This is a genomic window from Gordonia sp. B8661-1, assembly GCF_059427765.1.
Window position 1 is genome coordinate 228,039 of record NZ_JCAHRL010000001.1, and the last position, 114,551, is coordinate 342,589.

Sequence of the window (114,551 nt, forward strand, 5' to 3'; positions counted from 1 at the left end):
TTGAGATAGGCGGATCCGGGCACGTTGGGCAGATGATAGGCGTCGGGGACACCGAGCACCGAGCGGGATTCGTTGGCGGAGAACGTCTTCAGACCGATCCGGTAGGACAGGTGGCTGTCCAGTCCGCGGAGTTTGCCCTCCTCGAGCCGCTGACTGGCCAGCAGCAGATGGATGTGCAGTGATCGTCCGAGCCGACCGATCGCGACGAACAGTTCGGCGAAATCCGGTTTCTGCGCGAGCAGTTCGGAGAATTCGTCGACGACGATGAACAACGCGGGCAACGGTTCCAGACGGACACCGGATGCGCGGGCGCGCTCGTAGTCGCTGACGTTGGCGAAGTTCCCGGCGGCGCGGAGCACCTCCTGGCGACGATGCATCTCACCCGACAGCGCATCCTTCATCCGGTCCACCATCGACAGTTCCTGCTCGAGGTTGGTGATGATCGCGGCGACATGCGGTGCCGACTCGAGTCCCAGGAAAGTCGCGCCGCCCTTGAAGTCGACGAGCACGAGGTTGAGTTCGGTCGGCGAATGCGTGGCCATCATGGCCAGCACCAGGGTGCGCAGGAATTCGGACTTGCCGGAACCCGTTGCGCCGATACACAACCCGTGGGGTCCCATGCCGCCGTGGGCACTCTCCTTGATGTCCAGGTCGACGGTGGTGCCGCCCGGCGTGTAGCCGATCGGCACCCGTAGGCGGTCGCGGCCCGTACGGCCCCGCCACCCTGTCGCGGGCTCGAAACGGCTCGCATCGCCGATGCCGAGCAGTGCGGGCAGTCCCGGGTCGCTGGAGACGGCCTCTGATTCCAGATTCGCCAGCGCAGCCGCGGTGGCCAGCCGGTAGCGGGCCATGCGGCGGGCCAGGGTCTCCGCCTCCGCGATGGTGATCGAGTCCATGTCGGCGAATTCTTCGACCGCGAACGCGCTGCGCGCGGCCACCTTCCGGTTCCGCACGACGAGTTGCAGGCCGCGCCGGGCGGCGAGACCGTCCGGCGGAGCGGTCAGGTCGAGCAGTGTCACGCCCTCCATTCCCGCATCGTTGATGAGCCGTTCGTCGCCGGCGACGTGCCCGTCGTCGAGGATCACCACGAGATGCGAACGGCCCGGCGTCGGCGGCGCCGACCGGCTGAATCGGCCCCGTTCCACGAGATCGGCGGCCATCGAATTCTCGAAATCGGCGAGCGACGGATAGATCATCCGCATCGGTCCGAGACCGTCACGCAGCGTGGGATGCCCGACGTGCGGCAGCCACTTGGCCCAATCCCAGGCCTCCCCCACCGGGTCGCCGGTGATGATCGCGATCTGCAGATGATCGGGGCCGTGGAACGCACACAGCTCGACGACCATGGCGCGCACCAGATCTCGCGTCTCCTGACGCGCACCCTCGATGTTCACGGCCGGAAATCCACGCAGGGAGATGGAGGTCGGCAGCCGATGCACCACCGAATGCGTACGGACGAAGCGACGCAGCGCGACCATCGACACCGGCTCGATGTCCTCGAGCGGTCCCGTCTCCGGCGGCATCAGGCGGGTGGCCAGGCGCTGAGACCCGACACCGACCCGGACATGCGCGAAATCACTGTCGGTCGGACGCCGCTCCCACATGCGGCGGGTGCCGATCACCTCCAGCAACACCGCCGGATCGGGATGACTCCACACCAGCGCGGCCCGCTGCGCGGCGACGGTGTCGTTCACCTGCGCGCGGGTCTGCCCCAGATAGCGGAAATAATCCTTGCGTTCCTCGTTGAGCTCCGCGGCCTTCTTGCCGCCGCCGCGACCACCCGCGGCGAACATGCCGAACATCGACATCAACATCATCAACGGGAACATCATGAACAGCGGATTGGTCAGGATGTTGCGGCCGCCGGTGACGACCATCAGCGCGATCATGCCGACGACGGCGACCACCATCACCACCGGCAGCAGCTTGATGAGCAGGTTGCCCGGGACCACGCGCGGGACATCGGGCGGGGGCGCGATGTTCAGCTCACCCCCGGGGATGCGGGGTGGCGTGATGCGCGGTCGCCGCACGAACCCATCGGTGGTCGTGGCCACGGCATCCCCCCGGAGCGTCTCGGGCAGCATTGCGGACGACGGCCCGGCTTGGGCCGCTCCCGCGCACTGCTACACAATGTGTTGCGGTTCGCTATGTTATCCGCGGGGACGGTGGGGAGGATCACCAGATGTCGACTCTGGACACACAGTCGTCGCGTGATGCGGCGGTACGTCCCTCAGTCGCGCCGCGACGCGGCGACGCGGGCGTCGAGCCGGAGCTGGTCCGGGTCTCGGTGCTGGGCGGCAACACGCAGCTCGACGTCGGGTTGCCTGCCGCTCTGCCGATCGCCGCTTTGATCCCTGACCTGGTCGAACAGATCGAGTCGCGCAATCCGAGACCTGCCGACCCCGACGATCCGGACGCCGACGACGTCCGTCCGCACAGCCGTCAGCACCGCTGGACGCTGGCCCACGTGGGCCAGGAACCCATGTCCCCCAATAGGACACTGTCCGAATCGGGGGTACGCGACGGCGATCTGCTGCTGCTGCGCTCGCTCGGCACCGGGGAGGCGCCCGCTCTCTTCGACGACGTCGTCGACGCCGTCGCACGTCTGAATGAATCCCGGTTCCGCAACTGGTCGCCGCACGCGGCCCGCGTCGCGGGCTATGCGATCGCACTGCTCGCCGCCGTCGCCGCCGCCGTCGGACTCGGCGCCTACCGCCTCACCAGTGGCGCGCTGTGGGCCGCCGCGCCGAGTGCCGTCGCCGCCGTCGGACTGCTGACCGGCGCGACCATCGTCGCCCGCCACTACCGCGACGACGCGACCGCGACGGTCCTCGCCGCGGCGTCGGTGCCCCTGGTCTTCGTGACCGGCATGCTCGCCATCCCCGGCGACTTCGGTGCCGCACACCTGACGATGGGCTGCGCCCTGACGCTGGTGGCCGCGGTCATCTCCTACCGCATGACCACGGTCGGCCCGGTCGTGCACAGCGCCGTCACCACCGCGGCGCTCCTCACCGGCGGCGCGACGAGCGCCCAACTGCTCCTCGACGAGGGCGTGCCCCGGGTGGCCGCGGTCACCGCGGCGGTGGGACTGCTGGTGATCGCCCTCGCCCCGCGCGCGACGATCATGCTCGCCAAGCTTCCCCTGCCGCCCGTGCCGACCGCCGGAGCACCGGTCGACAACACCGACATGGAGCCGCGGCCCGCCATCGAGGGCATCGGCGCCATCGGCGCCATGGCACTGCCGAAAGCCGATGCGCTCGAACGACGTTCACACGTCGCCAACGCCTACCTGACCGGCATCATCGGCGGGACCACGGCCGTGACGGCGGTGGCCGCCGTCCTCGCCGCCGCCCCGCTGGCCGGCTTCTCCTGGCGCAGCGCCGCCTACGCGGCGATCGTCGCGGTCGTGCTGTGTCTGCGCGGTCGCTCGCACAGCGATCTGGCGCAGGCCGTCACTCTGATCACGGGCGGGTCGCTGGCGCTCATCGCACTCGTCGTCGGTCTCGCCTTCGGGGCCGACGACTGGCCGATCATCAGCTTCGCGCTCGGCATGGTGCTGGTTGTCGCGGCTCTGGTCTTCGGCGTCGTCGCGCCGAATCACGAGTTCTCGCCGGTCATGCGCAGGACGGCGGAGATCGTCGAATACCTGCTGGTCGCCGTGATCGTGCCGCTGCTGCTGTGGATTCTCGACCTGTACCGGGTCGTCCGGGAGCTCTGAGGTGATCGTGCGGCCCGGCAGGCTCCGTTCCGCCGGCGTGAGCGCGATCGTGCTCGCCTCCACCGTGATGATCGCCGCGGTGCAGTCCGCTCCGGCACTCGCGGTGAGCAGGCCGACGATCGACTCGTCGGCGCTGATCCGTTCCGCGCCGGTGGCCCCACCGGAACCGTCCGAACAGCGCACCTACTGCGCCAAACCCGTGAACGCGGGCAACCACGACAACGCGAAACCCACTCAGGCACAAGCCATGATGGGACTTCCCCAGGCCTGGCGATTCAGCCGTGGTGCCGGACAGACGGTCGCGATCATCGACACCGGCGTGACGCCGCACCCACGGCTCCCGCGAGTGCGTGGCGGCGGCGACTACGTGTCCTCCGGCGACGGCCTGTCCGACTGCGACGCCCACGGCACCCTCGTCGCGGGCATCGTCGCCGCCGCACCGAGTTCCTCCGACGCGTTCAGCGGGGTCGCCCCCGACGTCTCCCTCATCTCCATCCGGCAGTCGAGCAGCGCCTACTCGGCGAAGGACCGCAAACGCGAATCCGGCAGCAAGACCGACACGACCGTCGGCTCCGGCTTCGGCACCGTGCGCAGTCTGGCCTACGCGGTGGTCCGCGCCGTCGAACTCGGCGCCACGGTCATCAACATCTCCGAGGTGGCGTGCGCGCCGGCGGGCAGTCCGCTCAACGACAAGGCACTCGGCGCCGCGGTGAAGTACGCCCACGACCGGAATGTCGTGGTGGTCGTCGCCGCGGGCAATCTGTCGCAGAACTCCACCTGCGCCACCCAGAATCCGGCACCGGCGGGCAATGACCCGGACGGCTGGAATTCGGTGTCGACGGTCGCGAGTCCGGCCTGGTTCACTCCCTACGTGCTGACTGTGGGCGCCGTCGACGCGGGCACCGGGGCACCGAGCGGCTTCAGCCTCCGCGGGCCGTGGGTCGGCGTCGCGGCACCGGGAACCGACATCGTCAGCCTCGACAGCACGCGTGGGTCGTCGAAGCTGGTCGACGCACAGGAGGGCCGCGACGGCCCCGTTCCGATCCAGGGCACCAGTTTCGCGACGCCGTATGTGGCCGGGACCGTCGCCCTGGTGCGCGCCCGATACCCGAAACTCAGTGCGGCACAGGTCATATCACGTATCACCCGAACGGCTCACGCGGCGGGGCCCGGTCGTGACGACCGCATCGGTTACGGGGTCATCGACCCGGTGGCCGCTCTGACCAACGAACTCCCCGGCGAGACGGCCGAGGCGAGCACCTCCGCGGCGATCGCGGCTCCCCGTCCGGACCCGGTCCCCGATCACACGGCACGCAACGCCGCTCTGATCGGGGTCGCGGCATGCCTCGCCGTGGTGGCCGCCGCGCTGGCCATCGCGCTGCCCCACCGCCGTGTCCGGCGACTCGAACCCGACGAGTACTGAGCGGAAACCGAACGGCTACTTGCCGTTGCGCGCCGGCCGCAATTCGCGGGGCAACGCGAAGGTCAGTGTCTCGTTGGCGGTGTTGACGGTGTCCACGGTGTCGTAGCCGTACTCGGCGAGGAAGTCGAGCACACCGCGCACCAGCACCTCCGGCACCGAGGCCCCCGAGGTCACGCCCACCGTCGTCACACCCTCCAGCCACGCGGGGTCGATCTCCCGCGCGTAGTCCACGAGATACGAGGCGTCGGCGCCGTTCTGGACGGCGACCTCGACGAGTCGCACCGAATTGGACGAGTTCTTCGACCCGACCACGATCACCAGGTCACACTGCGGCGCCATGGCCTTCACCGCGACCTGGCGGTTCTGGGTCGCGTAACAGATGTCGTCACTGGGCGGATCCTGCAGATCCGGGAACTTCTTGCGGAGCCGGTTCACCGTCTCCATCGTCTCGTCGACCGACAGAGTCGTCTGCGACAACCACACCAGTGGCGCACCCTCACGGACGGTCACGTCATCGACATGATCCGGGCCGTCGACGAGCTGGATGTGTTCGGGCGCCTCACCGGAGGTGCCCTCCACCTCCTCATGGCCCTCGTGGCCGATGAGGAGGATGTCGTAATCGTCGCGGGCGAACCGCTTGGCCTCCTGGTGGACCTTCGTCACCAGCGGACACGTCGCATCGATGGTGCGCAGATTGCGCTCCTCCGCGGTGCGGTGCACCTCCGGCGAGACGCCGTGCGCGGAGAACACCACGAGCGCACCCTCGGGCACCTCGTCGGTCTCCCCCACGAACACCACGCCGCGCTCGGTCAAGGTGTCCACCACGTGACGGTTGTGCACGATCTCTTTTCGCACGTAGACCGGTGCGCCGTGCTTCTCCAGCGCGCGTTCCACGGTCTCCACCGCGCGATCCACGCCTGCGCAGTATCCACGCGGTTCGGCCAGCAGTACTCGCTTGCTCTCACCCATGGCCCCCAGCGTACGGGGTCGTCCGAACGATCTCATGTGGCCCGAACACACCACCGGGGTAGCCTCGCCAAATGACTCAATGGCAGAGTGATGACATGGTTCGAGCACCGTATCCGGCCCGTATCGTCGCTGGTCTCGTCGTCACCGCCCTCGAGGAGACCCGAAAACTCCCCGCACTGGTCGTGACTCTGCCGATGACGGCGGTCAGTCAGACCCTGCAGGCGGGCATGCGCATGCAGCAGAACATCGCCGAACTCGCGATCAAGGGCGACGCCGCCCTCGACTCGCTGTTCGATCGTCCCGACGAGCAGCCCGCCTGGGCTCGCTTCGACGAGGACGACGACGCCACGCCGACCACTCCGGTCGCCCGCTTCGACGAGGACGAGGCGCCGGCTCCGGCCGCCGGGGCCGCGCCCGCCACCAAGGCCGCCGCCCCGAAGAAGACCGCCCCGAAGAAGACCGCGGCTCAGGCGCCCGCCACGAAGGCCGCTGCGAAGAAGGCACCCGCCAAGAAAGCGCCCGCCAAGAAAGCCGCACCGGCCGCCGGCACCGCCGACCCGAAGCCGGCGAACGCCTCGTCCGGCCGGTTCGCGCTGTACAGCACCCCGCCCGAGGATCTCGTCGTCCAGTCCGATCCGGCCGCGGCGCCCGCGGCACGGCCTGCGTCGGCGGGTCCCGTTCCGGAGATCGTCGAATACATCGAATACGACCACCTGACGCTGGCGCAGTTGCGCGCCAAGTTGCGTGGCGTCGGCGCCGACGAACTCGAGGAGCTGTCCGCCTATGAGAAGGCGAACAAGGCCCGTGCGCCGTTCGTCACGATGATCGACAATCGCATCGCCTCACAGAACGGCAAGCGGTCGACGGACTCGTGACGGTCGACCCGTCGGCGAATTCCGCCGAGCATCCCTGGCCGGTCCGCACGGTCAACACCCGGATCGCCGACTGGATCCACCGGTTGGGCCAGATCTGGGTGGAGGGGCAGATCACCCAGCTCAACCGCAGGCCGGGCACCCGCGTCGCCTTCCTGACGTTGCGGGACCCCGCCGCGGACATTTCCATCTCGGTCACATGCAGCCCGGATCTGTTGTCGCGCAGCGATATCCCCCTCACCGAGGGCAGCCGCGTGGTGGTCCACGGCCGCCCGACCTACTTCACCGGCCGCGGCACCATCTCGTTGCGCGTCACCGACATCCGTCCGGTCGGCGTCGGCGAACTCCTGCTGCGCATCGAACGCCTCCGGCAGCTGCTGGCCGCCGAAGGTCTGTTCGACCCGCGGCTCAAGCGCTCGCTGCCGTTTCTGCCGAAGTCGGTCGGACTCATCACCGGCCGGTCCAGCGCGGCTCAGCGGGACGTGCTGTCGGTGGCCACCGATCGGTGGGAGGCTGTGCGTTTCGAGGTGCGCGACGCACCCGTGCAGGGTCCGACCGCGGTGCCGCGCATCCTCGAACACCTCTCCGCACTCGATCGGCATCCCGACGTCGAGGTGATCATCATCGCCCGCGGGGGCGGCAGCGTCGAAGATCTGCTGCCGTTCTCCGACGAGGCACTGCTCCGGGCGGTCGCCGCCTGCACCACTCCGGTGATCTCGGCGATCGGGCACGAGCCGGACACCCCGTTGCTCGACCTGGTGGCCGACTTGCGGGCCGCGACCCCGACCGATGCCGCCAAACGCGTGGTACCGGATGTGGGCGCCGAACTCGACGGGCTCGATGCGCTCCGCCGTCGCAGCGCGCACGCCCTGCGCAACTGGGTGCGCCGGGAAACCCACATCGTCGACGGGCTGCGTGCCCGGCCGGTGCTGGCCCGTCCGTTCACCGTCATCGACGGTCATGCGGCTCAGGTGGACCGGTTGCGTGCGGACATCCGCCGCGACATCGCACGGCAGGTGGATACCCAGAGCCATCGCATCGACCATTTGTCGGCCCGGCTCGGCACACTGGGACCGGCGCAGACACTCGCCCGCGGATACGCGGTGGTCCAGCGGGTCGATGTCGAGCCCGCCCAGATCGTCGGCTCGACCCGGGACATGCCCGGCGACGCCCGGATACGCATCCGGGTGGCCGACGGCTCCCGGATCGCCCACGTCGCGCAGGACACGACACCAGCAGAAGGAGACGACACGTGAGCGGGGATGAGACACAGCCGATCCCGGTCGGGGAACTCGGCTACGAACAGGCACGGGACGAGTTGGTCGACGTGGTCTCCACCCTCGAGCACGGTGGCCTCGATCTCGATGCCTCACTGGCCCTGTGGGAGCGGGGCGAGGCACTCGCGACCCGATGCGAGGAGCACCTCGCCGGCGCCCGCGAGCGGATCGAGGCGGCCCTGGCCGACGCCGACGAAGACGACGACGAGTAGGCGGATCTCGATACGCAGCCTCGCCTGGCGGCTCGGCCGCTACTCGATCAGCAGTCCGTCTCCCCGGCGGCTCGGCCACCACTCGATCAGCGCTCTATCTCACTCGAACCGCAGACCGCTGGTCGAGTAGGCCACGAGCGCAGCGAGTCGCCGTATCGAGACCCTGAGCGCCTACGCCTTCAGCGGGGCCTGAGCGAGCACGGAACTCGCCAATACGGTCATGTCCCCGTCCAGCCCGCGCGAGACGACCGCGATCCGTACGTCACCGAGATCGGTGATCCAGAACTTCTTGCCGTCGGCCGCGGTGTACATCACCCACCGGTGACCACCGATGTCCTTGGTGCCCGCCCCCATCGCGTCGTTGCCGCCGAGGTGGCGCACCAGGGCATCCTCGGACGCCCCGGTCTGGCTCAGCTGGATGTACGCACCGGCCTTGGTGACCCAGCCGGCGTTGCTGACGCGTGAATCACCGACCGGCTGCGTGGAGCCCGAATTGGGCTTCCAGCCCTCCGGCGTCGGCGGGCGGCGGATCGGGAAGGGCATGGTCTGCGCGTCGGCCTGCAGTGAACCGGCCACGTCGAAGGCCGGGACCTTGTCGTCCTGCGCCGGACCGTTGATGCCGATCGAGCAGTTACCGGACACGAAGAGGACGAACGCGCAGAGCAGCAGCAGCGGGACCATCGTCCAGATCATGTCCCTGCCGCCTTGCAGGATCCGCGGTTTGTCGGCCATGCGTTCAAGTATCCCAAGGTGGGCGCGGGCGTGGCCAGGCGGGCCGTCGGTGAGATCGGATCGGCATGCGCCCGATGCTGGGCAGGATGGCCGGCAACCTGCTACAAGGGTGGGATGAGTCGCCTCGGCACGACACGCTGGAGAACGGCGTTGCCCGGCCTGCTGTTCCTGGTGCTGCTGGTTCTCGGGACCGCCGCCTGCGGGAACTCCGATCGGTCGGCGACGGGCATCGACGCCGTCCGCGATGCGGGGGTTCTGCGGGTCGGCACCGAGGGCACCTACGCGCCGTTCAGTTACCACGATCCCGCGACCGGTGAACTCAGCGGCTACGACGTGGACGTGGCCAAGGCGGTCGCCGAAAAGCTCGGTGTGCGAGCCGAATTCGTGGAGACGCCCTGGGATTCGATCTTCGCCGCGCTGGGTGCCGACCGGTTCGACGTCGTCGCCAATCAGGTGACCATCACGCCGGAGCGGCAGGGTAAATACGATCTGTCCGAACCGTATGCGACGGGCCGCGGGGTGATCGTCACCCGGGCCGGCGACACGTCGATCACGTCCCTCGACGATCTCAAGGGCAAGACCACGGCACAGTCCGCCACCAGCAACTGGACGCAGGTCGCGCGGGACGCGGGCGCGCGGGTGGAGACCGTCGAAGGCTTCACCCAGGCGATCAAACTGCTCAATCAGGGCCGTGTCGATGCGACGGTCAACGACAGCATCGCGGTCTTCGCGTATCTCGCCGAGACCGGCGACAAGAGCGTCAAGATCGCCGTCACCACCGACGACACCAGCGAGCAGGCCTTCGCCGCCCGCAAGGACAGCGGCCTCATGCCGTCCATCAATAAGGCGCTCGACGAGTTGCGCGACGACGGCACCCTGGCGCAGATCTCGCAGCGCTACCTGAAGGCCGACGCCACCGGTTCGCCGACGCCCGCGCAGGCGGAGTCGCGGGGCACCTGGGGCCTCATCGCCGACAACCTGTGGCCGATGGCCAAGGCCACGATCACCATGACGATCCCGCTGGCGCTCATCAGTTTCGTGATCGGCCTGGTGATCGCGCTGCTGGTGGCGCTGGCACGACTGTCGGAGCGCAGGCTGCTCAACGGGCTGGCACGCATCTACATCTCGATCATCCGCGGCACGCCGCTGCTCGTGCAGTTGTTCATCATCTTCTTCGCGTTGCCGGAACTCGGCATCAAGGTGCCGCCCTTCCCGGCGGCGGTGATCGCGTTCTCCCTGAACGTCGGCGGCTACGCGGCGGAGATCATCCGCAGTGCGATCCTGTCGGTGCCGCGCGGACAGACCGAGGCGGCGCTCACCATCGGCATGGACTACGCGACGACCATGCGACGGATCGTGCTGCCGCAGGCCGCACGCAATGCCGTTCCGGGACTGTCGAATACGCTGATCTCCCTGGTCAAGGACACATCGCTGGCATCGACGATCCTGGTCACCGAACTGTTGCGGACCGCGCAGATCGCGGCGGCACCGACCTTCGAGTTCTTCGCGCTGTACGTGACCGCCGCCATCTACTACTGGATCGTGTGCCTGGTGCTGTCCGGATTGCAGAACCGGCTCGAGACACGATTGGGGAGGTTCGCCCGCACATGAACGCACCGGCACCGGCCACCGACTCCGCCCGCATCGCCGTCACGGATCTCCGGAAGTCCTTCGGCGACAACGAGGTTCTCCGTGGCATCGAGTTCACCGTGCCGCCCGGCACGGTCACCTGCATCATCGGGCCGTCGGGGTCGGGCAAGACGACGATCCTGCGGTCGCTCGACGCGCTCGACATCCCCGATTCCGGCATCGTCCGGGTCGCCGACGCCACCGTGGACTTCGGTGGTACGTACACGAAGCAGGATCTGCGGCGTCTGCGCCGCCAGAGCGCGATGGTCTTCCAGAATCATCACCTCTTCCCGCACAAGACGGTGCTGGAGAACGTCATCGAGGGGCCGACGGTGGTCCAGCGACGACCCCGCGCCGAGGCGGTGGCCGAGGCCGAGAAGCTGCTGGGCGAGGTCGGGCTGGCCGACAAACGCGACGCCTACCCGGAGCAGTTGTCCGGCGGACAGCAACAGCGCGTCGGCATCGTGCGCGCCCTCATGCTGCACCCCGAGGCGATCCTCTTCGATGAACCCACCTCGGCACTCGACCCGGAACTGGTCGGCGATGTTCTGTCGGTGATGCGTGATCTGGCCGCGGAGGGGTGGACGATGGTCGTGGTGACGCATGAGATCCGGTTCGCGCAGCAGGTCGCCGATCAGGTGCTCTTCATCGACGGCGGCCGGATCCGTGAGCGCGGGACACCCGCCGAAGTCATCGGCCATCCCAAGACCGACCGTGCCCGGCAGTTCCTGCGGAGCCTCCTCGAGCCCCTCTGACCGCCAGGGTGCCTGCCGGTTCGCTCGGTGTGACGTGCCAAAATGGGACACGCTACGTGTTCTGAGCCACTGTCATCTCGCCGAGGAGTCACCTATGTCACCCACCCCGCAGGCCCCCGATCGCAACCTGGCGATGGAATTGGTGCGCGTCACCGAGGCCGCGGCGCTGGCGGCCGGACGCTGGGTGGGTCGCGGCGACAAGAACGGCGGCGACGGCGCTGCCGTGGACGCGATGCGCGAACTCCTGTCCACCGTGTCGATGCGCGGCGTGGTCGTCATCGGCGAGGGTGAGAAGGACGAGGCGCCGATGCTCTACAACGGCGAGGAGGTCGGTGACGGCGACGGACCGGACTGCGACGTCGCCGTGGATCCCATCGACGGCACCACGCTGATGGCCGAGGGCCGCCCCAACTCGATCGCGGTGATCGCGGTCAGCGAGCGCGGCACCATGTACGACCCGTCCGCGGTGTTCTACATGAACAAGATCGCCGTCGGACCGCAGGCCAAGGGCGCCATCAACATCGACGAGTCGGTGGAGTGGAACATCAACTCGGTGGCCCGCGCCAAGGGCATCGACGTCGCCGACCTGACCGTCATCGTGCTCGACCGTCCGCGCCATGCCGACCTGATCGCCGAGATCCGTCAGGCAGGCGCGAAGATCCGCCTCATCTCCGACGGCGACGTCGCCGGTGCGGTCGCCGCGGCCGACGACTACTCGACCGTCGACATGCTGATGGGCGTCGGCGGCACCCCGGAGGGCATCATCACCGCGGTCGCCATGAAGTGCATGGGCGGCGAGATCCAGGGCAAGCTGTGGCCCCGCGACGACGAGGAGCGCCAGAAGGCCATCGATGCCGGCCATGATCTCGATCAGGTCCTCACCAACGACATCCTCGTCCGCGGCGAGAACTCCTTCTTCTGCGCGACCGGCGTCACCAACGGCGACATGCTGCGCGGCGTCACCTACCGCCCCAACGGCGCGACGACCCGTTCGCTGGTCATGCGCTCGAAGTCCGGCACCATCCGCCGGATCGAGTCGGTGCACCAGATCACCAAGCTGCGCGAGTACGCACGCGTCGACCTCTGAGGTCTGTGCGGGCGAAACCGATGGTTGCGTCCGGGGGCTGAAGCGGCAGCGATACGATGCAGTCCGTGAGTACACCAGCTTCAGCCCCTGAGTTTCGCTACTCCGATCTCCTCCCCACCGGTGCCGACGACACTCCGTATCGACTCGTCACCGATCAGGGCGTGTCCACCTTCGAGGTGGACGGACGGACGTTCCTGAAGGTCGAGCCGGAGGCCATCCGCGCGTTGACGGCCGAGGCGATGCACGACATCAGCCACTATCTACGTCCCGCGCACCTGGCGCAGCTCCGGAAGATCATCGACGATCCGGAGGCCTCCGGCAACGACCGGTTCGTAGCACTCGATCTGCTGAAGAACGTGAACATCTCGGCGGGCGGCGTGCTGCCGATGTGCCAGGACACCGGCACCGCGATCGTCATGGGCAAGAAGTCCGAGGGTGTGCTGACCGGAGCAGACGACGCCGAGGCCATCTCGCAGGGTGTCTACGACGCCTACACCAAGCTCAACCTCCGCTACTCGCAGCTGGCTCCGCTGACCACCTACGAGGAGAAGAACACCGGCACCAATCTGCCTGCGCAGGTGGAGATCTACGCCACCGAGCAGGGACCGAAGGGGCCGGAGTACAAGTTCCTGTTCATGGCCAAGGGCGGCGGCAGCGCCAACAAGTCGTTCCTGTTCCAGGAGACCAAGGCGATCCTCAATCCCAAGCGGCTCCTCGAGTTCCTCGACGAGAAGATCCGCTCGTTGGGCACAGCGGCCTGCCCGCCGTATCACCTGGCGGTGGTCATCGGCGGTACGTCGGCCGAATTCGCCCTCAAGACAGCGAAATACGCGTCGGCCCACTACCTCGACAATCTGCCGACCGAGGGTTCGATGGCCGCCCACGGCTTCCGGGATCCGGAACTCGAAGAAGAGGTCTTCAAGCTGACGCAGTCCTTCGGGATCGGCGCACAGTTCGGCGGCAAGTACTTCTGCCACGACGTCCGCGTCGTCCGCCTGCCGCGTCACGGCGCGTCGTGCCCGGTGGCCATCGCCGTGTCCTGCTCGGCCGACCGGCAGGCGTTGGGCAAGATCACCGCCGACGGCGTGTTCCTCGAACAGCTGGAAACCGATCCGGCACAGTACATGCCGGATGCCGGCGTCGCCGAGGACATCGAGGGCGGGGAGGTCATCGAGATCGACCTCAACCGGCCGATGCCCGAGATCCTCGCCGAACTGTCCAAGCACCCGGTGAAGACCCGCCTGTCGCTGACCGGCCCGCTGGTCGTCGCCCGCGACATCGCCCACGCCAAGATCAAGGAACGCCTCGACGCCGGCGAACCGATGCCCGAGTACCTTCGCGATCACCCGGTGTACTACGCCGGTCCCGCGAAGACCCCGGAGGGCATGGCCTCGGGTTCCTTCGGCCCCACCACCGCGGGCCGCATGGACAGTTACGTCGAGCAGTTCCAGGCCGCGGGCGGCTCAATGGTCATGCTGGCCAAGGGAAACCGTTCCAAGCAGGTCACCCAGGCGTGCGGTAGCCACGGCGGGTTCTATCTCGGGTCCATCGGCGGCCCGGCCGCCCGACTGGCCCTCGACTGCATCAAGAGCCAGGAGATCATCGAATACCCCGAACTCGGCATGGAAGCGGTCTGGAAGATCGAGGTCGAGAACTTCCCGGCGTTCATCGTCGTCGACGACAAGGGCAACGACTTCTTCACCGATCCCGGCGGCTCGGTCACCGTTCCGCTCGGTGGTGTGCGCATCCGCTCCAAGGAGCGCTGACGCACGGTGCGATCGCCCGGCGTACCGTGGGCTGAGGCAAGCCTTACCCACGACGCCGGAGGTCGCACACCACCATGACCGAGCCCCAGTTCCGCATCGAGCACGACACCATGGGAGAAGTGCAGGTTCCCGTGGACGCCCTGTGGCGGGCGCAGACACAGCGCGCCGTGGAGAACTTCCCCATCAGCCACCGTCCGCTCGAACGCACCCAGATCCGTGCGATGGGGCTACTCAAGGCCGCCTGCGCACAGGTGAACAAGGACCTCGGTCTCCTGCAGGCCGACAAGGCCGACGCCATCGTCGCGGCCGCCCTGGAGATCGCCGACGGCAAGCATGACGATCAATTCCCGATCGACGTGTTCCAGACCGGCTCGGGTACCAGCTCCAACATGAACGCCAACGAGGTCATCGCCTCCATCGCGAAAGCCGCAGGCGTCGAGGTGCATCCGAACGACGACGTGAACATGTCGCAGTCGTCGAACGACACCTTCCCCACCGCCACCCATGTCGCGGCGACCGAAGCGGTGGTCACCACCCTGATCCCGGCGCTCGATCACCTGCGGCTGGCGCTGCTCGCCAAGGCCACCGAGTGGCGTGAGGTCGTCAAGAGCGGCCGCACACATCTGATGGACGCGGTGCCGGTGACGCTCGGACAGGAGTTCGGCGGTTACGCACGGCAGGTCGAGGCAGGCATCGAGCGGGTCACCGCCACGCTCCCCCGGGTCGGCGAACTCCCCATCGGCGGGACCGCGGTCGGCACCGGACTCAACGCCCCCGACGGCTTCGGCACCAAGGTCGTCGCGGAACTGCAGAAACTGACCGACGTCGAGGCACTCACCCTGGCACGCAACAACTTCGAAGCACAGGCCGCACGCGACGGCTTGGTCGAACTGTCGGGCCAGCTGAAAACCATCGCGGTATCCCTGACGAAGATCGCGAACGACGTGCGCTGGATGGGGTCGGGTCCGCTCACCGGACTCGGCGAGATCAGCCTCCCCGACCTGCAGCCCGGCTCGTCGATCATGCCGGGCAAGGTGAATCCCGTTCTGCCCGAAGCGGTCACGCAGGTGGCCGCACAGGTCATCGGCAACGACGCCGCCGTCACCTGGGGTGGCGGCAACGGCGCATTCGAGCTGAATGTGTACATCCCGATGATGGCCCGCAACGTGCTCGAATCAATCACGTTGCTGTCCAATGTGTCCCGCCTCTTCGCCGACCGGTGCATCAGCGGTCTGGTCGCGCACACCGAACGACTGCGCACCCTCGCCGAGAGTTCGCCGTCCATCGTGACGCCGCTCAACAGCGCCATCGGCTACGAAGAGGCCGCGGCCGTGGCCAAGCAGGCGCTGAAGGAGGGCACCACCATCCGGCAGACCGTCATCGATCGCGGGCTCGTCGGCGACGACCTCACCGAGGCCGAGCTCGACAAGCGGCTCGACGTACTCAAGATGGCCAACCTCGATCACGAACGCTGAGTTGACGTTTCCGGCTCCTCGGCGATGGTCTGTGCGATCTCGAGTTCGGCGAGTCGGTTCTGCTCCTCCGCCGAGAGCGTCTGGATGGTGCCGACACGGGCGGCCACCTCCGGGCGCGCGACGCGGAGATACACATACCAGGCCACACCGGACCCGAGAATCGCCAGATAGACGAAAGGCAGGATGTTGAACGGGAATTCGGGCACCGGATAGAGGTTGTTGACGATCACGTACAGCAACGCCAGCCCGGCCAGCGCCGACACCGTCGCCCGGAACGGGGTCAGTGCCTTGATGCGGTGGAGCCAGATCGGGGTGGCGATCACCACCAGCAGGTAACTGACCAGGAACGCCCAGTTGGTGACGTATGCGCCGTACACGTCGAAGACCGTTCGGCCGGCGGAACTGAAGGTGGCGACGGTCGCGAAGATCAGCGCGAGCACTCCGACGAAGATCACGCCCACCCACGGAGTGCGGTACCGCCGGTGCACCTTGCCGAAGGCCTGAGGCAACGCCCCCTCGTGGGCAAGTGTGAACAGTGCCCGGGATGCGGACGTGGTGACAGCGGTGACGAATACCACGAAGGCCACGGCGACGGCGAGCGTCATCAGCGGCCGAATCCACGGCACTCCCGCGGAGTCCGCCAACTGTGGCAACACCGCCTTGTCCCCGTCGATGTCGCCGAAATACAGGACCTGCGGGTACGTGGCGACGATGTAGAGCACGCCGATGATGAGAACCACGCGCAGGAGTGCGCGGGAGATCGATCGGTGCGCGTCCCGCGCTTCCGCCCCCAGTGATGCGACGCTCTCGAATCCGGCATACGCACCGACGGCGGTCACCGCGGCGACGAAGGTCGAACTCGTGCCGAGATTCGACAGACTCCACTGCTCCGTATCGATGCGCCACCCGTAGGCCACGTAGGCGCCGACGATGATCACCGCGATGGAGATCAGCGCGATCACCTCGAAGACCAACTCATACTTCGCCGCCAATGCGGCACCCCGCAACGGCAGGTAGACCGCGACTCCGACCACCGCGAAAACCAGCAACAGCCGGAACCATGCTGCATCCGAACCGATTCCGAGATCAAGCAGGAATGAATCGACGTAGAGCACACCACCCAGGGTCCCGGTGACCGCGAAGCCTATGTATCCGATCAGGAGGCTGAACCCGGCGATGAACGCGAACGCGGGGCCCAGACCGTTCCCGGCATAGGTGCCCAGAGAGCCCGACGACACCGTACGGCGGGCCTGGAAGCCGATGGTCGTCGCGATCAGCACGACGATGAGCAGACCGAGTATCGCCGCCCAGGCGGCCCCTTTGCCCGCCGCGGTGAAGAGTGCGAAAGGCACTATCGCGATCGCCACGCTCGGCGCGGCGGCCGCCAGCCCCTGAGCGAATACGTCCAAGGGGCCCAGAGCATTTCGTTTCAGTTCCGAATTGCCCGCGCCGTGTGGTGAGCGGGACGGGTGGGGTGTCGCTGTGGCCACCGACGCTGTCTCCGGCCGCGAATGGGCTTGTGTCGTCATCGCTTGTCCTCTCGGCAATCCATTTGTCGAGACGAGTATGCGGACCGATCGGTGCGCCGCCTGCCCTTTGGCCCGCGCCGGTTCTTTCTCAGCGGCCCGATTGCTCAACTCAGGGTGCCGACGACGCGGCGGCCGTCAAATGCCCACGCAGGGTGTCGGTTTCATACTCGTGCCGGTACAGACCGCGGCGCCGAAGAATGGGCACCAGTTCATCGACAATCACTTCTAGTCCGTCGACGAGCGAATCCGGCTGCAGGTTGAACCCATCAACGGCACCGGATTGAAACCAGTCCTCGATCCGGTCGGCCAGTTGCTCCGGTGTGCCCGTGAAGCCGGCATGCCCCGACCCGGTGTACCGCGTCTGACGTAGGTATTCCCGGACCGTCGGGTTGGTGCGCCGGATCTGGGCGACGATGGATTCACGGAATCCGACACTGCCACTGAATGTCCGGAGATCGGCGGGTGCGGCGAGCACCTCTTCGGGAAATGGCGCGTCCAGGTCGAGCTCGGTGGCGTCGACGCCGATCGCGTGTGACAGCCACCCCGCCGAATACCAGGACGGACTGCGGTCGTGAAGGTCGTCGTTGCGCCGTCGCGCCTCCTCCTCGGTACTGCCCAGCGACAGCAACAGGCCGGGCAGGATCTTGACCGCGTCCGGGGACCGTCCGTACGCCAAGGCTTTTCGCTTCACCAGCCGGTAGTGCTCGACGGCCTTGTCAAGGGTCAGTTCGGCCGCGAACACCCCTTCGGCCACGCGACCGGCAAGATCTCGCCCTTGCTCCGATCCGCCGGCCTGAAAGAGCACCGGAGCTTCACCGCGATGATGCGGTACCCGCAATCGGCCGTCGATCGAGAAATGTGTGCCCCGATGGTTGACATCGATGCCCGTTGCCGCCGAATCCCAGAGGGCCCGAACCACATCGACGAACTCGGAGGCCCGCTCGTACCGATCATCGCGAGGTGGGACATCGGGCAGTCCGAAGTTCCCCGCGGCCGCCTCGCCACGGGTCGTCACGACGTTCCATGCGGCGCGCCCGCGGGACAGGTGATCAAGCGTCAGAAGTCGTTCGGCCAACTCTGCCGGATCGTTGAAGGTCGTCGACGCGGTACTGACCAATCCGATCCGCTCGGTGGTGGCGGCCACATGCGCCCAGTTCACCGTCGGCTCGGGATGAGCGGGATTGGCGTCGTACGCCGGATCTCCCAGCGCAGGGGCATCGGCGAGGAAGACGGCGTCCAGCGTTCCCCGCTCGGCCAATCGGCCGATGGTCGTCCAGTAGTCCGGTGACACAAAGGATCCGGCGGTGAGTCCGGGCGTCTGCCACGACGCCGGGACATAGCCGAGGACGAGCGCGTTGATACCGAGGACGACGTGACCGTCGCGTTCACTCATGGCCCGACTCCTTCGGGGATCAGTTGCCGTGTGCGGCAGCGGGTCGGACGGTGCGTGGCGGCTCGAGGGGGTTCGGTCGCGGAAACACCGGCCGCCCCTCGGGGCGTGATGACACGCTCAATCCGAGGACCGAGCGCAGGTCGAGGCCCGGGCGTACGGGCCGGCCCACCACCAGTAGCCGCTCTGCCACGTCCGCCAGCGCGGACGGCGACAGCGTGTCGTCGCGCAGCACGACGCCGGTCACACCACGCGGTAATTCGTCGCCCGCCCCGACCACGGACACCGGGCCGCCGGAGCCGATGACGAGGTCGATGGCATCGGCGGCCTCCGATTGTCCCGTCGGTTCGTCCGGCTCGAACCATCCGATGACCGACGGCCCGGTTTCCGGTTCCGGAACCGTCAGCGGGCCCGTGATCCGGTGCGGCCCATCGAGGTCGGCGTACTGAATGCGATCTGAGCGCACGAAGATCCCGGTATCCCGGTCGGCGATCACGGAGTCGAACGGCCAGCTCCGCTCGAGTGTCCGGATCGCATGCGCGACCTCCGGAACCGAAACGGGTCGCCGGTCCGCGAGCCAGGGATCGGTCGCCGCCGGATCGGCGGGTGCACCGAGGAGCAGACCGCTGCGGCCGCGACTGACGTGTCCGAGCGAGGCCACCCGGCGCGCCAGATTGTAGGGATGGTCCCGTGGCGAGGACGTCCCGAACAGCACTCGGACATTCGGTGCACGTCCGGTCAGAAATGTTGCGGCGACCGATGATTCAAGGGTGTCCGTCGTATCCCGTATCACGCGGTCCACCCGCTCGGTACCCACGACGGTGAACGCCAGCGGAAGCTGATCCCACCGTCCGAGGAGCGTGGAATCGTCGAGCAGGGCGTCGGTCTGAATACCGCTCAGGGCAACGGCGACATAGGGGACGGTTTGCGTCAATTGCCCTGTCCCCCACGGCCCAGCGCGGCGAAGTCCGGTACCGGATCGGTGCCGTTGACCAGCCAGTCGCCGACGATTCGCGCCTTGTACACACGCGGATTGTGTGACGCGAGAGTACGAGCGTTGCGCCAATGTCGGTCCAGTGCACGGTCGGTCGACACACCCGAGGCGCCGAGCGCGTCGAAGACCGTGGTGGTCGCCGACAACGCGGCGTCGATGATCGTCAACTGGGCGTGATCGGTGGCGATCTGCGCGTCGGTGACGAGTCGCGTGCGCTGCTCGATCTCGCCCGCCGCATGCGCCGCTGCGATCCGATCGAGTGATTTTGCGACCTCTCTCAGGGCCGACTCCGCCGCGTACGCCCGCGCCGAGACCTCCCCGATCACCGCGAGCAGTTGAGCATCCTTGGCGGGCACCGGATCGAGCGCTTGCGGATAGTTCCGTTTCCGGGCCCGCAGCGCGTCGATACCGTCACGTAGTGCGGCGCGGATGATGCCGGTGAGCACCGCCAGAATCGCGACTTGATAGAAATGTCCTTGGTAGACAAAACGTTCCGATACCGCAAAGACGTCGTCGGGCTCGGCGGGCACCTCGTGGTAGCGCGCCGTGCCACTGGCCGTGGTCTGCTGGCCGAACCCCGTCCAGTCGTCGACGAGTTCCACACCCGGATCGGTTCGCCGCACCAGGGCGGTCAGCAGCCCACCGTCGTCGGATCTGCCGATCACGTCGAGCCAGTCCGCAAACAGGCTGCCGGTCGCGTAGAACTTGGCTCCGGTCACCAGGTACCGGTCGCCGTCTCGACGGACCGACGTCTTGACCGTCGCGTAGGTTCCGTTGTTCGCCTCGGTCCAGCCACCACCGACGAACTCACCGTCGACGAAGCGTTGCAGCCACCGGTCGTTGGCGGGCGAGGACGGGGCGTTGAGGCGATCCTCCACGAATGCCAGGTGATTGCGGAACACGTGGGCGACGTTGGCGTCGGCCGTGGCCAGACGGGACAACAGCACGAAGGTCTGTTCCAATGACGCGCCCAAGCCGCCGGACTCGACGGGTAACCGTATGCAGCCCAATCCTTTCCGCTTTAGGTCATCGACCTCCGCGTAGGCGAAGGCGCGGTCGGTCTCTCGGTCGACATTGCGTTCGGCGATCCGGTCGAACACGTCGGCGAATCGGTCGAGGAGGTCGGCCTCCGATGCGGTGGGCGCACGAAGATTCGTTGCCGTGGAGACGACTGTCTCGGTCATGATCGTCCTTCCTTCGATAGGTCACGGATTCAGCAGGGCTCCGGCGTCCTCAGAAGAACGTCCCGGAAAACGGTTGCGCACGAGTGGAGAACAACCCATCGAGACGGTCGATCGCGGCGACATCGTGCACGGTCAGCCGGCCGACCGACGCGAGATCGTGCCAGTTGGTCCCCCCGAGATAGGTGGTCGCCAGATCTGCGACATCGATCACGACGTCGGGCGGGCCGTCGTGCGCCTCCGCCCCCTTGGGACCGATCTCAAAGGTCGCGTTGTTGCGTGCGATCTGCCGGTCGGTGACGGCGACGACAACCGGCTCGTGGTCGCCGTAGGTGCGGGCGCGCAGCGCGGCCTCGACGTCGATCAAGCGCAACCAGGTCTCGTCGTGGACGTCGCCGAGCCGGACCGCACGCTGATCGGTCACCGCCAGCACCAGCGGATCGTCGAGTGCCACCGACGGCCAGTCGATGACATCGACCAGGTCGATGGACAGCAGATGGCGCCACAATCCCGCACGCGCAGGTGCGTCCAGTGCCACGATATCGACGATGGTGATCGTCTTCTGCCTGCTCTCGAACCACGTCTCGGTGTTCTCCGGCCGGTAGATCACGTAACCGTCGTCGATGCCGTCGGTGCTGTGCACCGCGGCGTAATGCGCGGTGGCACTCCACTCGCGCCGCAACTCCTGCAGGCGCCACCAGCCGGGTGGCCGGTCGATGGCACCGACCCGGTCGGCTCGCCGGTGAATGGCGTGGAGCACGTCGGTCGTCACCACGTCGTCCACCAGCCGGATCTCGCCTCCTCGCGGCACCGAATCACGAAGGGCTGCCCGGCGAACGTCGATCGTCATGTGCCTGCCGGCGGTGGCGATCCCGTAGCCGAAGCGTTCGTAGATCACCGCCTCGGATGCACGCAACGACGCCACCGGCTCACCGCGCCGGGCAATGTCGCGGAACTGTTCCTCGATGAGGCGGGTGACCACACCACGTCTGCGGTGCGTCGGCAGCACGCCGACGTGCGTCACCGCCGCATGCGGAATCCGTGCGCCGCCGGGGACCACGAGTGCACTCGAATACGAGTCAGCACCACCGATGAGTCGACCGCCGTCGAAGGCACCGAGATACCGTCCCGGCTCGGTGATCGTGGTGGCCTCGACGTCGGCGAATGGCAACCCGACCATCGACCGCAGAAACAGCCGGAAGGCCGCGTTGACTTCCTGCGCGCCGGACAGTGCACGAATCTCGATACTCACCGGTGCCACGTCTCCTGATGATCGCGGTGCGTGTGCAGGTAGGCACCATCCTTGAAGTGGTGATCGTAGAAGTCGGTGTCGAGGTGTTGTGCCTGAAGGTAATTCAGGATGTGTACCGTCGGGACCGTGCCGGGTATCTTGCCGAAGACATCGTCGACGTAGGCCACCTGACTGGTCAGCAGAGAGATGAAGCGTTCGTCGTACGGCGCGGCCGAGGCACGAACTCGGGCGCTGTCACTCCATGGGCCGGGGGTGCCGGGATGGAACGGCCCGCCCGCACCGAATTTCCGTTCGGTGAAACGGGCGACCGCGTCGGCGGCGTCGCGGACATGTGGACGCGACAGCGTCTCGAAGACCCCGGGCAGCCCCGTCGGATTCGGTAGCGACCACCGATCATCCTGTTGCACATGGAAACCCAGGCCGGGCACCTCCGGATCTCCGGAGGCGCCCAGGATGGACAGCCGGTCGATGCCGTCGAAGGTCCAGCCACCCAACCCGAGTGCACCCAGCACCAGATGCCCGTTGTAGGCGGCAGTGACGAGTTCGGCGCTGGCTTCGGCGAGGGTGTACTGCTCGACGAAGGACAAGGGGAACGGGTCGCCCGCGTGACGCAACGATGAATCGGTGCCGCCCGGTATGTCCCGTCCGTTGATGTCGTCGAAAATCCCGTATCCGTTCTGCAGAAAGAAGGCGAGATTGGCGATGAAGTGCTGCGCCAGATCGGCTACCGGGATCACCAGCAGGGAGCCGGGATGATTCGCGATCCAGGTGTTGTGTCCCTCCAGGTACGGCTCGGACCTGGGCAGGTGAATCCGGCTACCGGAGAGCCTGCGGTAGCGGGCGACCGTTTCCGCGAGCCAGGCCTCGACATCTGATTCCGATCCTCCGTCGCCCGGGGTGTCCGGGGGCGCCGCGTCGCGGCTCGACAGAAAGTAGGTGCCGGAATCGTCGGTGAAGAAGAACTCGGTGGTATGAAAGCCTGCCGCGGATGGGAAGGTGCGTCCCGCGGCCGAACCCGAATAGTTCGGCAGCGCAGGCGCATACCCGGGGTGGTGGCTGATCCCGAAGTGCCATCCGGTGACGCCGGTGATCGACGACAGCACGATGGCACGTTCGAGTTCGGACAGCGGCTGCACCGGCTTGCGGCTCGTGAAGGAGAGTTCGCCGTCGGGAATTCGCCCGCCCACCGGGAATCGCCGGGATCGTCGCCCCGTGATGGCGCCGATCAGCGGAAACCGTGTCAGACCGGCGAGCGCACGCCGTTCGTGCTCGGTGATCGTCAGCGGCGCGTTCGTTGAGCCGGTCATGCGGGCACGTCCGACCGCGCGTGGTCACGAATGTGCGTGGCGATCAGCCGTGCCACATCCCGGTGTGCCACCTCATTGAGGACATCATGTGCGGCGCCCTCGATGACTTCGATCCGTAAGTCCGGCAGGCGATCCCGCCAGGCGACGACACCATCGGAGGGCGCGATGGAATCCGCCTCGCCATGGACCGCCAGCACCGGAAGGTTCAGCTGCCCGAGATCGGTCTCGAATCGTTGCCAGGCAGGCGGGAAGACCCGTGCAAGCACCGACACCACGTCGGCCTCGGTGAACGCCAGCGGATCGTGGGTCACTTCATCGCGATAGAACGGATCGGCGGACAACGCGTCGAGGTCAAGAGCGAACGCCTCGCCATCCGGATTGCCGACGGCGTCGGACAACCACGGCAACGGTGACAGAGGGGCTCCCGAGATCACCACGGACGAGTACGCGCCCGGATCGTCGAGAGCAGTCAGCGCCGCACCGATACTGCCCAGCGAATGCCCGCCGATGGCCAACGGCAGATAGGCCGACCGTTCGGCGGCGAGCCCGGTCAGTAGTCGCGCATTCGCGACCACCGTCTCGAACGAGCCGACATCACCGCGCTCACCGTCGGACAACCCATGTCCCTGCTGGTCGAGCGCCCACAGCTCGATTCCGTGGGTACCGAGTTCGGCCGCGTAGCGGTGATAGAGACCCGAATGTTCTCCGAATCCATGCAGAAAGATCAACGCGGCGACCGGCGGATCGGCCGTCGACCAGTGCCGATAGAAGACACGGCCCCCGGTCCCGTCGAAGTAGGGCATATCGAAACTCCTGCTCCCAGATCTGATGACGTACGCGACTCTTCCGCGAAACAGGAGTCCACCCAACGGTTTCGCCCACCGAGATTGGTTATGGTCGGGTATGGCCGATCGCCTCCTGGACTTCCCGACCGACTGGCAGACCGCGCTCGTGCTGGTCGCCCACCCCGACGATCCCGAATACGGGATGGCAGCGGCCGTCGACCGCTGGACGAGCGAGGGACGCCGAGTGGTGTACGCCCTGGCCACCAGCGGCGAGGCGGGCATCGAGGGTCTCGCTCCCGCGGATTGCGGACCGTTGCGCGAGGACGAGCAACGCGCATCGGCGGCCGTCGTCGGTGTGACCGACGTCGAGTTCTGGGGATTCCCGGACAGTCACCTGGCCAACGATCGCGACCTCCGCGAGCGCATCGGGCAGACCATCGCCCGCATCGAACCCGATGTGGTCCTGTCCCTGTACGGCGGCCCCGAATGGGGGCCGGGACTACCGAATCAACGCGACCACATGGAGTTCTCGGCCGCGGTCCTCGACGCCTACGACGCGTTGCCCGATGACATCAAGCCCGCCCGGCTCTTCGAGAACGGACCGCACCCGACGCACGCCGTGGACATCACCGACCACATCGAGGCCGCGGTCCGTTCCCTCTCGGAGCACGATCGCTATCTGTCGGTGCTCAATCCGGATGTCCCGGTCGTCGAGCAGGCCCGCGCCGTGGTGGATATGACCACCGAGCCCCGACCCGACTTCGGCGGCGTACGCGCCAGTTGTTTCGAGCTCAAACGCGGCCCGCACTGACGGCGCTCAGGTCCGGATACCCACACAGAATTCACGAGAGAGGCGCACCGACTGGATAATCCAGTCGGTGCGCCTCTCCGGTAAAACCTGTGTGAGGTTACGAGATGTCAGCGTCCCGTCGTACCCAGCAGGGCCGGGATCAGACCCGCGAGCTGGTTGAGCAGATCGGTCAGCATGGTGCCGCCCGGGAGGGTGATGCCGCCCGGAAGTTCCACACCGCCGGGTGCGGGGGTGCTCGTCGACGGCGGCGTGGTGGTGGTACCGCTGTGCGGGGTACCACTCTGCGGGGTGCCGCTCTGGGGTGAACTGCCCTGCGGCGCAGATTGATTCACGCCGATCGCGATCTTCGGGTGCTTGGCCGGGTCCAGCCAGGTCAGCACCTTCTTCATGACGTCCTTCTCGATCGCCACGCATCCCTGGGTGGGCTGACCGTTGGTGACGTGCAGGAACATCGCCGAGGCCTTGCCCGGGGTGCGCTGCGGGTTGTGCGCCATGTTGACCGCGTAGTCGTAGACCTGTCCGGAGTCGTAGAGGTTCTCGCTGTCACCGCCGGGGCTCTTGGCCTGACGCACCATCGTGTTGTAGGTGGGCGACTTCATGTTCGAGTCCCACCAGTCCTGGCGGTCCACCTGCTTGTACGGCATCTTGGTGCCCGGGTTGGCGAGGCGACCGAAGGCCTGATCGAGAGGGAAGACGCCCTCGGGTGTGCGGTGCACGTTGTCCTTCGGCTCGCCGAGACCCAGCGATCCGAGATGGGCCTTGGTCGGTCCGATGACCGGCTTCCACGACTTGTCCGCGCCACGCTCGAACGCGGTCAGCGTCGCAGTCGTGTCGGTGGCCTTCGGCGCGGACACCACGATCATCTGACCGGTGTCGGCGTCCTTCTTGTCACCGCCTGTACTACCGGCGCCCGGAATGTTGCCGGCCAGCGTGTTCAGGAGTTCGTCGACCATCGGGATGCCGGTCGTCGGGAAGGCCGATTGCGCCGGTGCGGACGGGTTGCTGGGGGTCGTCGGCGTCGATGGGGTGCTCGGGGTTGTCGTGCCGGGTGCGGCCGCAGCCATCCCGGCCCCACCGACGAGCGCTCCGAGAAGAGCAATCGCCAGTAGTCCCAATAACCTCATACGCCTCATCTGTAACTTCAACACCACACCAGTGTGCCAGCGCGCAAGAGGGAATGAATCACGGGATGGTCACGGTGCCGCATGGATCGCATCAAGTAACTCACGTCACATCAACCACACCAGCCACAGGTATCGGTGCGCCGACCACACAGCACACCCCCGCGAATTCACCTCTCTAACGCGACGTCCACCGAGGTCGACGAGGTCTCACGTCGCGGGACCGTCAGTGAGACGGCAACGCAGCCAACAACGGCACCGGCTTCCATGCCGGATCAATCCGCACCGGATGGATCGCCGGGACCACTCCCGGTTCCGGGACCTCCACCAGCGGCGCCGGCCGGACCGGCGGCCCATACGCCACACCGAAGCCGGCCGGCGGGGCCAACGGTGCCGCCGTCAGAATCGGACGATTACCCAGCGGCTTCGTCAATGTCTGCGACTCCACCGAAGCATCGGTCGCCGGCACTGTGCAGGCGTCCTCGTCGAAGACGTACTCCATCGGACCGAATTCCAAGCGAGGCTCCAGCACCTGGCGCACCGCCACCACGATCGCATTCGTGTGCTCGTAGACATTCACAAAGGTCTGGCACCCACCCCGGTACGGATCCCCCTCCGTCTCCGGGAACACGAACGAGATGGTCAGCTCACTCGGATACACGTAGCCAACCAACTGTCCCGAGCCCACCTCGCGCGCGCCCGGCCGCGACGGCATCTGCGGCACGGTATACCTGGGCGCCGAATAGTCGCTCGTGCCCTTCGTCCGATCACCCGAGATGTCATCAGACAACGAGATTATCCAGAACACCAGGACGACCACCAGGATGATCGCGAACACACTACCCACCCGCTGCAGGGCGAACGCCGCCTCGCTCGGCTCATTGGCATCCGGATCCTTGAACTTCCAGCTCGCACCGATCTGCCATGCCGAGCGTGGATTGATGACCTGCCAGATCAGCAGCGGAACGACGACAACGGCGATCAGGACGACCAGAACGATCAGACCCACACCTGGCCTCCTCCGACGATCGAACAGTGCGTCGAGAATAATCGACTGTCCGCCACCGTCTTCCGAAGAAATGACAGACGAGCGCACAGAACACCCCGGCTCCCTCAGGAACCGGGGTGCCCCAACATCGCCCGCTCGCTACGCTCCCGGCGCGACAGCGCCCAACATCGCCCGCTCGCTACGCTCCCGGCGCGAATTCTTCCAGCATGTCGGTCACGAGTGCGGCGATCGGCGAACGCTCGCTACGGGTCAGGGTGATGTGCGCGAACAACGGGTGCCCCTTGAGCTTCTCGATGACCGCGGCCACGCCGTCGTGGCGACCGACCCGAAGGTTGTCCCGCTGCGCGACGTCATGGGTGAGGACGACCCGCGAACCGGAACCGAGCCGCGAGAGCACGGTCAGCAACACATTGCGTTCCAGTGACTGGGCCTCGTCGACGATGACGAACGAGTCGTGCAGCGAGCGGCCGCGAATGTGCGTGAGCGGCAACACTTCCAGCATGCCCCGGCTCAACACCTCTTCGATGACCTCCGGTGACGCGAGGCCCTCGAGAGTGTCGAAGACGGCTTGCGCCCACGGCCCCATCTTGTCGGACTCCGAACCGGGAAGATAGCCGAGCTGTTGTCCGCCAACGGCATACAGCGGACGGAACACCACGACCTTGCGCTGGGTCCGGCGCTCCAGCACCGCTTCCAGTCCGGCGCACAGGGCGAGCGCCGACTTGCCGGTGCCCGCCTTGCCACCGAGCGACACGATGCCCACGCTGTCGTCGAGCAGGAGATCGAGCGCCACACGCTGCTCGGCCGAGCGGCCGTGCAGGCCGAAGGCCTCCCGATCGCCGCGCACCAGTTGCACCTGCTTCTCCGGATTCACCCGGGCCAGCGCACTCGAACTGTTGCCGAGCAATCGGATTCCGGTGTGGCACGGCATATCCCGCGCCTCGTCCAGATCCACCACACCGTCGGCGAAGAGCTGGTCGATCATCGTCGAGTCGACGTCGAGCTCACTCATGCCGGACCAGCCCGACGTCACCACGTCCTGGGCGTGATACTCGTCGGCGGCCAGGCCGACGGCACCCGCCTTGACCCGCAGTGGGGTGTCCTTCGATACCAGCACCACATCCTTGCCCTCGGCGCGAAGATTCAACGCGCAGGCCAGGATTCGCGAGTCATTGGTCTCGGTGCGGAAGCCGGCGGGCAGTACCGAGGGATCGGTGTGGTTCAGCTCCACCTGGAGAGTGCCGCCGTCGTCGCCGATGGGGAACGGCACGTCGAGTCTGCCGTGCTCGAGACGCAGGTCGTCGAGCATCCGCAACGACTCGCGTGCGAACCAGCCGAGTTCGTGGTGGTGCCGTTTACCCTCGAGCTCGCCGATGACCACCAGCGGAAGAACCACATGATGTTCGGCGAAGCGCACTACCGCCCAGGGATCGGACAGCAGGACGGAGGTGTCGAGGACGTAGGTGCGTGTGGTCACGTAGGGCTCCTACAGGTTGTGCGGCACCCGCACACTCCGGTTGTAGCGCGACCGGCTGGTTCTCTGTCCGTTGCGGCTGGTCAGCCGGTACGGACGAGGACCGGGGCCGGTCCCCTCGCGTTGTCACACAGCACGATTCGAACCTCCCGGACGAACCGCTTCCCCGCGGTCCGTCACTCGCCAACGTACGCCGCCCCACGCCGGGCAGCGCGCTCATCGGGGTGTGTCGGCGTGAATTGTGCGTTAACGCGCGACTCGTCCGTCACCGCGCGGCGAAACACCGGACATAGCGCGGAAAACCGCCCTCCACCGGCGATCCGGCGACGTGGTTGTCGCCGGATTTCGGGGAAGGGCGGTTTTCGGGGAGGTGTGGGTCAGCGCCGGGCGAGAATCCGCTGACGCGCTGCCTCGGCATCGTCGGACAGCCCCTGCACCGACTCCAGCTTCAACTGGTCGATGAGGGTGGCCGCGATGGCCGAACGGGTCTCGTCGTTCTCGTACCCGGCGATCAGGGCACGCTCGGCGTCGAAGTCCGCGACGTCGTGACCGATCGGCTGGGTGTCGAGCTGGGTCAGCGCCTTGTCGAGGGCGATGACGGTCGCCTCCGGGTCAGCGACCAGACCCGTGTTCAGGAACGCACCGAAGGTCTTGGCCTGCAACGCATCGTCGGCCGCGATCTTCGCGAGGATCTGTGTGAACACGTCGTCGGTGACGATCGCCGACAGCTTCTCGACGAAGGCGACGGACTGGTTCTCGTGCACCGCCATCAGAGCGAGCACATCGAGCGCTCCGAGGTCCTTCACATCGTCGGTGTGCTGGAGGAAGCCTGCGGTCACATGAATGCGGCGACGTTCCTCGGCATCGACCGGGTCGATCGCGCGACGGACGACCAGGTAGTCGCGCAGGACGATCGCGTGACGATTGTCCTCCGCGGTCCACACGCCGACGAGCTGCCGCCAGTCGGAGAACGCCGGGAAATGCATGGCGATCACGCGATGGTAGGACGGCAGGTTGTCCTTGGTGAGCAACAGCGCCAGGACGGCCGCGCGGGCCTCGTCCGAGAGGGTCGATTCCGACGGATCCCAGTCCTCGCCACCGAGGAAGGAGAAGTTGCGTCCATCGGCCCACGGCACCCAGTCATGGGGATTCCATGGTGTCGCCGCGGCCTGATGGTCCTCGGCGATCTCCGGAAGCGCCTTTTCCAGCGCGATGATCAGCTCGTCGTCCGTCAATGCGTTCATCGCAGTCAGGATAGGCAATCACGCGACGCCATGGCCAATCCATGACGAAACCGGTTGTCGACCCGCGGATGAGCCACTCAGATGCGGCTCATCAACCCCCACTCCTCCAGGCCGTCGTACAGCGGGAAGTCGAGCGCGAGGCGCGACACGCGGCCACGAAGGGCGGCCACGTCGGCATCCTGACCGGCTGCCAGCGCGGTGCCGATGATGTCGGCGACCTCGGTGAACTGCTCGTCGCCGAACCCGCGGGTGGCCAGTGCCGGGGTACCGATGCGCAGGCCGGAGGTGACCATCGGCGGGCGCGGATCGAAGGGCACCGCATTGCGGTTGACGGTGATGCCGACCTGATGCAGCAGGTCTTCGGCCTGCTGACCGTCGAGGGCCGAGTCGCGCAGGTCGACCAGCACGAGATGCACATCGGTGCCGCCGGTGAGCACCGAGACGCCGGCCTTCGCGACGTCGGCGCCGGTGAGCCGGTCGGCGAGGATCTTCGCACCGGACAGGGTGCGCTCCTGGCGTTCCTTGAACTCCTCGGTGCCCGCGATCTTGAGAGCCACCGCCTTGCCCGCGATGACATGCATCAGCGGACCGCCCTGCTGGCCGGGGAACACCGCGGAGTTGAGCTTCTTGGCCCACTCCTGCTTGGCCAGGATGATGCCGGACCGCGGGCCGCCCAGTGTCTTGTGCACGGTCGACGACACGACATCCGAGTGCGGCACGGGGCTGGGGTGCAGTCCGGCGGCGACCAGACCGGCGAAGTGCGCCATATCCGTCCACAGGTAGGCGCCCACCTCGTCGGCGATCGACCGGAACGCCTCGAAGTCCAGGGTGCGCGGGTACGCCGACCAGCCGGCGACGATCACCTTCGGCTTGGTGTCGAGGGCGATCTTGCGCACCTCGTCCATGTCGACGCGGAAGTCCTCCTTGCTGACCCCGTAGAAGGCGTTCTCGTAGAGCTTGCCCGAGAAGTTCAGGCGCATGCCGTGGGTGAGATGACCGCCGTGCGCGAGGTCGAGACCGAGCATCGTCTCCCCCGGCTCCATCAGTGCCTGCAGCACCGCCGCGTTGGCCTGGGCACCCGAATGCGGCTGCACGTTCGCGAAGTCGGCGCCGAAGAGCTCCTTCGCACGAGTGCGTGCGATGTCCTCGACGACGTCGACGAATTCGCAGCCGCCGTAGTACCGGCGTCCCGGGTAACCCTCGGCGTACTTGTTGGTGAGCACGCTGCCCTGTGCCTGCAGCACGGCCCGCGGCACGAAGTTCTCCGACGCGATCATCTCCAGCGTGTCGCGCTGACGGCTCAGCTCACCGTTCATGGCGGCGGCGACGTCGGGGTCCAGATCGGCGAGGGACATCGAGTTGACGGACGACGGGTTCTCGGTCATATCGGCAATTCTATGGTGCAGGTGCACCGGCAACGATCTCGGCTCTCACCTGCGCGGGCGTGAGTGGTTCGTCGAGGAGACGACCGAAACGCTCGAGGCGGCCGGAGTCCGGCACCTGATCGAGCCATTCGCCGAGCAACCGGTACCCCTCGACATAGGTGGAGATGTAGGCGCGCCACAGCGGCGAGGTCAGGAATCGGAGCATGTGCCGCGCCCGCTCGCCCGGCACCAGCAGCCAGCGCCGCAGGAATTCGGCGACGTCGTCGGCGTCGGCATGCCGGTCGTGGAGCATCAGCGCCGCGTCCTGACGCACCGCGAGCAAACCGGCCCGCGCACGTCCGAGCCGTTCGGCGCGTTCACCGTCGAAGCGCAGGCCGAGGTCGGCGAAGATCTCCTGCGCCCAGGCACCCCAGCCGGGACCGATGGCGGCGCCCAGCGCATGATCGGCGAGGCCCTCGGCCATCAGGCACTGCGGTGTATTGACCAGGAAGATGGTCTGCTCACGCTGACCGCCGCCGACGAGGATCTCCTCCTTGCGGCAGTGCTCGGTGTGGTGGCCGGGATAGGACTCGTGTGCGATCAGGTGCGGGATGTTCGACATGTACTGCGGCAGATCGACATTCACGGCAACGCGTGACCGGTATCCGCCGAGGTAATAGTTGAAGCCGGACCACGGTTTGTCGGTGACGATCTCGTAGTCGACGACCTCGCCCGGCGGCAGCGGGTAGGTCGCCCGCACCCGATCCCGCAGTGCGCCACTGAATTCGCGGACGCAGTCGCGCACCCGGTCGGCCGGGATCTGCTGGGTCTTCCAGAAGGCGTCATAGGCGTCGGCGAGCGCGGCACCGCTCGCCCCCGGCACCTCGAGGACTTCGGCGATCTCGGCGTGCGCCGCCGCATAGACCGCTTCGTCGCCGGGCGCGATGTCGACGTCGAAGTAGGCGCGTACCTCGTCGACGAAACCGATGTCCTCGCCTGCCAACGTGCGTCCGGAACATTCCAGTGCGGCAAGATGAGCGCGCAGGAACTCGGTTCGTTGGGCACCGAGGCCCGCTCCCGGGAGTTCGGTCTGCAGGACCCGGGCACGCGCGGCCAGATCGGCGGGGCGCGGCGCCGGACCGTCGGCGACCTCCGCGCGCAGCGCCGGATCCCCGGTGTAGGCGTCGACGAATCCCTCCTCGACACGGTCGAAGGCCAGGCCGAGGCGCAGGTAGTCGTCGATGATCGATGCTTCCGAACCCATGGCGAGGACGCTACTCCGCCGACGGCGCTCACTCACCGCGCTCCCCGTGGCCACTCGCCTCCTCTTCTCCGACGTTCCCTAAGCTGTATCCATGGCACGGCACACGACGGGGCGCGACCCCAGTCTGTACCTGGAGCTGGACCGACGGCAGTGGCGTGACCTGCGCGAATCCATGCCGATGGTGCTGAACGAGGCCGAACTCGACAAACTTGTCGGCCTCGGCGAACAGGTGGACCTCGACGAGGTCGCCGACGTCTACCTGCCTCTGTCGCGTCTCATCCATCTCCAGGTCGCCGCCCGCCAACGGCTGTTCGCCGCGACCTCGACCTTCCTCGGTGAGCGGCAGACGAGCCGTCAGGTGCCGTTCGTGATCGGCATCGCGGGCAGTGTGGCCGTGGGCAAGTCGACCACCGCCCGCGTGCTCGCGGCATTGCTCGCCCGGTGGGAGTCGCATCCGAAGGTCGATCTGGTCACCACCGACGGATTCCTGCTGCCGACCGCCGAACTCGAACGCCGGGGCATCATGCACCGCAAGGGTTTTCCCGAATCCTACGACCGCCGCGGCCTGCTGCGGTTCGTCACCGAGGTGAAGTCGGGTGCCCGCGAGGTGACCGCACCGGTCTACTCGCATCTGACCTACGACATCGTGCCGGATGTGCAGTATTACGTCCGCCAGCCGGATATCCTGATCCTCGAGGGGCTCAACGTCCTGCAAACCGGTCCGACGCTGATGGTGTCGGATCTCTTCGACTTCTCCATCTACGTCGACGCCAAGACCCGCGACATCGAGCAGTGGTACATCTCGCGGTTCCTGCAGATGCGCACCGGCTCGTTCGCCGACCCCAACTCCCACTTCCACCACTACGCGTCGCTCACCGACGACCAGGCGCGTGCCGCCGCCCGCGACATCTGGACATCGATCAACCGGCCGAACCTCATCGAGAACATCCTGCCCACGCGCCCACGGGCCACCCTGGTGCTGCGCAAGGATTCCGATCACTCGATCAACCGGGTGCGCCTCCGGAAGCTGTGAACGTCGGGTCTCGATACGCGGTGGGCTCGCTACGCTCGCACACCGCTACTCGACCAGCGAGGAGTGACTGCTCCGCCGGTCGAGTCGCCCACCGGTGTGGAGTGAGTGCACCACCGGCGAGTCGCCCACCAGCGAGGAGTGCACCGCCGGTCGAGTCGCCCACCGGCGTGGAGTGAGTGCACCACCGGCGAGTCGCCCACCAGCGAGGAGTGCACCGCCGGTCGAGTAGCCCGCGAGCGCAGCGAGCGTGCGTATCGAGACCCGAGACTACGACCGCAGTGTTCGCTCGTCGAGGCCCGCCGGGTAGCGGCCGCTGATCGCGATCCGGTTCCAGGCGTTGATCATCACGATCGAGGCGATCACCTGACCGAGTTCGAACTCGTCGAAAACCTGTGCCGCCCTGTCGAATACCTCCTGCGGCACCCCCTCCTCACCGAGCCTCGTGACATACTCGGTGAGTTCGATTGCCGCGCACTCCCTCTCGGTGAACAGGTGCCTCGCCTCATGCCACAGGGCCACCATGCCGAGCCGGATCGGATCCAGCCCGGCCCGCAGCGCATCGGACAGATGCATGTGCAGGCAGTACGCGCAGCCGTTGATCTGTGACGCGCGGATGCGAATGTACTCCGACATGGCGGGCTCCAGACCTTCGGCCGAGGCACGCTGCAACGCGATGAGCGCCTTGTACACCTGCGGGTTCCCGCGCGGCATCCACATCCGTCGTGTGTCCGGAAAGGACTGTCCGTCAGAGGTTTCCAGGGTTGCGGTGTCGGTCATGACGGGTATTCCCTCTCCAGCCATCCGGCCAGGTTCGTCGGTGCGATGATGGTGGCCGGGCCGGTGGGGACGAGTCCGCCGTCGCGGACCGCGGCGCCTCCGACGGGCAGCCCGACGACCCAGCGGGGCGAGCCCTTCCGATGCGCGATGGCCCGGGCGACATCGGCGAGATCCAGGACGTCGGGACCCGCCACCTCGACATCACCCGCAGGCTCGGTCACCGCGTCGGCGAGCGCTGTCCCGGCGTCGGCTGCCGAGAGCGGCTGGCATCGCATATGCGGAACACCGGCTACCGGGCCGAGGCTCGCGGTGCCGAGCATCGTCGCGGCCAACTCGTACCACTGCGCGGAGCGGAACAGCGCAGCCCGATCGCCCAAGGCCTCACGGTACGTCTTCTCCTGGGCCGCTTTGCCTTGGTAGTAGCCGAATTTCGCGTTCACCGCCGGATCGGCCGCATTGATGATCGACACGCAGACCACCCGCTGAACACCCGCCGCATCGGCCGCCGCGGAGACGTTGCGTGCCACCGTGGTGAAGAAGTCGACCGCGGTCTTCGCCCGCATGGTGAGTTTGTTCATGCAGTCGACCACGACGGTCGCCCCGTCGAAGGCCTCGGCGAGGCCCGCGCCGGTGACGGCGTCGACCCCGGTCGAACGGTGGGCAGCCACCACGTCGACGCCGCGTTCGGTGAGCCGGTCGGTGAGTTCACGGCCTATCCGGCCACTCGCTCCCAGGACCACGACACTCATCGGAACTCCTCTCGTTTGATGTCCTGAGCTGAGATTACTGCCGAATTGATTCAGGAAAGTGGTTCAATTCGACTATGAATTCGTGGGCCAATTCGGGCGCGGACGATCCGTGGGCGGCGCTCGCCCAGCGCTTGGGCACCGACTTGTATCTGGACCTGCAGCCCGAACCCGGTGCCGGTCCACGAGGGCGGAGTGGTCGACGGCGCCGCGATCTGGCCGAAGCGCTCCGTGCCGCCGTCGACGACGGCAGGCTGCCTCCCGGAACCACACTGCCGCCGTATCGGTCGCTGGCCGTCGACGTCGGACTGGCCCGCGGCACGGTCGCTTCCGTCTATCAGGAACTGATCGCCGAGGGACGGCTCACCGCCACCCGGGGATCCGGTACCCGGGTCGCAGACATCGCGCGACCGGACAGTCCACGCACCGTGGCCGCTCCGGCACCGGCGCAGGTGGTGCGTCACGATTTCGCACTGGGACAACCGAATCCGTCGCTGTTTCCCCGCGCGGACTGGATCGCCGCCACCCGCCGGGCCATCGGGTCGGCCGCGGATCGCGACTTCGGCCCCGGCGACCCGCGCGGACACCAGCGACTCCGGCGCTCGCTGGCGGGCTACCTGGCCCGGGCACGCGGACTGCGCGTCGATCCGGACCGGATCGTGATCACCACGTCGGTATTGCACATCATGTCGTTGTTGTCCGCCAACGTCTTCGGTGATGCGGTGGCCGTCGAAAGCCACGGGCTCCCCCTGCACCGGATGACGATCGAGCAGTCCGGTACCGCCACATCCCCGATCGATATCGACCACAACGGCGCCCGCGTCGCCGAGATCCCGCCGGAGGCATCTGCAGTCATCCTCACCCCTAGCCATCAGTACCCGTTCGGATCAGCACTCTCGCCGGACCGTCGACTGTCGGCCATCGAATGGGCAACGGATACCGGTGGTTTCATCGTCGAGGACGATTACGACGGCGAACTCAGGTACGACCGGTCCCCCGTCGGCGCGGTGCAGGCCCTCGGACCCGATGAGGTGATCTACACGGGCTCGGTGAGCAAGAGCCTGTCACCCGCACTGCGCATCGCGTGGCTGGTCCTGCCGGAGCGGCTGGTGGATGCCGTTGTCGCGGTAAAGGGCCCGCGCGAACCCGATGCGAGCATCGTCGATCAGCTCGTCCTCGCCGAACTCATCGACTCGGGTGGGTACGACAAACACATTCGCCGGAGCCGGCAGCATTACCGACGGACCCGGGACCGATTCATCGCGCGCCTCGCCGAATCCGACCTACACGTCCCGGGCATAGCCGCCGGACTACATGCCGTCATCGAGATACCCACCGACACGGAGCCGGCGATCGCGGCAGGCGCCCACGCCGAGGGTTTCCGGCTCGCGCCGCTGTCGCTCTTCCGGCATCCCGACGCCGCCCCGCCGGGCGATCATGGTGGCATCGTGGCCGGATTCGCGTCGCCCGCCGCGTCGACCTGGTCGGCCGACGTCGATGCGCTGATCGCACTCATCCGCCGACACCTCGACCGGCACTGAGAGGCTACTTGCCGAATCGTCTGGTGCGCGCGGAGAAGTCACGCAGGGCACGCAGGAAGTCGACGTGCCGGAACTCGGGCCAATACGCCTCGGTGAACCAGATCTCCGAATAGGCGCTCTGCCACAGCAGGAATCCGGACAATCGTTGCTCACCCGACGTCCGGATCACCAGGTCGGGATCGGGCTGGCCGCGGGTGTACAGATTCTCGTCGATGGCCTCGACGGTGACCGCATCGACCAACTGCTCGCCGCTGTCACCGGCCGCGAGCCGACCGCGCAGGAGCGACTGCACCGCGTCGACGATCTCCTGCCGGCCGCCGTAGCCGACCGCCACGTTGACGTTCATCGCCGCCCGGTCACTGGTCCGCTCGGACGCCGTCCGCAACCGCTCGGCGACCGCGTCCGGTAGTTGGTTCAGGCTTCCGACGATCCGCACCCGCCAGGTGCCGGTGGGCGCCGAGATCTCGTCGACGATCGCGGGGACGATCTCCATCAGCGCGTCGAGTTCGTCGGATGCGCGGTGCAGATTCTCGGTCGACAGCAGATAGATCGTCACCGTGCGAATGCCCAGCTCGGAACACCAGGTGAGCATGTCGGCGATCCGCTGCGCCCCGACCCGGTGGCCGTGACTCACATCGTCGAAACCGGCCTCTTTCGCCCAGCGCCGATTGCCGTCGCAGATGATCGCCACATGATGCGGCAGCTTGTCGGTGTCGAGCGTCTGGATCAGACGGCGCTCGTACACGCTGAGCATCGGGCGGCGCAGCCGATCGGGAAGAAGTTTCATCGCGCATGATCCTATCGGCTGACAAGTTACGGTACCGTAGGTTACGTGAGCTCCGAGGTCGACGACCAGGCCAAAACGGTCAAACCGCGCCTGCGTGGCGTCATCCACCAGTATTCCGCGTACGTCGCGGTGATCGCGGGTATCGCGGTCGTCACCGGCGCGGCGATACTGCGCGGTACCGGCGCCGCCCTGGCCTGCGCCGTCTACGCGCTCACCGTCTTCGGGGTGTTCGCGGTGAGCGCGACGTATCACCGCATCCACTGGAACACCGAACACATCCGCGCGCGCATGAAGCGTGCCGATCACTCGATGATCTTCCTGTTCATCGCGGGCACCTACACGCCGTTCTGCGCCCTGGCGCTGCCGTCGCCGGTCCGCTGGTGGGTGCTGGGCGTCGTGTGGGCGGGTGCGCTCGCCGGAGTCACCCTCAAGGTCATCCGGCCGGGTCCCCGATGGCTCGGTGTGGTGCTGTACATCCTGCTCGGCTGGGTCATCGTCGTGGTGGCTCCGGCACTCGTCGAGCACGCCGGCTACGCGGTGATGATTCTCCTGGCGCTGGGCGGTGTGGCCTACAGCGTCGGCGGCATCCTGTACGCCTCGCGCTGGCCCGATCCGTGGCCCGCGACGTTCGGTCACCACGAGGTCTTCCACGCCTGCACCGCGGTGGCCGCGCTGCTGCACTACATAGCCGTGTGGCTGGTCCTGGTCCAGTGACCGGGCGGGCTCGACGTCCGCTCACGGCAGCCCGACGCCGCCCTCCGCGGAATCATGCCGCCGACAGCAGCACGGCCACCCCGACTCGTGCAGTCGGCGCGATTGTGGGGACATGACCGATGACACGACTTCGCCCCCACTCCGACGGCGCACCTCCGAGTCCTTGCTCGAGCGCCGCGTCCTGCTCCTCGACACCGCTCTCGACGACGAGATCGGCAGCATCCTCTGTGCCCAGCTGACGTTGCTGTCGGCGGACGATCCCACCACCGACATCGCCCTGTGGATCAATTCCCCGGGCGGATCGGTCCCGGCGATGCTCGCGATCCGCGACACCATGCGTCTCATCCCGAACGACGTCTCCACGGTGGCACTCGGAATGGCGTACAGCGCAGGCCAATTCCTGCTGTGCAGCGGCACCCACGGCAAGCGGTACCTGCTCCCGCACGCGAAAGTCCTTCTGCACCAGGGTTCCGCCGGGATCGGCGGATATGCACCGGACATCGAACTGCAGGCCGACGACCTGCGCGCGGTGCGCGACACCGTCCTGGCGATCATCGCCGAAGAGACCGGCACTCCACCCGAGCAGGTGTTCGCGGACTCCCTGCGTGATCACGTCTTCAGCGCGGCCGAGGCACTCGACTACGGGTTCGCCGATCACATCGTCGCCGACATCGGGCAGATACGTCCGAGAGCCGACACCACCACCACCGGATTCGGGGTGACCCGATGAGCTATCCGATCCCCAATGTCCTGAAGCGAAGCCCACAGGGTGACCGGGTGATGGACGTCTACAGCCGACTGCTCGAGGACCGGATCATCTACCTGGGCACGGAGATCGACGACGGTGTCGCGAATGCGCTGATCGCGCAGATCCTGCACCTGGATTCGGACAATCCGGAGGCCCCGATCGACCTGTACATCAATTCCACCGGAGGGTCGGTGATGGCGACCTTCGCGCTCTACGACACCATGCGCTACTGCCACGCCCCCATCTCGACAATCTGTGTGGGACAAGCACTCTCGTCGACCGCACTACTGCTGGCCGCCGGTACGCCGGGTCGCCGTTCGGTACTGCCGCACGCGCGGGTCCTGCTGCATCAGCCGTCGGGGCAGGGCCGCGGCACCATCCCCGATCTGATCCTCGCGGCCGAGGAGATCCTCCGCGTGCGCGGGGAAATCGAGAAGGCACTGAGCCTGCACACCGGGCAGGACGTGGAGAGGCTGCGCCACGACACCGACCGCGACCGCGTGTTGCGGGCCGAGGAGATCGTCGCCTACGGCCTCGCGGACCGGATCATCGACATTCGGACGTGAGACCGGTCAGGCGGCGAGCGCCAGCGGCCCGCGGCGGGTCGTCGCGGACGGAGCCACCGCCCGCGGTCCCGTCCCGAGCAACACCGGCGTGGCCGCCTGCCGATATAGTTCGCGCCCGGCCTCCGCGGTGAGGTCTGCCAGGGTGAGGCCGAGCGCTCCGGACACCGCGGCGAGCACCTCCGACGACGCATCCTTGCGTCCGCGTTCGATCTCGGACAGGTACTGACTCGACACCCCCGCCCGACGGGCCGTCTCGACCAGCCGTTCACCCACGTCATGCCGGCGCCGGCGCAGAATCCGGCCGGTCACCTCGCGCCACAGCGGCTCGGGCTGCTCGCCACCGGCACGACGCACGGCGCCGCGCCATCCCGCGGAGGACGGTTGTGCGTCGGTGAGTGGATCGGCCATGTCCCGATGGTAGGTCCGCGGGTGCGGCCACAACCGATTCTTCTGCTGTGAGCAGAACCGTTAGCATGTCCGGGTGACCCCGGACGTCCGCACACCGCGCCAGATCCGCGGATGTGGAGTGGGCATCACCACGGCGATCACCTCAATCATCGCGCATTCCCTCGGGCACGGCGCGCTGCCCGGCCCGGATGCACTCGCGATTCTCGTCGCGGTGTCCGCCGCCTTCGGCTGGTGGGTGTCGACGCGATCCCCGGGAACCGGACTCCTGCCGATCGCGGCATTCCTGGCCGGCGGGCAGGTGATCGGGCACCTGACGCTGACCGTGCTCGCCGGAGCCGGCCACGCGGCCATGCCGTCGACACTCATGCTGACGATGCACGCACTGGCCACCGTCATGGCCGCGGTGACGACCCGGGCGTTCGAGTCGTCCTTCGCCGTCGTGCTGAACACGATCATCGACGTTCTGCGACGCTACGAACCCGCGGCCGTCTCCGGTCCCCGCACCTGGACGTCACTGCCCACCGACGACCGCGACGAACGCAGCGATCGGTGGACACTGCGCTCGATGCCGCGACGCGGTCCGCCCGCACGGACCGCGGTTCACCCTCACCTTCTCTGACCCGGATCGGCGGTGCCGATCGGGTCGGCTCCTCTGCGTGTGCCCGTCCGCGAGACCTCGTGTGCACGAGCCGTTTCCACATATCGGACGGCGCATGCGCGTACCCGAAAGGCATCGACATGTCCGTGATCGAACCCGTCGTCGGTTCACACTCCCCACCCGACGACCGGCAACCACCCGACACCACCCGACAGCAATCATCGAGTTCACGTGCCGGTGTGCAACTCGTCCGGCGACTCCACTTCTACGCGGGCATCCTGGTGGCGCCCTTCCTGCTGATCGCCGCACTCACCGGTGCGGCGTACGCGATCGCCCCGTCCGTGGAGAAAGTGGTCTATCGCGCCGAATTGCACACCGACAGCACCGGTCCCACGCTGCCGCTGTCCGCACAGATCGCGGCGGCACAGCGCGACGCCCCCGATCTCACACTGTCCGCGGTCCGTCCGGCCGCACACCCCGGGGAGACCACCCGTGTCCTCTTCGACGATCCGTCGCTCGGCGAATCCGAACGGGCGGCGGTCTTCGTCGATCCGGTGACCGCGCGAACCCAGGGGCGACTGGTCATGTACGGCAGCTCCGCCGCACTGCCGATGCGCGCATGGCTCAGTCAGTTGCACCGGCATCTACACCTCGGCGAACCCGGTCGCCTCTACAGCGAACTCGCCGCGTCCTGGCTGTGGGTCATCGCGCTCGGCGGCCTCGTTCTCTGGATCACCCGTTATCGCAAGGCCCGTGCCGGACAGGGGCGGCTGTTCACCATCGACCGTCGGTCGCGCGGACGATCGCGAACTCTCAACTGGCATGGCGTGACCGGGATCTGGATCGTCGCTGTGCTGGTATTCCTGTCGGCGACCGGTCTCACCTGGTCCCGATTCACCGGCGAGCACATCACCGAGCTGCGGTCGGCACTGAGCTGGACCAAACCCGTCGTGTCGACCGAACTCGGTTCCGGCGCAGGACATGCGGCCATGGGTGGCCATGCCGATCACGGCGGTCCCGCACCCGCGGCGGGCGGCGACGCCCATGCCGTCGCGGCCGCCAATGCCGCGAAGGCCGACGAGGTACTCGCCACCGCCCGTGCCGCCGGTGTCGACGATGCCGTCGAGATCGGCATTCCGTCGGCACCCGACACGGCGTTCACGGTCGCCCAGACCCGTCAGCCCTGGCAGTTCTCGCTCGACTCCGTCGCGGTGGACGGCGCGACGAACACCGTCGTCGACTCCACGCGCTTCGCGGATTGGCCGTTCATGGCGAAACTCGCCGAGTGGACCATCAACCTGCACATGGGATTCCTGTTCGGGATCACCAATCAGATCGTGCTGCTGATCGTCGCGCTCGCACTGGTGACGGTGATCGTCCGCGGCTACCGGATGTGGTGGCAGCGACGGCCGCGCCGCGGCTCCCGACCGGTGGGGCGACCGCCGCACCGTGGCGCATTCCGTGACCTACCGCTGCCGGTGGTCGTGGCCGTCGTCGCGGTGGCCGTGGCGGTCGGCTGGTTCATCCCGCTGCTCGGCATCAGCCTCGCGGCGTTCCTGGCCGTCGACATCGTCATCGGCGCCTGGCACCGACGCCGATCGGCACCGGTCGCCGACGCGCCGGGCGCCGGCGACTGAGCCGACCGGTCAGCCCTGGGCCCGGGCCAGCGCCGCCAGCACGGCGGCGCTGGCCTCCCAGCCCATGCATTTGTCGGTGACCGACTGACCGTAGGTGAGGTCGTGGGAATCGGGCGACTGTGCGCCGGGCTCCAGGAAGCTCTCCAGCATCAGACCGCTGACGGTGACCTGCTCACCGGCGGACCGGACGGCGGCCACGGTGTCGGCGATCTCGCGCGCAACCTCGGCCTGCCGGAGGTGATCCTTGCCGGAATTGGCGTGTGAGCAGTCGATCATGACCCGTTGCGGCAGTGACGCTTTCGCCAGCGCTGCGACGGCCGAGGACACCGACGCATCGTCGTAGTTGGGACCGTGTGTACCGCCACGCAGAATGATGTGGCAGTCCTCGTTGCCCGCGGTCTCCACCACCGAACCGTGCCCGAAGTCGTCGACGCCGAAGAAGACGTGTTGCGCGGCAGCGGCTTTCACGCCGTCGATGGCCACCTGCACGTTGCCGTCGGTGCCGTTCTTGAAGCCGATCGGCATCGACAATCCGGAGGCGAGCTGACGGTGCACCTGCGACTCGGTGGTGCGCGCACCGATGGCACCCCACGCCACCGCATCGGCGATGTACTGCGGGCTGGTCGGTTCCAGGAATTCACAACCGACGGGCAGCCCGAGGTCGATGATGTCGAGCAGCAGTGAGCGCGCGGTGCGCAGTCCGCGCTCGACGTCGAAGGTGCCGTCCATGCCGGGGTCGTTGATGAGGCCCTTCCACCCGATGGTGGTGCGCGGCTTCTCGAAGTACACGCGCATCACGATCTTCAGCCGATCGGAGTACTCGCGAGCCAGCGGCGCGAGGCGGCGTGCGTAGTCGAGCGCCGCGATCGGATCGTGCACCGAACACGGGCCGACGACGACGAGCAGCCGATCGTCGCGGCCGGCCAGGATGTCGGCGATCTCCTCGCGATCGGTCTGCACGGTCACGGCACGACGTGCGGTGAGCGGGAGTTCGCTGCGGATGGTGTCCGGCGACGGGATGGCGCGGAACGCGGTGATCCGTCTGTCCGAGGTCGAGGCGGCGGTCAGGTCGGGCGTGGTGGTCACGATCGGTACCTTTCGGGTTGTTGCCCTGGATGGTCCCCGGTGATCGTGGAGCCGCTGCTCGGCGATGTCCCGGAGGCCTGGAAATGACAAGAGCAGCAGCCGAATGGCTGCTGCTCGGGGCTCCGGGTTGCGTGCGTGCGAAAGTCAGCGCTTCATCGCAGGCTCACCCGGAGCCTCGATAAAGCGCCAATAGGCGCGCACGGTGATGTTCACGCCGACCACCGTAGCACGAAGTCGCCCTGGATAACCCAACGCGCCCCTCGAGCAGGTGGTGTGCGCGAGGCGCAGCTTCGCCAACTCGTACCTCACGACGTCGGATCACGAAACGGGGGTTAGTCCATGAGTAAACGCCAACGAAGTCAGATGATTGAATGAAACTGGGTATCAAATCACCCGGTCCACTGAACTTACGATTGTCTTGGCGCACCGTTCACGATATAGTCACAACATAACTCAGAGGAGTAGCGATGACTCACAGTGGACCTGGACGCTCTGGCCAGGATTGCAACGGCTATGCAGGCCCTTGCGGATGAGATAAACCAGTTCTCTGCATCTCCTGAAGGCTTACCTAGCGACCCGTCCAACGGACTACAATCTACGCAAGAGGCCATCAACATGGCAAAGAATATTAATGCCACAATGGTTCCCGCGATGGCGCAGCGATTGAGCGAGGTTGGTCAACTCATGGCCACAGTCGCCAAGCAGTTTGCCGATGCGGATGGCAACGCAGCCGAGCGAATAGCGGAAATCTACACTCAGACTTCAGGCGACTGGGGCGGAAAACCCTAATGCTCCTCACCCGAACCCAGATAGAACAATACGATCCTCAAAGTCTCCTACTGATAGCCGGCCAGATCAGTAAACTCTCTGGCGACTCGGTCGACGTCTTCAAACGCTACCTGTCTGCAGTGACACAGGTAGACGGAAAGCCTTGGTCCGGATTGACTGCCGACTCCGCACAAGAACGAGCTGCCGCAGACCAGCGCACTGCATACCGCATGGTCGATACGCTTGAAGAGGCAGGCAATAGGCTAATCGAGGGTTACTACAATATCTCCACACCCTTGAATCGGACGAAAATGGCAGTACTGGCAGCCGAATCCCAGGGCTATGAAGTAAGTGATGCCTTAACCGTGTCCCGGTACGGACCGGCCACGGAGGAGCAATCAGTTTCCTACGCAGCAATCGCGCGTCAGCTACAGGACGAGATACATGAATCAGCCGTTCAGCTACAGTCCGCCGACCGCGAAGTTGCAAATGCCCTATCCAACATGACGGCCTTAATGATACTGAAATTTGAAGGCATAAGAAACAGTGTGACGTCGATCAAAGAACGAAACTACAATGCCGCCGAGAAATATATTCTCGGGGAGATTATGAAAAACTTAAAGTCAAAAGAATTTAAGAACATTGCGAGCCGTAAAGATGCGGGCCTTCTAGATACCGACGGAACAGGAATGGCGGGCTTGTTAAACCAAGCTGGGGGCGCCGTAGCATTCGCAAAGATGGTCCGAGCAGGTGGCCCATGGGACCACAAGCCAATTCTTGCCAAAATGTTCAACGTTAAGACAGACGACGACCGCTTCTTTTCGCAACCTGGCACAAACCGCACAGTCAGTGACGATATTTATTCAAATTTGCACTACGCATTTATCGGTCGCGCGGCAGGATTCACCACCGGAGAGCTCGTCACCGCATCGGACTCAGCACCCGGAGCAGGCGACAACGACGAGGGTGACCGGATAGTCGTCCGCGCAGGCGCTGCACTTTATGAAAAATATGGTGCAGACATGACCGAAGCTGAATTCCACAAAGGCGTTGCGGATGTTGTCGACAAACTCGAAGCAGCGAAGGCATCCGGCAAAGACGTACCCCAAATCAGGTACGAGATGCCATGAGCTATTGGAGATTGACGTGGGTCCTGACGGCCAACCTCGTAGCAGCCTCGGCAATCAGTATCTCCGGCGTTTACCTGGTCTTCGCCGCTTGGTCCGCATGTGACATCGGCGGCGCAGGTAGCGGTTTCGACTACCTGACCTCGACGGCGACGATGTGGTTCGCAACAGTCGTTCTCTGCGTTCCTGTGTGGTGGTTACTCCGCCGTCACCTTGTCACACTCACTGTTGCGAGTATCGCCATCGCAGTCGTGGTCGCCTGGGTCTTCATTGCGCAGAAGCAACCGATTGTGGACTACCCGATCACCGTAGCGGCATGCGCGCCTGACAATTTGCCGGCGTGGTGGCCCGCGTGGGTTCCCATCTGACCGCCGGTGTCCCGTGGCGATCCGTCCAACCTCGTCAGACACAGTTTCAACCAGCACACCTCGCGACGGCTCTACCCTCGAATCATGTCCACTCCCGTCACCCGCCACGTCCTGCTCATCCGACACGGTCAGACGGAATGGTCGCTGACCGACCGGCACACCGGCCGCACCGACATCCCGCTCACCGCGAAGGGTGAGGCCGATGCCGCGGAGCTGGTCGGGATCGCCGACCGCTTCGGTCTCCGCGACCCGTACGTCTACGTCTCCCCGAGGACCCGTGCGCGCCGGACCGCGGAACTGGCCGGGCTGCACCCCGACGAGATCGACGAGCTCTTCGGTGAATGGGATTACGGCGAGTACGAGGGCTTGACGCGGCATCAGGTGCACGCGGACTTCGACCCGGACTGGACGATCTGGACCGGAGGCGGCCGCAACGGCGAATCGGTGGCCGACATGACCCGTCGTGTGGACGAGGCGGTCGCGAAAGTCTCTGAGCGGATGACGGTTTCGGATGTGATCGTGGTGGCGCACGGCCACTTCCTGCGGTCCTTCATCTGCCGGTTCCTCGGCTGGCCGATCTCCCTCGGCGTCAACATCGATCTTCGTCCCGCGGGCGCCGCACTGCTGTCGCAACTCCCGCAGGAACGGCGGCTGTGCGCACTCGTCGGTCCGCGCGGAGCGGCCGCCGGTCACTCCGCCCTGTAGCTCGCTACTGCGGGCCGAGCAGCCGGTCCACGTCCGCCGGGGTGGTCACGGGCAGCGCACACACCGACCCCCGGCACACATAGGCCGCGGCTCTACCGTCGACCGGACCGCGATCATCCAGCAGCGGCAACGAATCCTTCTGTCCCCCAACGACGACCGTCCCGCCGGGCGCCACCCGGTACACGTGCCGAAGTAGGTCGGAATCCGCGGCCAGAGGTTGCGCGACGGCCACCTGCAGCGGTCCGGCCACCCACGCCTCCGCGACGGCCAGCCACTGCCCCGCCGATCGGGGCACCTTCGCGAGCAGTACCACCGCCCGTCGCATCGTCTCGTCGAGCAGTTGCGCGTAGCGGGCGCCGTCGGGTGCGAGCCCGGACGCCAGCAGCAGGGCTTCGGCCAGCAACGACGCTCCGGCCGGTGTCGCACCGTCGACCGGATCCCGTGGGCGGGCGATGAGTCCGTCGCCGGCCGCGTCGAACCACGATCCCGGCTCGGCCGGATCGGCGAAGATCTCGATCGTGCTGTCCAGCAATGACAATGCGTGATCCCGCCAGGTGACGTCCCCGGTGGCCGCATGGAGCGTCAGCAGCGCGGTGACCAGTGCGGCATGGTCGTCGAGCGCCGCGGCGGGCGCACCGACCGTCCCGCCCAGCGACGAACGGTGCAGCACGCCGTCCACGAGATGCCGGTCCAGAAGAGTGCCCGCCACCTCTGCGGCCCGCGCGACCCAGTCCGGACGGTCCAGTCCCACACCGGCTTCCACGAGCGCCGTGACGGCGAGGGCATTCCAGCCGGTGACCACCTTGTCGTCGCGCCCCGGCTGGCTGCGACGTGTGCGAGCCGCCATCAGCCGGTCACGAACGGACCGGAACCGGTCGGCATCGTCGGGGTCGACGGGCAATTGCAGCGTCGAGGTTCCGTGTTCGAAGGTCCCGCCCGGTGTGACGGCGAACAACTGCGCCGCCCAGACGCCGTCGTCGGCACCGAGGACATCGACGAGCTGATCCGGCGTCCACACATAGGTCGCACCCTCGACGCCGTCGGTGTCGGCATCCAGCGACGACGCCCAGCCGTCCGCGACACGGAGGTCGCGTTCGAGAAATCCGACGATCTCCTCCGTGACCCGGGTACACAGCGGATCGTCGGTGCGCCGCGCGAGATGCGCGTAGACCCGCAGCAACTGCGCGTTGTCGTACAGCATCTTCTCGAAATGCGGTATCACCCAGGCGGAGTCGACGGCGTAGCGCGCGAATCCGCCGCCCAGTTGATCGGCGATGCCACCGCGGGCCATGGCATTCGCGGTACGCAGGGCGGCGTCCAGTCCGGCGGGATCACCGGTGCGTTCGGTGGCGCGGATCAGCCCTTCGAGGACCGCCGACGGCGGGAACTTCGGTGCGCCGCCGAAGCCCGCCGACCCCGGATCCTCGTCCGCCAGGATCGAGGCGACGGCATGTGCGAGGAGTTCGTCGTCGACCACCAGCTCGCCCAGCGGGAGCGCCGATGTGTTGGCCTGCAGGTGTTCTCGCACCGTGCCGCCCATCTCGGTGATCTCGGCGCGCCGTTGCTGCCACGCCTCGCTCACCGCGGCGAGTACCTGAGGGAAGGACGGCATACCGTGGCGTGGCGTCGCCGGATAGTAGGTGCCGCAGTAGAACGGGTCGCCCTCCGGTGTGAGGAAGCAGGTCATCGGCCAGCCGCCCTGCCCGGTCATGGCGACCGTCGCCGCCATGTAGACCGCATCGATGTCGGGCCGCTCCTCGCGATCGACCTTCACACACACGAAATCCCGATTCATCGTGGCGGCGATGTCGTCGTCCTCGAAGGACTCGTGGGCCATCACATGGCACCAGTGGCAGGCGGCATATCCGACCGACAGCAGGATCGGGACGTCCCGACGTTGTGCCTCGGCAAGCGCGTCGGGTCCCCACTCCTGCCAGTGCACCGGATTGTCGGCGTGCTGACGCAGATACGGACTCGTCGATGCGGCGAGTAGATTCCGGCCGACCGGGTCACTCATCGCGCATCGTCCTTTCCGTGCTACTTCTCCGCCGACTTCCGGTCGTCCGCGGCAGTGCCGGTGCCGGTCGCTGTCGCGCCCTCGTCCCCGACGCGATCGGTACCGTCGTCGAAGGCCTGGTCGGGTTCGGGGTGTTCGGTGTCGAAGGTCTCCGGGAGCTTCCGCAGCTGACGGTTCATCGACCGGATCAGCAGGGCGGTCGCCACCAGCAACACGACGATGATCAGCAGACCGAAGGGTGAGGCCTTGCCGAACTCGGGCCCCTCGGGTTCCTGCTGCGCCGCGAGCACCGTCAGGTCGGTGGCCGCGCCGTGCACGGACAGGGCGATGGTCTGCAACATCATGACGGCTCGATTCCCGTGAAGAGGTCGGTCTCCGGGATGGAGGTCTTCACACGTGTTTTGGCGAGCTCGTACTCCTCGGTCGGCCACAGCCGCTGCTGCCACTCCAGCGGCACCGCGAAGAACACGCCGTTCGGGTCGATCTGCGTCGCGTGGGACCGCAGCGCCTCATCACGTTGCGGGAAGTAGTCACCGCATTCGACCTGGGTGGTGACGCGTCCCATCAGGTCACCGCGGCTCGAATCCCACTTGCTCAGCCATTCCTTGAACGGGCTCTCCTCGCCGTTCTTCTCGAACTCGTCGGAGAACAGCACCATCCGGTCCCGGATGAATCCGTGTGTGTAATAGAGCTTCGAGACCGTCCACGGCGGCCCGGCCTCGGGATACCACTCCGGGTCGCCCGCACGTTCGAACGCCGCGACCGACACCTCGTGGTCGCGGATGTGATCGGGATGCGGGTACCCGCCGTGCTCGTCGTAGGTGATCATCACGTGCGGCTTGAAGTCGCGGACCACACGGACGAGCGCCTCGATCGGTTCCTCGATGTCGATGGCCGCGAAGGAGCCCTCCGGCACCGGCGGTAGCGGATCACCTTCGGGCAGACCCGAATCGACGAAACCCAGCCATGTCTGCTCAACCCCCAGAGCGGCCGCCGCGTTGGCCATCTCCTCCTTGCGGACCTCGGTCATCCGCTCCTTGACCCCCGGACGATCCATCGCCGGATTGAGGATGTCGCCGCGCTCACCACCGGTGAGGGTCACGACGAGCACCTCGGCCCCCTCGGCCGCATATTTCGCCATCGTCGCCGCACCCTTGCTGGACTCATCGTCCGGATGCGCGTGGACCGCCATCAGGCGGAGCCCGGCGTATGCCCCGCCGGTGCGAGATTCGGTCACGCTTCCTCACCTTCGGTTCGGCCCCTGCTCACAGTGCTTCACACCATGGTAGGTATTGACGCGTGACAAGTTCTGATGGGGGGACCGCGCCGCCGGCGAACGGTCCCGGCCCGACCAGCGGTCCCCGCGCCACATACCCGGTGGAACGCTCCGCCTCGAGTCGTCGTCGCTGGTTCATCGGACTGTCGGCGCTCGTCGTGGTGGCCGGTGTGGCCATCGCCACGCTCGGCTTCGTGAAGTTCGGCAACGCCGAGGTGTCCGGCGAGGTCACCGGTTACGAACTGCTGAACGATTCGACGGTCGCCGTGCAGTACACGGTCACGCGGCCGGATCCGTCGAAGCCGGTGGCCTGCGTCGTACGGGCGCGCTCCCGCGACGGTGACGAGACCGGGCGTCGCGAGGTCCTCCTCCCGCCCGCGACACAGCAACAGATCGGCGCGCGCACCGAGGTATCGACATCCAAACCCCCGGTGATCGGCGAGGTGTTCGGTTGCACCGCCGACGTCCCGGCCTACCTCACGCAGTCGTCACAGTGACCGGATCGTCGGGGGCCGATCTGCGGCGCGCGGTCTTCGCGAAGGCCTCGAGCCCGTTCTACGCGTACCTGCTGGCACTGTTCGTCGGTGTGATGCTGATCAGCAACATCACCGGCACCAAGGGCGTGCTGCTGTTCGAGAGCTGGCTGAACGTGTCGTGGGGTCCGCTCCAGATGGACGGCCTGGTCACCGATGGTGCGTTCTATCTGTTCCCGCTCGCGTACGTGATCGGTGACGTGATCAGTGAGGTGTACGGCTTCAAGGCGATGCGCCGGGCCATCCTCGTCGGATTCGCGGTGCTGCTGCTGGCGTCGGTCTGCTTCTGGCTGACCATCCATCTCCCCGCGCATCCCGACTACGACGGCCAGGAGGCCTTCGAACGCGTCGCGGGTGTCGTGCCCCAGTTCCTGCTCGCCGGACTGGCCGGATATCTGGCCGGCGAATTCCTGAACTCGTTCGTCCTGGTGAAGATGAAGGAGCGGGCCGGCGAGCGTCACCTCTGGGCTCGACTGCTGGGGTCGACGATCGTCGGCGAATTCGCCGATACGCTGGTGTTCTGCGCCATCGCCGCCTCGGCGCTCGGCTACACGAGCTGGGGTGTGTTCTGGAATTACACGATCATCGGCTTCGTGTGGAAGACCCTCGTGGAGATCGCCATCATGCCCGTCACCTATGCCTTCTGCGGCTGGCTGAAGCGGCGCGAACCCTCGTACCAGGAAGCGCTCGAGGTCGCCCGTACGGGCGACAAGAATGTGCTTTGACTCTCATTCACTGGTAGACTGCTGGGACGCACGGCTCCGAAAGGGGTCGTGTTGCTGCATTTAGAGCAGTCCATGCCCAGCTGCACGCACATCGTGCAACCGCGTTCGGGCCGCGGACGACAAAAGGAGCAATCGATGACCGACACCCAGGTGACATGGCTGACACAGGAATCGCATGACCGCCTCAAGGTCGAACTGGATTCGTTGATCGCCAATCGACCGGTCATCGCCGCCGAGATCAACGAGCGCCGCGAAGAAGGCGACCTCAAGGAGAACGGCGGCTACCACGCGGCACGCGAGGAGCAGGGTCAGCAGGAGGCGCGTATCCGCCAGCTGCAGGAACTGCTGAACAACGCGAAGGTCGGCGAGGCCCCCACCCAGTCGGGTGTGGCGCTCCCCGGTTCCGTCGTCACCGTGTACTACGACGGCGACGAGAAGGACAAGGAGACCTTCCTCATCGCGACCCGTGAAGAGGGCGGCAAGGAGTCTCTCGAGACCTACTCCCCCAGCTCACCGCTGGGTGCCGCGCTCATCGACGCGAAGGTCGGCGACACCCGCGAATACACCGTGCCCAGCGGCGCCGTGGTCAGTGTGACCCTCGTCAGCGCCGAGCCGTATCACGGCTGAGTTCTTCCCCCGGTCTGTGGCCTGAATCCGCCTGGTGCGGATTCAGGCCACAGGTCTTTAGTCGTCCGATCCGCTCGACGAGCCGTCGCCGCTGCCACCGCTCGACGTCGACCCGCCGGCGTCGGATCCCCCGCTGTCCGAACCACCGGTGGTCGAGTTCCCGGTGGTCGAGCTCTCGGTGACCGAGCCACCGGTGTCCGAACTCGCCGTGTTCGAACTCTCGGTGTTCGAACTCTCGGTGCCACCACCGCCACCGGTGCCGGACTCCCCGGCACCGGCCGTGTCGTCATCGGATTTCGACGACGAGGTCCCGGTCCCGGATTCGGTCGACCCGGCCGCTTGCGCATCGGGTGCCGGCTCCGGATCGGGCTGCGACTGCTGCGGCGCGGGGGCCGATTCCGACTCGGGCGCAGCGACTTCCGGCGCGGGGGCGTTCACGGGCTCGGCCCGTTCCACCGCACCCGCAGGCACGGCGCCGGTCGCGACCTCCGCCGGCACGGTGACCTGGTAGCCGTTCGACGTGGTCGGTGCCGTCACCGGGACCACCGGCACGGCCGCGTTCGCCGCGGTGGGCCGCTGCATCGGATAGAACGCTTCCGCCTGCGCATTCCATCGTTGCAGATCCGTTGCCGTGTAAGGGATTCCGAGTTCACGATGGACCAGCTCGACCACCTGGGCCAGCGGATGTACGGCGTTGTAGATCTGATAGGTCGTGTTACCGGAGACACTGTGGAACTCGGTCGGCGGCCCGAGTGCGTCGAGGGTGCCGTAGTTCTGGCTGCCTGCGCCGGCATGGATGGTCAGGAAGCCCGCGGCGTTCACGAGCAGTGAACTGATCGGGCGATGCCAGACCCACTGGAAGTTGCCGACCGGATCGCCGACGATGATCACCGAGGTGACCGGCACGTCGCCGGATGCCCCGGGATCGCGCACCCCGTTCGACGTCACCCCGATGACATTCGAGACCGAGGCCAACGGCGTCCCGGCCAGCCATGGTTTGATCCCCCACGGACCGCGCGGGTCGGACACCAGGATCACCCGGGAATTGCTGAGATCGGTTCCGGCGGCATGCGCCTGTTCCACCGCATCACCGAGGGCGTCGGCACCCTGCGAGAATCCTGTGTAGACGACGTGCGGACCATTCGCTCGGTCGACGCCCAGAGCGGTCATGACTTGCCGGTTTCCTTCTACGGCAACCTTTTTCGACTGCTCATAGGAGGGCGCGAACGGCCCGAACGCACCCGACCGGCCACCGGTGAACGGCCCGAAGGACTCGGGGTAGACCACGATCACCGTTTCCCGCTTGCCGATCAGGGGGTTGATCCGCGGGTACAGGGTGGAGTCGTCGGTGCCCGGCGTCACGATCATGATGGTCGAGGCGGGCAGATCCGGATAATGGTCATGCGGGTTCGTGGGCTGCGTCCCGTCGCGGACGACCCCCTCCGCGACAAGTGTTTCCAGGACCGGCGACGGTGTGGCCGATGCGATTGCGACGGGAAGTATCGCCCCCGCGCAGACGGCGCACGCTGTCGCCGTCGTCGACAGCAGGCGACGCCCGAACGACCCGGCGGACGCCGGACGTGCGCGATGCCGGCCGCCACGCATACCGGTCATGCCCCGATTCTCGGCCCGATGTTTCCCACCCGAATTTGCCACAGCCGTTCCACCGTTCTTCCACCCCGACGACCTCCCGCCGGTGTGCTCACCGGATCGGACATTCGCAGCGTAAGGCGCAAAAAGAGTCAACACCGACCGAAGCAGTTCAATATCGTGTATCGGTGGTGAAATTTCATCCGAACGGACTAACGGGTGCCCACATCGAGAAACGTGCAGGTGAAAACATACAGCAACTACACAGGTAGTCGCGCCGGACGCGGGGCGGCGCCGCGCCGACGGCCGAACGACGCCCAGCCGTACACGATCGCGCATGCCGCGGCGATCACCAGCAGGATGGCGACGACGTCGAGCACATAGTGATTGGCCGTGCCGACGACCACGAACGCGGTCACGACCGGGTAGAGCACGCCGAGCACCCGCACCCAGGTGCGGCGGGCGAACAGGACGATCATCAGGCCGCACCAGATCGCCCATCCGCAGTGCAGCGAGGGCATGGCGGCGAACTGATTGGTCACCGATTCCGGACCGGGCGAGCCGGAACCCTCCCACCATCCCCAGCCGGAGGTCTGCGCCATGATGTCGACGTAGCCGGGATACATGCGCGGCGGCGCCGTGGGCATGAGGAAGAACCCGGCCAGTGCCATCAGTGTGGTGAGGGCGAGCACGAGGGACGCCTTGCGATAGGCGTCCGGACGGCGCCAGAACAGCCAGACGACGACGCCGACCGTCACCCACCAGTGAAGCGTATGGTATTCCAGCGCAGAGAGATTCGCGATGACGCCGTTCTCGTGCACCCACCGGTTCACCGGTAGTTCGACGGCGATGTGCATGCGCTCCTGTAGTCGCTGGACGGCATCACCGTTGCCGAAGGCGCGAGGGATGTCGTGTCCGCCCGAGTTCCGGATCGTGGAATACACCGAATAGATGACGTAGATGAGTGCGATCTCGATCCACCAGTGCGGCACCGACAGGTATGTCCCGACCGCCGAGATCATGGCGGACAAGCGGTTCCGGCGAACCGGCTCCGATGGCACCGGATCACCGGCAGGTGGTTCCGCGGGCGCTTCGCGCTCCTCGATCGTCGTCATCCATTCACCCCTCGGCTACCATCATTTAAGTTGTAAGTATCAACTACCACTGACACCTTAGTCACGGACAACGCGGGGTCGACATGACAGCCGGTATCGGGTGGGACGGGCGGACGGCGCCGTCACCGGCGCACACCAGGCGCATCGTGGCTCTTCTGCGGCGTCTGCCGACCGTGATCCGCGACCATCAGGCCGAGGCCGTCCTATATCTCGCTTTCGGCTTCGGCGCATACGGTGTGTTCCGCTGGTCCGGCCTGGACGCACACATCACCTGGGCGCACTCGGCGGTGATCGGATATCTCACCGCCGCACTGATCTCGGTGATCCCGCTACCGCCGATGACCGCGGGACTCCGTGCGCTGCTTCGTCATTCGCAACGCCGGCTGGCACGGGTCGCCGCCGGTGTCGGCGCGCTGCTCGTCCCGTTCATCGTGCTGCTCGACGGCCACCACCAGATGCAGAACGAAGTCGATGTGATCAGCCGGTCGGGACAACTGCTGGTCGACAGCGGCGTCCCGTATCTTCCGAATGCGAGCGACCTGGGCGACATCAATCCCTACCTGCCGATGATGGCCGTGTTCGGTATTCCTTCGCATCTCGTCCGCTTCTCCGACCATCCGGCCTGGAATGCCCTTGGCGATCCGCGGATCTGGTGTGCTCTCGCCGCACTCGGCGCACTGTGGGGCGCGCTCCGCCTGCTGCGCAGCCACACCGACCGGCCCATCCACATCGCGGCGATTCTGGTCGCGTCGCCGACGATCGCCCTCGAACTCTGTGCCAGCGGCGTCGATCTGCCGATCGCCGGACTTCTCGTTTTCGCGCTCGCATTGGCCGCCACCGCGCGTCCGGGCTGGGCGGGCGTCGTCCTCGGGGCCGCCGTCGCGATCAAATGGGTTGCGCTGCTGGCCTTCCCGATCGTGATCATGTTGCTGCTGACCCGCTTCGGACGCCGCTCCGTCACGCATTTCTGCGGCACGCTCCTCGGGTCCACGGCGGTCTTCCTGATACCCGCGATGCTGTCGATCGGCGACACCATCGCTCAGGTCTTCGAATTCCCCACGGGCCGGGGTGCGGTCGCGACACCGGCCCGCAGCCCGATGCCCGGGGTCCTGCTCGCCGGCCACTTCGGCACCGCGGGCACCCGGGTCGCGCTGGCCGTGATGGCCATCTGCATCGTGGCCATCGGAATCATGCTGCTGCGCAGACCGCCCGCCGGATTCTCCGCGGCGGCCACCTACGCCGGGTTCACGTTCAGCGTGTTCTTCCTCCTCGCCCCGGTCGGGCGGTTCGGCTATCTGATCGTGCCGATGATGCTGTTCGGCCTCGCCTACGCAACCCGCAGGGGCCCGGTCCACGGCCGCCGCCGGCCGCGATATCCACTGCTCCGACGCCCCGCGACCGCTGCCGACGCCGCCACGTAAGGCCGTGTAAGACCGACGACAGAGGCACCACGCATCCTCGTCGGCATGACATACACACCTGCGACCGACCTGGCGATCGATGCCCAGGGTCTGGTCAAACACTTCGGATCGACCCGCGCCGTCAACGGCGTGGATCTGGCCGTGCCGAACGGATCGGTCTACGGCGTACTCGGGCCGAACGGGGCCGGGAAGACGACCACCGTCAGCATGCTCGCCACCCTGCTCCGGCCCGACGGCGGCGGCGCGAAGGTCTTCGGGTACGACGTGGTGAACGATGCCGTGGCCGTGCGTTCCCTGGTCGGCGTGACCGGTCAGTACGCCTCGGTCGATGAGGATCTGACGGGATCGCAGAATCTCATCCTGTTCGGCCGGCTGCTCGGTTTGTCGCGACCCGCGGCACGCAGCCGCGCCGACGAACTGCTCGAGGAGTTCGCACTCACCGACGCGGCGAATCGTCCACTGAAGAATTTCTCCGGTGGCATGCGGCGGCGCCTCGATCTCGCGGCCAGCCTCATCGACACCCCGCCCCTGTTGTTTCTCGACGAACCGACGACCGGCCTGGACCCGCGGACCCGCGCCCAGATGTGGCAGACCATCCGCAATCTCGTGCAGCAGGGCTCGACGGTGCTGCTGACCACGCAGTATCTCGACGAGGCCGATCAACTGGCCGACCGGATCGCGGTCATCGACCACGGTCGCGTCATCGCGGACGGCACCGCCGACGAACTGAAGCAGTCCGTCGGATCGAGCACACTCCACCTGGTTCCGGCGCACCGCACCGATGCCGAAGCGGTGTGCCGGATCGTCGAGTCCGTTCTCGACGAGACCCCGACCCTCAGCCCCGAGGCCGCCCGCGTGTCGGTCGGTCTGCAACGGCCCGATCTGGTGCCCGACATCCTGATCGCCCTGCGCCACAACGACATCACCATCGACGAGATCAATGTGCAGAAGCCCAGTCTCGACGAGGTGTTCCTCACCATCACCGGCAAGCCCGCCGACGATCAGGCCGCCGGCGACATCACCGACAAGGAGGTGGCCTGATGACCACCACGACCATCGACTCCGCTGCGCCGTCCGCGGCCATCCGTATCGCCGATCCGCGCACCCGCGCGAAAACCTCTGTGAGCCTGGCCGACACGATTCGCCAGTCGTTCACGATGGCCTACCGCGGCGTCCTGAAGATCCGGCACAATCCCGAGCAGCTCTTCGACGTGACGATCCAGCCGATCATCTTCACCCTGATGTTCACCTACATCTTCGGCGGGGCGATCAGCGGCAATGTGCAGCAGTACCTTCCGGTCATCATTCCCGGCATCCTGGTGCAAACGGTGATCGTCGCCTCGATCGTCACCGGCACCCAGTTGCGGGAAGACATGGACAAGGGGGTCTTCGACCGTTTCCGGTCGCTGCCCATCGCCCGGATCAGCCCGCTGGCCGGAGCGCTGCTCGCCGACGTGATCCGCTACCTCGTGGCGACGGTGCTGACCATGGTGATGGGCCTGATCATGGGATGGCGACCCGACTTCTGGGGTGCGATCGGCTCGGTCCTGCTGGTGATGGTGTGCGCTTTCGCCGTGTCGTGGATCTTCGCACTGATGGGCTGCATCATGAGCAAGGCCTCTGCGGTGCAGGGTGTCTCGATGCTCATCATGTTCCCGCTGACGTCATGTCGAACGCCTTCGTGCCGGTGGAGACGATGCCGGGCTGGTTGCAGACCTTCGTCAACGCCAACCCGGTCAGTCACCTCGTCACGGCGATCCGTGAGCTGACCGCCAATGGCCATGTCGGTGTCCACGTCGTGTACGCGCTCGTCGGCGCTGCCGTCATCACCGTGGTCTTCGCCCCGCTCGCGGTGCGCGCCTACATGCGCAACACCTGATCGAGCCGGATCCGCTTGGGATCCTTGCTCAATCGCGGCGCCAGGATGGTGCGGACCTCGTCCGCCGCCCGGCGCCGCGTCAGCGTTGCGGTCTCGGACCGCAACGCATCCCATGCCGTGGCCGGCAATCCGGACGTCTGCGCCATCCGGTCGAAGGCCAGCTGAACCGAAGGGAAATCGCGGCGTGCCCGCAGGACACGTGAGAGTGCCAGCAGCCGTGGGCCGTCGGACCGATCCGGTTCGGTCGTCGCGATCACCAGACCGGCGGCCAGAGCTGCCACCCCGCACTGCGGCATGTCGTGCCAGCCCGCCGGACCGAAACTCTTGGTCACGCCGTCGGCCAGGACCGGCAGGAACTCGCGTGCCCGGTCCTCGTCACCGAGACGCGCCAGTCCGATCGTGGCCACCGAGACCAGCATCACCATGCCCGGGTCGTCCGATCCGAGGGGATGTTCGGCATCGAGGAGATGGGCCGCGCGCCAGTACAATTCGGTGGCCTGTCGCGTATCCCCCAGGGCAGCGTCGTATTCCGCATGTGCCAGCATCATGGTCGCGAGCACTTCCGGATTGCCACGCGGATCCGGGTCGTCGGGATGCCAACCGTCGGCGAGACGCTCGAGTTCGACGCGTGCCTCGTCCATTCGCCCGAGACCGATCAGCGCGGCCACCAGATACGCACCCGCCTGCACCTCGTCGTCGCGGGCGCCCAGTCTGCGCAGGTTGACGATTCCCGACCGGTACAGCGACACCGCCGCCTCCCAGTCGCATTGCTGTCCGTGCACCATCCCGACACTGATGTCGCCCATCGACGACAGCCACGTATCATGCTGTGCCACCGGCGATGTGCGCACGGTGTGACCATCGGCGAGGGCAGCCTCCAGATCGCCGTGGTTTTCCCGCACATTCATCCGGATCGTCAGCGCGGACGTCTGCACACGTCCGCCTGCCTCGTCCGCAGCGCGCCAGATCAGCCGCAGCGCACCGATGGTCGTGCGGCTGAGTGCGCAGGCGGAGAGCAGGTCCGTCGGTTCGGTGAGGCGACGCTCCGCCCGGTACAGATTCCGCAGCCGGGCACGGCCGATTGCCATGCCCCGCAGATCCCGCTGCAGCGTCAGATGTGCGGTGGATGCGAGGACGGTGAATTGCCAACGGTGACGGAGGTTCTCGTCGATGTTCTGCGGTGGGCGAGGCAATATGCGGATCAGTCTGCGTCCCCACGTCATGATCTCACCGTGCAGTCCGCGCGCCATCCAGAGCGCGCCGAGCACCGGGAACACGGTCACGACGGTCTCCACCGCGTCGGGGTCGACGACGTTCCGGTGTTCGTCCGGCGGAAGCGAATCGGCACACTCCCGTACCACCCAGACCAGATTGTCCACCTCGGCCGCCACATGATCGAAGAGTTCGGCGTCGATTGATTTCTCGGACCGCTCCTCCGCGTCGACCGCGAAATCGCGTGCCCACCGTCGCATCGCATGGGTGACCGCGGATGACTCGCCGGGATCATCGGCCCGTCCCAGTTGCTCCTCGCCGAACTCACGCACAGTTTCGAGCATGCGGAAACGCGTCCGGCCGCCCACCTCGATCACGGTCAGGAGCGATTGATTGACGAGAGCCTCCAGCACGTCGTCGAGCCGTACCCCACCGAACCCCACCACGATTCCGGCTGCCTCCGCCGTGAATCCGGAGGGGAACCGGCACAGGCGCCACAGGGCGGTCCGCGCGTCCGAATCGAGGAGTTCCCAACTCCATTCGATGACCGCGTACAGGGTGCGGTGACGATCCGGTGCCGTGCGGTCGGTGCCACGCAGCAAGGCGAAACGCTCGTCGAGGCGCGCACCGATCTCGTCCACCGACATGGTCCGGATACGTGCCGCAGCCAGTTCGATGGCCAACGGCAGACCGTCGAGATGGCGGCACAACTGCGCCACCGCGTCACGCGGCAGGTCCGCGTCCGGGCGGATCGCCCGTGCCCTGCGCTCGAACAGTGCGACGGCGGCCCCGTCCGGTCCGGAATCGAGCACCGGAAGCTGATAGATGGACTCGCCGGCGAGTTGCAGGGGCGATCGGCTGGTGGTCAGGACGGACAGGGTCGGTTCTGCGACAAGCAGATCCGCGACCACCTGCGCGCACCGCTCGACGACCTGCTCGCAGTTGTCCAGGATGACCACGGCCCGCTCACCGCGCACCGCGTCGACCAGCCGGTCCGCCAGATCACCGACCGCGAGCCGCGGACGTCCGCCCGAGCCGATCTCCACCTCGCCCACGCCGAGCGCCGCCGCCACCGCGAGCACCACGTCGTCGGCATCACGAACTGGTGCGAGCGGCACGTAGTAGACCGGCCGTCCCGTGTCCGCCGCCGCGTGTCCGACACGCCCGGCGACCCGGGTTTTGCCCACGCCGCCGGGCCCCTGGATGGTCACCAGACGCCGCTGCCCGACCAACGCGGCGATGGCATCGATGTCCGCGTCACGGCCGATGATCTCCGAGACCTCGCCCGCCAGGCCGACGACCCTTCCGCGCCTCGATCTTCCGGCCGACTCGGACGACTCGGACAACGTTGGGACAGAAGAACTCTCGTGACCCTCGGCGGCCAATAGCTCGGCGTGCAGGGCGGTGGCCGACGGTCCGGGATCGACACCCAGTTCCTCCGACAGCGCACGCCGTAACCGCGCGAAGACCGACAGCGCTTCGGCCGTTCGTCCCTCGCCCGCATAGGCGCGCATCAGGTCGACGTGGACGGTTTCGTCGAGCGGGTCGTCGCGGCACAGCGCGGACGCGATCTCGCGGGCGGTGACGAAGTCGGCGCGGTCCAGCGCCACGCGCAGGCGGCGACGATCCAGCTCCGCGCGCAGCCGCCCGGCCCGCATACGGACGTCGGTGATCACCGTGCCGTCGTCATCGCCCAGGTCGTCCCCCGCGGCGCCGCGCCACCACGCCTCGGCATCGTCGAGGTCGACGGGGTCGCCGGACGCCGCAAGGTTCTCGACAATGTCGAGATCGGTTCGGCAGCCGGTCAATCGGTATCCGTTGCCGACCGCCTCGATGTGCCCGGTCCCGAGCAGCGGCCGCAGTCGCGACACCTGCGTGTGCAGCGCCGACGACGGGGACCGTGGCGGATCGTCCGCCCACACCTCGTCGATGAGCCGGTCGGTGGAACAGGTGCGGCCGTCGGCCAGCGCCAGTGCGACGAGCAACCGCCGGGCCCGTAGACCCGCGACCGGGCGCAGATCATCGGGCGACCCCGAACCCACCGCGACGGGTCCGAGCAGGCCGATCACAGTCGCTTCTCCCGGCACGGACACCCAGCCAGGTTAGCCCGACCCGCCGACTGGGCGACCGTGGTCCGTGTATGAATGAAGCCATGGCACGCTCCTTCGTCCTCGAACCCATCGACGGTGTCGAGTTCTTCGAAACCGCACCAGTCACCTATCGGATCGACGTCAACCTCCCGGTGAGTCCGGCACGGGCGTGGTCCGAGCTGACCCGGCAGAACACTCTCGACTGGTGCCGGGCCATCACCTCCATCGAGTTCACCTCACCGGCACCCTACGGCGTGGGCACCACACGGAAGGCGTCGCTCGGTGCGGGCCTCGCCGGCCTGAGCGAACACTTCTTCCTGTGGGACGAGGACCCGTCAACCGGGAACTACCGCAACGCCTTTCACGTCCTCAACGCGTCGACGCCGGGTCTTCGTCGCTTCGGGGAACTGACCGAGATCCGGCCCGCCGAGGTGGGCTGCCGCCTCATCTGGCTGTTCGCACTGGAACTGTCCACCTCGGCACGCGCGGTCACCGCCTTCTCCGGCCCCACGGCGTCCAAGGTGTTCGGGACGGTCGAGACCGACACCCTGCGCCATTTCGCGCACCTGACACCTCAGGTGTGAGCGACGCTCGTCAGGTCGCCAGCCCCTGGATCACCTGGAAGGCCACGGCGACCACGAGGGCGTTGTAGAAGAACGAGATGACGCTGTGGATCACTGTCGCGCGGCGCATTCGGGTCGTCGTCACCCCCACATCCGACGTCGCGAATGACGCACCGAGCGTGAACGACTGATACAGATAGTCGAGGGTCGAGCGGGGCCGATCCTCGGGGAAGTCGAGTCCGCTTCGGTCCCGGTCGACGACGTCGAGGACCGCGTAGATGTCGGCGAAGGCGATCTGCAGGAGCATCCACGAGAACACGATGCCGACGACGGCCGCGATGATGAGGACCGTGCGTTCGCCGGACCGATCGTCCTGCCCGCGCAGCACCAGCGCCATGATCGCGGCATTCGCACCGACCGCCGACGACATCAGCGGCGGCACCCACTGCCACCGCGCCACCGCACGGATATGGGCGCGGGCGATCCGTTGCTTCGGCCTGCCGGGCCAGACCACCACGACACCGACGATCAGGTAGACCGCGGTCAGCGCCTCCCAGGTGAGCAGCGCCCGAAGATCACTGCTGATCAGGAAGACGATCGCCGCGACGAAGATCAGCGTTTCGACGCCGGCGCCCAGCAGCGATGCGAGACCACGGAGTTTCGTTGCGTCCACCCGCGCTCCTCCGCCCTCGATCCGTTGCGGCGTACGGCCCGCCGTCGCGCCTGCCGCCGTCACGATGCCATCATCGTCGGGCCGCCGCCACCGCGGCCGGAACCGCGCCCACCACCATGCCCACCGTGAACCCATCTCCGCCCGCCACCGATGCGGCTGCGGCGAATACCGCCACGCCGGTTCCCGCACCGAGCGCGAAGGCGATCTCCTGCAGGGCTCCCGCGTCACCTGCTCGCGATCGCGGAGTCGCATCGAAAAGGGTTGCCGATGCGAGCGCGCCCACTAGACCGAAGCCCAGCCCCACCAGGGTCAGGCCGACGATCCCCGGGCCGCTCACCGCCAGCACGGCCAATCCGGCCACCTGCGCGGCCAGCGCCGCGCGGGTGGCCCATGGCCGCGACACGTAACGGGTGAGATGCGGTGTGATCGCGCCGCCCGCAACCACTCCCAGCGCCAGCGGGAGCAGTGCCAGGCCCGCGCCGACGGGGGTGCGCCCCTCATCCGACTGTAGATACACGCCGGCCAGGTAGGCGGTCCCGGAGGATGCCCCGGATGCGACGAACATCCGAGCGAACGCCGTCCGGAAGATCCGGGAGCCGAACAACCCCACCGCTAGAAGTGTTCCGGCACCGCGCTTTTCGCGACTCCTCTCGCGGTGGATGAAGGCGGCGAGTCCGACGATGCCCGCGACCGCCACCCCGATACCGAGGAGCGGCTCGACGACCACGTGCTGCACACCGAACACGATCGCCGCCACGGCCGCCGACGAGTACACGAATCCCCGTACATCCCACCGGGATCGGCTCTCCGATCGCGACTCGGGCACCAGCAGCGGGGTGAGCACGATGCCGACCGCCGCGATCGGGACCGCGACGACGAAGACCGCACGCCAGCCCCAGATCTCGGTGAGGACGCCGCCGAGCACCGGCCCCGCAGCCCCGCCCGCACCGAAGACGGAGACCCATACGGCGTTGGCCAGCAGGCGGCGGCGTCCCTCGTACACGACGATGATGGTCGCCACCACACTGGCGACGACTAGTGCTCCAGCGAATCCGAGTATGGCTCGCGCCGCCACGAGCATGGCGGGTGTCACGGCGAACGCGGCCGCGAGGTTGACCACCGCGATGATCGTCAGACCGATCAGCAGGGTGGTGCGTCGACCGATCCGGTCCCCGAGGCGTGCCGCGAAGACGATGCACGTGGCCAGTACGAGCGGGTAGACGTCGACGATCCATGCGCTGCCCGCGGCGTCGGCGCCGACGTCGTCCGCGATGCGGGGAATCGCCGTGTTGATCATGCTGACCGAGAGAGCACCGGCCAGAATTCCCGCCATGAGCGGAACCAGGAGAAGGTAGCCCGGCCCACGGTGGCCGGGATGCACGGCGGGACGATCGCAGTCGGTGGTCACTCCACCATCGTCGGAGCGCACTTGTCTTCCGGCAAGTACTGATCTTGTGGTGACATACTGACGATATGGATAGCCATGCAGGTGAAGCACTTGCACCTCGGCCCAGGACACAGCAGGTAGTCGCGGACTGGGCGGAACGCTGCTCGGCGGAGATCGCGGTGGCGGTCGTCGGCGGCGCCTGGAAACCCGTCATCCTCCACGAGCTCGAGTCCCGCGGGGTGCTGCGTTTCGGTGAGCTCAGCCGGGCCATCGGCGATCCGTCACCACGCGTCCTGACCCGCCAGCTCCGTGAGCTCGAACAGGACGGCATCATCGACCGCCGCGTCTACGCGGAGGTCCCGCCCCGGGTCGAGTACCGGCTGACCGCGCTGGGACATTCGGCCGGACAGGCACTGGACGCCATGGCGGCCTGGGGACGTGAATATGCCGCCTGGCACCGGAAGCGGGCGGGCGGCGACAGCTGCTGAAAACCTCGTCCTGAGAGGTGTCCGAGGGCAATATGCCCTCGGAGGGTCCTCACGACGATGTCTTCAGCAGCGAATCGTGCCGATCACTCGCGGAGGAAGCCGCCGGATGCCAGGGCGCGGCGAACCTCCCGCTGATGGTCGGGGCCACGCGTTTCCATGCTGACCGTCACCTGCACCTCGCCCAGGAACAGGTCGTCGGCGACCCGCGAGTGCACGATGTCGACCACGCTGGCACCGAGATCCCGGAGCAGCGTGAGGAGTTCGATGAGACCACCCGGCCGGTCCGAGACTGTCGCGGTGAGCGTGAGGAACCGGCCGGCTGCCGTCAGGCCGTGAGTGGTGACGTGACTGAGCAGCAACGGGTCGATGTTCCCGCCGGACACGACGACGCAGACCGTGCCGGATACATCGAGATCTCGTGACAGCACGGCCGCCACACCGGCGGCACCCGCCGGTTCGACGACCAGCTTCGCGCGTTCCAGCATCACCAGCAGGGCGGTGCTCAGTGCCTCCTCGCCCACGGTGACGACGTCGTCGACGAGTTCGGACACGTGGGCGAAGGGCACCTGCCCGGGCAGCGCCACGGCGATGCCGTCGGCCATGGTGTTCATGGCCGACGCCGCGACGGGGCGGCCCTCCTCCAGGGACAGCGGCCAGGCCGCCGCGCCCGCGGCCTGCACACCGACGATCCGGGTGTCGGGGCTTCGCGGCGTGACCGCCGCGGCGATCCCGGCGAGCAGACCGCCTCCGCCGAGGGGCACCACGACGGCGTCCACCGACGGGAGTTGCTCGACGATCTCCACACCGACGGTCGCCTGCCCGGCGACGATGTCCGGATGATCGAAGGGGTGGATGAGCACGGCGCCGGTGTCGTCGGCGTACCGCCGGGCGGCCAGGAGTGCGTCGTCGACCGTGTTGCCCTCCAGGATCACTTCCGCGCCATAGGCTTTCGTCGCGGCGATCTTCGGCAGGGACGCCCCGGTGGGCATGTAGACACGCGAGTCGATGCCGAGCCGGGTCGCCGACCAGGCGACTCCCTGCGCGTGGTTGCCCGCGCTCGCCGCCACCACACCGCGGGCGCGTTCGGCGTCGTCAAGCCGGGAGATGCGGTTATAGGCGCCACGGGGTTTGAACGATCCGGTGCGCTGGAGGTTCTCGCATTTCAGCCAGACCTCGCAGCCGAGGCGTTCGGACAGCACCCGCGACGCGACCATCGGGGTCCGGCGCATCACCCCGCGCAGCGTGGCGGTGGCCGAATCGATCTCGGACCGAGTGATCAGCATCCGGTGCTCGCGACGAATCCGGTTCAGCCCAGGGCGTTGTCGAGGTCCCCGAGCAGATCGCCGACGTCCTCGATGCCGACCGACAGACGCACCAGGTCGTCGGGCACCTCAAGGAGCGATCCGGCCGTCGACGCGTGGGTCATGGCCGCCGGGTGTTCGATGAGGGATTCGATGCCGCCGAGCGATTCGGCGAGCGTGAACACCTCGGTGCGCGCGCAGAAGTCCTGTGCCGCCTGCGCGCCGCCCTTGACGCGCACCGACACCATGCCGCCGAAGCGGCGCATCTGCTTGGCGGCCACCTCGTTGCCCGGGTGCATGGGCAGTCCCGGGTACAGCACACTGTCGATCTTGGGGTGCGTGCTCAGGTAGTCGACGATCTTCTCCGCGTTGTCGCAGTGCCGATCCATCCGCACCGCAAGGGTTTTGATGCCCCGCATGGTCAGGTAGGCGTCGAAGGGACCGGGTACCGCGCCCGCACCGTTCTGCAGGAAGGCGACGGCCTCGTCGAGTTCTTCGCTGTTAGTGACCAGGGCGCCACCCACCACGTCGGAATGACCGCCCAGGTACTTGGTCGTCGAGTGCAGCACCACGTCGGCACCCAGCGTCAGCGGCTGCTGCAGATACGGCGAGGCAAAGGTGTTGTCCACCACCAGTTTCGCGCCGTTCTCATGCGCGACCTCGACCAGCCGGGCGATGTCGCCGATGTTGAGCAGCGGGTTGGTGGGGCTCTCGATCCAGATCAGTTTGGTCGACCCGGTGACCGCGCCGCGCACCGCGTCGATGTCGGTGATCGGCACCGCCGAATAGGTGATCCCCCACTGCGAGAACACCTTGTCGATGAGCCGGAAGGTGCCGCCGTAGGCGTCGTTCGGGATGATCAGATGATCGCCGGGCCGCAGTGTGGCACGGAGCAACGCGTCGGTGGCCGCCATGCCGGAGGCGAAAGCCCGTCCGTACGAACCCTTCTCGATGGCCGCGAGGTTGGCCTCGAGTGCCTGGCGGGTGGGATTGCCGGTGCGGGCGTACTCGAAGCCGCCGCGCATGCCGCCGACACCGTCCTGGGCGAAGGTCGAACTCGCGTAGATCGGGACGTTCACCGCGCCGGTCGCGGGATCCGGCTCATACCCGGCGTGGATGGCCTGCGTGGAAAAGCCCTGCCACCGGGTCGAATCCTCGGCGCTCTTGCGTTCACTCATGGGAGGACTCCTATCCGACGATGGGGTGGGTGGACACGAACGCCAGCAGATCGTGGCGGGTGATGACGCCGATCGGCTTGCCGTCCTCGACGACCATCAGCGCATCGGACTCCCCCAACGCCTTGGTGGCCGCCGACACCGGTTCACCGGATCCGATGAGCGGGAACGGTTCCCCCATGTGGGACGACACCGGATCGGCGAGATTCGCACGACCCTCGAAGACCGCGCTCAGCAGGTCGCGCTCGGTGACCGCGCCCGCGACCTCGCCCGCCATGATCGGCGGTTCGGCACCGACGACCGGCATCTGCGAGACGCCGTATTCGCGGAGGATCTCGATGGCGTCGCGCAGCGTCTCCTGCGGATGCGTGTGCACCAGATCGGGCAGGGCGCCGGACTTGCCGCGCAGGACGTCACCGACGAGCGGCTCACCCTTCGCCTTGCCGTCCAGCGGCGACCGCAGGAAGCCGTAGCTGCTCATCCATTCGTCGTTGAAGATCTTCGCCATGTAGCCGCGACCGCCGTCCGGCAGCAGGACCACGACCACCGCGTCCGGGCCCTCACGCTCGGCCACCTGGAGCGCGGCCACGACGGCCATGCCGCAGGACCCGCCGACCAGCAGCCCCTCCTCACGGGCCAGGCGGCGCGTCATCTCGAACGAGTCGGCGTCGGAGACGGCGATGATCTCGTCGGGGATGCTCGGGTCGTAGGCGTCCGGCCAGAAGTCCTCGCCGACACCTTCCACCAGATAGGGCCGTCCGGTGCCGCCCGAGTACACCGAACCCTCCGGATCGGCGCCGATGACCTTGACCTTCCCGCCCGACACCTCCTTGAGGTACCGGCCGGTGCCGGTGATGGTGCCGCCGGTACCAACGCCCGCGACGAAATGGGTGATCTTCCCGTCGGTGTCGGCCCAGATCTCCGGACCGGTGGTCTCGTAGTGACTCTGCGGTCCGGCCGGGTTGGCGTACTGGTTGGGCTTCCACGCCCCGTCGATCTCCCGCACCAAGCGGTCGGAGACGTTGTAGTAACTGTCCGGATGTTCCGGCGGCACCGCGGTCGGGCACACCACGACCTCGGCCCCGTAGGCGCGCAGCACGTTGCGCTTGTCCTCGCCCACCTTGTCCGGGCAGACGAAGACGCACGTGTAGCCGCGCTGCTGCGCGACCAGGGCGAGCCCGATTCCGGTGTTGCCCGACGTCGGTTCGACGATGGTGCCGCCCGGCTTGAGTTCCCCCGACGCCTCGGCGGCATCGACCATCCGCACGGCGATGCGGTCCTTCGAACTGCCACCGGGATTGAGGTACTCCACCTTGGCGGCGACCAGCCCGGATCCGGGTGTGGTCACCGAGTTGAGCTTGACGAGCGGGGTGTTGCCGACGAGGTCGATCACGTGATTCGCGATGCGCATGTGTCCATCGTCCCAGAGAACGGGGAAACAGTGGAACCCGGACTAAGCTGTGGTCGTGTCCGGACGCAATACCAGGGTGGGGTCGTACAAACGGGTCCTGCGTGATGTGGGCGCGGGCGCCGGCGCCACCGCGGCGGGCGCGGGCGCCTACTGGGCCGCCCTCAACTATCTGAACGCGCAGGCCGCGACGGCCCGCACGGTGATCCCGCACCGCACCGACAACGCACCCGACGGCGACGGCGTGTACCTGCCCGACGGCAGCGGCCCGCACCGGTACACGCGGTCCACTCCGGTCGACCTGTATCTGACGGTGTTCGGCGACTCGACGGCCGCCGGACTCGGCTCCGACACCGCCGACGAGACCCCGGGCGTGCAACTCGCGCGCCGCGTCGTCGCCGAGACCGGCAAGACGGTGCGCTACGCGAACAAGGCGATCGTCGGCGCCACCTCCAAGGGACTCGCCGCTCAGGTCGAGGCCATGTTCATCGCACGCGAGAAGCCCGATGTGGCCGTCATCCTGATCGGCGCGAACGACGTCACGGCACGCAACGGCATCCGCGCCTCGGCACGCAGGCTCGGCGCCGCCGTCGAGGTGCTGGTCGGCAGTGGGGCCAAGGTCGTCGTCGGTACATGCCCGGATTTCGGGGTCATCACCGCGATCCCGCAGCCGTTGCGAACCGTCTTGCGGCGCTGGGGATTACGGCTGGCCGCCGCCCAACGGAACGCGGTCCGCTCGGCGGGCGGGCGGGCCGTCCCGCTCGCCGACCTCCTGGCCAAGGAATTCCTGGCCAAACCCGATCACATGTTCTCCCCGGATCGCTATCACCCGTCGGCCGCCGGGTACACGCTCGCCGCGGAGATCCTGCTGCCCGAGGTCCTCGCCGCCATCGGCGAATGGGGTCCGACACCGCTCCCGGAGCCGCCCGAGGTGTCCGAATCCGTCGAGCAGAATCGCCTGACCAGCCGGATTCGCAGGCTCGTCACCCGCTGAGCGGGGCCGCGGCGGCTACCGCGGTTCGTACGTCAGGTGGGTGACTGCCGTCGTCGCACGGGCGTCGACGGGGCGCAGCTCATAATCGACGAGATCGTCGAAGAGGCGTTCACCCGCCCCCAGGACGAGAGGCGCGACGTGGAGTCGCAGCCGGTCCACCAGTCCCGCGGCCAGGTACTGCCGCAATGTGCGGGCACCACCCCCGATGGAAATGGTGCCGTCCGGTCCCGCGACCTCCGTGGCGCGCCGGTGCGCCTGCTCCGGGCCGTCGGTGACGAAATGGAACACCGTGCCGCCGTCCATCTCGATCGGGGCGCGCGCATGGTGCGTCAGAACGAAGACCGGCGCGTGATACGGCGGGTTCGGCCCCCACCAGCCGCGCCACGAATCGTCCGGCCACTCTCCCCGTACGGGCCCGAACATGTTGCGGCCCATGATGTATGCGTCGTGCCCGGTGACAGCGGCCACCTCGGCGGCGTTTTCCTGCGCCGCCTCGAACATCCAGCGGTGTGCTCGCTCGAAACCGACGCCGAGCGGATCCGCCTCGGACTGATCCGGTCCGGCGACGAAACCGTCGAGGGTGATCGTGATGTCGGCGGTGGTGATGGTCATGATGTCCTCCCGGTCGTCGCGCTCCTCCACTACTGACCGCGGCGCCGGCGGAAAGTCATCGCAAGACGACCGCGGAACACCGGGAGTCCCGCTCACCGACGGCGCGAACCGACCAAGCAAGCGTTAGGGGTAATCTGGCCCCATGCCTGAAGCAGTCATCGTTGCCCATGCCCGCTCCCCGATCGGCCGTGCCGGAAAAGGTTCCCTGAAGGACGTCCGGCCCGACGAACTCTCCCGCCAGATGGTCGCCGCGGCTCTCGCCAAGGTTCCCTCCCTCGATCCCAAGGACATCGAGGACATCCACTGGGGCATCGGCCAGCCCGGTGGTCAGGGCGGCTACAACATCGGACGTGTGATCGCCGTCGAACTCGGCTACGACCACATCCCCGGCGTGACCGTGAACCGCTACTGTTCGTCGTCGCTGCAGACCACGCGGATGGCCCTGCACGCGATCAAGGCGGGCGAGGCCGACGTCCTCATTTCCGGCGGTGTGGAGAGCGTCTCCAGCTTCGGCATCTCCGGCGGTGCCGACGGCGCTCCGAATTCCAAGAACCCGGCCTTCGACGATGCGATGGCCCGCACCGCGAAGGCCGCCGAGGGCGGTGGCCCGAAGTGGCATGATCCGCGCGAGGACGGCCTGGTTCCCGACGTGTACATCGCCATGGGCGAGACCGCCGAGAACGTCGCCAGCTACACCGGCATCTCCCGCGAGGACCAGGACCGCTGGGGTGTGCTCAGCCAGAATCGCGCGGAGAAGGCCATCGCCGACGGCTTCTTCGCCCGCGAGATCGATCCGATCACTCTCGCCGACGGCACCCAGGTGACCACCGACGACGGCCCCCGCGCCGGAACCACCTACGAGAAGATCAGCCAGCTCAAGCCGGTCTTCCGGCCGGACGGCACCATCACCGCCGGTAACGCCTGCCCGCTCAACGACGGTGCGGCCGCGCTCGTCATCATGAGTGACACCAAGGCCAAGGAACTCGGTCTGACCCCGCTGGCCCGCGTCGTCGCGACCGCCGCCACCGGCCTGTCGCCGGAGATCATGGGTCTCGGCCCGATCGAGGCGATCCGCAAGGTGCTGCGGCAGTCCGGTATGTCGCTGTCGGACATCGACCTCGTCGAGATCAACGAGGCCTTCGCGGTGCAGGTGCTCGGCTCGGCCAACGAGCTCGGCATCGACCACGACAAGCTCAACGTGTCCGGCGGCGCCATCGCCCTCGGCCACCCGTTCGGCATGACCGGTGCCCGCATCACCACCACCCTGCTCAACAACCTGCAGACCCACGACAAGACCTTCGGCATCGAGTCGATGTGCGTCGGCGGCGGCCAGGGCATGGCGATGGTGCTCGAACGCCTCAGCTGATCCGGAGCGCGGCAACAGATCTCGATACGCCGCGAACTCGCACGCTCGTCCGCGCCTACTCGATCGGCGAAATTATCCGCCGGTCGAGTAGGCCGCGAGCGCAGCGAGCCGCGAAACCGCCGGCGAGTCAACACATTTCGCTGGTCGAGTAGGCCGCGAGCGCAGCGAGCCGCCGTATCGAGACCCACCCCTGCATCGACGAGTCGCCTTGTCTCAGCAGGGAATTCGCTCGTCCTCGGTGAGGTCGGCCACCGGATCGTCGTCGTCCGCGGCTCCCCCGACGATCTCCTCGTCCTGGGCGTCCGGACGCCGGACCAGTGCGACGACGGCGACGAGCACGATGCTCAGCACGCCCGCCACCACGAAGACCCGCTGCACACCGTTCGTGATCGCCTGGTCGGCAACGGTTCCGGCCGCCTGATGGTCGGTGGCCACCACCGTCATGATGGTGATGAACAACGCGGTTCCGGCCGCACCCGCCACCTGCTGGAACGTCCCCAGCACCGCGGAGGCGTGCGAGTACAGGCGGGCGGGCACCGAGCCGAGGCCGAGCGTCATGAGCGGGGTGAACGTCGCGGCGAGGCCCAGGCAGAGTGCCATGTTCGAGGCGAGGAGCCACCACACCGAGGTGTCCGGGGTGATCCGCACCAGCATCCACACGCCGACGCCGACGGCAATCGCGCCCGGTATCACCAGGATTCGCGGCCCGCGGCTGTCGTAGACGCGGCCGACGATCGGTCCGGCGATGCCCATGAGCAGGCCACCCGGGAGCGTGATGAGGCCGGTGGTGAACGGTTCGAGCCCGAGCACCGCCTGCGCGAAGTACGGCACGACGATGAAGGTGCCCATCATGGTCGCCATCGCCACCACGATCGCGACCATGGACAGGGTGAACGGCCGCGACGCGAACACCCGCAGATCGAGCAGGGCGCGGTCGCGCCGGGCCAGCAGGATCTGTCGCGCGACGAAGGCCGCCAGGGCCAGTGCGCCGACGGTGAAGGGAATCCACAGCGGCATCGTGGTGGTGCCGTTCGCCGCCTCGCCGATGCCGGCCAGACCGTAGACGAGACCGCCGAATCCGAGGACGGCCAGCGGTACCGACAGCAGATCGATGGGCGTCGAGACCCGTTCTGCGACATTGCGGATCAGCGCGGCGCCGACCACCAGCGCCGCGATCGCGATGGGTGCGACGACACCGAAGATCCAGCGCCAGCCGAGATGGTCGAGGATGAATCCCGACAGCGTCGGCCCGAGTGCCGGCGCCACCGCGATCACCACGGAGATGTTGCCCATCATCACGCCGCGACGATGTTCGGGTACGACCGTCATCACGGTGGTCATGAGCAGCGGCAGCATGATCGCGGTTCCGACGGCCTGGATCACCCGCGCGATCAGCAACACCTCGAATCCCGGTGCGGCGACGGCGATCACGGTGCCGACGGAGAATGCGGACATCGCCACGACGTACAGCACGCGGGTGCCCGCACGCTGGATCAGGAATCCGGTCAGCGGGATGACCACGGCCATCGTCAGCATGAAGGCGGTGGTCAGCCACTGACCGGTGCTGGGTTCGACGCCGAGGTCCTTCTGCAGAACCGGGATCGCGATGCTCATCACGGTCTCGTTGAGGATGACGACGAAGGAGGCGACGAGCAGCACCCCGATCACGATGATGTCGGATCGGGCGAGTCGGTCGTCGGCGCTCACGGTGGAACTCGTGGTGGTGGAACGCATGGTGGTCCTTTCGCCCCCGGGCGCGGCGACGGACCGCGGCGGGGTTGGATGTTGTCGAGAGTGTTGACCGGGCGCGTCCCGAATACTCATCGCCTCGCGCCGCCCCACCGTTCAGTTCATGGGCGGCACGCTATCAATCGGCACCGACCACCCGCCACGCATTTATCCGGCACCCTTACCCGCGCACCGAAAAGCCCCGCACCACCACCACGGGGTACGGGGCTTCTCGACGACCCGGAACGGGTCTGGACTAGTCGGAGTTGAAGTAGCTCAGCAGACGCAGGATCTCGACGTAGAGCCACACCAGGGTCACGGTCAGGCCGAGGGCGACACCCCAGGCCGCGCGATCCGGCGCACCGGCGCGGATGAGGCGGTCGGCGGTGTCGAAGTCGAGCAGGAAGCTGAATGCCGCGAGGCCGATGCAGACCAGCGAGAAGATGATCGCCAGCGGTCCGCCGTTGCGCAGGCCGAAGCCGTCGCCGTCGTTGAAGAAGCCCATCACCAGGTTGCCGAGCATCAACACGATCACGCCGACCATGCCCGCGAACAGCATGCGGGTGAAGCGCGGGGTGACGCGGATGGCGCCGACCTTGTACACCACGAGCATGCCGAAGAACACGCCGAACGTGCCGAGGACGGCCTGTCCGATCAGCGCTCCGGCGGAGACGTCGTCGGTCACGATCACATTGGCGAAGACGAAGGAGATCGCGCCGACGAACAGGCCCTCGAGGACCGCGTAGGCGAGCACGATGGCCGGGTTGTCCTGCTTGCGCCCGAAGCTCGCGACGAGCACGAGGGCGAGTCCGCCGAGCGCGCCGACGAGCATCAGCGGTGCGGCGAGCGCTTCGTTGTTGTTGACGAGGAAGTATGTGGCGATCGCCGAGATCGTCAGGACGCCGAGCGTGATGGCGGTCTTGGTGACGACGTCGTCGACGGTCAACTGCCGGCTGCCCGCGGGGGCCTGCGGCATCTGGGCATACGGATCGGTCTGCTGCCCGTACTGGTTGAACATGGCGCCCTGACCGGCAGCGGCCGCTCCGGCACCGAAGCCGGCAACACCGGTCTGGTTATCGCGGACCACACCGCGCATAACCGGATTGCTGCTCTCTCGCACGAATGTGCTCCTTTTGCTTGTTGGGGTGCTGCTTTGTCGTTCCCACCGCAACTGACTTGTTGGCTACTACTCCAACGCGCACGAAGGCGGTCGAGTTCCGACTTTACCTTTTCTTGACCTTCTCTGTGCTCACCGGCCCCCGATCACCCGTTGACGCAGCTCACGGAGGACCGACGGGTCGTCGAGCCGCCCCTCGGGGTCGTCGAGCATGATGCGGCCCAGCCCGGTCGCGCGCAGGAGGTCCTCGGCGATGTGCAGATCGTCGCCCCACGGCAGCGTCGGCTTCGCGATCATCAGTGACGCGATCCCGTGTGCGGCCGCCCAGAACTCGAGGACCGCGTCGTCGCCGTCGCCGGGCGGGATGAGGCCGGCCGCCACAAGCGCTCCGACCTCGTCGCGAAGCCGCCCGAAGGCCAGTGCCGCGAGTACCTCGTCGACCTTGCAGTCCTGACCCGCACGCGTGCCGCGGAACGCGATCCGGTAGATCACCGGGGTGTCCAGAGCGAAACGCACATAGGCGAGCCCCAGGCGGATCAGCCGGTCCATCGGATCGTCGAGACCGGCCACCGCGGCCGCGAGTGCGTGGTCCAGTTGTTCGAAGTAGCGGGCACACACCGCGTCCAGCAGCGCGTCCTTGTCGGCGAAGTGGAGGTAGATCGACGGCGGCGTCACACCGACGCGCGCCGCGACCGACCGGATGGACATCAATGCGTCGTCACCCTGCTCGACGAGCAGTTCCGTTGCGGCGTCGAGGATCTCGTCGGCGAGCAGTTCACCCGAGCCGCGTGGTGACCGGCTGCGTCTCGTTCCGCTCGTCATCGCTCTCCTGCTCACTCGTCACAGCGGGGGCCGGGCCACCCTCCGACAATCCGATCCGGTCGTGCAGTCGGCGCAACGGCCCCGGCGCCCACCAGTTGAGCCGTCCGGCGAGCCGCATGAACGCGGGTACCAGCAGCAGCCGGATCAATGTCGCATCCATGAGCACGGCGAGCGCCAGCCCCACACCGAACATACGCATGAACGAGACCCCGGAAGCCGCGATCCCGGCAAAGACGATGCTCATCAGCAGTGCCGCGGCGGTCACCACCCTGCCGGTGCGGGCGATGCCGACGGCCACCGCGTGATCGCTGGCCGCGCGTGAACGGTCGGAGGCGAGCCACTCCTCCCGGATGCGCCCGAGGAGGAAGACCTCGTAGTCCATCGACAATCCGAACGCGATGCAGAACATCAGGACCGGCATGGTCGACACGAGGTATCCGGTGGGCGTGGTGCCGAGGCCCCCGAGATGTCCGTCCTGGAAGATCCACACCATCGCACCGAAGGTCGCCGACAGCGACAACACGTTGAGCACCAACGCCTTCAGGGGCAGGATCACACTTCCGGTGAACAGGAACAGCAGGATGAATGTCGCCACCCCGATGATCAGCAGCACCCAGGGCAGGTGACTGTAGATGGCCGAGACGGCATCGGAGTTGGTGGCGGCCAGCCCGGTGAACATCGTCGCCGCGCCGGCGGGGGCCGCGACCGAGCGCAGGTCGTCGAGTTGCCGCCCGCCCTGCTCGCTCATCGCGTCGACGGTCGTCGACACGGAGATCACCGAGACGCCGTCCCTGGTGTCTCCGGGGTCCCCCGGACCGATCTGCCTGCCGTCGGTGAAGATGCCCGCCGACGACGACACCGAGTCCACATCGGCCACCCGCGACAACTCGGTCGCGTACTTCCGCATCGCCGGTTCGGCGGTGTCGCCCTGCACGAGGACCGTGACGACGGAGGTGAGGCTGCGATCGAAGTCGTCCCGGATCTCCTGCTGGATCTCGTGTGAACTCGCCGAAGTCGGCAGCACCCGGTCGTCGGGGAAACCGAAACGGATGCCGAGGAACGGCGCGCCGAGCACGAGCAACAGCGCGGACACGACCACCGCGATCGGCAGGGCCCGCCGCAGGACGAACTGCACCAGCCGGTACCAGCGGGTGTCCTCGATGGGACGCGCGACCGGTTCGGGGCGTTTCCGCAGGCGCCGGATCGCGCGTCGGACGTCGAGCGAATCGATACGGTCGCCGAGCACCATGAGCAGCGCGGGCGTCAGCACCAGCGAGGCGATCGCGGCGACGATGACCACGCCCACGCCCGCGTAGGCGAAGGACCGCAGGAAGTACATCGGGAAGACGACGAGCGCCGCGAGCGACAACGCGACCGTGACCGCGGAGAAGGCCACCGTGCGGCCGGCCGTGGACATGGTGATCCGGATCGCGTCCGGCCGCGACGTGCCGCGCGCCACCTCCTCGCGGTAGCGGGTGACGATCAGCAGCGAGTAGTCGATCGCGAGTGCGAGACCCATTGCGGTGGTGAGGTTCATCGCGAAGATCGACACGTCGGTGACCATGGCGATCAGGCGCAGCAGGGCCAGTGTCCCGATGATCGCGATGATGCCGATCGCCACCGGCACCGCAGCCGCCACGAGACCACCGAAGACGACGATCAGGACGACGAAGGTGATCGGAATCGCGATGGCCTCCGCGATGGCCAGATCGCGCGAGGTCTGTTCGTTGACCTGATGGAAGACCATTCCCTGTCCGCCGACGCGGACCGAGATGCCCTGTCGCTCACCGGTGTAGCGCTCGGCCAGCGCGGCGGAGGCCTCCCGTCCCTCGTCGTCGGTTCCCCGCATGTTCGCGATGATCAGCGTCGACGACTTGTCCCTGCTGACCAACGCGGGCGCCAGTGCCGGGTTGCCATGATACGAAATGATCTGGGGCCGAACGGATTCGGCGGACGACAGATCGTCGACGATCCCGGTGGCGACCTCCCGGACGCGCGGGTCGGTGGTCACGTCGGTGCCGGCGGGCGCGTCGAGTTTGATGACCACCTGCACTCCGCCGCGATCGAAGACCTCGTCGAGGATCTGCTCGGCCCGAGCGGATTCCGACGACGAGTCGTTGTAGCCACCGGACAGCAGATGCTGGGCGGCGGTGGCGCCGAAGATCCCGGCCAGGACGAGTAGCAGTGTCGCGGCGCCCAGCACCGCACGCGGCGACCGAAGGATCACCCGGGTCATTCGATCGATCATGGTTCCTCCCCCACACGATGACTTATCGACGTTAAGTTAACACCGGCAAGTCATGTGGTCAACCGTCATGGCATGCTGTTCGTCGCGCCCCCATAGCCCAATTGGCAGAGGCAACCGGCTTAAAACCGGTCCAGTGTCGGTTCGAGTCCGACTGGGGGCACCCATCACGTCCCCGGAGGTCTGCCGTGACCTGCGCATTGGACAACTATCAAAAATGTTTGCTTGAGTAACGAATACAACGGACGTTTTGACCTTAGGATTGAGCGCGTGATGAAGCGATGGATAATTGCCGCCCTGTGTGTCGTGCTGTCGGCCGGTGCACTGTCATTTGTCGGCAGCCCCCGGGCCTCTGCCGCCGGTTGTGCTGATGTCGAAGTGATCTTCGCGCGTGGCACCGTCGAAACCGCACCGCCCGTGGGCATCACCGGTCTCGCCTACTCGGAGGCACTGCGCAGCCAGCTGCCCGGCAAGTCGGTCCGCGTCTACGGCGTGAACTATGCGGCCAGCAGCGATTTCCGCAACCGTCTCCGGTTCGCGCACACCGTCCTCGACGGCGTGAAGGACACTCAGCGGCGCGCCACCTACCTGGCCAACGCCTGCCCGCGGACCAAGATCGTGCTCGGCGGCTACTCCCAGGGTGCCGCGGTGGTGAGCTATGCCGCGCACGGCGGCCTGACCATCCCCGCCTCCTACCAGCGCTACGCGCGGTACGCACCGCCGGAACTCCCCGCGAAGGTCGCCTCGAAGATCTCCGCCATCGTCATGTTCGGTGCGCCGTCCGCCCGTTTCCTGCGTGACGTCGGCGTCCCGCCGCTGCGGGTGGGCGACGGCTTCCGCGGCCGCACCAAGCAGTACTGCATCCAGGGCGACAACATCTGCAACGGCGCACCTTTCGCCGGCCCGAACGCCCTGCACGTGCTCTACCCCGTCAACGGGATGGTCTTCGACGCCGCCGGTTACACGGTCCGTCACCTCTGACCGACTCTCGAAGCCGCAACTCTCGACCCCGGGTCACCACACGACCCGGGGTCGACCCATATGCGGGCCGCTTTGCCCGATTCGCCGAAACGCCCAGATCCGGCAACCGAGACATAGTGCGCCGCAAGCGATTTCGGCTCACATGCAGGTTTTCTTATTGAACCGAAACTTGCCGTTCACCGCTCATTAATCGTTCACCGGTTGTTCGCTTCACGCGCAGTACAGTTCGGCGCGACGCGCACGAGGGCGCGACGAGAACCTCCGAGAGGAACACATGAGCAAGATCCAGTCAACGACGCGTCGAGGTGCGCGCACCGCAGTCGGCATCGGCGTCGGGGCCGCAGCGGTCGGCATCGCACTGGCAACGGTGGCACCGGCACATGCCGATGCCTTCGTCCGGCTTCCGGGCGGTAGCGCGAGCGGCGACGGCCTGACCCTCACCCGTACGCATGAGTCGGCGCAGATCTCGCCGTCCATGGCCGCCAACGGAATCGGCCGTACCGCATGGGTGAGCGCGGACATCACGCTGAAGGCGCCGAAGCTCAAGAAGGGCAAGGCCGGCCCCAACGCCGGTCCGGCCGGCGAGGGCACCATGCCCGGCACCAACAACACCATGACCGATGGCGCCCCGGCCACCCTGTCGGTGGGATACATCGTCGGCTGCCAGGTCAGCCTCGGCAACCTGACCGCGGGCCTCAGCGGCACCATCACCTCCGCGGGCGTCCCGGGTGCCAGCGGCACGCTGAGCTTCCCGATCACGCCCGGACAGGTGGTCTTCGCCCAGGTCGACTACAAGGACATCACCGGTCCCGGCACGTACTTCTTCAACTACGACCGGGTGCAGCTGCAGGTCCAGGGCTGCGGCGGCTACGCGCAGGCACGGTCGTTCGTGACGGTGGAGACCACCGGCAGCAACCACCAGAAGGTCAACCTGTACGGCAAGCCCTTCTCCATCGGCTGACCCGCTCACCTCACCTCACGTACGAAAGACACAGGGAAACAATGACACTCACTCCCATCCGGCTCGCCGTCACCGGCGGCGCCATCTCACTGGCAACCGTGGCCGGACTCCTCGGGGCCGGCACCGCATCCGCCGACGTCCACATCAAGCTGCCCTCCCAGACCGACCGCAAGAGCCTGCCCGGCGGTCTGACCGTTTCGGTGACCCGAAGCGGCGAGAGCGCCACCATCAGCCCCTCGATGGGCGGAACACCGTTGCACCGCAACGCGATGGTGTCGGCGGCCTACACCGTGCACACCACTCAGAAGGTCGACAAGATCCGCATTCAGGCGGGCTACATCGTCGGTTGCCAGGTGAACCTCTCGGGCATCACCGGCTCGGGCAACGGCGGCGGAACCTACGATCAGTCGAAGTCCACTCCGCTGGCCGGTACCGCGGGCGCGGGCACCTCCCTGACCATCGGCCCCGGCCAGGCCGTCAACTACTACGTCGCCGACCGCGAGAGCGCCGACGACTTCGGTAACGACAGCCACAGCAGCAAGATCGATTACAAGGAGACCGACCACGGACGGCTCAGCTACACCAACTCGACGATGATGGTCAACGGCTGCGGCGGATACGCGCAGGCCCGTTCCTTCGCCAACATCATCGTCAAGGCGAAGCAGGGTGAGCAGTACCTGACCGTCTACGGAAAGCCGTTCAGCCTCGGATAGTTACACGTTCCCTCTCACACCGAGTCTGACGAATGGTGAATCGGATGCGCGGCGCACGCCCCAGTGCGCCGCGCATCTGTGTACCTGCCGGATCCGCCCTGTGCGCCACTTCATCCGCCCGAACCGAAACCGCCTCCCCCACTCCGTCGCACGGACACAGGAACCCTGACTCCGTGAGGTCGTCGCCCACGTGATCTACTCGACGCCATGACCGATTCGACCCAGCAGATCGTCGCCATGGCCGATGCCGGCGTGGCTGCGCTGACCATCGCGGTCGCCGTCTATGCCGCGATCATCCTGGCCGGCATCGGGATCGGCATCAGTTCACTGCAGCACGGCCGGAAGGACCGGGCGAAGATGGCGGGCATCGTCGTGACGGTACTGACGATCGCCGGTGTCGTCGTCGCGGTGCTCAGCAGCATCCACTGAGCCCGTCAGCGGCCGAAGGCCGTCCGCAGCGCCGATACCTGTGTCCGGAGAAACTCGGTCGAGACCTTCGCCTTCGGCAGCACCATGTCGAAACCGTGGAACGCTCCGGGCACCACGTCGACGGCACAGTCGACCCCGTTGGCCCGCAGGCTTTTCGCGTAGGCGAGATCCTCGTCGTGGAACAGATCCAGCGACCCGACCCCGATCCAGGCCGGAGCCACACCGGTCAGATCGTCGATGCGCGACGGCACCACGTCCTCCGGGTTCGCGTCGCCGAGATAGCTCGACCATCCGAATTCGTTGGCGGCGGCATTCCACATCCGCATCCGGGCGGCGGGTACGGAGGTGACGTCGGTCCGATCGTCGAGCATCGGATACACCAGCAGTTGCAGTACGGGCCTCGGTTCACCGCGGTCCCGGATCCGGATCGCCAGTTGCGCGGCGAGTCCGCCGCCCGCACTGGCGCCGCCGATCGCGATCCGCGAGGGGTCGACACCGTCGAGGTCGCGGATGAGCGCGACGGCCTCGTGGCAGTCGTCCAGCGGCGCCGGATAGGGGTGCTCGGGTGCCAGCCGGTAGTCGACGGACACCACGACGGCACCGAGTTCCCGGCTCAGGTGGTGGCACAGGCGATCGTCCTGCCGGGCGGCGCCGATGAGGTAACCGCCGCCGTGAATCCACACCAGACCGGGTGCCTCGCCGGTCATCCCGGCCGGCCGGAAGATCCGGACACCGCCGCCCGACGGCAACGGCCGGACATCCGCGCGCCCCGTGTCACGAAGCGCCACGTCCACCAGGCGCCGTACCGGACCGAGTGTCCGCGGCGACACCGGGCGAGCAGGCAAGACGGCGCCCGCCAACCGAAGATCCGGATGAAAATCGGTGTGATACCTGAACATTCGCCCTCCGGCCTGCCGTCGTCGTCGCGGATCGACGCTACACGAGAGCGGCCCATGGCATCGGCGAGCCGCGAATCCCGATCAGGCGGGCTCGAACAGCCTGCCGCGCAGCGCATGCCGCACGGTCCCGGCCGCGACGATCACCCAGGCCACCACGAGCACCACGTACAGGACGTCGGCGAGCCCCTGCACGGCGTACGCTCCGAGCACCTCGCCGGTGGTGGCCGCACCGGTGACACAGGTGCCGATCGGGAACGTGAAGCTCCACCAGGTCAGCGCGAACGGCAGACCACGGCGCACCGCGCGCACCGTCCACGCGACCGCCAGCGTGAACATGACCGCACCGAAACCGCCGAAGACCAACCCGTACAGCACACCGAATCCCTTGAGGAGGACCGCGAACGGGTCCTGCGCCCCCACCAGCACCAGCCCGGCCCGATCGCCCAGCAGGTTCGCCGCGGTGATCGACTGTCCGATCATGCCCAGCGTGATCCAGACCGTCGGCGACGCGGCCCCCGCGGGAACGGCTCCGCGGATCATGCGCGCATAGACGAGGACCATCGTGAACGAGCCGACCACCAGACTCATCCCGAACAGCGCGTAGCAGCCGATCAGGAGGGTCAGCCGCGCCTGCCCGGCGGGCAGATGGGCGATGAGCGCGGCACCGGTCGTCGCGGACACCATCGGGGGTACCACCGGCATCAGCCATGCGGGGATCGGCAACGCCGGTTCCCCGGACGCCGACATCGCGCTCGTCATCATCGCGAACGGCACCGCCACACAGGTGATGACACCGAGCGCGGTACCCAGTGCCCAGAGCAGGCCGCCGACCCACACCGCCGACGATCCGCCGACCAGCGCCGGTCCGAACTGCACCCAGCCCGCACCGACGGTCAGGATCGCCATCGGCACCGCCCCGTAGAAATGCCCCATCACGGGGTCGGCGGCATAGTCGCGCGCCCGGTCACGATGGCGCGTCCAATGGGTGAGGAACGCGCCGGAGACCGCGACCAGCAATGCGGTGGCCAGCATCCACATCACGACGCCGAAGACGGTGAGCGCCGGGGATCGCGACGGCAGCATCGCCACCGCGTTGCCGACGATGCCGGTGCCCATCACCGCGGCGAACCAGTTGGGTGTCACATGCGCGAACGGGTCACGCCGCGGGGCCGGGCGGACGGTGGTCGGGATGGAGATCGTCGGCGAGATGGTCACACCTCCAGGTTGGTCGGCACCGCTTCGTCCCGGTAGACGTCACGTCATTGTGTGGCCACAACGGCAAGTTGTGACTTCCCGATCGATCGCTCGGTGGGCATAGTGGGTGAAGACAGCACAAATCACGTCGGGGACCGTCCGGAGTCGAGCACACTGGTTCACGTACACCGACGACCCACCCTGGGAGGCACCAGCACATGCGCGAGATCACCAAGTTCTACATCGACGGGCAGTGGACGGAGCCCGCCGAACTCAACCTGATCGACGTCATCAACCCCGCCACCGAGAAGGCCGCCGGACAGGTCGCCCTCGGCAGTGCCGCCGACGTCGACGCCGCCGTGGCCGCGGCCCGCAAGGCCTTCGCCACCTGGAGCCAGACCTCCGTCGACGAACGCGTCGCGGTACTCAACGCGGTCATCGCCGAATACCAGAAGCGCATGCCCGATCTCGCGGCCGCGGTCACCGAGGAGATGGGCGCCCCTGCCGGTCTGGCCCAGAACGTCCAGGTCCCGATCGGACTCGCCCACCTGATGACGGCCGCGGCCCAGTTGCCCGGGTTCTCCTTCTCCGAGGACCGCGGTTCGTCGCGGATCGTGAAGGAACCGATCGGTGTGTGCGGTTTCATCACCCCGTGGAACTGGCCGCTGAATCAGGTGATGTGCAAGGTCGCCCCGGCGCTGGCCACCGGCAACACGATGGTGCTCAAGCCGTCGGAGGTGGCACCGTTCAGTGCCGCCATCGTCGCCGAGATCTTCGATGCCGCAGGCGTTCCCGCCGGCGTGTTCAACCTCGTCAACGGTGACGGACCGGGCGTCGGCTCCGCGATCTCCGCTCACCCCGACATCGACATGGTGTCGTTCACCGGCAGCACCCGGGCGGGCATCGAGGTCGCCAAGAGCGCGGCACCGACCGTCAAGCGTGTCGCCCAGGAACTCGGCGGCAAGAGCCCCAACATCATCCTCGACGACGAGAACCTCGCGGAGAACGTCGCCGGCGGCGTCGCCACCATGATGGTGAACTCCGGTCAGTCGTGTAACGCGCCGACCCGCATGCTGGTACCGAATTCCCGTCTCGCCGAGGCACAGGAGGCCGCGAAGTCGGTGCTGCCGACGCTCACCGTCGGTGATCCGACCGGCGACGTACGGATGGGGCCGGTCGTGTCGGAGGCACAGTTCGACAAGATCCAGGGCCTGATCGAGCGTGCGGTGGCCGATGGCGCCGAGCCGATCTTCGGCGGTCCCGGCCGCCCCGACGACCTGCCGACCGGCTACTACGTCCGTCCGACCGTCTTCACCGGCGTCACCAACGACATGGAGATCGCCCGCACGGAGGTCTTCGGTCCGGTGCTGGTGATGATCGGCTACGACGATCTCGACAACGCCGTCGAGATCGCCAACGACACCGAATACGGTTTGGCCGGTTACGTATCGGGCAAGGACGTGGACGAGGTCCGCAAGGTCGGCTCCCGCATCCGTGCCGGTTCGATCTCCCTCAACGGCGCCCAGCTCGATCCCGCGGCACCGTTCGGCGGCTACAAGCAGAGCGGCAACGGACGGGAATGGGGCGATTACGCCTTCGACGAGTTCCTGGAGGTAAAGTCGCTACTCGGTTACGAAGCCTGAGATCTGCGACTGTGGGGTCCGGCATTGCCGGGCCCCACAGTTGTCGGGCGTGAAAACGTCGGGGAGAGAGAAGGGTTCGGATGACTGGTGGGATCACCGAGCTGCTCGATGCCGATGCGATCGGCCTCGATGTGGCGGCCACGGACTGGCAGGACGCCATCTCGAAGGCGGGCGCACTGCTCGAGAAGACCGGGGTGGCCGACCCCGAGTACACCCGATCGATGATCGAGAGTGTCGAGAAGAACGGCCCGTACATCGTCATCGCACCGGGTTTCGCGTTCGCCCACGCACGCCCCTCTCCCGCGGTGCACCGCACCGGCATGTCATGGCTACGGCTGGCGGAGCCGGTTGCGTTCGGGCACAAGACCAATGACCCGGTCTCCCTGGTCGTCGCGCTGGCCGCCACCGATGCGTCCGCGCACACCACGGCGATGGCACAGCTGGCCCGGGTGCTCGGCAACCCGGAGAAGCGCGCCGCCCTCGACACCGCCACCACCCCGGGCGAGGTGCTCGACGTCCTGGGCGACGGCACCGCCTCCTCCGCATCGGCAGGCGCGACGCGCGCGTCGGGCGGTCACATCCTCACCGTGTGCGGAAACGGCCTGGGCACCAGCCTGTTCCTGAAGAACACCCTCGAACAGGTCCTCGACACCTGGGGCTGGTCGCCCTACATCTCGGTCGAGGCCACCGACACCATCTCCGCGAAGGGCAAGGCCAAGGAGGCCGACCTCATCCTCACCTCCGGTGAGATCGCGAAAACCCTCGGCGACGTCGGCACCCCGGTGTACGTCATCGAGAACTTCACCAGCACAAAGGAAGTCGACGCAGCAATGCGGTCGGCCTATGACGTGTAGAGCGGAGACATCATGAACTGGCTCGTCACGGCGGCGGAGTTCGTCGTCAATGAGATCCTCGCGGTCCCCGCCTATCTCATCGGCATCATCACCGCGGTCGGCCTCATCGCCTTGCGCAAACCCGTCGGCACCGTCATCGGCGGCGCGCTCAAGGCGACCCTCGGATTCCTGCTCGTCGGCGCGGGCGCCACCCTGGTGGTGTCGTCGCTCGAACCGCTCGGCGTGATGATCCAGGGAGCGGCCGACGCGCAGGGCGTGGTGCCCACCAATGAGGCGATCGTGGGGATCGCGCAGAACGAGTACGGCGCCCGGGTGGCGTGGCTGATGATCCTGGGCTTCGCGGTGAGCCTGGTGCTCGCCCGGTTCACCCCGCTCCGCTATGTGTTCCTCACCGGTCACCACACCCTGTTCATGGCCACCCTGCTGACGATCGTGCTGGCCAGCGCCGGACTCACCTCGTTCACCGTGGTCGTCGTCGGCGGCGTGCTGCTCGGTGTCGTGATGGTCGCACTCCCGGCCATCTCGCAGCCGTGGACCAAGAAGGTCACCGGCGACAACAGCATCGCCATCGGCCATTTCGGCACGCTCGGCTACATCGCCTCCGGTCTCGTCGGTCGCGCCGTGGGCCGCAAGAGCAAGTCCACCGAAGATCTGAAACTGCCTGAATCGCTTCGTTTCCTGCGGGATTCGATGGTCGCGACGGCGCTGTCGATGGTGCTGATGTACATCGTGGTGTCGATCATCTACGTGATCCGGGTCGGCTCGGACACGGCCTTCCGTGCGTACGCCGATGCCGACGGCGCGGGTGCGGCCGCGGATATGGGCAACTTCATCATGAAGGGCGTTACCCAGGGCCTGAGTTTCGGTGTGGCCGTGGCGGTCATCCTGTTCGGTGTCCGCACCATCCTCGGTGAATTGGTTCCGGCCTTCCAGGGCATCGCCGACCGCGTGGTGCCGGGCGCGGTGCCCGCGCTCGACGCACCGATCGTCTTCCCGTACGCGCAGAACGCCGTGCTGATCGGTTTCATCTCCAGCTTCGCCGCGGGGCTCGTCGGTCTGCTGATCCTGTCGACGTGGCTGGGACCGGCCTTCGGCTGGGCGCTGGTGCTCCCGGGTCTGGTGCCGCACTTCTTCACCGGCGGCGCCGCCGGTGTCTACGGCAACGCCACCGGTGGTCGGCGCGGCGCGATAGCCGGCGCGTTCGTCAACGGACTGCTCATCACCTTCCTGCCCGCACTGCTGTTGCGGGTGCTCGGTTCCTTCGGCGAGGAGAACACGACCTTCGGCGACACCGACTTCGGCTGGTACGGCATCCTCCTGGGCAATGCCGCGAAGATCGGCGGCGTGTGGGGCACCATCCTCATGCTCGCGATCGGTGCGGCACTGCTGGCCATCGCGATCGCGGTGCAGAAGCGGCTCGTCGACACCGACTGGGATCCCGCTCCCGACCGGCCGACGCACGGCGCCGCAGGCGTCGACCCGGCCGCCGCGAGCGGCGGCCCACAGGGGACGTACGCGAAGATCGCCCCGCCCGCCGGAGCACCCGCGCCTCCCCCGCCGCCCGAGTAGCGCCTCCCGCCACAGAAAGTCACCGCAGCGGGGTGACGATCGGCCGGAGCCGGTTGCCGATCCCGCTCCGGTGACTTTTCTGTGAGCTTCGCCGATCGTGTAACGCGGGCGGGCCACCGCCCGACAGACCAGTCATGCCAGACCCGCACCAGATCCCCGACGGCTGGACGGTCACCGACGCCGTCACCGACACCCCCGCAGTCCCCGCCAAGCCGTCCCGCCGACGCCGACGCGGCCTCACCGGCATCGCCATCGTCGCCGCACTGAGCCTGGGACTGTTGGGCATCAGCACACTGCTGTCGGGAAACAACCGGGCGTCGGCCCTCGCCGGCCATCCCGAGGTGCTCCGGGAGGGCTGCACCTGGGACAAGTCCGGCAACTACGTGCAGAACTGCAAGGTCTGGTCGAAGTCCCAGAACAAGTGGGTCATCGTGCAGATCCGTGCCTCCAACGGCAGCAACAACGGTGTCTACCTGCTCGACGGCATGCGCGCCAACGAGCAGCGTTCCGCATGGACCACCGACGTCCAGGCGGCGAAGGTCTACGACGGCTCCACCGACACCACCCTGGTGATGCCGGTCGGCGGCGCATCGTCCTTCTACACCGATTGGGAGGGCGGCGCCGGTGACAAGAACACCGTCATCAAGCAGGAGACCTTCCTCACCTCGGAGCTCCCCGACTACCTCGCCAAGAACTTCGGCGTGAGCCCCAACAACAACGCGATCGTCGGACTGTCGATGTCCGGCGGCCCCGCGGTCACCCTGGCCGAACGGCATCCCGAGCAGTTCAAGGTGGTCCAGGCGATGTCCGGGTACTACCAGACCGACAATCCGCTCGGCGCGCTCGGCGTCTTCGCGAGCCAGACCATGGTGTCCAACTACACCAACGGCATCCTCAACATGTGGGGTGCACCCGGCAGCCAGCGGTGGACCGACAACGATCCGTCGAAGAACGTCAGCAAACTCGCGAAAAACGGTCAGGTGCTGATCATCTCGTCCGGCAACGGGTTCCTCACCCGATCCGAGATGGCCAAGCTGAAGCCGGCCGATCAGATCAATGCCATCGCGCTGGAGATCCTGTCGGCCATCTCGACGGTGCTCATGCAGTTGCAGGCCGCGCAGGCAGGCGTCTCGGTGATCTCGCTGCCCAACTACGGCGGCCACACCTGGGAGAACTGGGGACGTGCCCTCGCCGACGGCAAGAAGCCCGTCCTCGACGCCCTCCGCAAGAATCCGCCGGCCACCAACAAGGTCACGCTGGTGAGCGCATCCGGCAGCCCCGAACCCGAGGGTGCCGCGAAGGCCACCCAGGCCGCCAAGCTCGCCGCAGCCACCACGCCGGTGCTCGACGAGATCGCCATTCCGGCCGATCTGGAGTCGACCGAGTCCTCAGCAGCGTCCGACCCGTCGGCGTCGGAGAAGGCCGAAAGCTCCTCGGCGACAAGCCCGGCCGCGCCTGAGGCACCGACGACCAGCTCGCAGCCGAGCGCACCCGTCGAGGCTCCGAAGACCGATGTCGGCGCCGAGGTGCCGACGGCTCCCGCGGCACCGTCGACGGCCGAGGCACCGACCACCTCGTCACCGGCCCCGGCTCCGTCGACGGCCACCACGCCGCCGGTGTCCACACCGACCACGACCACTCCGGCACCGGCCGCCTGAGTCATCCGTGGTGCGTGGCCTCGATACGCCGGCTCGCTGCGCTCGCAGGCTACTCGACCCGCGGATACAGCTCTCGCCCAACAGAGGACGTAATTCGCGGATACAACGCGCCCCAGCAAAGACGTCATCCGCGGATACAACGCGCCCCAGCAAAGACGTCATTCGCTGATCGAGTAGTCCGAGGCGCCAGCCGAGGACGTATCGAGATCCAGCCCAGCGCTACGTGTGGGCGACGAGCCAGTCGGTCACATCCGTGAGCACCCGGTCGCGCTCCGGCTCGTTGAAGATCTCGTGGTAGAGGTCGTCGTAGATGTTCAGGGTGATGTCCGATGAGCCCGCGCGACGGGCGACCATCTCGCTGCCCGCCGGATCGGTGAGCGCGTCGGCACTGCCGTGCAATACGAGGAGCGGCAGGTGCAGTCCCGGGAGACGTCCCGGGAACGACTGCATCGTGGTCACCATGGCGGCACCGAGCCCGGCCGGAATCTTGCTGTGCGCCACCAGCGGATCGGCGTCGTAGGCGGCCACGACCTCCGGGTCGCGCGAGATCATCGACGTGTCGAGCGCGGTCGTCGGTAGACCGGGTGCGATCCGGCCGACGATCGGGGCCACCTTGATCGCGAGCGGCGACAGATCCTTGCCGGGCAGCACGGCGGCGCCGGACAGGATCAGACCGTCGAGACGGTCCTGATGATCGAGGGCGTAGTCGAGTGCGATGCAGCCGCCCATGCTGTGCCCGATGAGGAATGTCGGCAGGTCGTCGGTCGAGACCTCCCGGATGACCCGGTCGAGGTCGTCGGTGTAGTCACGGAAACTCTTCAGGCGCAAACGTTTTCCACCGGAACGTCCGTGGCCGAGATGATCGGGTACGGCCACCTGGTAGCCGACCGCGACGAGACGATCGACGACGTGTCCATAGCGTCGGCCGTGCTCGCCGAGCCCGTGCGCGATGACCACGGTGCCGATCGGCGGCGACGCGGGCCGGGACACGTCGTAGACGATGACCTGCCCATGGTTACCGCGGAATTCGTGTTCTTCCGGCGTCATTCGACGATCATCCCTTCAGTCCGAGGCGGGTCACCACGGTGCGGCCCGCGGATTCCAGCATGCCGAGCGGACGAAGCGCCGTCTCCCCCACCGCCACGAGCATCTCCACCCGCGACACCACCCGCTCGAGGCGGTCCACGACGTCGGCCATGGCGACCACCGTCGAGTCGACCTGATCGAGGGTCTCGGTCATCCGCGACAGCGTGGAGTCGAAGGTGGCGAGCGTGCCGTTGAGGCCGTCGATGGTGCTGTCCATGTTGGTGAGGACGCCGCCCAGATCGGCGAGGATGACCTCGACCTGATCGACGGTGACATCGGCGTTGAGGGCGGCTTGTGCCAGCTTCTTGAACCGCTGACGTTCACCGGGGCGGGTACCGGATTGATCGGCCATGGCGCCGATTATTCACCGGCGCGACGACCCGGGCGAGGTAAATCGCCGGGTCGTCCCCGACTCGCCGGTGCGACCCGGGAATAACGATCCGCGACGCCTGGTTGATCGGAGCAAGTAGCTCAAATTTGAGCTAAAAGGACGTCCGAAAGGATTCACGATGCCTGCCGTGACCGCCGACACCGTCACCCTGCCCCACCTGGCCGAACCCACCATCGCCGAGGCCGATCGCCCGGTGAAGTCCGTCACCCGCGGCCCGCGCGGCTACGAGGGCGAGGGCTTCCCCGTGGTCCGCGCCTTCGCCGGCGTCTCCACCGCCGACCTCGATCCCTTCATCCACATGGACCAGATGGGCGAGGTCGACTACGAACCCGGTGAACCCAAGGGCACCTCGTGGCACCCGCACCGCGGCTTCGAAACCGTGACCTACATGATCGACGGCCGTTTCCAGCATCAGGACTCCGCGGGCGGCGGCGGACTGATCGAGAACGGCGACACCCAGTGGATGACCGCGGGCTCGGGCATCCTGCACATCGAGACCCCGCCCGCCGAACTCGTGGACTCCGGCGGCCTCTTCCATGGCATCCAGCTGTGGGTGAACCTGCCCGCCAAGGACAAGTTCCTGGCGCCGAAATATCAAGGCCTCCAGGGACAGCAGGTCACACTCATCACCTCGCCGGACGGCGGCGCACTGATCCGCATCATCGCCGGCGACATCGGCGAGCACACCGGCCCGGGCAGCACCCACACGCCTATCACGGTGGCGCACGCGTCCGTGTCCCCCGGAGCCTCGGTCTCGCTGCCGTGGCGACCCGACTTCAACGCGCTGGTCTATGTACTGTCCGGGCGCGGCACCGTCGGCGCCGAGGGCCGCCCGATCGAGCAGGGGCAGCTGGCATTGTTCGGCAAGGGCGACCGCATCACCGTGGCGGCCGACGACTCGCAGGACTCGAATCGTCCCGCGCTGGAGGTGCTGCTGCTCGGTGGTCAGCCCATCCGCGAGCCGGTGGCGCATTACGGCCCGTTCGTCATGAACACCCGCGACGAACTCGTGCAGGCCATCGAGGACTTCCAGGCGGGACGACTCGGAGTCGTGCCTCCGGATGCACTGATGCCGCATACGTCGACGGGCCGATGACCACGGACCCGCGGGCGGCGGCCTGGCGCCCGTATCTGGAGACGACCACCCGATTGCAGACCATCCTCGACGAGGAACTGCGCGCGAACTCGGGAATGTCGTTGTCCGACTACAACATCCTGCTGACTCTGCAGGAGGCACCGGGCAACCGCCTGCGGATGCGCGACCTCGCCGAACGGATGATCTATTCGTCGTCGAGGCTGTCGTATCAGGTGGACACGATGACCCGGCGCGGCTGGCTGTGCCGCGAACGGGCCACCGAAGATCAGCGCGGCAGCTACGCGATCATCACCGAGGCCGGCCGCGCCGCATTCGCCCGGGCCGCGGAGGAGCATCTGCGGTGTGTGGACCGTTTGTTCATCGACGCGTTGACCCCCGAGGACGGGCGAGACCTGCAGCGCATCATGCACCGGATCGGCGAAGGACTGGAGAACCGATGAGCACCACCGTCATCCGCGCGGATGAGCGCTATCACTGGAACAACGAGTGGCTGGACTCCTGGCAGTCCTTCCCCGCACTGGGCAATTTCGACCTGACCGAACACGGACACGGCGTGCTGCTGACCCTCAACGACGATCGGGTGGACGCCGGCGAGGGCTTCGACACCCATCAGCACAAGGACATGGAGATCCTCACCTGGGTGCTGGAAGGGTCGTTGCGGCACAAGGACTCCCAGGGCGGCGAGGGTATTATCCGCCCCGGGATGATCCAGCGGATGACCGCGGGTCGCGGCATCCGTCATTCCGAACGCAACGGTTCCACACGGCGCGAGAACGTCCGCCTACGCGTCGTCCAGATGTGGGTGGCACCGGAGTACGCCGGCCTCGAACCCGGTTATGCGGAACGCGATTTCACCGAGGAGCTGGTTTCCGGCGACCTCGTGACGGTCGCCTCCGGTCTTCCCGCACATGCCGGCGGTCCGGCGATCACACTGGCCAATTCTTATGCGGCACTACATGTCGCGCGGCCGGAGCCCGGACATGCGGTGACGTTGCCCGCCTCACCGTACGGTCACCTCTACGTCTCGCGCGGCGGCGTCGACGTCGACGGCGTGGGTGTGCTCACCGAAGGTGACGCCGTTCGGTTCACCGACGCGACCCCCGCGACCGTGACGGGCACCGGGGACGATCCGGCGGAGATCCTGCACTGGGAGATGCACACCTCGCACGCGGATCGTCGCAGGGCGCGGTGATCAGCGGTTCAGCTGCGGGACCACCTCATTCGCCACCAGTTCCAGCTGATCGATGTCACTCAGGTCCAGTGTCTGCAGGTAGATGCGGCTGATACCGACATCCTGGTAGCGCGCGATGGCGGCGGCCACCTCGTCCGGGCTGCCCGCCGCACCGTTGACGCGCAGCTCACCGACCTCGCGTCCGATCGCGTCGGCGCGACGTGCGATCTCGGCCTCGGTGCGTCCGACGCACAGGACCAGCGCCGCCGAGAAGACCATCTCGTCCTCCGGCCTGCCGATGTCCGCGCAGGCCTCCCGGACCCGATCGAACTGTGTGGCAACCGTATCGACCGGCGCGAACGGCACATTGAACTCCGACGCGAACCGCGCCGCCAGCGCGGGCGTGCGCTTCTTGCCGGTGCCGCCGATGATGATCGGCGGGCCGGGCTGCTGCGTCGGCTTCGGCAGACCGGGCGAATCCGAGATCCGGAAATACTGTCCGGCATAGTCGAACTTCTCGCCGACCGGGGTCTGCCACAACCCGGTCACGATGTCGAGGGTCTCCTCCAGCCGGTCGAATCGCTCGCCGACGGGTGGGAACGGGATCGCATAGGCCTCATGTTCCTCGGCATACCATCCCGCACCGAGACCGAATTCGATACGGCCGCCGCTCATCTGGTCGGCCTGGGCGACCGAGATGGCCAACGGTCCCGGATACCGGAACGTCGCCGAGGTGACCAGGGTGCCGAGTCTGATGCGCGAGGTCTCCCGCGCCAGCGCGGCGAGCGTCAGCCACGCGTCGGTCGGACCGGGCAGCCCCTCGGTGTTCATCGCCAGATAGTGATCGGACCGGAAAAAGGCGTCGAAGCCCAGATCCTCGGTGGCCTTCGCCACGCGAAGCAGATCGTCGTAGGTGGCACCCTGCTGTGGTTCGGTGAAAATTCTGACGTCCATACCCGCCAAACTACGCACACCGCGCATCGGCTGCCACGCGCCGCCCACTCAGGGCAGCAGTGAAGGCTCCGATGCGGTGGACAACGTGAACACGGCCTCCACGATCTCGTCGTGACGTTCGACCTCGGCCTCCAGACTCCGCAACCGTTCGGCCAGTGCATGTTCGGCGAGATCACCCACCACATCGACGGCGGCCACCAGGTAGTACTGCACCGGCCCCACATATTCGACGTGCAGGTAGGTGACGCGTTCGATCGCCGGATGGTCGAGGAGTTCGGCGAGAATCCGCTTCCGGGTCACCGGCATCGCCGCCTGACCGAGCAGGAACTGGCTGTTCCGCCGGATCAGGAACAGCGCGATGAAGCCCAGGAGAATACCGACGAGGATCGAACCGATCGCATCCCAGACGGGCTGTCCGGTGATCTGGTGCAGCGCCATGCCCAGCGCGGCGATGGCCAGACCCGTCAGCGCGGTGGCGTCCTCGGCGAACACCGCGCGCAGGGTCGTGTTGGACGTACGACTGACGAAGCGCAGCGGATGCATGGCGAAACGACGGCCGCCGACCTTCGCCTGACGGACCGACTGGATGAACGAGATCCCTTCCAGCACCGCGGATATCGCGAGCACGATGTACCCGATCAGGTAATTGGTCTTCTCCTCCGGCGCGGTCAGTGACGTGATGCCGTGCATCACCGACACCACGGCACCGACCGTGAACAGACCGAAGGCGGCGAACATCGACCAGATGTAGGTTTCCCGCCCATATCCGAAGGGGTGCGCGGCATTTCGGCCCCGCGCGCCCCGACGTTCGGCGATGATCAGGAACACCTCGTTGCCCGCATCCGCCCAGGAATGCGCCGATTCCGCCACCATCGACGCCGAACCGGTGATCACCGCGGCGACGGACTTCGCCACCGCCACGAGAACATTCATCGCGAAGGCCAGCGCGACGGTGACCATCGAATCTCCGCCGCCGGACTTCTCGGGTTTCGGCCCGAACCGCGGGCCGTCGCCCGCGAGCGACTGCTCGTCGGGATGCTGCTCGGCCGCGGTCATGACGGCAGAATCCCGCGCAGGTACGCGGCCTGCCCGACGTGCTGGGCATTGTCGTCGACGATGCTGACCAGCCGAACCCCCAGTGTCACCGGCGGATTCCAGTTCTCGTCGACGATCCGGTCGAGTTCCTCGTCGGTGAGGTCGGCGAGGTATCCGACGGTGACGCGGTGCGTCGCGTCGTAATAGTCGAGGAGATCGGCCGCGTCCGCGACGACCTTGCCGACCTCGTCGGGCGACTGGCCGTAGCCGGTCTCCGACGCGGGAAACGGGAGACCGAACCTGTCATGGAAGCCCGACGCCGTCCAGACCTCCTCAGTCCCGGCGACATCGGCGATCTGGGCGTCCTGGACCCGGGTCAAGTGCCAGATCAGCCAGGCGATGCTATTGGCCGTCGGGGTGGGCCGGGCCGTCAGGTCGCCTGCGGGAATGCCGTCGAGAACGGCGTGCACGTTCTCGGCGACGCGGTCGATGCCGTCGATGAATACCTCGGTGGAACGCATGCCTCTACTTGTACGCGTCCCGAACTACTCTGTCTCGACTCTGCCCGATGTGTCCCCCGAAGGGCGCAGCAGAAGTTCTGTGCGAGCGGCAATTCCTAGATTCTCGGTGCGCGCAAACCTGGTGACCCGGCAGTCGCCTACGCAGGATTCCTGCGTGCCTGAACTCACCCCGCAACAGCCCGCCGCGCGGCGACAGATCCGTTTCAACGCCTTCGACATGAACTGCGTTGCGCACCAGTCGCCCGGCCTGTGGCGCCACCCCGACGACCGCTCCTGGGACTACAACACGCTCGACTACTGGGTCGATCTGGCAAAGCTCCTGGAACGCGGCGGCTTCGACGGCCTCTTCATCGCCGACGTGCTCGGCACCTACGACGTCTACGCGGGCAACGACGAGGCCGCGATCCGCCAGGGCGCGCAGATCCCGGTGAACGATCCACTACTGCTGGTGTCGGCGATGGCCCATGCCACCGAGAACCTCGGCTTCGGCATCACCACCGGCACCGGCTTCGAACACCCCTATCCCTTCGCCCGCCGGTTGTCGACGCTCGATCACCTCACCCGCGGCCGCCTCGGCTGGAACGTGGTGACCGGTTATCTGCCCGCCGCGGCCCGCAACATGGGCGACGAGCAGCACCTCGAGCACGATGCGCGCTATGACCACGCCGACGAGTACCTGACCGTTCTCTACAAGCTCTGGGAGGGGTCGTGGGAGCGCGACGCCGTACGCCGGGATCGCGCGGCCGGTGTCTTCGCCGACCCGGAGAAGGTGCACCATATCGGCCATCACGGCGAGCACTTCACGGTGCCCGGCATTCATCTGTCCGAGCCGTCCCCACAGGGCTCGCCGGTCATCTACCAGGCCGGTGCCTCACCGCGCGGGCGGCGATTCGCCGCGGAGAACGCCGAGGCGATCTTCGTCGCGGCACCCACGAAGGCCATCCTCAAGGAGATCGTCGCGAAGACCCGCGAGGAACTGGTCGCCGCGGGGCGCGGGCCGTATGACGCCCGGATCTACACGCTGCTGACCATCATCACCGACTCGACACCGGAGGCGGCGCGCGCCAAGGCCGCCGAATACCAGCGGTACGCCAGCGACGAGGGCGCCCTGGTCTTCATGTCCGGCTGGATGGGTATCGACCTGTCCGCCTACGAACTCGACGAACCGATCGGCAACGTCGAGAGCAACGCCATCCAGTCCGCCGTGGCCGCCTTCCAGCAGGCATCGGAATCCGGTGACGAATGGTCGGTGCGCGACATCGCCGCGTGGGGCGGCATCGGCGGAATGGGGCCGGTGCTGATCGGTTCCGGCGACGAGGTGGCCGAGGCGCTGCAGGGCTGGGTCGACGACACCGACGTCGACGGGTTCAACGTCGCCTACGCCGTCACGCCCGGCTCCTTCGAGGACATCGTCACCCATGTGATCCCGGCCCTGGAACGCCGCGGACTCTACGACCGCGACTACCTGCCGGGCACGTTGCGGCACAAGCTGTTCGGCCGCGGCGATCAGCTCCCGGAGAATCATCGCGGCGCGGCATACCGGGTCGGCGGCCCCCTCTCGACGATCGACGACTCGATCCGCTACGCGGGCAGCGTGTCCCGATGATCGAGGTCGAACATCTGACGAAGACCTTCGACGCCGGCCGTGAGTCGTCGACGGTGGTGCTCGACGACATCTCCTTCACCGTCGACGCGGGCGAGATCTTCGCCGTCGTGGGGCCGAGCGGCGCGGGCAAGAGCACCCTCGCGCAATGCCTGAATCTGTTGCAGCGCCCCACCTCCGGGCGCGTCGTGGTCAACGGCGAGAACCTCACCGAACTGGACTCGGCCGCCCTGCGCGCCGCACGCCGCCGCATCGGCACCGTCTTCCAGTCGTCGAGCCTGCTGTCACGCCGTACCGCAGCCCAGAACGTCGCGCTGCCACTGGAATACCTGGGCGCCACGAAGGCATCGGTCCGCGCTCGCGTCGGCGAACTGCTGGACCGGGTGGGCATGGCGGACAAGGCGAGCAGCTACCCGCATCAACTGTCCGGCGGCCAGCGGCAACGGGTCGGTATCGCGCGCGCCCTCGCGCTCAAACCGTCGGTGCTGCTGTCCGACGAGGCGACCTCCGGCCTCGACCCGCAGGCCACCGAATCCTATCTGCGGCTGCTCGCCGACGTCCGTGACGAACTCGACCTGGCCGTCGTGTTCATCACCCACGAGATGGACACCATCGTGAAGATCGCGGACACCGCGGCACGGCTCGATCACGGCCGCATCGCCGAGCAGGGCCGACTCGTCGACCTGGTACTCGACCCCGATTCGATACTGGGACAGGCTCTCCGGCCCCGTGGCGCCACGGTGGCGCCCGCCGACGGACAGACCGTGCTGACCGTCACCTACCACTCGGTGGCGGTGCCTGCCGACTGGATCACCCGGATCGGGGGCCGGATCGGTGCGCCGATCTCCGTGCTGGGCGCGAATGTGCAGTCGGTGGAGGGAATCTCGGTCGGCGACTTCACCGTGTCGGTGCCGACGGGTGATGCGGGCGCGTTCATCGCCGCCGCCGGTGACCTCGGCATCACCGCCCGGCTCCGGGAGTCGATCACCGAGGGAGTCGCGGCATGACCCGCATCGACCTGGCCGCGATCACCGTGCCCACCAACGAGATCCCCGCTCTGCTGTTCCCGGCCTTCGTCGACACCGTGCTGATGGTGTCCATCGTCATGGTCGTCGTGCTGATCGCCGGTGTTCCTCTGGGCGCCCTCGTGCACAACCTGGCACCCGGCGGTCTCTTTCCGAACCGGGCGCTGCACACCCCGCTGTCGTGGATCATCAGCGTCGGCCGTTCGCTGCCCTTCCTGGTCCTGATGACCGCGATCATCCCGTTCACCCGGCTCATCACCGGTACGAACATCGGTATCGCGGCGGCGGTGGTGCCCATGTCCATCGCGGGCATCGCCTTCTTCACCCGCATCGTCGAGAACTCTTTGCGCGCGGTCCCCGCATCGGTCGTGGAGGTGGCCACCGCATCCGGCGGATCGAATGCCCAGATCATCTGGCGCGCACAGGTTCCCGAGGCGCTGCCGAATATCGTCGGCGGCCTCACCATCAACACGATCGCGATGATCGAATACTCGACCATCGCGGGCACCATCGGCGCGGGCGGACTCGGTTACGTCGCCGTCACCTACGGCTACCAGCGTTTCGACCACGGCGTCATGATCGCCACCATCGTCATCCTCATCATCACCGTCGCCGCCATCCAGGTGATCGGCGATGCCCTCGTCCGACATCTCAGTCCCGAGAAGTCACGGTCCGGAAGGTAGCACCATCATGTCCCAATCCACCGATACCCCAGCCGATCTCGGCGACAGTTCGCCACCCGGAACGCCCGGCGACGGAATCGAGATAGCACGCCGTCGGCGGTGGCCGATCTACACCGCGATCATCATCGTGGTCGCGGTGATCGCCGCACTCGTCGTCTGGCGCGCCTTCGGCTCGGACAGCAAGTCCCCCAACGAGACCGCCGGTGCCACACTCACCGTCGTGACGGCCGAGGGCAACGCCGCCGAGCAGGCACTGGTCGACTTCGTGGCCCGCGAGGTCGCACCGAAGTACGGCATCACGGTCGACTTCCGCGGCCTGTCCGACTCGAACACGCTGAACCGCGCGGTCTCCGACGGTGAGGTGGCGGGCACCATCTATCAGCACAAGCTCTGGCTCTCGCAGGTGTTGCAGGCCAACCCGGACTTCCGCGAGGAGGCGGCGACACCGGTCTTCCGCTGGGGCTTCGGCATCTGGTCGGACAAGTACCGCACTCCCGCCGACCTGCCGCAGAACGCGAAGGTCTCGCTGTACTCCGATCCGGCCAACGAGGCGCAGGGCCTGTGGCTGCTGGAACGCGCCGGACTGATCACCCTCAAGCCGGGCGTCGACAAGTGGAAGGCCACCCAGGCCGACATCGCGGCCAATCCGCGCAACCTGCAGTTCGTGCTGCTGGATTTCGCCGCGCAGTCGCGGTCGCTGCCGGATCTCGACGCCGCCGTCGGCTACACCGAGTACTACCTCGCCGCGGGCGCCGATATCGCCAAGCAGATCTACGCTCCGCCGGCCCCCGACGAGTTCGCCGGACAGCTCACCATCGGCTCGAAGTGGAAGGACACCGAGAACATCAAGAAACTGGTGGCCGCCTTCAAAGATCCTGCCGTGCAGGAGTACCTGCGCACCGACCCGAAGGTGAAGAACATCCTGCTGCCGTTGTAGGTCCCGGCGCCGTCCGTCGTGCCGGCACCCCGCTCCGAGGCCACGGAGTAGGGTGTCGGCGTGACGCCACCACGCCGCAGATCAGCCGGTCGCACATCCGCCGCCCCGTCGTCGGCCGGCCGGCCCTCCGCCGGCCATGGACACGGTCATTCGCACAATCTCTCCGAGATCCCGGCGATGCTGTCCCCGGTCGCGAAGTGGTTCGTCATCACCTGCCTCGTCATCATCGGCGCCGCGGTCGCGGCCGGTGCCGTCCTGTTGTGGCCGAGCAATGACGGCAACCACGCCATCCCGATGCAGTTCCGTTCGGCCGACGGCGGTTCGATCCGCACCGTCGACGGTGAGGTCGTCTCGCAGCAACGCGCCGAATGCCTCAATCCGTTGGTCGGCACCACACAGGACGACAGCACCTTCCAGGTGAACGGGGCCTCCCCGGATGCCGCGTGCATCCTCAACGTCGTCCGCATCAACAGCGGCGACGACGAGGGTCGCTTCACGCTCCTCGAGATCCCCACCAACCGTGCGCAGTCGGGCACCGAACCGGGCGCCGTCGCACCGTCGAAGGACGCACTCGATCGGCCTCAGGCGGGCCAGCCGACCCTCGCGACCGGCGACCCGATCCGGCTGTCCATCTCGCCGGCCCCGGACGGCACGTCGCGCTACACGTTCTTCGACTTCCACCGGCCTACACCCATCCTGATCTGGGCATTGCTGTTCGTCGCCGCGGTGGTGCTGGTCGCATCGTGGCGGGGCCTGCGCTCGATCATCGGCCTCGCCTTCGCATTCGTGGTCCTCGGCTTCTTCACGCTCCCGGCGATTCTCGACGGCAAATCACCGGTGGCCGTGGCCGTGGTGTCGTCGGTGGTCATCCTGTTCGTGGTGCTCTATCTCGCTCACGGCGTCAGTCTGCGTACCAGCTCCGCTCTGCTCGGCACGGTGCTGTCTTTGATACTGGCGGGTGTCCTGAGCTGGCTGGCGATCCACACCATGCACCTGACCGGCCTGTCCGGCGATCAATCGATGAATCTGCAGGTGTATCAGGGCAATATCTCGATGAGCGGCTTGTTGCTCGCGGGCTTCATCATCGGCACGCTCGGCGTTCTCAACGACGTCACCATCACGCAGGCCTCCGCGGCCTTCGAGTTGGCGGCGGCGGGCGAGCCGACCCGGCTCGCCACCTTCAAGGCCGCCATGCGGGTGGGCCGCGACCACATCGCCAGCACCGTCTACACACTGGTCTTCGCCTACGCGGGCAGCGCCCTGCCCCTGCTGCTGCTCTTCTCGGTGGCCCGGCAGCCGTTCGGTTCGCTGCTCACCACCGACGCCGTCGCGGTGGAACTCGGCCGGTCGTTCGTCGGCGGTATCGCCATCGCCTTGTCGGTGCCGCTGACCACGGTGATCGCGGCGGCCCTCGCGCGGCCCGCCGGAGCCGCCACATCAGCGGCCGACGATGCCGAGGATGCGCACGATCACCGGGAGCATGAGAAGCGCGAGCCGACGGTCCCGCGTCGCAGGCAGACCGCGGGTGATCTCTCCGCGCCGACGATCGATCCCGTCGAACGTCCGCGCACCGTCACCTCCACCGGACGTCACGCACGCCTCGACGACGACTGAGCTGCTGAAAACATCCTTCTCAGGACGGTCCGAGGGCAATACGCCCTTGGACCGCTCTCAGGACGATGTTTTCGGCAGCCGGGCTCGGGTGCGCGGTTCGGTCAGACGATCGGGCAGCGCCCCATCGGGAGCGTGGACAGGTTGCGGCCCAACCACTTTCCCATCGTGTTCAGCATCGAGATGCCGTCCCCGAAACGTCCGCTGCGCGGTTGTGCGGCCATGGACACCGAGACCTGACCGGTCGTGGTGGAGATGATGCCCAGCTGGCGGACCAGATAGCCGGGCGCACGGTCGTTCGCCGGACCCCAGCCACCCTTGACCGCGGTGACCGCATCGTTCTTCCGACCCAGTCGCGCGATCCCCCATTGCTGGTTGGGCGCAACGGAACTCATCAGCCGAATGACGTGTTCACTGTCCGGCAGGCAGGGCAGATGTGCGCCGAAGCGGGCCTGGTCGGCCAGTGCCCATGGGGTGTAGCCGGGGTACGACGCCGGTACATCGGCCTCCGAACTCACCCGGGTCCGGAGATCATGGCCTTCGCGCAGCACACCGGTCACGGCATCCACCGACGACCGACCCCCGCCGAGTGACCCCCAGAGGGCACCGGCCGCGTCGTTGTCGGAGAACGTGATCGCCTTGGCCTCATCGGCGGCCACGGCGGGGCCGAGCTTGCGGTGCGCGGCCAGGGACACCGGGACCTTCAGCGTCGACCAGGCCCGTCCGGTGCGCAGGTCACCGAGGACGATCGGCTTGTCGCCGCCCACCGGAACGATGACCATCCCCACCGCGCCCGGCGTGGATTTCCGCATCTTTTTCCGGAGCGTCGCGAACCCGCCTGCCAACTTCTTCTCCGGTGGCACCGGCGGGGTGAAGATCTTCTCCAACTGCGGGGGCAGCGGAATCCCGGGGATCAGAGGAGCCGCGGTCGCCTGCGTCCCACCGACCACCGAAAGACCGACGACCAGCACCAACAACGCACACGTGCGCGCGACAACCTTCTTCACTCCAGCCTCTCCTGTCGCATCAGTAACAGTCAGGCTAGGGCGACGACTCGCACTTCTGCACGTCGGAGACGGAACCGAGACATGCGTGTGAGCGAAACGTGACGGCGGCCGTCAGCCTGTGCAGCGCCCTCGCGGCAAGCGTGCGAGGTTCCGGTCGAGCCAGTTCGCAACCCTGTTCAAGGCCGCGATTCCCGTCCCCATGGAATCGGCCGCGGCATTCATCGCCACAGCCGTGGTCCGGCCGTCCCGATGCCTGATGATCGCGATCTGACGCACGAGGTATCCGCTCTGCTCCCCCGGCCCCCATCCGCCCTTGACGGCCGTCGACGCCGGGTTGCGCATGGATTCGACTCCCCACTGCTGATTCGACGCGACGCCTCCCATCAACTCCACCGTGCGGCGGGCGTTCGGCAGGCATTCCAGGTGCGCGGTGAACGTCGCGGCCGCAGACAACGACCATCGGGTTTGCCCGAAGATCGTGTAGCCGGCCCGGAGGCGTTCGGCCGGCACCACCGTCTGTCGATCATGCCCGGCACGCAGCACCGCGGTGACGGCCTGTGCGGCCTCCCCGGGGCCGCCGAGGGAGCCCCACAACGCCTCCGCAGAGTCGTTGTCGGAGTTCACAATTGCTGACGTCTGCGCCGGTGACGGCCCGTTCGACTGTTCGGCCGCCACCGAGAGCGGGACCTTGATGGACGACCATGCGACGCGCAGGGACCGGTCACCCAGGTTCAGAGCCCGTACCGCATCCCCTCCGCCCGGGGCGATCGAGATGCCGACCGATGCGGGCAGTGTCGCCGCAAGAGTCCGGAAACCGCGTACGAGTGCCGCCTCGGATGAGGGTGCCGCGGCCGGCGTCGGCACGGGCGCGGGCGCGGTGGTCGTCGCGGTCACCGTGACCGTCACCCGCGAGGGACGCGGCGGCGGCGAGTCGCCGACGGCGCAGCCCGACACCGCGACCGCGACCAACCCGACAGATGTCCATACCCTCGACCACCGCACACATCTCGGCGTTCCGGCGGCCCCGGGCCCGCGGTCAGTAGATGTAGACAACGGCGTCGTTGCCTCCCCGGCATGCCACCACGGCGCCCTCCTGACCACACGACATCGTGTACGCCGCTCCGGTGACCGCGCTGTAGGCGACAATCACCCGCGACGCCCCTTTGACTCCCGTCCGCAGATACTCGTCGCGGACCGCCACCGCGAACGGGCAACTTGTCACCGAATTACCTGCTGCGACCAGGGCCCCGCACGACACGGCACCGGCCGGAGGGCCCGGCTCGGCAGCGGGCTGTTGCGGTGGGGCCGCAGCCGGAGCAGGCACCGTCTGTGTCACGGTCTCGGCGGACGGATCCGATCGCTCGGCCGAATTGTCGGCACGGCTGCTCAACAGCCAATACCCACCGAATGCGAGTGCTCCGATGAGCAACACCACCAGCGCCCCGAGCAGCGCGGCACCCACTCCACCGATACCGCCACGGCGGGCCGCCGGCTGCGGTGGGGGTGGAGGAAGAGGGGCGCCATAGATCATGTCGGTGCGCGGCGGACCGACCGGAGCGGTCGCGTACGCGAGCCCCGGCTGATACGGAGCCGAGGCCACGGACATATCGGGGAGCGGCTCGGTCGGCCCGGTAGGACTGGGTTGTCCGAAAACCGACGACGCGCCCGGCGACGGTGGCGCGCCCCTGTCGAGTGACTGGCGCGCCGCCCTGGCGAGTGCGCCGGCAGAGGAATATCGCCGCGAGGGATCAGCGCGCATACCGCGTTCGACGACGTCACGAAACGCGTCCGGAATCCGTTCGTCGGCACCCGCGTCGGCGGACACCGAAGACGCTTCCGGCGAGCGTCCGGTCAAGCATTCGGACAACACGGCCGCGAGCGCGTACACATCGACCGATGGTGTCGCCCAATCAGTTTCGGTGCCGTCGCGTTCGGAATCCGGTGACGCAAGGGAACCGTCGGTCACGCCCGGGTCGATTCCGAAATCGACGAGGTAGGCGAAATCGCCGTCTGCCAGCAGAATGCATCGCGGCGACACATTTCGATGAATGAGCCCCTGACCGTGTGCGGCATCCAACGCCGCACCGGTCTGCTCGATGATCGACACCGCGGTCTCCGGCGCCAGTGGGCCCTGACGATCGATCCGCGACTGCAGCGTCTCGCCGTCGACGAACCTCATGTCCACATACAGCGAGCCGTCGATCTCGCCCCAGTCGTGAACCGGAATCACATGCGGTTCACCGAGACGCGCGGCGGTACGTGAATCACGCAGGAACCGTGCGCGAAAGTCATCGTCCGCGGTGAGTTCCGGCTTCAGCACCTTGAGCGCGACCGTGCGGTCACGTTCGGTGTCGACAGCACGGTAGACATCGGCGATCGGGCCGTGTGAGATCTGCTCGTCAATGCGATAACGCCCGAATCGATCCCCGATCCGGTCTGATGCTGCCATTGACCAAGAGTAGTTCTGTGCCCCATCACATACGGGGTATTTGTGCAGTTCTTACTACTTCCGGAGGATGCCTTCGCGTCTCGTCATGTGCGGTCAGTGATCGGACCGCCAGGCCGCCATGCCCAGGAACACCATCACGAGTTGCCGTTCGGCCCGTTCGACGATCTCGCGTTCGGCCGCGCGGCCCCGGTAGTCGCCGTCGATGATGTCGGCGATCGCGGTGAGCATGATCGTCACGATCAATGTGGCGGCGGTTTCCAGGTCGTCCGCCGACCACGAGGCCAGATCCGGCAATCGAGCCAGGTCGATGGCCAGTTCCTTGGCGAACAGCCGCAATTCGGTGTCGATCGCACGCCGGATCTCGGAGACGCCGCCATGCTGTTCCCGGATGAGGAAGCGGAACGGCGCCTCGTCGTTCTCGACGTGGCGCAGCAGGATGTCGAGCGAGTTCTGGGCGGTCGGCAAAGCATCCCGGGCGGCCAGATCGCGCCGGCCTTCACGGAGCGTGCGCCGCAGTACCCGCATCGAATCCTCGACGAGCGTGACGCCGAGATCCTCCATCGAACCGAAGTGCCGATAGAAGGCCGTGGGCACGATCCCTGCGCCGCGCGCCACCTCACGCAGGCTGATGCCACCGAAGCTGCGGTCGGCCACCAGTTCCATCGTGGCGTCGAGCAACGCCTGTCGCGTCCGGCCCTTGCGTTCGGCGCGACTCTCGCCTTCGGCGCCGTCATCGCGCAACGCGCGTGACGTGGAGCGAGGGGTGCGGGCCATAAGTCGAGTCTATGTCCCGTGCCATACCGCGACATCACTGCGGGCGACCAGTCCCGACATTCCCGTGACTGCCGTCACACGAAGTGAGGGTTGACGAGCCGCCCGGCACACATGGCACACTTTCATGTGTACAGTCGTTCACTGAAAACGGCGTACTCCCACCCACCCACGAAACGGAGCCAGCCCATGAGCATCCGACTTCCCGCCTTCGTCGGGTCGATCGTCGAGGCAGCCCTGACCCCGCACCCGGTGGACCGCTACCTGGAACTCGTCGACCCGATGCTGACCTGGCGCGATCTGCGCGCCGAAGTCGTCGCGGTCGCGCGCCCGACCGATCGCACCGTCCGCCTCACACTGCGCCCCACTCGGCAGTGGACCGGACATCGCGCAGGTCAATACATCCAGCTCAGCGTGGTCATCGACGGTGTCCGGCAGACACGCTGCTACTCACCCGCCAATGCAGCGGGGCAGGACACCGGCGACATCGAACTCACGATCACCGCGCACGACGGCGGCCTGGTCTCGCAGCATCTGCGCGAACACGCCCGCACGGGCATGGTCGTCGGTCTGACCGCGGCCACCGGCGACTTCGTCCTTCCGGACACCCCGCCCCCGTCCGCCGTGTTCGTCAGCGGCGGCAGTGGCATTACACCTGTGCTCTCAATGTTGCGAACACTCGTCGCAAACGGCTACGACCGGCCGATCAGGTTCATCCACTACGCCCGCACGCCGGCCGATGTGGCCTACCGCGACGAGCTCGCCGCCCTCGCGGCATGGCAGCCGGCGCTCGACATCCGCCTGCACTACACGCGCGGCGAGAAGGACGATCACTTCACCGGCGACCATCTCGACGGGATCGCCGACGACGCGGAACTGTTCGTCTGCGGTCCGCCGGCCCTGATGGACGCAATCACCGCCCATTACGACGCCACGGGGATGACGCAGCGCCTGCACAGCGAGGCCTTCGTCCTCGCCGCCCCCATCACGATCGACCCGGACGCACCCGTGTCCGGCGAGATCACCTTCGCCCGCTCCGGGCGCTCGGCGGCCAATGACGGCCGCACGATCCTCGATCAGGCCGAATCGGCCGGGCTCAGCCCGGAATCCGGCTGCCGGATGGGGATCTGCTTCTCCTGCACCGCCATCAAGAAATCCGGCTGCACCCGCAACGTGCTGACCGGCGAAACCGACAGCGAAGCCGACACCCAGATCCAGCTCTGCATCAACGCTCCCGTCGGCGACGTGGAAATCGAGGTATGACATGACCACCACACTTCCGGACACCAACTCCGACAAAACCATCGAGCACGGCACCGAGGTCGTCGCGATCCAGCCCACCGAGGTCATCGAGCCGCGCGATCCGAAGAACATCACCATGACCTACGAGCAGGTCGAGGCGATGGGCCGCGAGCTCGACGAACTGCGCGCACGCATCATGGCCGACGTCGGCGAGCGTGACCGCGACTACCTGTACTCGATCATCCGGGCGCAGCGCGGATTCGAGATCACCGGCCGCGCACTGATGTACCTCGGCTTCCTGCCGCCGGTCTGGGTCGCCGCGGTGGGCGCACTCTCCGTGTCGAAGATCCTCGACAACATGGAGATCGGCCACAACGTGATGCACGGCCAGTACGACTGGATGCGTGAGGACACCTACAATTCCCGCGAATTCGAGTGGGATACCGTGTGTCCCGCCGATCAGTGGAAGCACAGCCACAACTACCTGCACCACACCTTCACCAACATCCTCGGCGAGGACCGCGACATCGGCTACGGCATCCTGCGCATGGCCCGCGACCAGAAGTGGAATCCCTACTTCCTCGGCAACCTCGGGTACGCGACCGCACTGATGCTGCTCTTCGAGTGGGGTGTCATGCTGCACGACCTGGAGACCGAGAACATCATCGCGGGCAAGCGCAAGTGGACCGACGTCAAGGGGCTCCTGAAAGGCATGTGGCGCAAGGCCGGCCGCCAGGTCCTGAAGGACTACGTGGTGTTCCCGGCGCTCACCGGACCGCTGTTCATCCCGACCCTGCTGGGCAACGCGACCGCCAACCTGGTCCGCAACGTGTGGACGTTCTCGATCATCTTCTGCGGCCACTTCCCCAGTGGTGCACAGACATTCACACCCGAGGAATGTGAGAACGAGACCCGCGGACAGTGGTACCTGCGGCAGATGCTCGGCTCCGCCAACATCGAGGGCAGCCCACTGTTCCACATCATGAGCGGCAACCTGTCCCATCAGATCGAACACCACCTGTTCCCCGACGTGCCCGCAGGGCGCTATCCGGAGATGTCCGGCGAGGTGCGGGAGATCTGCGAGCGCTACGGCCTGCCGTACAACACCGGTTCGCTGCGCGGACAGCTCGGTTCGACATGGAAGAAGATCGCCAAGCTGTCGCTGCCGAACTTCATGACGCGCGATGACAACGACATCGTCGTGACCGTCGAACGCGAGCAGTCCACGTCCGCTGCCTGAGGCGGCGGCCTGATCGGCCGGTGTGCACCGGGTATCCTCGGTGCACACCGACCACCGACCATCTGCCGAGGGGAACATCATGGTCGACCGTCTCGAACGCAACAAGGATCTCGCGCAGGAGTTCGTCGAGTCCGCGGCCACGCACGTCGGCCGTATCGCCACCATCATCACCGGAGCCGTCGCTGACGTCGCCCGGGAGGTCGGCGACCTGGTGACCGACGGCTTCGAGATGCGCGACGCCGCCCGCAAGGCGAAACTCGACGCCGATCGCGGCATCATCGATGCCGAACTTGCCGACCCCGATGAACTCGACGAGATCGACGGTCCGGCCGAGTTCATCGAGGTGGAGAACGCCGCCGACATCGAGACCCCGCCGATCGATCCCGAGAACGCGTGACCCTCGGCGTCACACCGCCTGCACCTGCACGGGTGCGGCGACCTGCCTCAGTGACCGCGCCGGCGGCCGGAGCCCTCCTGGTTGCACTCGGTGGCCTCCTCTACTCGACGATCACCTGGGTCGTCTACTTCGCCAATGGCAACGAGGCCAGGTGGGTTTATCACACGGCCACCAGTACGTGGGCCACAGTCCCGGAGCGCTTCCTGAGCGTCGCATGGTTGACCCTGGGCGTCCTTGCGGGACTGCTGCTGATAGGCGCCGTCGTGTCGCTCTTCCGGATGACCGGCCGAGTCGCGAGCATTCTTCTACTCGCCCTGACATTCGTGGTTCTGGTCGTCCACGTCGTGGCAATACATCTGACCGGCGTGCTCTCGTTCGGTAGCACCGTGGGTATCGGCTACGAGTACCCCCACATCATCTTCCTTCTCGCCTGGATCTGGCCCCTGCTCCTGGCAATCCTCGCGCTTGCAACGCTGATCACGTCCTGCTTCGGCTGGGGCTATTACCGCAAGCGACGACAGCCACCGTCCACGTCACCGCAGTTCACTCAGGGATTGCCGGGCGTGCCCGCCGGATCACCGGCCTTCGTTCCGCATTCGTTCAATGGTCCTCCGCCGGGAATGCCGCACAGACAGATGCCGCCGCAGGCCCCTCCCCCACCGCCGGCCAATCCTGTGGGTCCGCATCAGTAACGTTGTGCCCATGGCGGACATGTGGCAGGTGCTGCGGTCGACCTTCGGTTACGAGTCGTTCCGTGGCGATCAGGAGGCCATCGTCGGTCATGTGATCGACGGTGGCGATGCCGTCGTGCTGATGCCGACGGGCGGCGGCAAGAGCCTCTGCTATCAGGTCCCCGCACTCGTGCGCGACGGCTGCGGCGTGGTGGTGTCACCGCTGATCGCGTTGATGGCCGATCAGGTGGCGGCACTCCGCGAGGCGGGCGTTCATGCGGCCTACCTGAATTCCACGCAGAGCCCCGAGGAGCGTGCTCGTGTGGAGGAGGAGTTCCGGTCGGGACGCCTGGAGATGTTGTACATCGCGCCCGAGCGATTGAACACCGCGGGCGCCCGAAAGCTATTGCAGCAGGCCCCCATCGCGCTGTTCGCCATCGACGAGGCGCACTGCGTGTCGCAGTGGGGCCACGATTTCCGCCCCGACTATCTCGCGCTCGGCGAGCTCGCCGAACTGTGGCCGGATGTGCCGCGGATCGCGTTGACCGCCACCGCGACCGAACGCACCCACGCCGAGCTCACCGAGCGGTTACATCTGGGCGACGCACGGCATTTCGTCGCCGACTTCGACCGCCCCAACATCACCTACCGCATCGTCAACAAGGCCGAGCCCCGCAAGCAGCTCCTCGATTTCATCCGCACCGACGGCACCGTGGACGGCGAACCGGCCACCGGCATCGTCTATGCGCTGAGTCGTGCTTCGGTGGAGAAGACCGCGGAATTCCTGCGCGCCAACGGAATCGACGCCATGCCCTATCATGCGGGCCTCGAGCGCACGGTGCGCCAGGACACCCTGGAACGATTCCTGCGCGCCGACGGTGTCGTGGTGGTCGCGACCATCGCTTTCGGCATGGGTATCGACAAACCGGACGTGCGCTTCGTCGCCCACATCGATCTGCCGAAGAGCGTCGAGGGCTACTACCAGGAGACCGGTCGCGCGGGCCGCGACGGTGAGCCGTCGGTGGCATGGATGACGTATGGGCTGGCCGATGTCATGCAGCAGCGCAGGCTCATCGATCAGTCCGACGGGGATCTCAACCATAAGCGGGTCCAGCAGCAGCACCTCGATGCGATGCTGGCCCTGTGTGAGACCGTCGGATGCCGACGCGTGCAGTTGCTGCAGTATTTCGGACAGAAGGACGCGCAGCCGTGCGGCAACTGCGACACCTGCCTGTCGCCGCCGGATACCTTCGACGGCACCGTCCCCGCCCAGAAGCTGCTCTCCACGATTGTCCGGCTGGACCGGGAGTTCCGGCAGTCCTACGGCGCCGGGCACCTCATCGACATCCTGCGCGGCGCCGACACCGCCCGCATCCGCGAACAGGGCCACGACCGGTTGTCGACCTACGGCATCGGCACCGAACTCGACGCGAACGGCTGGCGCAGCGTGATCCGGCAGATCGTCGCCACCGGAGTCGTTGCGCCGCACGGTGATTACGGGGTGCTCACGCTCACCGAGAAGAGTTGGCCGGTGCTGCGCGGCGAATCGCCGGTACTGCTGCGCACCGACCCCGTGCGGGCGACGGGCGCCACGCGAACGCGCGGACGTCGCGCCGCCGACGAACTTCCGGAAACCGATCGCGGCCTGTTCGAACACCTGCGGACGTGGCGCAAGAAGGAGGCGTCGAGCCGCGGGGTGCCGCCGTATGTGGTCTTCAACGACGCGACGCTGCGTGAACTCGCGGCACGCAGGCCGTCGACACCGACGGAACTCCGGACCGTGTCGGGCATCGGTGATGCGAAGCTGGAGCAGTACGGCGACGACGTCCTGTCGGTGCTCGCCGCCTACGACGAAACCGCCTGATCACCCACCCGGGTGAGGTTTGTCCCAGGGTGCGCGAAACAATTGCCCCACCCACCGGCGTTGCCTACGGTGAGATGCGCATTTTCAGGAGGTTCGTGTGTCCGACACATTCTCGCCCCGCTCGCTGCTGAGCTTTCCCAACCCGGTGAACGACTACGCCGCCCGGTCGACGGCAGGGCTGGTCGTTCTGCTCGCGATCGTGGCGATCGTCGTGAATCACCCGATCGTGTACGGCATCCTCGCTCTCGGCTTCCTGCTGCGCGTCGCGGGCGGACCGCGCTACTCGCCCTTCGGCCGCCTCGCGGTCCATGTGATCGTGCCGAAGATCGTCCGTAAGGAGAAGCTCGTCCCCGGCCCGCCGAAGCGTTTCGCCCAGACGATCGGACTCGTGTTCAGCGGCACCGCATTCGTGCTGTCGCTTCTCGGCCTCGGCCTGGGTGCGCAGATCGTCGTGGGGCTGCTGATCGTCGCGGCCACGCTCGAGTCTGTCTTCGGCCTGTGCCTCGGCTGCGTAGCGTTCGGCTTCCTCCAACGTCGCGGGGTCATTCCGGAGACCGTCTGCGAGGCCTGCAACAACATCTCGCTGCGGGCGCCTGTCGCGAGCTGATCGTCCACACCCGTCACCGCTCAGGCGGCCGGATTGCACTACACAATCTGCGGTGCGCAGCGGTGTCCGCCAGGGACCCACCGGCGAATCCCTGCCGACGCGAGGTCGTAGTCCAACGATTGAATGATGCACCGAATGCGGAAGCCGGGATAGCGTCGTCGGCATGGGCGTCGACGAGCACACAGAGGATCAGGTAGGACCGGCGTGGGATGGTCGCGGTCTACGTCTCCAGCATCCCCCGACTCCGGACATGGCTCCCCAGCACGCCGAGATCTTCGTCCGAGCTGCAGCCAATGTCAGCAACGTCGATCTCGATTACACCGATGCCTCACTCACCGTCGTCGACGAGATCCTGCACGGTTTTCGGTCCGACGGCTCAGACATCACAGCTGAGACCGTCTTCTGCGCCGGCTGCTATATCGGTGAGATTTTCGTACGAAATCACGGGTATGCCTGGGGGTTGGTCGAATTCTTCGACACCATGCCCGTCGTCATCGGTCCTGAGGAGAATGCCGCCAACCCGATCGGTAAGGCGTTCAAACGCGTCGACAATGGTGAACAAGACAGCATCCCCTATTTCCTCCAGGTCATGCTGTCGTCACATCGCAGTCCACAGGAGTGAGCGGACGTTTTGCCGTGGCGTGCACCGCCATTGCGACCTGGGCACTGTCGGTCCGCTGATCGGTCTGTTTCACTCCCGAGCACGGATACCGGTTCCTCGAAGTCGGCGAAGGTCGCGAGCACACATCACCGCTCACATGCCCCCGCCAACCTCGACAGCAGCGTCCTCACCCGACGGGCGTCGGCGGTAGAGAACTCCGTCGCCAGCAACGCATCCTCAGCCTCATGAATCGTCGTCCTGACTCTCGCGTGCACCGCCCGCCCCTCGTCGGTCAGCCTCACCGACAATCTCCGCTGGTCGGTCGCCGGCTCCCGAACGACAAGGCCACGCGAGGAAAGGTCGTCGAGATGCCGGCCGAGCCGGGTCGGATCGCGCTTTGAACGCTTCGACAATTCGATCTGCGACATCGCATCGCCCTCGGCCAGCACGGTCATGATCGCGTACTCCCACATGGAGATTCCCGCCGCCTCGAGGATCGGGGTCTCCAGCTCCATCAGCCGCGGCATGATGCGCGCGATCAGCGCCGCCAGGTCCGAACGATCGGACGTACCGTCGGTTGCGTTGTCAGGCATGGACAGACCTCCTCAATTCATCTACCGTGGTAGACGATCTCGTCGATGCCGAATGCGAGGACACCCATGAATGTAACCACCCTGCGCGCCGCCACCGCGGAAATGACCGCCTACCTGTCCGAGGTGACCGAGGGCGACCTGAGCACACAATTACCGAGACCACCATGGACCCTCGGCTCACTCATCGACCATCTGGTCGACCAGAACCGCACTCTCGCTGCGGCTTTCGCAGACGACGCCCAGTCCTTGGAGACTCCCGAAGCCGCCGCCCCGAACCTGTACGGGACCGGATACGACGATGTGTACCGCCGTTCCGCCCAGCTCGTCGAGGAGGGGTTCTCATCGGCCGCGGACGATCAGACCGTCCCTGTTGATGGTCACGCCCGCACCATCATCGACGCCTACGACATCATGATCCGCGACACCATCCTGCACATCTGGGACATCGCCGACGCACTCGGTCTTCCCTTCCGCCCGGACGCCGCAGTCGCCGCTCGCGTACTCCTTGCGGTCCGCACCCTGCCGCCCTCCGCGACACCTGGATCCGACTCAACCGTCGGGCCGGAGGCCTTCGATCAGGTGCTGGCACTGACCGGCCGTACACACGCGGCCTGATCGGCGGGCTCCGGGCGTCGCGACGACGAAGCCCAGTCGACCAACGGCGAATGCCCGAGCCTCGAGCAAGGCCCGAACTCCCACAGAAAATTCACGACACAGGTTGGCCGACTGGATAATCCACTCGGCCTGGCTGTCACGTGAATTCGGTGTGGGAGTCGGCGCTCGCGAACGCTGGGAGCCGCCCCACGATGGCCCCGAGGTTTCGAGGCAGGCGTCACTGCGCATCCGATTGTCGCCCGATCGACCGATCTTGTCGGTGGTCGAATGTATGTTCTATTCATGACCACGACACCGCTCCCCTCGGACCCGACGCTCGTACTCGGGCGCCTGGCCGACGACGATCGGTTGTCGAAGCGTGAACTGATCGAGGTCATCGCACACTGTGCGGCCACCCGAGCATCGGCCGATTATCGGATGCTGCAAGCCATCGGGCAGATACATGACGAGCACGAAGAGGACTACGTCGGCGAACTGGCCGGCGATTCGACTCGTGAGCACACCGATTCACGGACGCTGGAAGAGCTCACGGAACTCGCTGCGGCAGGCCAGAACCCACGGGAACAGTTCGGCCCGAACGGACTTGAGCGGGCCATCGCCGATGTCGGCGCGGTCCTGACGGTCACGCCGTCGAGGGCCAGGGAGCTGATCGAGTCGGCACATGCTCTGCGCTACCGGCTCATCTTCACCGGACATGCCCTCGCATGCGGCCGAATCGACCTGCACCGCTTCCTCATTGCCGTGCGACGCACCGACCTGTGCGCCGAGAACACCATCCGCGACATCGACGCTCACCTCGCCGAGGCCCTGTTCGCACGCGATCAGATGTCGGTCGCCCGGTTCACGGCGCTGGTCGACTCGATCGTCAGCAGGCTCGATGCCGCCGCCGTCCGACGACGCCGCGAACTCGTCGACGCCGATCGCGGTGTCCGCATCCGACCCGATCGCTTCACACCCGGACAGTCACGGATCTCCGGGAGCATGCCCATCGAATCTGGTGCCGCAATCGATGCACGTCTCACCGTGATGGCCGACGGCGTGCACCGTGCCGACCCACGTACAAAGGCACAGCGCCGCGCCGATGCGTTGCTCGCACTTGCCCACGGCCAGAGCGCAATTGACTGCCTCTGCGATGACTGCACCGCTCAACCTGCACCTACGCCTGCTATCAGCACCGCCGACGAGCACACCACGGCCTGCTCACCGCGCCCGACCTTCCACATCATCGTCAATCTGTCGACGCTGGTCGGCCTCGACGAGAAGCCCGGACTTCTCGACGGCCGCGGCATCATCGACGCGGAAACGATGCGTTCGCTCCTCGCCGAGGCGCGCCGTACGATGATCAACCCTGACCGCGACGAATCCGTACGATCGGCACTCCGCTACGCTCCCGGCCGGAAACTCCGCAACCTCATCTGCGTCGGGGAGATCAGCTGCACCTTTCCTGGATGCGCCAACCAGGTCCACGACTGCGACCTCGACCACACCGATCCGTTCAACCGCAACGATCCCCACGCCGGTGGTCCGACGGTACGCCGAAACCTGAAGCCGCTCTGCCGGTTCCATCACCGGATGAAGACGTTCGGTCGGTGGCGCGACATGCAGGACGCACTCGGCACCATCACCTTCGAATCACCGACCGGTCATCGGTTCGTCGGCAACGCATTCGCGGGCCGCGACCTCTTCCCCACCCTGGTACCGCGCCAACCACCGGATCATCCTGCGCGGCAACGCATCGATATCGCGCTGCGCCGCCGACGTGAGCGAGTCGACGACGAACAGGCCGAATGGACCGCGAACAATCCGCCGCCTTATTGACCGCCTGCCGAATCTTCGGCAGTCAGTCGAGGATGCCCAGCGCGATGCCGTCGAGGATGTCGTGCTCGCTGACGACGAGCCGGTCGATGCCCGCACGCTCACCGAGCACACGGGCGAGTTCCTTGGTGACGAGGGAGCCGCCGCCGATGACGTCGACACGGCCCGGATGCATCGGACCGAGCGCCGCACGGTCGGACCGGGTCATCGCAATGAGCCGATTACACACCTGGGTCAGGTCGTCGAACGAGACGCTCGACAGATGGATGGCGTCCGGGTCGTACTCCGGGAGTCCCGCAGCGAGCGCGGCCAGGGTCGTCATGGTCCCGGCGACCCCCACCCAGGTCCGTGCCTGCTCGACGGGCACCACCGCGAAGGCCTCCGCCAGTCGATCGCGCGCGAATTCTGTTGCGGCCGAGATCTCCTCGGCGGTCGGCGGATCCGACGGCAAGGCTCGCTCGGTGAGCCGCACACAACCGATGTTCGCCGAGTACGCCGCGGTCACTCCGTCGCGCCCACCGAGCACCACTTCGGTGGAACCGCCACCGAGGTCGGTGACGACGAACGGACCGTCGGCCGGATCGAGATCACCGACGGCGCCCCGGAACGAGAGTCGCGCCTCCTCGTCACCGCTGATGACCTCGGCCACCGCGCCCGGGAGGATCCGGCCGAGCAATTCGCTTGTCATGTCGAAGAATTCGTCCCGATTCGACGCGTCCCGCGATGCCGACGTCGCCACCATGCGGACACGCTCGACTCCGGCGGCAAGCATCACCTCGACATAGTCGGCGAGCGCTAGCCGGGTGCGTTCGATGGCGGCATCCAGAAACCGGCCGGTGCCATCGACGCCCTCACCGAGCCGGACGACCCGCATGTCCCGGTGCACATCGACCAGGCGCCCCGAGTCGTCGGGCCGTGCGACGAGCAGACGGATGGAGTTGGTGCCGCAATCCACGGCACCGACGACCGGCCCGCTCACCCGGCCGTTTCCTGATCCGCTGCTTCCTGATCGAATTCCGGCCAGTCCGCGGGAATCGCACTGCCCCGCAAGC

At 67.0% G+C, this 114,551-nt stretch carries 106 protein-coding genes, 1 tRNA gene and 1 pseudogene (2 of these 108 cut by a window edge); 57 read left to right on the forward strand and 51 right to left on the reverse strand.

Features of this window, described 5'->3' with window-relative positions; genetic code table 11:
* Positions 1–2,054, reverse strand: partial view of a type VII secretion protein EccCa gene (eccCa, locus tag AC4JJG_RS01075; RefSeq protein ID WP_495399360.1) — the 5' portion only. It extends 2,038 nt beyond the left edge of the window; 2,054 of the gene's 4,092 nt are visible here — the first part of the coding sequence; it begins with the start codon at positions 2,052–2,054; the stop codon falls past the left edge of the window.
* Positions 2,055–2,182: 128 nt separating this feature from the next.
* Here eccCa and eccD point away from each other — a divergent pair, with 128 nt between their 5' ends.
* Both eccD and mycP read left to right on the forward strand, forming a co-directional pair.
* Complete coding sequence (gene eccD / locus AC4JJG_RS01080) at positions 2,183–3,718, forward strand: type VII secretion integral membrane protein EccD (RefSeq protein ID WP_495399359.1); 1,536 nt, start codon at positions 2,183–2,185, stop codon at positions 3,716–3,718.
* Between the two features lie 67 nt (positions 3,719–3,785).
* Positions 3,786–5,141 (forward strand): type VII secretion-associated serine protease mycosin, encoded by a 1,356-nt coding sequence (gene mycP, locus AC4JJG_RS01085; protein WP_495399639.1) that lies wholly within the window; start codon positions 3,786–3,788, stop codon positions 5,139–5,141.
* Positions 5,142–5,156: 15 nt separating this feature from the next.
* Here the strand turns inward: mycP and AC4JJG_RS01090 are convergent, their stop codons facing one another.
* Positions 5,157–6,110 carry a 4-hydroxy-3-methylbut-2-enyl diphosphate reductase gene (locus AC4JJG_RS01090; RefSeq protein WP_495399358.1) on the reverse strand — a complete coding sequence of 318 codons (954 nt, stop codon included), beginning with the start codon at positions 6,108–6,110 and terminating at the stop codon, positions 5,157–5,159.
* Between the two features lie 95 nt (positions 6,111–6,205).
* Here AC4JJG_RS01090 and AC4JJG_RS01095 point away from each other — a divergent pair, with 95 nt between their 5' ends.
* The 3 genes from AC4JJG_RS01095 to AC4JJG_RS01105 are packed head-to-tail and all read left to right on the forward strand — an operon-like array spanning position 6,206 to position 8,471.
* Positions 6,206–6,985 carry a lipid droplet-associated protein gene (locus AC4JJG_RS01095; RefSeq protein WP_495399357.1) on the forward strand — a complete coding sequence of 260 codons (780 nt, stop codon included), beginning with the start codon at positions 6,206–6,208 and terminating at the stop codon, positions 6,983–6,985.
* Positions 6,982–8,238: an exodeoxyribonuclease VII large subunit gene (gene xseA / locus AC4JJG_RS01100; RefSeq protein WP_495399356.1), complete on the forward strand. Its 1,257-nt coding sequence runs from the start codon at positions 6,982–6,984 to the stop codon at positions 8,236–8,238. Before AC4JJG_RS01095 ends, xseA begins: the two co-directional genes overlap by 4 nt.
* On the forward strand, positions 8,235–8,471 hold the full coding sequence (locus AC4JJG_RS01105; RefSeq protein WP_495399355.1) for an exodeoxyribonuclease VII small subunit: 237 nt from the start codon (positions 8,235–8,237) through the stop codon (positions 8,469–8,471). Before xseA ends, AC4JJG_RS01105 begins: the two co-directional genes overlap by 4 nt.
* A 171-nt stretch (positions 8,472–8,642) precedes the next feature.
* Here the strand turns inward: AC4JJG_RS01105 and AC4JJG_RS01110 are convergent, their stop codons facing one another.
* The gene (locus AC4JJG_RS01110; protein WP_495399354.1) at positions 8,643–9,203 is read right to left on the reverse strand and encodes a DUF4245 domain-containing protein; all 561 of its coding nucleotides are present in this window, start codon (positions 9,201–9,203) and stop codon (positions 8,643–8,645) included.
* A 114-nt stretch (positions 9,204–9,317) separates the two neighbouring features.
* Here AC4JJG_RS01110 and AC4JJG_RS01115 point away from each other — a divergent pair, with 114 nt between their 5' ends.
* The 5 genes from AC4JJG_RS01115 (at position 9,318) to AC4JJG_RS01135 (ending at position 15,915) form a co-directional block, all read left to right on the forward strand.
* Positions 9,318–10,814 carry an ABC transporter permease subunit gene (locus AC4JJG_RS01115; protein WP_495399353.1) on the forward strand — a complete coding sequence of 499 codons (1,497 nt, stop codon included), beginning with the start codon at positions 9,318–9,320 and terminating at the stop codon, positions 10,812–10,814.
* Complete coding sequence (locus AC4JJG_RS01120) at positions 10,811–11,587, forward strand: amino acid ABC transporter ATP-binding protein (RefSeq protein WP_495399352.1); 777 nt, start codon at positions 10,811–10,813, stop codon at positions 11,585–11,587. Before AC4JJG_RS01115 ends, AC4JJG_RS01120 begins: the two co-directional genes overlap by 4 nt.
* A gap of 94 nt (positions 11,588–11,681) precedes the next feature.
* On the forward strand, positions 11,682–12,674 hold the full coding sequence (gene glpX / locus AC4JJG_RS01125; protein WP_495399351.1) for a class II fructose-bisphosphatase: 993 nt from the start codon (positions 11,682–11,684) through the stop codon (positions 12,672–12,674).
* Positions 12,675–12,739: 65 nt separating this feature from the next.
* On the forward strand, positions 12,740–14,440 hold the full coding sequence (locus AC4JJG_RS01130; protein ID WP_495399350.1) for a fumarate hydratase: 1,701 nt from the start codon (positions 12,740–12,742) through the stop codon (positions 14,438–14,440).
* A gap of 74 nt (positions 14,441–14,514) precedes the next feature.
* Positions 14,515–15,915 (forward strand): class II fumarate hydratase, encoded by a 1,401-nt coding sequence (locus AC4JJG_RS01135; protein WP_495399349.1) that lies wholly within the window; start codon positions 14,515–14,517, stop codon positions 15,913–15,915.
* Here AC4JJG_RS01135 and AC4JJG_RS01140 read toward each other — a convergent pair.
* The 7 genes from AC4JJG_RS01140 to AC4JJG_RS01170 all read right to left on the reverse strand — a co-directional run bounded on the left by AC4JJG_RS01140 (position 15,903) and on the right by AC4JJG_RS01170 (position 24,371).
* Positions 15,903–17,444, reverse strand: a complete 1,542-nt coding sequence (locus AC4JJG_RS01140) for an APC family permease (RefSeq protein WP_495399348.1) — start codon at positions 17,442–17,444, stop codon at positions 15,903–15,905. The two genes, AC4JJG_RS01135 and AC4JJG_RS01140, sit on opposite strands and share 13 nt — an antisense overlap.
* A gap of 109 nt (positions 17,445–17,553) precedes the next feature.
* Positions 17,554–18,837, reverse strand: coding sequence for an NtaA/DmoA family FMN-dependent monooxygenase (locus AC4JJG_RS01145; protein WP_495399347.1), 1,284 nt, complete (start codon positions 18,835–18,837; stop codon positions 17,554–17,556).
* Positions 18,838–18,856: 19 nt separating this feature from the next.
* Positions 18,857–19,768 carry a N5,N10-methylene tetrahydromethanopterin reductase gene (locus AC4JJG_RS01150; RefSeq protein ID WP_495399346.1) on the reverse strand — a complete coding sequence of 304 codons (912 nt, stop codon included), beginning with the start codon at positions 19,766–19,768 and terminating at the stop codon, positions 18,857–18,859.
* A complete protein-coding gene (locus AC4JJG_RS01155) occupies positions 19,765–21,012 on the reverse strand; it encodes an acyl-CoA dehydrogenase family protein (RefSeq protein WP_495399345.1) in 1,248 nt (415 codons plus the stop codon). Before AC4JJG_RS01155 ends, AC4JJG_RS01150 begins: the two co-directional genes overlap by 4 nt.
* Before the next feature lie 49 nt (positions 21,013–21,061).
* Complete coding sequence (locus AC4JJG_RS01160; protein ID WP_495399344.1) at positions 21,062–22,261, reverse strand: GNAT family N-acetyltransferase; 1,200 nt, start codon at positions 22,259–22,261, stop codon at positions 21,062–21,064.
* Positions 22,258–23,568: a hypothetical protein gene (locus AC4JJG_RS01165; RefSeq protein WP_495399343.1), complete on the reverse strand. Its 1,311-nt coding sequence runs from the start codon at positions 23,566–23,568 to the stop codon at positions 22,258–22,260. The genes AC4JJG_RS01160 and AC4JJG_RS01165 overlap by 4 nt, the downstream gene beginning before the upstream one ends.
* Complete coding sequence (locus AC4JJG_RS01170; RefSeq protein ID WP_495399342.1) at positions 23,565–24,371, reverse strand: alpha/beta fold hydrolase; 807 nt, start codon at positions 24,369–24,371, stop codon at positions 23,565–23,567. Before AC4JJG_RS01170 ends, AC4JJG_RS01165 begins: the two co-directional genes overlap by 4 nt.
* A gap of 100 nt (positions 24,372–24,471) precedes the next feature.
* Here AC4JJG_RS01170 and AC4JJG_RS01175 point away from each other — a divergent pair, with 100 nt between their 5' ends.
* Complete coding sequence (locus tag AC4JJG_RS01175; RefSeq protein ID WP_495399341.1) at positions 24,472–25,164, forward strand: PIG-L deacetylase family protein; 693 nt, start codon at positions 24,472–24,474, stop codon at positions 25,162–25,164.
* 107 nt (positions 25,165–25,271) lie between these two features.
* Here the strand turns inward: AC4JJG_RS01175 and AC4JJG_RS01180 are convergent, their stop codons facing one another.
* The 6 genes from AC4JJG_RS01180 to AC4JJG_RS01205 form a co-directional block, all read right to left on the reverse strand.
* Positions 25,272–26,288 carry a L,D-transpeptidase family protein gene (locus AC4JJG_RS01180; protein ID WP_495399340.1) on the reverse strand — a complete coding sequence of 339 codons (1,017 nt, stop codon included), beginning with the start codon at positions 26,286–26,288 and terminating at the stop codon, positions 25,272–25,274.
* A gap of 223 nt (positions 26,289–26,511) precedes the next feature.
* Entirely contained in the window at positions 26,512–27,294 is a 783-nt protein-coding gene (locus AC4JJG_RS01185) for a DUF6199 family natural product biosynthesis protein (protein WP_495399339.1), read from the reverse strand.
* 178 nt (positions 27,295–27,472) lie between these two features.
* Positions 27,473–28,771: an RNA 5'-3' helicase PhoH2 gene (phoH2, locus tag AC4JJG_RS01190; protein ID WP_495399338.1), complete on the reverse strand. Its 1,299-nt coding sequence runs from the start codon at positions 28,769–28,771 to the stop codon at positions 27,473–27,475.
* A 374-nt stretch (positions 28,772–29,145) separates the two neighbouring features.
* Complete coding sequence (locus AC4JJG_RS01195; RefSeq protein WP_495399337.1) at positions 29,146–30,012, reverse strand: acyl-ACP desaturase; 867 nt, start codon at positions 30,010–30,012, stop codon at positions 29,146–29,148.
* A gap of 77 nt (positions 30,013–30,089) precedes the next feature.
* Entirely contained in the window at positions 30,090–31,397 is a 1,308-nt protein-coding gene (gene glyA, locus AC4JJG_RS01200; protein WP_495399336.1) for a serine hydroxymethyltransferase, read from the reverse strand.
* 10 nt (positions 31,398–31,407) lie between these two features.
* Positions 31,408–32,640 carry a DUF885 domain-containing protein gene (locus tag AC4JJG_RS01205; RefSeq protein WP_495399335.1) on the reverse strand — a complete coding sequence of 411 codons (1,233 nt, stop codon included), beginning with the start codon at positions 32,638–32,640 and terminating at the stop codon, positions 31,408–31,410.
* 91 nt (positions 32,641–32,731) lie between these two features.
* On the opposite strand from AC4JJG_RS01205, the gene coaA reads away from it, so the two are divergent.
* Positions 32,732–33,673, forward strand: a complete 942-nt coding sequence (gene coaA, locus AC4JJG_RS01210; protein WP_495399334.1) for a type I pantothenate kinase — start codon at positions 32,732–32,734, stop codon at positions 33,671–33,673.
* Between the two features lie 267 nt (positions 33,674–33,940).
* On the opposite strand, the gene AC4JJG_RS01215 is transcribed toward coaA, so the two are convergent.
* Positions 33,941–34,450 (reverse strand): carboxymuconolactone decarboxylase family protein, encoded by a 510-nt coding sequence (locus AC4JJG_RS01215; protein ID WP_495399333.1) that lies wholly within the window; start codon positions 34,448–34,450, stop codon positions 33,941–33,943.
* On the reverse strand, positions 34,447–35,199 hold the full coding sequence (locus tag AC4JJG_RS01220; RefSeq protein WP_495399332.1) for an SDR family oxidoreductase: 753 nt from the start codon (positions 35,197–35,199) through the stop codon (positions 34,447–34,449). The genes AC4JJG_RS01215 and AC4JJG_RS01220 overlap by 4 nt, the downstream gene beginning before the upstream one ends.
* A gap of 74 nt (positions 35,200–35,273) precedes the next feature.
* Here AC4JJG_RS01220 and pdxR point away from each other — a divergent pair, with 74 nt between their 5' ends.
* Positions 35,274–36,737, forward strand: coding sequence for a MocR-like pyridoxine biosynthesis transcription factor PdxR (gene pdxR / locus AC4JJG_RS01225; protein WP_495399331.1), 1,464 nt, complete (start codon positions 35,274–35,276; stop codon positions 36,735–36,737).
* Between the two features lie 4 nt (positions 36,738–36,741).
* On the opposite strand, the gene AC4JJG_RS01230 is transcribed toward pdxR, so the two are convergent.
* Entirely contained in the window at positions 36,742–37,524 is a 783-nt protein-coding gene (locus AC4JJG_RS01230; RefSeq protein ID WP_495399330.1) for an isoprenyl transferase, read from the reverse strand.
* Between the two features lie 45 nt (positions 37,525–37,569).
* On the opposite strand from AC4JJG_RS01230, the gene trhA reads away from it, so the two are divergent.
* The 3 genes from trhA (at position 37,570) to AC4JJG_RS01245 (ending at position 39,552) form a co-directional block, all read left to right on the forward strand.
* The gene (gene trhA, locus AC4JJG_RS01235) at positions 37,570–38,238 is read left to right on the forward strand and encodes a PAQR family membrane homeostasis protein TrhA (protein ID WP_495399329.1); all 669 of its coding nucleotides are present in this window, start codon (positions 37,570–37,572) and stop codon (positions 38,236–38,238) included.
* Between the two features lie 112 nt (positions 38,239–38,350).
* The gene (locus tag AC4JJG_RS01240) at positions 38,351–38,968 is read left to right on the forward strand and encodes a ClpP family protease (RefSeq protein ID WP_495399328.1); all 618 of its coding nucleotides are present in this window, start codon (positions 38,351–38,353) and stop codon (positions 38,966–38,968) included.
* On the forward strand, positions 38,965–39,552 hold the full coding sequence (locus AC4JJG_RS01245; RefSeq protein WP_495399327.1) for a ClpP family protease: 588 nt from the start codon (positions 38,965–38,967) through the stop codon (positions 39,550–39,552). The genes AC4JJG_RS01240 and AC4JJG_RS01245 overlap by 4 nt, the downstream gene beginning before the upstream one ends.
* Before the next feature lie 6 nt (positions 39,553–39,558).
* Here the strand turns inward: AC4JJG_RS01245 and AC4JJG_RS01250 are convergent, their stop codons facing one another.
* A complete protein-coding gene (locus AC4JJG_RS01250; protein WP_495399326.1) occupies positions 39,559–39,960 on the reverse strand; it encodes a helix-turn-helix domain-containing protein in 402 nt (133 codons plus the stop codon).
* 73 nt (positions 39,961–40,033) lie between these two features.
* Between AC4JJG_RS01250 and AC4JJG_RS01255 the strand changes: the two genes are divergently transcribed.
* Positions 40,034–40,579 (forward strand): hypothetical protein, encoded by a 546-nt coding sequence (locus tag AC4JJG_RS01255; RefSeq protein WP_495399325.1) that lies wholly within the window; start codon positions 40,034–40,036, stop codon positions 40,577–40,579.
* 119 nt (positions 40,580–40,698) lie between these two features.
* Positions 40,699–42,195, forward strand: coding sequence for a PepSY-associated TM helix domain-containing protein (locus AC4JJG_RS01260; protein WP_495399324.1), 1,497 nt, complete (start codon positions 40,699–40,701; stop codon positions 42,193–42,195).
* Between the two features lie 9 nt (positions 42,196–42,204).
* On the opposite strand, the gene AC4JJG_RS01265 is transcribed toward AC4JJG_RS01260, so the two are convergent.
* Complete coding sequence (locus tag AC4JJG_RS01265) at positions 42,205–43,281, reverse strand: 3-deoxy-7-phosphoheptulonate synthase (protein WP_495399323.1); 1,077 nt, start codon at positions 43,279–43,281, stop codon at positions 42,205–42,207.
* Positions 43,282–43,758: 477 nt separating this feature from the next.
* On the opposite strand from AC4JJG_RS01265, the gene AC4JJG_RS01270 reads away from it, so the two are divergent.
* The 3 genes from AC4JJG_RS01270 to AC4JJG_RS01280 all read left to right on the forward strand — a co-directional run bounded on the left by AC4JJG_RS01270 (position 43,759) and on the right by AC4JJG_RS01280 (position 46,249).
* Positions 43,759–44,070: a hypothetical protein gene (locus tag AC4JJG_RS01270; RefSeq protein ID WP_495399322.1), complete on the forward strand. Its 312-nt coding sequence runs from the start codon at positions 43,759–43,761 to the stop codon at positions 44,068–44,070.
* Positions 44,070–45,179, forward strand: a complete 1,110-nt coding sequence (locus tag AC4JJG_RS01275) for a polymorphic toxin type 44 domain-containing protein (RefSeq protein WP_495399321.1) — start codon at positions 44,070–44,072, stop codon at positions 45,177–45,179. Before AC4JJG_RS01270 ends, AC4JJG_RS01275 begins: the two co-directional genes overlap by 1 nt.
* Positions 45,180–45,628: 449 nt before the next feature.
* Positions 45,629–46,249, forward strand: a complete 621-nt coding sequence (locus AC4JJG_RS01280) for a histidine phosphatase family protein (protein ID WP_495399320.1) — start codon at positions 45,629–45,631, stop codon at positions 46,247–46,249.
* A gap of 4 nt (positions 46,250–46,253) precedes the next feature.
* Here AC4JJG_RS01280 and AC4JJG_RS01285 read toward each other — a convergent pair whose 3' ends face one another.
* Genes AC4JJG_RS01285 through mca form a run of 3 tightly spaced genes read right to left on the reverse strand, consistent with a single transcriptional unit; the run spans position 46,254 to position 49,458 of the window.
* Positions 46,254–48,266: a thioredoxin domain-containing protein gene (locus AC4JJG_RS01285; protein ID WP_495399319.1), complete on the reverse strand. Its 2,013-nt coding sequence runs from the start codon at positions 48,264–48,266 to the stop codon at positions 46,254–46,256.
* Positions 48,267–48,286: 20 nt separating this feature from the next.
* Positions 48,287–48,610 (reverse strand): hypothetical protein, encoded by a 324-nt coding sequence (locus AC4JJG_RS01290; RefSeq protein WP_495399318.1) that lies wholly within the window; start codon positions 48,608–48,610, stop codon positions 48,287–48,289.
* Positions 48,607–49,458, reverse strand: a complete 852-nt coding sequence (gene mca / locus AC4JJG_RS01295) for a mycothiol conjugate amidase Mca (RefSeq protein ID WP_495399638.1) — start codon at positions 49,456–49,458, stop codon at positions 48,607–48,609. The genes AC4JJG_RS01290 and mca overlap by 4 nt, the downstream gene beginning before the upstream one ends.
* A 107-nt stretch (positions 49,459–49,565) precedes the next feature.
* Between mca and AC4JJG_RS01300 the strand changes: the two genes are divergently transcribed.
* From AC4JJG_RS01300 to greA, 3 genes are all read left to right on the forward strand, one after another.
* A complete protein-coding gene (locus tag AC4JJG_RS01300) occupies positions 49,566–50,039 on the forward strand; it encodes a DUF4307 domain-containing protein (RefSeq protein WP_495399317.1) in 474 nt (157 codons plus the stop codon).
* Entirely contained in the window at positions 50,036–50,800 is a 765-nt protein-coding gene (locus AC4JJG_RS01305) for a queuosine precursor transporter (RefSeq protein WP_495399316.1), read from the forward strand. Before AC4JJG_RS01300 ends, AC4JJG_RS01305 begins: the two co-directional genes overlap by 4 nt.
* Before the next feature lie 135 nt (positions 50,801–50,935).
* Positions 50,936–51,427, forward strand: coding sequence for a transcription elongation factor GreA (gene greA / locus AC4JJG_RS01310; RefSeq protein ID WP_495399315.1), 492 nt, complete (start codon positions 50,936–50,938; stop codon positions 51,425–51,427).
* A 57-nt stretch (positions 51,428–51,484) separates the two neighbouring features.
* Here the strand turns inward: greA and AC4JJG_RS01315 are convergent, their stop codons facing one another.
* Together AC4JJG_RS01315 and AC4JJG_RS01320 are read right to left on the reverse strand one after the other, a co-directional pair.
* Positions 51,485–53,041 (reverse strand): alpha/beta hydrolase family protein, encoded by a 1,557-nt coding sequence (locus tag AC4JJG_RS01315; protein WP_495399313.1) that lies wholly within the window; start codon positions 53,039–53,041, stop codon positions 51,485–51,487.
* Between the two features lie 236 nt (positions 53,042–53,277).
* Entirely contained in the window at positions 53,278–54,132 is an 855-nt protein-coding gene (locus AC4JJG_RS01320) for a phosphatase PAP2 family protein (protein ID WP_495399312.1), read from the reverse strand.
* Between the two features lie 83 nt (positions 54,133–54,215).
* Here AC4JJG_RS01320 and AC4JJG_RS01325 point away from each other — a divergent pair, with 83 nt between their 5' ends.
* From AC4JJG_RS01325 to AC4JJG_RS01335, 3 genes and pseudogenes are all read left to right on the forward strand, one after another.
* On the forward strand, positions 54,216–55,553 hold the full coding sequence (locus tag AC4JJG_RS01325; RefSeq protein WP_495399311.1) for a glycosyltransferase 87 family protein: 1,338 nt from the start codon (positions 54,216–54,218) through the stop codon (positions 55,551–55,553).
* 45 nt (positions 55,554–55,598) lie between these two features.
* Positions 55,599–56,594 carry an ATP-binding cassette domain-containing protein gene (locus tag AC4JJG_RS01330; RefSeq protein ID WP_495399310.1) on the forward strand — a complete coding sequence of 332 codons (996 nt, stop codon included), beginning with the start codon at positions 55,599–55,601 and terminating at the stop codon, positions 56,592–56,594.
* A pseudogene (locus AC4JJG_RS01335) lies at positions 56,594–57,432 on the forward strand (ABC transporter permease). Before AC4JJG_RS01330 ends, AC4JJG_RS01335 begins: the two are co-directional and overlap by 1 nt.
* Here AC4JJG_RS01335 and AC4JJG_RS01340 read toward each other — a convergent pair.
* Entirely contained in the window at positions 57,414–60,737 is a 3,324-nt protein-coding gene (locus AC4JJG_RS01340; protein ID WP_495399309.1) for an AfsR/SARP family transcriptional regulator, read from the reverse strand. The pseudogene AC4JJG_RS01335 and the gene AC4JJG_RS01340 overlap by 19 nt on opposite strands.
* A 59-nt stretch (positions 60,738–60,796) precedes the next feature.
* Here AC4JJG_RS01340 and AC4JJG_RS01345 point away from each other — a divergent pair, with 59 nt between their 5' ends.
* Positions 60,797–61,318: an SRPBCC family protein gene (locus AC4JJG_RS01345; RefSeq protein ID WP_495399308.1), complete on the forward strand. Its 522-nt coding sequence runs from the start codon at positions 60,797–60,799 to the stop codon at positions 61,316–61,318.
* A 10-nt stretch (positions 61,319–61,328) separates the two neighbouring features.
* Here the strand turns inward: AC4JJG_RS01345 and AC4JJG_RS01350 are convergent, their stop codons facing one another.
* Both AC4JJG_RS01350 and AC4JJG_RS01355 read right to left on the reverse strand, forming a co-directional pair.
* A complete protein-coding gene (locus tag AC4JJG_RS01350) occupies positions 61,329–62,033 on the reverse strand; it encodes a DUF1345 domain-containing protein (protein ID WP_495399307.1) in 705 nt (234 codons plus the stop codon).
* A gap of 7 nt (positions 62,034–62,040) precedes the next feature.
* Positions 62,041–63,378, reverse strand: coding sequence for an MFS transporter (locus tag AC4JJG_RS01355; protein ID WP_495399306.1), 1,338 nt, complete (start codon positions 63,376–63,378; stop codon positions 62,041–62,043).
* 65 nt (positions 63,379–63,443) lie between these two features.
* Between AC4JJG_RS01355 and AC4JJG_RS01360 the strand changes: the two genes are divergently transcribed.
* The gene (locus AC4JJG_RS01360) at positions 63,444–63,845 is read left to right on the forward strand and encodes a winged helix-turn-helix transcriptional regulator (RefSeq protein ID WP_495399305.1); all 402 of its coding nucleotides are present in this window, start codon (positions 63,444–63,446) and stop codon (positions 63,843–63,845) included.
* Between the two features lie 83 nt (positions 63,846–63,928).
* Here the strand turns inward: AC4JJG_RS01360 and ilvA are convergent, their stop codons facing one another.
* From ilvA to AC4JJG_RS01375, 3 genes are read right to left on the reverse strand one after another with little or no spacing between them, the layout of a single operon-like run.
* A complete protein-coding gene (gene ilvA, locus AC4JJG_RS01365) occupies positions 63,929–65,128 on the reverse strand; it encodes a threonine ammonia-lyase (RefSeq protein ID WP_495399304.1) in 1,200 nt (399 codons plus the stop codon).
* A 23-nt stretch (positions 65,129–65,151) separates the two neighbouring features.
* Positions 65,152–66,324: a cystathionine gamma-synthase gene (locus AC4JJG_RS01370; RefSeq protein ID WP_495399303.1), complete on the reverse strand. Its 1,173-nt coding sequence runs from the start codon at positions 66,322–66,324 to the stop codon at positions 65,152–65,154.
* A gap of 10 nt (positions 66,325–66,334) precedes the next feature.
* A complete protein-coding gene (locus tag AC4JJG_RS01375; RefSeq protein WP_495399302.1) occupies positions 66,335–67,732 on the reverse strand; it encodes a cystathionine beta-synthase in 1,398 nt (465 codons plus the stop codon).
* Positions 67,733–67,787: 55 nt separating this feature from the next.
* Between AC4JJG_RS01375 and AC4JJG_RS01380 the strand changes: the two genes are divergently transcribed.
* On the forward strand, positions 67,788–68,723 hold the full coding sequence (locus tag AC4JJG_RS01380) for an SGNH/GDSL hydrolase family protein (RefSeq protein ID WP_495399301.1): 936 nt from the start codon (positions 67,788–67,790) through the stop codon (positions 68,721–68,723).
* A 15-nt stretch (positions 68,724–68,738) separates the two neighbouring features.
* Here the strand turns inward: AC4JJG_RS01380 and AC4JJG_RS01385 are convergent, their stop codons facing one another.
* On the reverse strand, positions 68,739–69,335 hold the full coding sequence (locus AC4JJG_RS01385) for a dihydrofolate reductase family protein (protein ID WP_495399300.1): 597 nt from the start codon (positions 69,333–69,335) through the stop codon (positions 68,739–68,741).
* 142 nt (positions 69,336–69,477) lie between these two features.
* On the opposite strand from AC4JJG_RS01385, the gene AC4JJG_RS01390 reads away from it, so the two are divergent.
* The gene (locus AC4JJG_RS01390) at positions 69,478–70,701 is read left to right on the forward strand and encodes an acetyl-CoA C-acetyltransferase (RefSeq protein WP_495399299.1); all 1,224 of its coding nucleotides are present in this window, start codon (positions 69,478–69,480) and stop codon (positions 70,699–70,701) included.
* 213 nt (positions 70,702–70,914) lie between these two features.
* On the opposite strand, the gene AC4JJG_RS01395 is transcribed toward AC4JJG_RS01390, so the two are convergent.
* The 4 genes from AC4JJG_RS01395 to AC4JJG_RS01410 all read right to left on the reverse strand — a co-directional run bounded on the left by AC4JJG_RS01395 (position 70,915) and on the right by AC4JJG_RS01410 (position 76,616).
* Positions 70,915–72,435, reverse strand: a complete 1,521-nt coding sequence (locus tag AC4JJG_RS01395) for an MDR family MFS transporter (RefSeq protein WP_495399298.1) — start codon at positions 72,433–72,435, stop codon at positions 70,915–70,917.
* A gap of 250 nt (positions 72,436–72,685) precedes the next feature.
* Complete coding sequence (locus AC4JJG_RS01400; RefSeq protein WP_495399297.1) at positions 72,686–73,549, reverse strand: Bax inhibitor-1/YccA family protein; 864 nt, start codon at positions 73,547–73,549, stop codon at positions 72,686–72,688.
* Between the two features lie 129 nt (positions 73,550–73,678).
* On the reverse strand, positions 73,679–74,368 hold the full coding sequence (locus tag AC4JJG_RS01405) for a TetR/AcrR family transcriptional regulator (protein ID WP_495399296.1): 690 nt from the start codon (positions 74,366–74,368) through the stop codon (positions 73,679–73,681).
* Positions 74,322–76,616, reverse strand: coding sequence for an MMPL family transporter (locus tag AC4JJG_RS01410; RefSeq protein ID WP_495399295.1), 2,295 nt, complete (start codon positions 76,614–76,616; stop codon positions 74,322–74,324). The genes AC4JJG_RS01405 and AC4JJG_RS01410 overlap by 47 nt, the downstream gene beginning before the upstream one ends.
* Positions 76,617–76,702: 86 nt before the next feature.
* On the opposite strand from AC4JJG_RS01410, the gene AC4JJG_RS01415 reads away from it, so the two are divergent.
* From AC4JJG_RS01415 to AC4JJG_RS01435, 5 genes are all read left to right on the forward strand, one after another.
* Positions 76,703–76,776, forward strand: a tRNA-Leu gene (locus tag AC4JJG_RS01415).
* A gap of 110 nt (positions 76,777–76,886) precedes the next feature.
* A complete protein-coding gene (locus AC4JJG_RS01420) occupies positions 76,887–77,594 on the forward strand; it encodes a cutinase family protein (RefSeq protein ID WP_495399637.1) in 708 nt (235 codons plus the stop codon).
* A gap of 274 nt (positions 77,595–77,868) precedes the next feature.
* Complete coding sequence (locus tag AC4JJG_RS01425; protein WP_495399294.1) at positions 77,869–78,555, forward strand: MspA family porin; 687 nt, start codon at positions 77,869–77,871, stop codon at positions 78,553–78,555.
* A gap of 41 nt (positions 78,556–78,596) precedes the next feature.
* Positions 78,597–79,268: an MspA family porin gene (locus AC4JJG_RS01430; protein WP_495399293.1), complete on the forward strand. Its 672-nt coding sequence runs from the start codon at positions 78,597–78,599 to the stop codon at positions 79,266–79,268.
* Positions 79,269–79,475: 207 nt separating this feature from the next.
* On the forward strand, positions 79,476–79,697 hold the full coding sequence (locus AC4JJG_RS01435) for a hypothetical protein (protein WP_495399292.1): 222 nt from the start codon (positions 79,476–79,478) through the stop codon (positions 79,695–79,697).
* A gap of 5 nt (positions 79,698–79,702) precedes the next feature.
* On the opposite strand, the gene AC4JJG_RS01440 is transcribed toward AC4JJG_RS01435, so the two are convergent.
* Complete coding sequence (locus AC4JJG_RS01440; protein ID WP_495399291.1) at positions 79,703–80,596, reverse strand: alpha/beta hydrolase; 894 nt, start codon at positions 80,594–80,596, stop codon at positions 79,703–79,705.
* Between the two features lie 81 nt (positions 80,597–80,677).
* Positions 80,678–81,811 carry a TDT family transporter gene (locus AC4JJG_RS01445; protein ID WP_495399290.1) on the reverse strand — a complete coding sequence of 378 codons (1,134 nt, stop codon included), beginning with the start codon at positions 81,809–81,811 and terminating at the stop codon, positions 80,678–80,680.
* A gap of 197 nt (positions 81,812–82,008) precedes the next feature.
* Between AC4JJG_RS01445 and AC4JJG_RS01450 the strand changes: the two genes are divergently transcribed.
* The 4 genes from AC4JJG_RS01450 to AC4JJG_RS01465 all read left to right on the forward strand — a co-directional run bounded on the left by AC4JJG_RS01450 (position 82,009) and on the right by AC4JJG_RS01465 (position 87,514).
* Positions 82,009–83,433 carry an aldehyde dehydrogenase family protein gene (locus AC4JJG_RS01450; protein WP_495399289.1) on the forward strand — a complete coding sequence of 475 codons (1,425 nt, stop codon included), beginning with the start codon at positions 82,009–82,011 and terminating at the stop codon, positions 83,431–83,433.
* A gap of 80 nt (positions 83,434–83,513) precedes the next feature.
* Positions 83,514–84,287 carry a PTS sugar transporter subunit IIAB gene (locus tag AC4JJG_RS01455; RefSeq protein WP_495399288.1) on the forward strand — a complete coding sequence of 258 codons (774 nt, stop codon included), beginning with the start codon at positions 83,514–83,516 and terminating at the stop codon, positions 84,285–84,287.
* Positions 84,288–84,299: 12 nt separating this feature from the next.
* On the forward strand, positions 84,300–85,856 hold the full coding sequence (gene ulaA / locus AC4JJG_RS01460; protein WP_495399287.1) for a PTS ascorbate transporter subunit IIC: 1,557 nt from the start codon (positions 84,300–84,302) through the stop codon (positions 85,854–85,856).
* A gap of 134 nt (positions 85,857–85,990) precedes the next feature.
* The gene (locus AC4JJG_RS01465) at positions 85,991–87,514 is read left to right on the forward strand and encodes an alpha/beta hydrolase (protein ID WP_495399286.1); all 1,524 of its coding nucleotides are present in this window, start codon (positions 85,991–85,993) and stop codon (positions 87,512–87,514) included.
* A 219-nt stretch (positions 87,515–87,733) separates the two neighbouring features.
* Here the strand turns inward: AC4JJG_RS01465 and AC4JJG_RS01470 are convergent, their stop codons facing one another.
* Both AC4JJG_RS01470 and AC4JJG_RS01475 read right to left on the reverse strand, forming a co-directional pair.
* Positions 87,734–88,561, reverse strand: coding sequence for an alpha/beta hydrolase (locus AC4JJG_RS01470; RefSeq protein ID WP_495399285.1), 828 nt, complete (start codon positions 88,559–88,561; stop codon positions 87,734–87,736).
* 7 nt (positions 88,562–88,568) lie between these two features.
* Entirely contained in the window at positions 88,569–88,952 is a 384-nt protein-coding gene (locus AC4JJG_RS01475) for a hypothetical protein (protein ID WP_495399284.1), read from the reverse strand.
* A 157-nt stretch (positions 88,953–89,109) separates the two neighbouring features.
* On the opposite strand from AC4JJG_RS01475, the gene AC4JJG_RS01480 reads away from it, so the two are divergent.
* From AC4JJG_RS01480 to AC4JJG_RS01490, 3 genes are read left to right on the forward strand one after another with little or no spacing between them, the layout of a single operon-like run.
* Positions 89,110–90,087, forward strand: coding sequence for a pirin family protein (locus AC4JJG_RS01480; protein WP_495399283.1), 978 nt, complete (start codon positions 89,110–89,112; stop codon positions 90,085–90,087).
* Complete coding sequence (locus tag AC4JJG_RS01485; protein WP_495399282.1) at positions 90,084–90,527, forward strand: MarR family winged helix-turn-helix transcriptional regulator; 444 nt, start codon at positions 90,084–90,086, stop codon at positions 90,525–90,527. The genes AC4JJG_RS01480 and AC4JJG_RS01485 overlap by 4 nt, the downstream gene beginning before the upstream one ends.
* Entirely contained in the window at positions 90,524–91,279 is a 756-nt protein-coding gene (locus AC4JJG_RS01490; RefSeq protein WP_495399281.1) for a pirin family protein, read from the forward strand. The genes AC4JJG_RS01485 and AC4JJG_RS01490 overlap by 4 nt, the downstream gene beginning before the upstream one ends.
* Here the strand turns inward: AC4JJG_RS01490 and AC4JJG_RS01495 are convergent, their stop codons facing one another.
* The 3 genes from AC4JJG_RS01495 to AC4JJG_RS01505 all read right to left on the reverse strand — a co-directional run bounded on the left by AC4JJG_RS01495 (position 91,280) and on the right by AC4JJG_RS01505 (position 93,768).
* On the reverse strand, positions 91,280–92,212 hold the full coding sequence (locus AC4JJG_RS01495) for an LLM class F420-dependent oxidoreductase (protein WP_495399280.1): 933 nt from the start codon (positions 92,210–92,212) through the stop codon (positions 91,280–91,282). It lies immediately after the preceding gene.
* A gap of 48 nt (positions 92,213–92,260) precedes the next feature.
* Entirely contained in the window at positions 92,261–93,172 is a 912-nt protein-coding gene (locus AC4JJG_RS01500; RefSeq protein WP_495399636.1) for a cation diffusion facilitator family transporter, read from the reverse strand.
* A 92-nt stretch (positions 93,173–93,264) separates the two neighbouring features.
* Positions 93,265–93,768: a mycothiol transferase gene (locus tag AC4JJG_RS01505; RefSeq protein WP_495399279.1), complete on the reverse strand. Its 504-nt coding sequence runs from the start codon at positions 93,766–93,768 to the stop codon at positions 93,265–93,267.
* A gap of 154 nt (positions 93,769–93,922) precedes the next feature.
* On the opposite strand from AC4JJG_RS01505, the gene AC4JJG_RS01510 reads away from it, so the two are divergent.
* From AC4JJG_RS01510 to AC4JJG_RS01530, 5 genes are all read left to right on the forward strand, one after another.
* Entirely contained in the window at positions 93,923–95,374 is a 1,452-nt protein-coding gene (locus tag AC4JJG_RS01510; RefSeq protein WP_495399278.1) for an LLM class flavin-dependent oxidoreductase, read from the forward strand.
* Positions 95,371–96,378 (forward strand): methionine ABC transporter ATP-binding protein, encoded by a 1,008-nt coding sequence (locus tag AC4JJG_RS01515; RefSeq protein WP_495399277.1) that lies wholly within the window; start codon positions 95,371–95,373, stop codon positions 96,376–96,378. Before AC4JJG_RS01510 ends, AC4JJG_RS01515 begins: the two co-directional genes overlap by 4 nt.
* Positions 96,375–97,079, forward strand: coding sequence for a methionine ABC transporter permease (locus tag AC4JJG_RS01520; RefSeq protein WP_495399276.1), 705 nt, complete (start codon positions 96,375–96,377; stop codon positions 97,077–97,079). The genes AC4JJG_RS01515 and AC4JJG_RS01520 overlap by 4 nt, the downstream gene beginning before the upstream one ends.
* 7 nt (positions 97,080–97,086) lie before the next feature.
* On the forward strand, positions 97,087–98,016 hold the full coding sequence (locus tag AC4JJG_RS01525; RefSeq protein WP_495399275.1) for a MetQ/NlpA family ABC transporter substrate-binding protein: 930 nt from the start codon (positions 97,087–97,089) through the stop codon (positions 98,014–98,016).
* A gap of 177 nt (positions 98,017–98,193) precedes the next feature.
* On the forward strand, positions 98,194–99,630 hold the full coding sequence (locus AC4JJG_RS01530; RefSeq protein WP_495399635.1) for a YibE/F family protein: 1,437 nt from the start codon (positions 98,194–98,196) through the stop codon (positions 99,628–99,630).
* Positions 99,631–99,731: 101 nt separating this feature from the next.
* Here AC4JJG_RS01530 and AC4JJG_RS01535 read toward each other — a convergent pair whose 3' ends face one another.
* From AC4JJG_RS01535 to AC4JJG_RS01550, 4 genes are all read right to left on the reverse strand, one after another.
* A complete protein-coding gene (locus tag AC4JJG_RS01535) occupies positions 99,732–100,634 on the reverse strand; it encodes a hypothetical protein (protein WP_495399274.1) in 903 nt (300 codons plus the stop codon).
* Between the two features lie 111 nt (positions 100,635–100,745).
* Positions 100,746–101,528, reverse strand: coding sequence for a hypothetical protein (locus AC4JJG_RS01540; RefSeq protein ID WP_495399273.1), 783 nt, complete (start codon positions 101,526–101,528; stop codon positions 100,746–100,748).
* Positions 101,529–101,670: 142 nt separating this feature from the next.
* On the reverse strand, positions 101,671–103,083 hold the full coding sequence (locus AC4JJG_RS01545) for a serine/threonine-protein kinase (RefSeq protein WP_495399272.1): 1,413 nt from the start codon (positions 103,081–103,083) through the stop codon (positions 101,671–101,673).
* Between the two features lie 93 nt (positions 103,084–103,176).
* Positions 103,177–103,857 (reverse strand): TetR family transcriptional regulator, encoded by a 681-nt coding sequence (locus AC4JJG_RS01550; protein WP_495399271.1) that lies wholly within the window; start codon positions 103,855–103,857, stop codon positions 103,177–103,179.
* A gap of 186 nt (positions 103,858–104,043) precedes the next feature.
* Here AC4JJG_RS01550 and AC4JJG_RS01555 point away from each other — a divergent pair, with 186 nt between their 5' ends.
* From AC4JJG_RS01555 to AC4JJG_RS01585, 7 genes are all read left to right on the forward strand, one after another.
* Positions 104,044–105,117 carry a ferredoxin reductase gene (locus AC4JJG_RS01555; protein WP_495399270.1) on the forward strand — a complete coding sequence of 358 codons (1,074 nt, stop codon included), beginning with the start codon at positions 104,044–104,046 and terminating at the stop codon, positions 105,115–105,117.
* A gap of 1 nt (position 105,118) precedes the next feature.
* Positions 105,119–106,336: a fatty acid desaturase family protein gene (locus tag AC4JJG_RS01560; RefSeq protein WP_495399269.1), complete on the forward strand. Its 1,218-nt coding sequence runs from the start codon at positions 105,119–105,121 to the stop codon at positions 106,334–106,336.
* 79 nt (positions 106,337–106,415) lie between these two features.
* Positions 106,416–106,733: a hypothetical protein gene (locus AC4JJG_RS01565; protein WP_495399268.1), complete on the forward strand. Its 318-nt coding sequence runs from the start codon at positions 106,416–106,418 to the stop codon at positions 106,731–106,733.
* A 50-nt stretch (positions 106,734–106,783) separates the two neighbouring features.
* Positions 106,784–107,425, forward strand: a complete 642-nt coding sequence (locus AC4JJG_RS01570; RefSeq protein ID WP_495399267.1) for a hypothetical protein — start codon at positions 106,784–106,786, stop codon at positions 107,423–107,425.
* A 10-nt stretch (positions 107,426–107,435) separates the two neighbouring features.
* On the forward strand, positions 107,436–109,268 hold the full coding sequence (gene recQ, locus AC4JJG_RS01575) for a DNA helicase RecQ (RefSeq protein ID WP_495399266.1): 1,833 nt from the start codon (positions 107,436–107,438) through the stop codon (positions 109,266–109,268).
* Between the two features lie 97 nt (positions 109,269–109,365).
* Positions 109,366–109,875, forward strand: coding sequence for a DUF4395 domain-containing protein (locus AC4JJG_RS01580; protein ID WP_495399265.1), 510 nt, complete (start codon positions 109,366–109,368; stop codon positions 109,873–109,875).
* Between the two features lie 163 nt (positions 109,876–110,038).
* Positions 110,039–110,497 (forward strand): hypothetical protein, encoded by a 459-nt coding sequence (locus tag AC4JJG_RS01585; protein WP_495399264.1) that lies wholly within the window; start codon positions 110,039–110,041, stop codon positions 110,495–110,497.
* Positions 110,498–110,622: 125 nt separating this feature from the next.
* Here the strand turns inward: AC4JJG_RS01585 and AC4JJG_RS01590 are convergent, their stop codons facing one another.
* Complete coding sequence (locus AC4JJG_RS01590; RefSeq protein WP_495399263.1) at positions 110,623–111,069, reverse strand: MarR family winged helix-turn-helix transcriptional regulator; 447 nt, start codon at positions 111,067–111,069, stop codon at positions 110,623–110,625.
* A gap of 66 nt (positions 111,070–111,135) precedes the next feature.
* On the opposite strand from AC4JJG_RS01590, the gene AC4JJG_RS01595 reads away from it, so the two are divergent.
* A complete protein-coding gene (locus AC4JJG_RS01595; RefSeq protein ID WP_495399262.1) occupies positions 111,136–111,684 on the forward strand; it encodes a maleylpyruvate isomerase family mycothiol-dependent enzyme in 549 nt (182 codons plus the stop codon).
* A 282-nt stretch (positions 111,685–111,966) separates the two neighbouring features.
* On the forward strand, positions 111,967–113,502 hold the full coding sequence (locus AC4JJG_RS01600) for an HNH endonuclease signature motif containing protein (protein WP_495399261.1): 1,536 nt from the start codon (positions 111,967–111,969) through the stop codon (positions 113,500–113,502).
* A 22-nt stretch (positions 113,503–113,524) separates the two neighbouring features.
* Here AC4JJG_RS01600 and AC4JJG_RS01605 read toward each other — a convergent pair whose 3' ends face one another.
* The gene (locus AC4JJG_RS01605; RefSeq protein WP_495399260.1) at positions 113,525–114,478 is read right to left on the reverse strand and encodes a Ppx/GppA phosphatase family protein; all 954 of its coding nucleotides are present in this window, start codon (positions 114,476–114,478) and stop codon (positions 113,525–113,527) included.
* Positions 114,475–114,551: the 3' end of a DUF501 domain-containing protein gene (locus AC4JJG_RS01610; protein WP_495399259.1), read on the reverse strand. Its footprint extends 454 nt past the window's final position; only the last 77 of its 531 coding nucleotides appear in the window; its start codon lies beyond the right edge, outside the window — the gene reads right to left on this strand; it ends in the stop codon at positions 114,475–114,477. The genes AC4JJG_RS01605 and AC4JJG_RS01610 overlap by 4 nt, the downstream gene beginning before the upstream one ends.

Coding starts and splice junctions, on each gene's coding strand:
- AC4JJG_RS01450 (WP_495399289.1), top strand. CDS start 82,009: ATGCGCGAGATCACCAAGTTCTACATCGACGGGCAGTGGACGGAGCCC.
- AC4JJG_RS01555 (WP_495399270.1), top strand. CDS start 104,044: ATGAGCATCCGACTTCCCGCCTTCGTCGGGTCGATCGTCGAGGCAGCC.
- AC4JJG_RS01140 (WP_495399348.1), bottom strand. CDS start 17,444: ATGACGACACAAGCCCATTCGCGGCCGGAGACAGCGTCGGTGGCCACA.
- AC4JJG_RS01290 (WP_495399318.1), bottom strand. CDS start 48,610: ATGATGTTGCAGACCATCGCCCTGTCCGTGCACGGCGCGGCCACCGAC.
- AC4JJG_RS01405 (WP_495399296.1), bottom strand. CDS start 74,368: ATGACGAGCGGAACGAGACGCAGCCGGTCACCACGCGGCTCGGGTGAA.
- AC4JJG_RS01195 (WP_495399337.1), bottom strand. CDS start 30,012: ATGAACGCATTGACGGACGACGAGCTGATCATCGCGCTGGAAAAGGCG.
- coaA (WP_495399334.1), top strand. CDS start 32,732: ATGGCACGGCACACGACGGGGCGCGACCCCAGTCTGTACCTGGAGCTG.
- AC4JJG_RS01500 (WP_495399636.1), bottom strand. CDS start 93,172: ATGGTCACCGTCGCGCTGGCCTTCGCGATGAATGTTCTCGTGGCGGTG.
- AC4JJG_RS01315 (WP_495399313.1), bottom strand. CDS start 53,041: ATGACCGGTATGCGTGGCGGCCGGCATCGCGCACGTCCGGCGTCCGCC.
- AC4JJG_RS01095 (WP_495399357.1), top strand. CDS start 6,206: ATGGTTCGAGCACCGTATCCGGCCCGTATCGTCGCTGGTCTCGTCGTC.
- AC4JJG_RS01375 (WP_495399302.1), bottom strand. CDS start 67,732: ATGCGCATCGCGAATCACGTGATCGACCTCGTCGGCAACACCCCGCTC.
- AC4JJG_RS01110 (WP_495399354.1), bottom strand. CDS start 9,203: ATGGCCGACAAACCGCGGATCCTGCAAGGCGGCAGGGACATGATCTGG.
- AC4JJG_RS01480 (WP_495399283.1), top strand. CDS start 89,110: ATGCCTGCCGTGACCGCCGACACCGTCACCCTGCCCCACCTGGCCGAA.
- pdxR (WP_495399331.1), top strand. CDS start 35,274: ATGAATTCGTGGGCCAATTCGGGCGCGGACGATCCGTGGGCGGCGCTC.
- greA (WP_495399315.1), top strand. CDS start 50,936: ATGACCGACACCCAGGTGACATGGCTGACACAGGAATCGCATGACCGC.
- AC4JJG_RS01455 (WP_495399288.1), top strand. CDS start 83,514: ATGACTGGTGGGATCACCGAGCTGCTCGATGCCGATGCGATCGGCCTC.
- AC4JJG_RS01440 (WP_495399291.1), bottom strand. CDS start 80,596: ATGTTCAGGTATCACACCGATTTTCATCCGGATCTTCGGTTGGCGGGC.
- AC4JJG_RS01155 (WP_495399345.1), bottom strand. CDS start 21,012: ATGACCGAGACAGTCGTCTCCACGGCAACGAATCTTCGTGCGCCCACC.
- AC4JJG_RS01370 (WP_495399303.1), bottom strand. CDS start 66,324: ATGAGTGAACGCAAGAGCGCCGAGGATTCGACCCGGTGGCAGGGCTTT.
- AC4JJG_RS01430 (WP_495399293.1), top strand. CDS start 78,597: ATGACACTCACTCCCATCCGGCTCGCCGTCACCGGCGGCGCCATCTCA.
- AC4JJG_RS01090 (WP_495399358.1), bottom strand. CDS start 6,110: ATGGGTGAGAGCAAGCGAGTACTGCTGGCCGAACCGCGTGGATACTGC.
- AC4JJG_RS01250 (WP_495399326.1), bottom strand. CDS start 39,960: ATGGCCGATCCACTCACCGACGCACAACCGTCCTCCGCGGGATGGCGC.
- AC4JJG_RS01145 (WP_495399347.1), bottom strand. CDS start 18,837: ATGAGTGAACGCGACGGTCACGTCGTCCTCGGTATCAACGCGCTCGTC.
- AC4JJG_RS01280 (WP_495399320.1), top strand. CDS start 45,629: ATGTCCACTCCCGTCACCCGCCACGTCCTGCTCATCCGACACGGTCAG.
- AC4JJG_RS01565 (WP_495399268.1), top strand. CDS start 106,416: ATGGTCGACCGTCTCGAACGCAACAAGGATCTCGCGCAGGAGTTCGTC.
- AC4JJG_RS01470 (WP_495399285.1), bottom strand. CDS start 88,561: ATGACGCCGGAAGAACACGAATTCCGCGGTAACCATGGGCAGGTCATC.
- AC4JJG_RS01230 (WP_495399330.1), bottom strand. CDS start 37,524: ATGAAACTTCTTCCCGATCGGCTGCGCCGCCCGATGCTCAGCGTGTAC.
- AC4JJG_RS01495 (WP_495399280.1), bottom strand. CDS start 92,212: ATGGACGTCAGAATTTTCACCGAACCACAGCAGGGTGCCACCTACGAC.
- AC4JJG_RS01170 (WP_495399342.1), bottom strand. CDS start 24,371: ATGCCCTACTTCGACGGGACCGGGGGCCGTGTCTTCTATCGGCACTGG.
- AC4JJG_RS01560 (WP_495399269.1), top strand. CDS start 105,119: ATGACCACCACACTTCCGGACACCAACTCCGACAAAACCATCGAGCAC.
- AC4JJG_RS01385 (WP_495399300.1), bottom strand. CDS start 69,335: ATGACCATCACCACCGCCGACATCACGATCACCCTCGACGGTTTCGTC.
- AC4JJG_RS01585 (WP_495399264.1), top strand. CDS start 110,039: ATGGGCGTCGACGAGCACACAGAGGATCAGGTAGGACCGGCGTGGGAT.
- AC4JJG_RS01595 (WP_495399262.1), top strand. CDS start 111,136: ATGAATGTAACCACCCTGCGCGCCGCCACCGCGGAAATGACCGCCTAC.
- AC4JJG_RS01120 (WP_495399352.1), top strand. CDS start 10,811: ATGAACGCACCGGCACCGGCCACCGACTCCGCCCGCATCGCCGTCACG.
- AC4JJG_RS01525 (WP_495399275.1), top strand. CDS start 97,087: ATGTCCCAATCCACCGATACCCCAGCCGATCTCGGCGACAGTTCGCCA.
- glyA (WP_495399336.1), bottom strand. CDS start 31,397: ATGACCGAGAACCCGTCGTCCGTCAACTCGATGTCCCTCGCCGATCTG.
- AC4JJG_RS01410 (WP_495399295.1), bottom strand. CDS start 76,616: ATGATCGATCGAATGACCCGGGTGATCCTTCGGTCGCCGCGTGCGGTG.
- AC4JJG_RS01220 (WP_495399332.1), bottom strand. CDS start 35,199: ATGAGTGTCGTGGTCCTGGGAGCGAGTGGCCGGATAGGCCGTGAACTC.
- AC4JJG_RS01475 (WP_495399284.1), bottom strand. CDS start 88,952: ATGGCCGATCAATCCGGTACCCGCCCCGGTGAACGTCAGCGGTTCAAG.
- AC4JJG_RS01275 (WP_495399321.1), top strand. CDS start 44,070: ATGCTCCTCACCCGAACCCAGATAGAACAATACGATCCTCAAAGTCTC.
- AC4JJG_RS01505 (WP_495399279.1), bottom strand. CDS start 93,768: ATGCGTTCCACCGAGGTATTCATCGACGGCATCGACCGCGTCGCCGAG.
- AC4JJG_RS01395 (WP_495399298.1), bottom strand. CDS start 72,435: ATGCGTTCCACCACCACGAGTTCCACCGTGAGCGCCGACGACCGACTC.
- AC4JJG_RS01360 (WP_495399305.1), top strand. CDS start 63,444: ATGGATAGCCATGCAGGTGAAGCACTTGCACCTCGGCCCAGGACACAG.
- glpX (WP_495399351.1), top strand. CDS start 11,682: ATGTCACCCACCCCGCAGGCCCCCGATCGCAACCTGGCGATGGAATTG.
- AC4JJG_RS01325 (WP_495399311.1), top strand. CDS start 54,216: ATGACAGCCGGTATCGGGTGGGACGGGCGGACGGCGCCGTCACCGGCG.
- AC4JJG_RS01165 (WP_495399343.1), bottom strand. CDS start 23,568: ATGACCGGCTCAACGAACGCGCCGCTGACGATCACCGAGCACGAACGG.
- mycP (WP_495399639.1), top strand. CDS start 3,786: ATGATCGCCGCGGTGCAGTCCGCTCCGGCACTCGCGGTGAGCAGGCCG.
- AC4JJG_RS01390 (WP_495399299.1), top strand. CDS start 69,478: ATGCCTGAAGCAGTCATCGTTGCCCATGCCCGCTCCCCGATCGGCCGT.
- AC4JJG_RS01485 (WP_495399282.1), top strand. CDS start 90,084: ATGACCACGGACCCGCGGGCGGCGGCCTGGCGCCCGTATCTGGAGACG.
- AC4JJG_RS01175 (WP_495399341.1), top strand. CDS start 24,472: ATGGCCGATCGCCTCCTGGACTTCCCGACCGACTGGCAGACCGCGCTC.
- AC4JJG_RS01135 (WP_495399349.1), top strand. CDS start 14,515: ATGACCGAGCCCCAGTTCCGCATCGAGCACGACACCATGGGAGAAGTG.
- AC4JJG_RS01435 (WP_495399292.1), top strand. CDS start 79,476: ATGACCGATTCGACCCAGCAGATCGTCGCCATGGCCGATGCCGGCGTG.
- AC4JJG_RS01115 (WP_495399353.1), top strand. CDS start 9,318: ATGAGTCGCCTCGGCACGACACGCTGGAGAACGGCGTTGCCCGGCCTG.
- ulaA (WP_495399287.1), top strand. CDS start 84,300: ATGAACTGGCTCGTCACGGCGGCGGAGTTCGTCGTCAATGAGATCCTC.
- AC4JJG_RS01520 (WP_495399276.1), top strand. CDS start 96,375: ATGACCCGCATCGACCTGGCCGCGATCACCGTGCCCACCAACGAGATC.
- AC4JJG_RS01465 (WP_495399286.1), top strand. CDS start 85,991: ATGCCAGACCCGCACCAGATCCCCGACGGCTGGACGGTCACCGACGCC.
- AC4JJG_RS01515 (WP_495399277.1), top strand. CDS start 95,371: ATGATCGAGGTCGAACATCTGACGAAGACCTTCGACGCCGGCCGTGAG.
- AC4JJG_RS01550 (WP_495399271.1), bottom strand. CDS start 103,857: ATGGCCCGCACCCCTCGCTCCACGTCACGCGCGTTGCGCGATGACGGC.
- AC4JJG_RS01330 (WP_495399310.1), top strand. CDS start 55,599: ATGACATACACACCTGCGACCGACCTGGCGATCGATGCCCAGGGTCTG.
- AC4JJG_RS01345 (WP_495399308.1), top strand. CDS start 60,797: ATGGCACGCTCCTTCGTCCTCGAACCCATCGACGGTGTCGAGTTCTTC.
- eccD (WP_495399359.1), top strand. CDS start 2,183: ATGTCGACTCTGGACACACAGTCGTCGCGTGATGCGGCGGTACGTCCC.
- AC4JJG_RS01180 (WP_495399340.1), bottom strand. CDS start 26,288: ATGAGGTTATTGGGACTACTGGCGATTGCTCTTCTCGGAGCGCTCGTC.
- AC4JJG_RS01530 (WP_495399635.1), top strand. CDS start 98,194: ATGCTGTCCCCGGTCGCGAAGTGGTTCGTCATCACCTGCCTCGTCATC.
- AC4JJG_RS01420 (WP_495399637.1), top strand. CDS start 76,887: ATGAAGCGATGGATAATTGCCGCCCTGTGTGTCGTGCTGTCGGCCGGT.
- AC4JJG_RS01260 (WP_495399324.1), top strand. CDS start 40,699: ATGTCCGTGATCGAACCCGTCGTCGGTTCACACTCCCCACCCGACGAC.
- AC4JJG_RS01490 (WP_495399281.1), top strand. CDS start 90,524: ATGAGCACCACCGTCATCCGCGCGGATGAGCGCTATCACTGGAACAAC.
- AC4JJG_RS01590 (WP_495399263.1), bottom strand. CDS start 111,069: ATGCCTGACAACGCAACCGACGGTACGTCCGATCGTTCGGACCTGGCG.
- AC4JJG_RS01245 (WP_495399327.1), top strand. CDS start 38,965: ATGAGCTATCCGATCCCCAATGTCCTGAAGCGAAGCCCACAGGGTGAC.
- AC4JJG_RS01320 (WP_495399312.1), bottom strand. CDS start 54,132: ATGACGACGATCGAGGAGCGCGAAGCGCCCGCGGAACCACCTGCCGGT.
- AC4JJG_RS01240 (WP_495399328.1), top strand. CDS start 38,351: ATGACCGATGACACGACTTCGCCCCCACTCCGACGGCGCACCTCCGAG.
- AC4JJG_RS01425 (WP_495399294.1), top strand. CDS start 77,869: ATGAGCAAGATCCAGTCAACGACGCGTCGAGGTGCGCGCACCGCAGTC.
- AC4JJG_RS01285 (WP_495399319.1), bottom strand. CDS start 48,266: ATGAGTGACCCGGTCGGCCGGAATCTACTCGCCGCATCGACGAGTCCG.
- recQ (WP_495399266.1), top strand. CDS start 107,436: ATGGCGGACATGTGGCAGGTGCTGCGGTCGACCTTCGGTTACGAGTCG.
- mca (WP_495399638.1), bottom strand. CDS start 49,458: ATGGCGGTCCACGCGCATCCGGACGATGAGTCCAGCAAGGGTGCGGCG.
- AC4JJG_RS01205 (WP_495399335.1), bottom strand. CDS start 32,640: ATGGGTTCGGAAGCATCGATCATCGACGACTACCTGCGCCTCGGCCTG.
- AC4JJG_RS01215 (WP_495399333.1), bottom strand. CDS start 34,450: ATGACCGACACCGCAACCCTGGAAACCTCTGACGGACAGTCCTTTCCG.
- AC4JJG_RS01600 (WP_495399261.1), top strand. CDS start 111,967: ATGACCACGACACCGCTCCCCTCGGACCCGACGCTCGTACTCGGGCGC.
- AC4JJG_RS01545 (WP_495399272.1), bottom strand. CDS start 103,083: ATGGCAGCATCAGACCGGATCGGGGATCGATTCGGGCGTTATCGCATT.
- ilvA (WP_495399304.1), bottom strand. CDS start 65,128: ATGCTGATCACTCGGTCCGAGATCGATTCGGCCACCGCCACGCTGCGC.